The 115,343-nt window shown below is 41.3% G+C and carries 99 protein-coding genes, 7 tRNA genes, 1 pseudogene and 1 riboswitch; of the genes and pseudogenes, 58 read left to right on the top strand and 49 right to left on the bottom strand.

Translation table 11 applies throughout. The features are described 5' to 3' along the window. Positions 1 to 10: 10 nt before the first annotated feature. Genes FTV50_RS12295 through FTV50_RS12285 form a run of 3 tightly spaced genes read right to left on the bottom strand, consistent with a single transcriptional unit; the run spans position 11 to position 1,474 of the window. Positions 11 to 526: a hypothetical protein gene (locus FTV50_RS12295; protein WP_180024579.1), complete on the bottom strand. Its 516-nt coding sequence runs from the start codon at positions 524 to 526 to the stop codon at positions 11 to 13. A 5-nt stretch (positions 527 to 531) separates the two neighbouring features. Beyond that, the gene (locus tag FTV50_RS12290; RefSeq protein ID WP_111885436.1) at positions 532 to 834 is read right to left on the bottom strand and encodes a YciI family protein; all 303 of its coding nucleotides are present in this window, start codon (positions 832 to 834) and stop codon (positions 532 to 534) included. Positions 835 to 862: 28 nt separating this feature from the next. After that, entirely contained in the window at positions 863 to 1,474 is a 612-nt protein-coding gene (locus tag FTV50_RS12285; RefSeq protein ID WP_078191311.1) for an inner membrane-spanning protein YciB, read from the bottom strand. A 44-nt stretch (positions 1,475 to 1,518) separates the two neighbouring features. Between FTV50_RS12285 and FTV50_RS12280 the strand changes: the two genes are divergently transcribed. After that, positions 1,519 to 2,370: a PHP domain-containing protein gene (locus FTV50_RS12280; protein WP_180024578.1), complete on the top strand. Its 852-nt coding sequence runs from the start codon at positions 1,519 to 1,521 to the stop codon at positions 2,368 to 2,370. A gap of 454 nt (positions 2,371 to 2,824) precedes the next feature. Here FTV50_RS12280 and FTV50_RS12275 read toward each other — a convergent pair whose 3' ends face one another. Both FTV50_RS12275 and radC read right to left on the bottom strand, forming a co-directional pair. Then, on the bottom strand, positions 2,825 to 3,736 hold the full coding sequence (locus tag FTV50_RS12275; protein ID WP_078191309.1) for a bestrophin family protein: 912 nt from the start codon (positions 3,734 to 3,736) through the stop codon (positions 2,825 to 2,827). Between the two features lie 63 nt (positions 3,737 to 3,799). Beyond that, a complete protein-coding gene (radC, locus tag FTV50_RS12270; protein WP_180024577.1) occupies positions 3,800 to 4,513 on the bottom strand; it encodes a DNA repair protein RadC in 714 nt (237 codons plus the stop codon). Between the two features lie 112 nt (positions 4,514 to 4,625). On the opposite strand from radC, the gene coaBC reads away from it, so the two are divergent. Further along, positions 4,626 to 5,897, top strand: a complete 1,272-nt coding sequence (gene coaBC / locus FTV50_RS12265) for a bifunctional phosphopantothenoylcysteine decarboxylase/phosphopantothenate--cysteine ligase CoaBC (RefSeq protein WP_180024576.1) — start codon at positions 4,626 to 4,628, stop codon at positions 5,895 to 5,897. A 389-nt stretch (positions 5,898 to 6,286) separates the two neighbouring features. Then, on the top strand, positions 6,287 to 6,808 hold the full coding sequence (locus FTV50_RS12260; RefSeq protein WP_180024575.1) for a hypothetical protein: 522 nt from the start codon (positions 6,287 to 6,289) through the stop codon (positions 6,806 to 6,808). Between the two features lie 118 nt (positions 6,809 to 6,926). Here FTV50_RS12260 and dusA read toward each other — a convergent pair whose 3' ends face one another. Further along, positions 6,927 to 7,958 (bottom strand): tRNA dihydrouridine(20/20a) synthase DusA, encoded by a 1,032-nt coding sequence (gene dusA / locus FTV50_RS12255; RefSeq protein WP_180024574.1) that lies wholly within the window; start codon positions 7,956 to 7,958, stop codon positions 6,927 to 6,929. A gap of 284 nt (positions 7,959 to 8,242) precedes the next feature. Between dusA and FTV50_RS12250 the strand changes: the two genes are divergently transcribed. The 3 genes from FTV50_RS12250 to FTV50_RS12240 all read left to right on the top strand — a co-directional run bounded on the left by FTV50_RS12250 (position 8,243) and on the right by FTV50_RS12240 (position 10,997). Next, positions 8,243 to 9,658: a methylenetetrahydrofolate reductase C-terminal domain-containing protein gene (locus FTV50_RS12250; protein WP_180024573.1), complete on the top strand. Its 1,416-nt coding sequence runs from the start codon at positions 8,243 to 8,245 to the stop codon at positions 9,656 to 9,658. A gap of 186 nt (positions 9,659 to 9,844) precedes the next feature. Then, the gene (locus tag FTV50_RS12245; RefSeq protein WP_180009025.1) at positions 9,845 to 10,255 is read left to right on the top strand and encodes a hypothetical protein; all 411 of its coding nucleotides are present in this window, start codon (positions 9,845 to 9,847) and stop codon (positions 10,253 to 10,255) included. 97 nt (positions 10,256 to 10,352) lie between these two features. Beyond that, the gene (locus tag FTV50_RS12240; protein ID WP_180024572.1) at positions 10,353 to 10,997 is read left to right on the top strand and encodes a HEPN domain-containing protein; all 645 of its coding nucleotides are present in this window, start codon (positions 10,353 to 10,355) and stop codon (positions 10,995 to 10,997) included. 55 nt (positions 10,998 to 11,052) lie between these two features. Here the strand turns inward: FTV50_RS12240 and FTV50_RS12235 are convergent, their stop codons facing one another. Both FTV50_RS12235 and FTV50_RS12230 read right to left on the bottom strand, forming a co-directional pair. Further along, on the bottom strand, positions 11,053 to 12,249 hold the full coding sequence (locus FTV50_RS12235) for an MFS transporter (RefSeq protein ID WP_180024571.1): 1,197 nt from the start codon (positions 12,247 to 12,249) through the stop codon (positions 11,053 to 11,055). Positions 12,250 to 12,372: 123 nt separating this feature from the next. Beyond that, entirely contained in the window at positions 12,373 to 13,290 is a 918-nt protein-coding gene (locus FTV50_RS12230) for a DMT family transporter (RefSeq protein WP_180024570.1), read from the bottom strand. Between the two features lie 940 nt (positions 13,291 to 14,230). Between FTV50_RS12230 and FTV50_RS12225 the strand changes: the two genes are divergently transcribed. The 5 genes from FTV50_RS12225 (at position 14,231) to FTV50_RS12205 (ending at position 19,443) form a co-directional block, all read left to right on the top strand. Further along, a complete protein-coding gene (locus FTV50_RS12225) occupies positions 14,231 to 15,358 on the top strand; it encodes a Re/Si-specific NAD(P)(+) transhydrogenase subunit alpha (RefSeq protein ID WP_180024569.1) in 1,128 nt (375 codons plus the stop codon). 11 nt (positions 15,359 to 15,369) lie between these two features. Then, positions 15,370 to 15,690, top strand: coding sequence for a proton-translocating transhydrogenase family protein (locus FTV50_RS12220; RefSeq protein WP_078191287.1), 321 nt, complete (start codon positions 15,370 to 15,372; stop codon positions 15,688 to 15,690). A gap of 3 nt (positions 15,691 to 15,693) precedes the next feature. Then, positions 15,694 to 17,148 carry an NAD(P)(+) transhydrogenase (Re/Si-specific) subunit beta gene (locus FTV50_RS12215; RefSeq protein WP_078191286.1) on the top strand — a complete coding sequence of 485 codons (1,455 nt, stop codon included), beginning with the start codon at positions 15,694 to 15,696 and terminating at the stop codon, positions 17,146 to 17,148. Positions 17,149 to 17,480: 332 nt separating this feature from the next. Further along, on the top strand, positions 17,481 to 18,812 hold the full coding sequence (locus tag FTV50_RS12210) for an ammonium transporter (RefSeq protein WP_180024568.1): 1,332 nt from the start codon (positions 17,481 to 17,483) through the stop codon (positions 18,810 to 18,812). Positions 18,813 to 18,825: 13 nt separating this feature from the next. Then, on the top strand, positions 18,826 to 19,443 hold the full coding sequence (locus tag FTV50_RS12205; RefSeq protein WP_180024567.1) for a hypothetical protein: 618 nt from the start codon (positions 18,826 to 18,828) through the stop codon (positions 19,441 to 19,443). A gap of 92 nt (positions 19,444 to 19,535) precedes the next feature. On the opposite strand, the gene rsfS is transcribed toward FTV50_RS12205, so the two are convergent. The 5 genes from rsfS to FTV50_RS12180 form a co-directional block, all read right to left on the bottom strand. After that, complete coding sequence (gene rsfS / locus FTV50_RS12200) at positions 19,536 to 19,928, bottom strand: ribosome silencing factor (protein WP_086178424.1); 393 nt, start codon at positions 19,926 to 19,928, stop codon at positions 19,536 to 19,538. A gap of 73 nt (positions 19,929 to 20,001) precedes the next feature. Continuing rightward, positions 20,002 to 20,799: a hydroxypyruvate isomerase family protein gene (locus tag FTV50_RS12195; RefSeq protein ID WP_078191282.1), complete on the bottom strand. Its 798-nt coding sequence runs from the start codon at positions 20,797 to 20,799 to the stop codon at positions 20,002 to 20,004. Between the two features lie 42 nt (positions 20,800 to 20,841). Then, entirely contained in the window at positions 20,842 to 21,711 is an 870-nt protein-coding gene (locus FTV50_RS12190) for an NAD(P)-dependent oxidoreductase (RefSeq protein ID WP_180024566.1), read from the bottom strand. 32 nt (positions 21,712 to 21,743) lie between these two features. Then, positions 21,744 to 22,532: a crotonase/enoyl-CoA hydratase family protein gene (locus FTV50_RS12185; protein ID WP_180009005.1), complete on the bottom strand. Its 789-nt coding sequence runs from the start codon at positions 22,530 to 22,532 to the stop codon at positions 21,744 to 21,746. Between the two features lie 111 nt (positions 22,533 to 22,643). Further along, positions 22,644 to 25,451 (bottom strand): ATP-binding protein, encoded by a 2,808-nt coding sequence (locus tag FTV50_RS12180; RefSeq protein WP_180024565.1) that lies wholly within the window; start codon positions 25,449 to 25,451, stop codon positions 22,644 to 22,646. A gap of 153 nt (positions 25,452 to 25,604) precedes the next feature. On the opposite strand from FTV50_RS12180, the gene cysM reads away from it, so the two are divergent. From cysM to FTV50_RS12155, 5 genes are all read left to right on the top strand, one after another. Further along, positions 25,605 to 26,525 (top strand): cysteine synthase CysM, encoded by a 921-nt coding sequence (gene cysM, locus FTV50_RS12175; RefSeq protein ID WP_078191278.1) that lies wholly within the window; start codon positions 25,605 to 25,607, stop codon positions 26,523 to 26,525. Between the two features lie 32 nt (positions 26,526 to 26,557). Beyond that, positions 26,558 to 27,376 carry a 3'-5' exonuclease gene (locus FTV50_RS12170; protein ID WP_180004601.1) on the top strand — a complete coding sequence of 273 codons (819 nt, stop codon included), beginning with the start codon at positions 26,558 to 26,560 and terminating at the stop codon, positions 27,374 to 27,376. Between the two features lie 6 nt (positions 27,377 to 27,382). After that, positions 27,383 to 28,771, top strand: coding sequence for a 23S rRNA (uracil(1939)-C(5))-methyltransferase RlmD (gene rlmD, locus FTV50_RS12165; RefSeq protein ID WP_180024564.1), 1,389 nt, complete (start codon positions 27,383 to 27,385; stop codon positions 28,769 to 28,771). 33 nt (positions 28,772 to 28,804) lie between these two features. Further along, positions 28,805 to 31,111: a bifunctional (p)ppGpp synthetase/guanosine-3',5'-bis(diphosphate) 3'-pyrophosphohydrolase gene (locus FTV50_RS12160; RefSeq protein ID WP_078194183.1), complete on the top strand. Its 2,307-nt coding sequence runs from the start codon at positions 28,805 to 28,807 to the stop codon at positions 31,109 to 31,111. An 80-nt stretch (positions 31,112 to 31,191) separates the two neighbouring features. Next, the gene (locus tag FTV50_RS12155; RefSeq protein ID WP_180024563.1) at positions 31,192 to 31,842 is read left to right on the top strand and encodes a hypothetical protein; all 651 of its coding nucleotides are present in this window, start codon (positions 31,192 to 31,194) and stop codon (positions 31,840 to 31,842) included. Between the two features lie 62 nt (positions 31,843 to 31,904). Here the strand turns inward: FTV50_RS12155 and secF are convergent, their stop codons facing one another. The 8 genes from secF to queA form a co-directional block, all read right to left on the bottom strand. Further along, positions 31,905 to 32,867 (bottom strand): protein translocase subunit SecF, encoded by a 963-nt coding sequence (gene secF / locus FTV50_RS12150; protein WP_180024562.1) that lies wholly within the window; start codon positions 32,865 to 32,867, stop codon positions 31,905 to 31,907. 10 nt (positions 32,868 to 32,877) lie between these two features. Next, positions 32,878 to 34,776 carry a protein translocase subunit SecD gene (secD, locus tag FTV50_RS12145; protein WP_078194180.1) on the bottom strand — a complete coding sequence of 633 codons (1,899 nt, stop codon included), beginning with the start codon at positions 34,774 to 34,776 and terminating at the stop codon, positions 32,878 to 32,880. A gap of 54 nt (positions 34,777 to 34,830) precedes the next feature. After that, the gene (yajC, locus tag FTV50_RS12140) at positions 34,831 to 35,160 is read right to left on the bottom strand and encodes a preprotein translocase subunit YajC (RefSeq protein WP_078191271.1); all 330 of its coding nucleotides are present in this window, start codon (positions 35,158 to 35,160) and stop codon (positions 34,831 to 34,833) included. 106 nt (positions 35,161 to 35,266) lie between these two features. Continuing rightward, positions 35,267 to 36,397 (bottom strand): tRNA guanosine(34) transglycosylase Tgt, encoded by a 1,131-nt coding sequence (gene tgt, locus FTV50_RS12135; protein WP_078194179.1) that lies wholly within the window; start codon positions 36,395 to 36,397, stop codon positions 35,267 to 35,269. Between the two features lie 80 nt (positions 36,398 to 36,477). Next, positions 36,478 to 37,374, bottom strand: a complete 897-nt coding sequence (locus tag FTV50_RS12130; RefSeq protein ID WP_180024561.1) for a DUF4303 domain-containing protein — start codon at positions 37,372 to 37,374, stop codon at positions 36,478 to 36,480. A gap of 82 nt (positions 37,375 to 37,456) precedes the next feature. Further along, positions 37,457 to 38,023: a LemA family protein gene (locus tag FTV50_RS12125; RefSeq protein WP_078191268.1), complete on the bottom strand. Its 567-nt coding sequence runs from the start codon at positions 38,021 to 38,023 to the stop codon at positions 37,457 to 37,459. A 54-nt stretch (positions 38,024 to 38,077) separates the two neighbouring features. Further along, the gene (locus FTV50_RS12120) at positions 38,078 to 39,106 is read right to left on the bottom strand and encodes a hypothetical protein (RefSeq protein ID WP_078194176.1); all 1,029 of its coding nucleotides are present in this window, start codon (positions 39,104 to 39,106) and stop codon (positions 38,078 to 38,080) included. 21 nt (positions 39,107 to 39,127) lie between these two features. After that, complete coding sequence (queA, locus tag FTV50_RS12115; RefSeq protein WP_180024560.1) at positions 39,128 to 40,168, bottom strand: tRNA preQ1(34) S-adenosylmethionine ribosyltransferase-isomerase QueA; 1,041 nt, start codon at positions 40,166 to 40,168, stop codon at positions 39,128 to 39,130. Positions 40,169 to 40,346: 178 nt separating this feature from the next. Between queA and FTV50_RS12110 the strand changes: the two genes are divergently transcribed. Beyond that, positions 40,347 to 40,433 (top strand) — tRNA-Leu (locus FTV50_RS12110). Positions 40,434 to 40,731: 298 nt separating this feature from the next. Beyond that, a complete protein-coding gene (locus FTV50_RS12105) occupies positions 40,732 to 41,748 on the top strand; it encodes a hypothetical protein (protein ID WP_180024559.1) in 1,017 nt (338 codons plus the stop codon). Between the two features lie 108 nt (positions 41,749 to 41,856). On the opposite strand, the gene FTV50_RS12100 is transcribed toward FTV50_RS12105, so the two are convergent. Further along, positions 41,857 to 44,091, bottom strand: a complete 2,235-nt coding sequence (locus FTV50_RS12100; RefSeq protein WP_180024558.1) for an NADP-dependent isocitrate dehydrogenase — start codon at positions 44,089 to 44,091, stop codon at positions 41,857 to 41,859. 1,122 nt (positions 44,092 to 45,213) lie between these two features. Between FTV50_RS12100 and FTV50_RS12095 the strand changes: the two genes are divergently transcribed. The 8 genes from FTV50_RS12095 to FTV50_RS12060 all read left to right on the top strand — a co-directional run bounded on the left by FTV50_RS12095 (position 45,214) and on the right by FTV50_RS12060 (position 55,673). After that, positions 45,214 to 46,500, top strand: coding sequence for a sensor histidine kinase KdpD (locus tag FTV50_RS12095; protein ID WP_180024557.1), 1,287 nt, complete (start codon positions 45,214 to 45,216; stop codon positions 46,498 to 46,500). A gap of 92 nt (positions 46,501 to 46,592) precedes the next feature. Next, on the top strand, positions 46,593 to 49,352 hold the full coding sequence (gene glnE, locus FTV50_RS12090; RefSeq protein WP_078191263.1) for a bifunctional [glutamate--ammonia ligase]-adenylyl-L-tyrosine phosphorylase/[glutamate--ammonia-ligase] adenylyltransferase: 2,760 nt from the start codon (positions 46,593 to 46,595) through the stop codon (positions 49,350 to 49,352). A gap of 18 nt (positions 49,353 to 49,370) precedes the next feature. Beyond that, positions 49,371 to 50,297, top strand: coding sequence for a branched-chain amino acid transaminase (locus tag FTV50_RS12085; RefSeq protein WP_180024556.1), 927 nt, complete (start codon positions 49,371 to 49,373; stop codon positions 50,295 to 50,297). A gap of 83 nt (positions 50,298 to 50,380) precedes the next feature. After that, positions 50,381 to 51,274, top strand: coding sequence for a mitochondrial fission ELM1 family protein (locus FTV50_RS12080; protein ID WP_180024555.1), 894 nt, complete (start codon positions 50,381 to 50,383; stop codon positions 51,272 to 51,274). A gap of 87 nt (positions 51,275 to 51,361) precedes the next feature. Beyond that, a complete protein-coding gene (locus FTV50_RS12075; protein ID WP_180024554.1) occupies positions 51,362 to 52,840 on the top strand; it encodes a phosphoethanolamine transferase in 1,479 nt (492 codons plus the stop codon). A 181-nt stretch (positions 52,841 to 53,021) separates the two neighbouring features. Next, positions 53,022 to 54,041, top strand: a complete 1,020-nt coding sequence (locus FTV50_RS12070; protein WP_180024553.1) for a glycosyltransferase — start codon at positions 53,022 to 53,024, stop codon at positions 54,039 to 54,041. Beyond that, entirely contained in the window at positions 54,025 to 54,669 is a 645-nt protein-coding gene (locus FTV50_RS12065) for a YrbL family protein (RefSeq protein ID WP_180024552.1), read from the top strand. Before FTV50_RS12070 ends, FTV50_RS12065 begins: the two co-directional genes overlap by 17 nt. Positions 54,670 to 54,680: 11 nt before the next feature. Then, the gene (locus FTV50_RS12060; RefSeq protein WP_180024551.1) at positions 54,681 to 55,673 is read left to right on the top strand and encodes a glycosyltransferase; all 993 of its coding nucleotides are present in this window, start codon (positions 54,681 to 54,683) and stop codon (positions 55,671 to 55,673) included. 1 nt (position 55,674) lies between these two features. Here the strand turns inward: FTV50_RS12060 and FTV50_RS12055 are convergent, their stop codons facing one another. Continuing rightward, positions 55,675 to 56,559, bottom strand: coding sequence for a hypothetical protein (locus tag FTV50_RS12055; protein WP_180024550.1), 885 nt, complete (start codon positions 56,557 to 56,559; stop codon positions 55,675 to 55,677). 101 nt (positions 56,560 to 56,660) lie between these two features. Between FTV50_RS12055 and FTV50_RS12050 the strand changes: the two genes are divergently transcribed. Further along, entirely contained in the window at positions 56,661 to 57,416 is a 756-nt protein-coding gene (locus FTV50_RS12050) for a glycosyltransferase family 25 protein (RefSeq protein ID WP_180024549.1), read from the top strand. A 154-nt stretch (positions 57,417 to 57,570) separates the two neighbouring features. Here FTV50_RS12050 and FTV50_RS12045 read toward each other — a convergent pair whose 3' ends face one another. The 4 genes from FTV50_RS12045 to FTV50_RS12030 all read right to left on the bottom strand — a co-directional run bounded on the left by FTV50_RS12045 (position 57,571) and on the right by FTV50_RS12030 (position 61,823). Further along, positions 57,571 to 57,792: a hypothetical protein gene (locus FTV50_RS12045; RefSeq protein WP_180022426.1), complete on the bottom strand. Its 222-nt coding sequence runs from the start codon at positions 57,790 to 57,792 to the stop codon at positions 57,571 to 57,573. 125 nt (positions 57,793 to 57,917) lie between these two features. Next, positions 57,918 to 58,784 carry a lysophospholipid acyltransferase family protein gene (locus FTV50_RS12040; protein ID WP_180024548.1) on the bottom strand — a complete coding sequence of 289 codons (867 nt, stop codon included), beginning with the start codon at positions 58,782 to 58,784 and terminating at the stop codon, positions 57,918 to 57,920. A gap of 314 nt (positions 58,785 to 59,098) precedes the next feature. Further along, positions 59,099 to 60,883, bottom strand: coding sequence for an aspartate--tRNA ligase (gene aspS / locus FTV50_RS12035; RefSeq protein ID WP_180024547.1), 1,785 nt, complete (start codon positions 60,881 to 60,883; stop codon positions 59,099 to 59,101). A gap of 160 nt (positions 60,884 to 61,043) precedes the next feature. After that, entirely contained in the window at positions 61,044 to 61,823 is a 780-nt protein-coding gene (locus tag FTV50_RS12030; protein WP_180024546.1) for a DUF4184 family protein, read from the bottom strand. A 146-nt stretch (positions 61,824 to 61,969) separates the two neighbouring features. Here FTV50_RS12030 and znuD point away from each other — a divergent pair, with 146 nt between their 5' ends. Together znuD and FTV50_RS12020 are read left to right on the top strand one after the other, a co-directional pair. Next, complete coding sequence (gene znuD / locus FTV50_RS12025) at positions 61,970 to 64,054, top strand: zinc piracy TonB-dependent receptor ZnuD (protein ID WP_180024545.1); 2,085 nt, start codon at positions 61,970 to 61,972, stop codon at positions 64,052 to 64,054. 109 nt (positions 64,055 to 64,163) lie between these two features. Beyond that, positions 64,164 to 65,630: a phospholipase D family protein gene (locus FTV50_RS12020; protein WP_180024544.1), complete on the top strand. Its 1,467-nt coding sequence runs from the start codon at positions 64,164 to 64,166 to the stop codon at positions 65,628 to 65,630. Between the two features lie 89 nt (positions 65,631 to 65,719). On the opposite strand, the gene FTV50_RS12015 is transcribed toward FTV50_RS12020, so the two are convergent. Continuing rightward, positions 65,720 to 66,178, bottom strand: coding sequence for a hypothetical protein (locus FTV50_RS12015; protein ID WP_180024543.1), 459 nt, complete (start codon positions 66,176 to 66,178; stop codon positions 65,720 to 65,722). A 182-nt stretch (positions 66,179 to 66,360) separates the two neighbouring features. Here FTV50_RS12015 and FTV50_RS12010 point away from each other — a divergent pair, with 182 nt between their 5' ends. Then, entirely contained in the window at positions 66,361 to 66,813 is a 453-nt protein-coding gene (locus FTV50_RS12010; protein ID WP_373683690.1) for an RcnB family protein, read from the top strand. A gap of 68 nt (positions 66,814 to 66,881) precedes the next feature. Here the strand turns inward: FTV50_RS12010 and FTV50_RS12005 are convergent, their stop codons facing one another. Then, positions 66,882 to 67,379 (bottom strand): phosphate-starvation-inducible protein PsiE, encoded by a 498-nt coding sequence (locus FTV50_RS12005; RefSeq protein WP_180024542.1) that lies wholly within the window; start codon positions 67,377 to 67,379, stop codon positions 66,882 to 66,884. Positions 67,380 to 67,549: 170 nt separating this feature from the next. Between FTV50_RS12005 and FTV50_RS12000 the strand changes: the two genes are divergently transcribed. Together FTV50_RS12000 and FTV50_RS11995 are read left to right on the top strand one after the other, a co-directional pair. Then, positions 67,550 to 68,182 carry an FMN-binding negative transcriptional regulator gene (locus FTV50_RS12000; protein WP_180024589.1) on the top strand — a complete coding sequence of 211 codons (633 nt, stop codon included), beginning with the start codon at positions 67,550 to 67,552 and terminating at the stop codon, positions 68,180 to 68,182. A gap of 14 nt (positions 68,183 to 68,196) precedes the next feature. Next, positions 68,197 to 68,742 (top strand): GNAT family N-acetyltransferase, encoded by a 546-nt coding sequence (locus FTV50_RS11995; RefSeq protein WP_180024541.1) that lies wholly within the window; start codon positions 68,197 to 68,199, stop codon positions 68,740 to 68,742. A gap of 111 nt (positions 68,743 to 68,853) precedes the next feature. Here FTV50_RS11995 and FTV50_RS11990 read toward each other — a convergent pair whose 3' ends face one another. The 3 genes from FTV50_RS11990 to FTV50_RS11980 form a co-directional block, all read right to left on the bottom strand. After that, a complete protein-coding gene (locus FTV50_RS11990; RefSeq protein WP_180024540.1) occupies positions 68,854 to 70,635 on the bottom strand; it encodes an acyl-CoA dehydrogenase C-terminal domain-containing protein in 1,782 nt (593 codons plus the stop codon). Between the two features lie 193 nt (positions 70,636 to 70,828). Further along, positions 70,829 to 72,631 (bottom strand): acyl-CoA dehydrogenase C-terminal domain-containing protein, encoded by a 1,803-nt coding sequence (locus FTV50_RS11985; protein WP_078194152.1) that lies wholly within the window; start codon positions 72,629 to 72,631, stop codon positions 70,829 to 70,831. A 318-nt stretch (positions 72,632 to 72,949) separates the two neighbouring features. Continuing rightward, complete coding sequence (locus FTV50_RS11980) at positions 72,950 to 73,579, bottom strand: hypothetical protein (protein WP_180024539.1); 630 nt, start codon at positions 73,577 to 73,579, stop codon at positions 72,950 to 72,952. A gap of 134 nt (positions 73,580 to 73,713) precedes the next feature. Here FTV50_RS11980 and baeS point away from each other — a divergent pair, with 134 nt between their 5' ends. The 4 genes from baeS to FTV50_RS11960 all read left to right on the top strand — a co-directional run bounded on the left by baeS (position 73,714) and on the right by FTV50_RS11960 (position 79,731). Continuing rightward, a complete protein-coding gene (gene baeS / locus FTV50_RS11975; RefSeq protein WP_078194150.1) occupies positions 73,714 to 75,384 on the top strand; it encodes a sensor histidine kinase efflux regulator BaeS in 1,671 nt (556 codons plus the stop codon). A gap of 12 nt (positions 75,385 to 75,396) precedes the next feature. Then, positions 75,397 to 76,083 (top strand): response regulator, encoded by a 687-nt coding sequence (locus FTV50_RS11970; protein WP_078191240.1) that lies wholly within the window; start codon positions 75,397 to 75,399, stop codon positions 76,081 to 76,083. 242 nt (positions 76,084 to 76,325) lie between these two features. Then, positions 76,326 to 78,023, top strand: coding sequence for a carboxypeptidase regulatory-like domain-containing protein (locus FTV50_RS11965; protein ID WP_180024538.1), 1,698 nt, complete (start codon positions 76,326 to 76,328; stop codon positions 78,021 to 78,023). A 352-nt stretch (positions 78,024 to 78,375) separates the two neighbouring features. Then, positions 78,376 to 79,731 (top strand): amino acid permease, encoded by a 1,356-nt coding sequence (locus FTV50_RS11960; protein ID WP_180024537.1) that lies wholly within the window; start codon positions 78,376 to 78,378, stop codon positions 79,729 to 79,731. Between the two features lie 207 nt (positions 79,732 to 79,938). Here FTV50_RS11960 and FTV50_RS11955 read toward each other — a convergent pair whose 3' ends face one another. The 5 genes from FTV50_RS11955 to FTV50_RS11935 all read right to left on the bottom strand — a co-directional run bounded on the left by FTV50_RS11955 (position 79,939) and on the right by FTV50_RS11935 (position 84,413). After that, entirely contained in the window at positions 79,939 to 80,370 is a 432-nt protein-coding gene (locus FTV50_RS11955) for a hypothetical protein (protein WP_180010991.1), read from the bottom strand. Positions 80,371 to 80,561: 191 nt separating this feature from the next. Further along, the gene (locus FTV50_RS11950) at positions 80,562 to 80,933 is read right to left on the bottom strand and encodes an MmcQ/YjbR family DNA-binding protein (protein ID WP_218950741.1); all 372 of its coding nucleotides are present in this window, start codon (positions 80,931 to 80,933) and stop codon (positions 80,562 to 80,564) included. Between the two features lie 35 nt (positions 80,934 to 80,968). Further along, a complete protein-coding gene (locus FTV50_RS11945; protein ID WP_180024536.1) occupies positions 80,969 to 81,574 on the bottom strand; it encodes a murein L,D-transpeptidase family protein in 606 nt (201 codons plus the stop codon). Between the two features lie 112 nt (positions 81,575 to 81,686). Further along, positions 81,687 to 83,132, bottom strand: a complete 1,446-nt coding sequence (locus FTV50_RS11940; RefSeq protein WP_180024535.1) for a YdiU family protein — start codon at positions 83,130 to 83,132, stop codon at positions 81,687 to 81,689. Positions 83,133 to 83,252: 120 nt separating this feature from the next. Continuing rightward, positions 83,253 to 84,413 carry an acyl-CoA desaturase gene (locus FTV50_RS11935; protein ID WP_180024534.1) on the bottom strand — a complete coding sequence of 387 codons (1,161 nt, stop codon included), beginning with the start codon at positions 84,411 to 84,413 and terminating at the stop codon, positions 83,253 to 83,255. Between the two features lie 189 nt (positions 84,414 to 84,602). On the opposite strand from FTV50_RS11935, the gene FTV50_RS11930 reads away from it, so the two are divergent. Continuing rightward, positions 84,603 to 85,136: an META domain-containing protein gene (locus tag FTV50_RS11930; protein WP_180024533.1), complete on the top strand. Its 534-nt coding sequence runs from the start codon at positions 84,603 to 84,605 to the stop codon at positions 85,134 to 85,136. A gap of 66 nt (positions 85,137 to 85,202) precedes the next feature. On the opposite strand, the gene FTV50_RS11925 is transcribed toward FTV50_RS11930, so the two are convergent. The 3 genes from FTV50_RS11925 to FTV50_RS11915 form a co-directional block, all read right to left on the bottom strand. Next, on the bottom strand, positions 85,203 to 85,916 hold the full coding sequence (locus FTV50_RS11925; RefSeq protein ID WP_180024532.1) for a glycerophosphodiester phosphodiesterase: 714 nt from the start codon (positions 85,914 to 85,916) through the stop codon (positions 85,203 to 85,205). Between the two features lie 185 nt (positions 85,917 to 86,101). Next, positions 86,102 to 86,686, bottom strand: coding sequence for a cob(I)yrinic acid a,c-diamide adenosyltransferase (locus FTV50_RS11920; RefSeq protein ID WP_067767700.1), 585 nt, complete (start codon positions 86,684 to 86,686; stop codon positions 86,102 to 86,104). Positions 86,687 to 86,732: 46 nt separating this feature from the next. Beyond that, positions 86,733 to 88,580, bottom strand: coding sequence for a TonB-dependent siderophore receptor (locus FTV50_RS11915; protein ID WP_257223916.1), 1,848 nt, complete (start codon positions 88,578 to 88,580; stop codon positions 86,733 to 86,735). Positions 88,581 to 88,817: 237 nt separating this feature from the next. Continuing rightward, positions 88,818 to 88,982, top strand: a riboswitch (cobalamin riboswitch). A gap of 125 nt (positions 88,983 to 89,107) precedes the next feature. On the opposite strand from FTV50_RS11915, the gene FTV50_RS11910 reads away from it, so the two are divergent. The 6 genes from FTV50_RS11910 to FTV50_RS11885 all read left to right on the top strand — a co-directional run bounded on the left by FTV50_RS11910 (position 89,108) and on the right by FTV50_RS11885 (position 95,555). Next, complete coding sequence (locus FTV50_RS11910) at positions 89,108 to 90,928, top strand: TonB-dependent receptor domain-containing protein (RefSeq protein ID WP_180024530.1); 1,821 nt, start codon at positions 89,108 to 89,110, stop codon at positions 90,926 to 90,928. Positions 90,929 to 91,088: 160 nt separating this feature from the next. Further along, entirely contained in the window at positions 91,089 to 91,730 is a 642-nt protein-coding gene (locus tag FTV50_RS11905) for a phosphoribosylanthranilate isomerase (protein WP_180024529.1), read from the top strand. Beyond that, positions 91,714 to 92,940: a tryptophan synthase subunit beta gene (trpB, locus tag FTV50_RS11900; RefSeq protein ID WP_180024528.1), complete on the top strand. Its 1,227-nt coding sequence runs from the start codon at positions 91,714 to 91,716 to the stop codon at positions 92,938 to 92,940. The genes FTV50_RS11905 and trpB overlap by 17 nt, the downstream gene beginning before the upstream one ends. A 211-nt stretch (positions 92,941 to 93,151) precedes the next feature. After that, positions 93,152 to 93,877 (top strand): CPBP family intramembrane glutamic endopeptidase, encoded by a 726-nt coding sequence (locus tag FTV50_RS11895; protein ID WP_180024527.1) that lies wholly within the window; start codon positions 93,152 to 93,154, stop codon positions 93,875 to 93,877. A gap of 21 nt (positions 93,878 to 93,898) precedes the next feature. Continuing rightward, entirely contained in the window at positions 93,899 to 94,417 is a 519-nt protein-coding gene (locus FTV50_RS11890; RefSeq protein WP_180024526.1) for a DUF1543 domain-containing protein, read from the top strand. 145 nt (positions 94,418 to 94,562) lie between these two features. After that, a complete protein-coding gene (locus tag FTV50_RS11885) occupies positions 94,563 to 95,555 on the top strand; it encodes a DUF2804 domain-containing protein (RefSeq protein ID WP_078194136.1) in 993 nt (330 codons plus the stop codon). 50 nt (positions 95,556 to 95,605) lie between these two features. Here the strand turns inward: FTV50_RS11885 and FTV50_RS11880 are convergent, their stop codons facing one another. Continuing rightward, the gene (locus FTV50_RS11880) at positions 95,606 to 96,481 is read right to left on the bottom strand and encodes a metal-dependent hydrolase (protein WP_078191325.1); all 876 of its coding nucleotides are present in this window, start codon (positions 96,479 to 96,481) and stop codon (positions 95,606 to 95,608) included. A gap of 145 nt (positions 96,482 to 96,626) precedes the next feature. Here FTV50_RS11880 and FTV50_RS11875 point away from each other — a divergent pair, with 145 nt between their 5' ends. Then, the gene (locus FTV50_RS11875) at positions 96,627 to 97,655 is read left to right on the top strand and encodes an AraC family transcriptional regulator (RefSeq protein WP_078194135.1); all 1,029 of its coding nucleotides are present in this window, start codon (positions 96,627 to 96,629) and stop codon (positions 97,653 to 97,655) included. An 84-nt stretch (positions 97,656 to 97,739) separates the two neighbouring features. Here the strand turns inward: FTV50_RS11875 and FTV50_RS11870 are convergent, their stop codons facing one another. Then, positions 97,740 to 99,074, bottom strand: a complete 1,335-nt coding sequence (locus FTV50_RS11870; RefSeq protein WP_180024525.1) for a Na+/H+ antiporter NhaC family protein — start codon at positions 99,072 to 99,074, stop codon at positions 97,740 to 97,742. A 363-nt stretch (positions 99,075 to 99,437) separates the two neighbouring features. On the opposite strand from FTV50_RS11870, the gene trpA reads away from it, so the two are divergent. Genes trpA through FTV50_RS11850 form a run of 4 tightly spaced genes read left to right on the top strand, consistent with a single transcriptional unit; the run spans position 99,438 to position 103,403 of the window. Continuing rightward, on the top strand, positions 99,438 to 100,241 hold the full coding sequence (gene trpA, locus FTV50_RS11865) for a tryptophan synthase subunit alpha (RefSeq protein WP_078191221.1): 804 nt from the start codon (positions 99,438 to 99,440) through the stop codon (positions 100,239 to 100,241). Continuing rightward, entirely contained in the window at positions 100,238 to 101,134 is an 897-nt protein-coding gene (gene accD, locus FTV50_RS11860) for an acetyl-CoA carboxylase, carboxyltransferase subunit beta (RefSeq protein WP_111885388.1), read from the top strand. The genes trpA and accD overlap by 4 nt, the downstream gene beginning before the upstream one ends. Continuing rightward, positions 101,131 to 102,414 carry a bifunctional tetrahydrofolate synthase/dihydrofolate synthase gene (folC, locus tag FTV50_RS11855; RefSeq protein WP_180024524.1) on the top strand — a complete coding sequence of 428 codons (1,284 nt, stop codon included), beginning with the start codon at positions 101,131 to 101,133 and terminating at the stop codon, positions 102,412 to 102,414. The genes accD and folC overlap by 4 nt, the downstream gene beginning before the upstream one ends. Beyond that, positions 102,411 to 103,403: an SPOR domain-containing protein gene (locus FTV50_RS11850; RefSeq protein WP_180024523.1), complete on the top strand. Its 993-nt coding sequence runs from the start codon at positions 102,411 to 102,413 to the stop codon at positions 103,401 to 103,403. The genes folC and FTV50_RS11850 overlap by 4 nt, the downstream gene beginning before the upstream one ends. 20 nt (positions 103,404 to 103,423) lie before the next feature. On the opposite strand, the gene FTV50_RS11845 is transcribed toward FTV50_RS11850, so the two are convergent. The 3 genes from FTV50_RS11845 to FTV50_RS11835 all read right to left on the bottom strand — a co-directional run bounded on the left by FTV50_RS11845 (position 103,424) and on the right by FTV50_RS11835 (position 105,771). Then, on the bottom strand, positions 103,424 to 104,023 hold the full coding sequence (locus FTV50_RS11845) for a dual specificity protein phosphatase family protein (RefSeq protein WP_180024522.1): 600 nt from the start codon (positions 104,021 to 104,023) through the stop codon (positions 103,424 to 103,426). Further along, entirely contained in the window at positions 104,013 to 104,840 is an 828-nt protein-coding gene (locus FTV50_RS11840) for an MBL fold metallo-hydrolase (protein WP_180024521.1), read from the bottom strand. The genes FTV50_RS11845 and FTV50_RS11840 overlap by 11 nt, the downstream gene beginning before the upstream one ends. A 295-nt stretch (positions 104,841 to 105,135) precedes the next feature. Next, a complete protein-coding gene (locus FTV50_RS11835; protein WP_180024520.1) occupies positions 105,136 to 105,771 on the bottom strand; it encodes a peroxiredoxin in 636 nt (211 codons plus the stop codon). 337 nt (positions 105,772 to 106,108) lie between these two features. On the opposite strand from FTV50_RS11835, the gene secA reads away from it, so the two are divergent. The 10 genes from secA (at position 106,109) to FTV50_RS11785 (ending at position 112,749) form a co-directional block, all read left to right on the top strand. Next, positions 106,109 to 108,832 carry a preprotein translocase subunit SecA gene (gene secA / locus FTV50_RS11830; RefSeq protein ID WP_111885392.1) on the top strand — a complete coding sequence of 908 codons (2,724 nt, stop codon included), beginning with the start codon at positions 106,109 to 106,111 and terminating at the stop codon, positions 108,830 to 108,832. A gap of 144 nt (positions 108,833 to 108,976) precedes the next feature. Continuing rightward, positions 108,977 to 109,333: a hypothetical protein gene (locus FTV50_RS11825; protein WP_078194125.1), complete on the top strand. Its 357-nt coding sequence runs from the start codon at positions 108,977 to 108,979 to the stop codon at positions 109,331 to 109,333. 160 nt (positions 109,334 to 109,493) lie between these two features. Then, entirely contained in the window at positions 109,494 to 110,714 is a 1,221-nt protein-coding gene (gene argJ / locus FTV50_RS11820; RefSeq protein WP_111885393.1) for a bifunctional glutamate N-acetyltransferase/amino-acid acetyltransferase ArgJ, read from the top strand. 153 nt (positions 110,715 to 110,867) lie between these two features. Then, the gene (nadA, locus tag FTV50_RS11815; protein ID WP_111885394.1) at positions 110,868 to 111,935 is read left to right on the top strand and encodes a quinolinate synthase NadA; all 1,068 of its coding nucleotides are present in this window, start codon (positions 110,868 to 110,870) and stop codon (positions 111,933 to 111,935) included. Between the two features lie 154 nt (positions 111,936 to 112,089). After that, positions 112,090 to 112,166 (top strand) — tRNA-Pro (locus tag FTV50_RS11810). Between the two features lie 45 nt (positions 112,167 to 112,211). Then, a tRNA-Arg gene (locus FTV50_RS11805) sits at positions 112,212 to 112,288 on the top strand. Between the two features lie 44 nt (positions 112,289 to 112,332). Then, positions 112,333 to 112,408, top strand: a tRNA-His gene (locus FTV50_RS11800). A gap of 3 nt (positions 112,409 to 112,411) precedes the next feature. Further along, positions 112,412 to 112,488: transfer RNA gene (locus FTV50_RS11795), tRNA-Pro, on the top strand. 105 nt (positions 112,489 to 112,593) lie between these two features. Beyond that, a tRNA-His gene (locus tag FTV50_RS11790) sits at positions 112,594 to 112,669 on the top strand. Positions 112,670 to 112,672: 3 nt separating this feature from the next. Continuing rightward, a tRNA-Pro gene (locus FTV50_RS11785) sits at positions 112,673 to 112,749 on the top strand. Between the two features lie 114 nt (positions 112,750 to 112,863). Here FTV50_RS11785 and FTV50_RS11780 read toward each other — a convergent pair. The 4 genes and pseudogenes from FTV50_RS11780 to FTV50_RS16600 form a co-directional block, all read right to left on the bottom strand. Next, a complete protein-coding gene (locus tag FTV50_RS11780; protein ID WP_180024519.1) occupies positions 112,864 to 113,343 on the bottom strand; it encodes an OmpA family protein in 480 nt (159 codons plus the stop codon). A gap of 8 nt (positions 113,344 to 113,351) precedes the next feature. Continuing rightward, positions 113,352 to 114,569 carry a diguanylate cyclase domain-containing protein gene (locus tag FTV50_RS11775; protein ID WP_180024518.1) on the bottom strand — a complete coding sequence of 406 codons (1,218 nt, stop codon included), beginning with the start codon at positions 114,567 to 114,569 and terminating at the stop codon, positions 113,352 to 113,354. After that, the gene (locus tag FTV50_RS11770; RefSeq protein WP_180024517.1) at positions 114,566 to 115,066 is read right to left on the bottom strand and encodes a YfiR family protein; all 501 of its coding nucleotides are present in this window, start codon (positions 115,064 to 115,066) and stop codon (positions 114,566 to 114,568) included. The genes FTV50_RS11775 and FTV50_RS11770 overlap by 4 nt, the downstream gene beginning before the upstream one ends. A gap of 43 nt (positions 115,067 to 115,109) precedes the next feature. Beyond that, positions 115,110 to 115,343 (bottom strand): annotated as a pseudogene (locus FTV50_RS16600) (hypothetical protein); the annotation flags it as partial.

The following is a 115,343-nucleotide window of genomic DNA, read 5'->3' as shown; positions in this document are numbered from 1 at the left end:
GAAAAACGAATTACCATTGACGACGACGTTTGGTATAGACGTAACTGGCCAATAAGAAACCTAAAATCACGCCAACACCAAGAGTGGTCCCACCATATAAAAACATCTGCGCGCTACGTTCACTTTGCAGCACTTGTACTTGTACGCCCAAGCTATCATTTTTAAGTTGTAATTCTTGGTTTTGCGCCAAGGCTTCAAGGTTAGCTTTTTCTAACTGTTGTAAGCGTACAGATTGGTCTTTGACCATCGCTTTGACTTTGGCATCTTGCAGCGCTTTATTTTTTGCCAATTGCTCAATGGTCAATGGATTTGCATCTTGAGGTTGACCATTAGGATTGACGGTTGCCGCCACTTTAATGATGCCCGGTTTATTGGCAGGAATGGTATGCGGCACAGGATTGGGAGGAGGTGTTGCAGTCGTTGCTTGAGCAGCAGGGGCTACAGCAGGTGCAGGAGCCGATTCTTCAGCCCATGCAGTTGAACAAATTAAAGATAAGCCCAGTAAACTAGAAACAACGACGCGCATGAACCTTATCCTTTAGGAAATGCTTTGTTAAATGGTTTGACATCAATTTGGCCATAAACCCCTTCTTTGAGGAAAGGTTCATCTGCCAACCATTGGTCTAAGTCTTCACGACTATCAAAATCGACAATGATCGTACTGCCATAAAAACCAGCTTGTGGGTTTGCCGGATCTTTAGGCATCGCACCTGCAACAATCAGACGACCTTCATCATCAAGTTTTTGTAGACGTTCAAGATGTTGAGGACGAACCGCAAGGCGCTTTTCTACTGTACCTTCATTATCTGTACAGCTTACGACGAATAATGGCATGACTTTTCCTGATTTTTGACCGAATGGATTATTCTGAGGTCTTAAAGTATTTACGTAATACAATAAACTGAATAATGATAAAGGAAAACATCACGATCATGTCACCAAAAGCAGTGAATTCACCCCAATATTTTCCGTCTGCAAACAAATAAGCGAAAAAGGTGTGTAAACATGACATCACCACGAACATTGCAGCCCATGCATAGTTCAATCGTTTCCAACCGACAGCGGTTAAATTTAAGACTGGACCAAATAAACGTTCGATGAGTGGTTTCTTATCTTTACTAAACAGTGGAGAAAGTAAAAACGCCCCAGCAAACACTAAGTTCAGTAAAACGGCTTTTAACCGAATATAAAAATCATCGCTTAGCATCAGGGTAATACCACCAAAAATCACGGTCATGAACAACACAATCCATTGTTGTTTATCTAGACGGAATTTTTGCATCACAAACAATGCACCATAAACCACAAGCATGGAAATGATGAGACCTGATGTTGCCACAAGAATGTTATTGTTATCGACACCCCCAGCAGAACCAATCAATTGTAATAATGGGTGCTGCGTATCTTTTGGATCTACAGTTTTATATAAATAAAAGAAAATAATGAGTGGCACAAAGTCTAAAAGTGCTTTCATGTTAGAGTATCTAAATCTGATCAAATAAATGACATAGTATAGAGATGCAAGGCGTAGATTTACATACACACAGTAATATTTCTGATGGTACTTTGTCACCAGAGGCTTTGGTGCAGGCCGCAAGTGCTATTGGAATTCATACGCTGGCTTTGACTGATCACGATACGATGGACGGATTGTTGGCAGCAGAGCAAGTCGCTCATGAATTAAAGCTACAATTAATCTCTGGCGTGGAGATTTCCAGCCAGTGGTCGAGACCTGCGACCAAAAAAAGTTATGGTGTGCATATCGTCGCTTTAAATATGCAAAATCCTGCGCCCATACAAGCCTTATTGATGGATCAAAAGCGTATTCGAGCGGAACGTGCTCGGCAGATTTGTGACTTACTGATACCGTTAATTGGTCAAGATATTTATAGCGATGTGGTTGCCAAAGTCGACCATATTCCAGATCGGGTAACACGTACCCATATTGCCAAAACTTTGGTGGAAAAGGGTGTGGTTGCGCGTCCACAACAAGCTTTTGATAAATATATTAAAGAAGGCAAAAAAGCCTTTGTAAAATTTGAAGGTCCGAGTCTTGCTGAAACCATTGAGGTGATTCATGCCAGTGGTGGCTTTGCGGTGTTGGCGCATCCAACGCGTTATGATTTATCTGCGACCAATATTCGTTATTTGATTGAAATCTTTGCTGAAGCGGGCGGTGATGCAGTGGAATTACCACCGGCAATTGAGCCATTATCGACTCGTCAAATGGTGGATCGTATGATTGCTGCCTTTAACTTGAAAGTTTCTGTTGGCAGTGATTTTCATGGTGACAATATGCCATGGATTAAACTTGGCAACATCCCTCGAGTGAAAGAGGGGCAAGTTGGAATTTGGGAGAGCTTTGCTTAAAGTCGTTCTCTAAGATTTTCCTTACTTAGAGATGTTAGGCACATAAAAGTAATTTTGAATTTTTAAAAATCATTTTGAGTCGATTCGACGGAGTCTTGCATCTAGAGATTGAATATAGGGATTAGCCTTCGGCTGGAGGTACGCTTACGACACATTGTTTCTCGTTCGATAAAGTGAGAAGCGTGCTTCGTAAGGAAACCATCTTGCAGAGCAGTGCTCCTCACCGCAAAACTCGATCATTACCGTTAAATTATTCACAGTACTGCAAAAACATTTTTGATTAGAAGTCGTCCTGACTCAAACACTTGCGGATGACCTTGCCGCGTATCGTTCTTTTATTTAAATCAAATTACGCTTCTGATCTTGCTGCGTAACATCAATTGCTTACATATCTTCGATGTACAAAAAAGTGTACGCAAGGCTATGTAAGCGAGGGTTTAGACCCATTGATCAATTACAGTAAATTATGATCTTTGGCTTGAATCGGTGGTGGGGTGGGTTTTCCTAAAGTCCCAAGTAATTCAATTTCAATAGTACGCACCATCGAGTCCAAAGGTAAGTCATTACTCTGTGTGCCGAAGGGCTCTTCAATCTCTGAACTTAGTGCATCTAAGCCTAAAAAGGTATAGGCCAAAATCCCCACCAAAAGGGGGGTCGCAAGACCTAAAGTAGAACCCAAGCTAAAGGGTAAGACAAAACAGAAAAAATAAACGGTTCGATTCAGCAAGACCGAATAAGCAAATGGTAATGGCGTGGTGGCAATACGGTCACAGCCGGTTTGTACGGTGCTGAGTTCCATCACATGCTGATTCATCTGGGTATAAATAATGTCTGAAATCTCACCATCTTTGAGCGCTTGCATTAGCTCCCATTGAATCAAACTCAACGTGTACTGCGGTGCATTGGCCTGTTGGTATAACTGGGTGATGGCATTCGCACTCATGCCGCTGGTTTCAACCAGTTCAGTGGGATTGGCGGTTTGATGGCGGAGTCGGTCACGTAAAACGTTGGCAAAGACGATCACATGTTGAATCACACGTTCACGACGACCTTGACTGAGTAAACGGCAGTCACGGTCAAAATGTCGCGCGTTGGCAATCAAAATGCCCCATAAACGCCGAGCTTCCCACCAACGGTCATAGCAGGCTGAGTTTTTAAAGCCTAAAAAAATCGACAGCACGACACCAATTAGGGTAAAGCCGACCAAAGGAAATTCGGTAAAATGGAAGATATCGACATAGGATAAGCCGCCCACAATGGCAGACAGCAACATAACGATCCCAAGCGGCGGTAAAACCTTAGGTAAAATCGTTCCTCGCCAAGAAAATAGCAGTTTAAAAATACTCGGTTGGTCACGGACGATCATGTTCGAATGATAATTTCTAGTTTTAAAAAATTATGATGATCTTCGGGTTTGCTCAAGCGCTTGTCAATAACTGTTTGATGCAGATGAGTGTGCTTGGAGCAAGCCATGTTCAGCAAAGGAAAAACTCCCTTCTGTTGAGATAATGCAATGATCGATCAGTCGAATTTCTACCAGCTGACAAGCCTGCTGAATGAGTCGAGTCAATTCCAGATCGGCAGCAGAGGGTTCTGCACGACCGAAAGGATGATTATGTGCAATGACAATACTGCTGGCGTGTTCAGAAATGGCATAGCGCAGCAGTTGATTGATGGAAATTTCACAGGTATTGAGGCTGCCATAAAAAAGTTTTTTAAAGTTTATTTTTCTTAAATGCGCATCTAGACAGAGCACGCCAAAAACTTCTTGACGTTCCGCTAAAAATTCAAAGCGAAGAAAATTTTGTAATTGTTCAGAGTGTTGCAAGTGCAAGGCTTCATTTTGAAAATGTTGACTCACATAGCGTTTACCGAGTTCTTTTACCGCCATGAGCTGCGCATATTTACTGTTTCCGATGCCATGAAACTGGCGCAAATCCTCAAGTGACGCATTCATTAGCGCTTGCAACTGACCAAAATGTTGGATCAGGACTCGTGCGAGTTCGACAGCAGAGTGCTGCTGGGAACCAGAGCGTAGGAAAATAGCCAGTAGCTCAGCATCGGATAAACTTTGTGCGCCTTGTTGAATCAGGCGCTCACGTGGGCGCTCTTGTTCAGGCCAATTTTTAATTGAATTATTCATTATTCTTAGACTTTTTTATTATCAGTCAATCGGCTTTTTCACAGCAGATTGTTGGGTCAGTGCATATTTAATGCTATTGTGAGCGCCACTGCAACAGATAGGTAGCCTGTTCGTGAGCTTTGATTTAAGTGTAATGCCCACAAAAAATATTCTTTTAGGTGTCACTGGTGGTATCGCAGCCTATAAAAGTGCCATTCTTGTCCGTCGATTAAAAGATGCCGGATTTGATGTGCGCGTGGTGATGACTCAAGGTGCGCAAGCCTTTGTGACCCCGCTAACGTTTCAGGCGCTTTCAGGCAATCCTGTGCATACCGAATTACTCAATCCCGAAGCAGAAGCGGGCATGGGACATATTGAATTGGCACGTTGGGCTGATTTGGTATTGGTTGCTCCTGCAAGTTGCGACACGCTGGCAAAATTTGCGGCGGGTTTAGCAGATGATCTTCTTTCGACACTTTATCTTGCGACAAAAGCGCCGGTCTGGGTTGCCCCAGCAATGAATCAGCAAATGTGGGCAGCCAAAGCGACACAGCGTAATTTAAATACACTGGTTGAAGATGGCGTACATGTGATCATGCCCGATGCCGGTTCTCAAGCATGTGGAGATGTGGGCTTAGGACGTATGCCTGAGCCAGAAGATTTGGCAGATCAAGTGGCGGCCTATTTTCATCAAGCACAGCGAGCCATTGCTGAAAAATTTGGCATGCTTGCAGGCAAACATGTGGCGATTACAGCGGGTCCAACACGTGAGTCGATAGATCCTGTACGTTATATTTCTAACCACAGCACAGGTAAAATGGGGTTCGCACTGGCAGCGGCTTGTTATGCGGCTGGTGCTAAAGTAACGCTGATCGCAGGACCCGTAAGTTTAGATACACCAAATGGTGTACGACGGATTAATGTGCAGTCTGCAATTAAAATGTTAGAGACCAGTCTGCAAATGTTAGATGAAGGCTGTGATATTTTTATCGCAACAGCAGCTGTTGCCGATTATCGCGTGGCAGAAGTTGCAGAGCATAAAATCAAAAAAGCTGGTGATGAACTCAATGTGGCATTAATTAAAAACCCAGATATCGTTGCAACGATTGCGCAGCAGTCAAAACGTCCATTTATGGTGGGATTTGCTGCCGAGACACGCAATGTCGAGGAGTATGCCGCAGGCAAACTTGTGGCGAAAAAACTCGATATGATCGCGTGCAATGATGTCTCACGTAAAGATATTGGTTTTGCTTCTGATGAAAACGCCATGACCGTGTTCTTCGCAGATCAATATCAAATGGAAAAGCGTGATTTAGAGAAAGCGTCAAAACAAGAAATTGCACAGCAATTGGTGGAAGCTATACATGATGCGCTACATCATGAGCCTGAAACGGACGATGAATAATTTCAGTTGATTCCTCAAAATCCCCGCACTGTTCGGGGTTTTTTTATGGCGCTTTTATGATGTTTTGTTTAAGGCTCTATATTGGATAAATTACGATGGGTTCAGTTTCATGTTGAAAATTTGAAGGCTAGGAAACCACTACCAAAATGGTCATTTTCAACAAAAATATGTCAGCAAAAGACCAAGGCTGTCAGTGTTTTAAAACATCAAAAATGCAATTTAAGTGATTGATATCAAAATTAAATATAAAATTGAGAAATCTTGATAATTTGGCTTGTACTGTGTGTTTTATTGGCTATTATGAAGCAAACAATGAGGAATGTTTGGATCATAATCTGTGATCGGCCTGACTTTTTCATCAAGAATAAATGCATCATGGGGGATGCAATATGTTTCGATGGCTCACCATTTTTTTACTGTTGAGTTTGACTGGTTGTAGCTATTTTGTCTCGACAGATGAATTATCTCGGCAGATTGAGCAGCAGATGCAGCACGAGTTTGATCAGAATCCAGATTATCGGCAGTACCATTTACGGATTCAAAATATAAAAGTATTAGAGCGTAAGGGATTAAGCTTTAAGGCTCAGGCGACGTTGCAATACGATGGTCAGCCTTACACTGTTTTGGTTGAGATTTACAAAGATTTGCAAGGCTATGCATGGAAAATAGATGAAGAACAATTTGCCTTCATTGACGAAGCTGAAATTGCAAAATATCAGGCGCAGTTAGATCAAGAGTTGAATCATTTGGTTGAAGAATTGGAACAACCAACCGAGGAAATTGAACCTGTTACATCGACGCCTGAGAGTTACGTGGGTTTGCGTGAGGAAGAAGATCCATCCGATTATCAATGGACTGGCTATGATGATGAACCTTTTCCCAAAGGGAACATTACGGTCAATAGTCATTGAGCAATGATGTGACTGTTTAGATGATTTAGCTGAGTTGTGACGATGTTGCTAAACACGTACTTTGTGAGGCATGAAAATAAAAAAGCCCGCAAAATAGTGGGCTTTTACTTTTAGAAGATTAATCTTCTAAAACGACTTTAGGATGATCACGTAAATAGTCTTCTGTACGTTGCATTGCATCCTTAATATTTTGGATGGCATTTTCCACATCGGCAAAGGTTTTGGCATTGCCACCACTTAAAGCCTGACGCCATTTTCGAGCACCCGGTAGGTTTTGGAATAAACCTAAAATATGACGGGTAATGATAGAAAGTGGCGCACCTTCTTCCATGCGTTTCGCAATATATGGCAGCATCTGATCGATAATATCGAAACGGTTAGGTAATTCGAGATCCCAAAGCTGACCGATCTCAGCCAATAAGTAGGGGTTGTGATAAGCCTCACGACCAATCATCACGCCATCAACATGTTGTAAATGTTGCTGTGTTTCAGCAAAGGTTTTCACCCCGCCATTAATTTCGATCAATAAATTTGGACGTTCTTGTTTCAGACGATAAACATCTTCATAACGTAAAGGTGGCACATCACGGTTTTCTTTTGGCGACAAACCTTGCAACAGGGCAATACGAGCATGCACGATAAAATTGTTACAGCCAGTCTTTGCAACCGTATCAACAAAATGCAGCATTTCTTCATAAGACTGCATGTCATCAATCCCGATGCGGTGTTTCACGGTCACTGGAATATCAACAGCATTTCGCATTTCAGTAATACATTCTGCAACCAAATCAGGCTCTGCCATCAAGCATGCGCCAATTTTATTGTTCTGAACGCGGTCACTCGGACAGCCGACATTGAGGTTCACTTCATCATAGCCCCAGTCCTGTGCCATCTTGGTACAAGTTGCTAAATCTTTAGGATTTGAACCGCCAAGCTGTAACACAATCGGGTGTTCTTCGTTGTTATAGTCCAAATGACGATTCGCACCACCAAATAAAATCGCACCTGTGGTGACCATCTCGGTGTAGAGAATCACATTAGGGTTAAACAAACGTGCAAAGAAACGATAGTCACGAGTCGTCCAATCCATCATTGGCGCAACACTAATTCGTGGTTGAAGTTTATTTTCAATGGGTTGGAGATCAGTCATTAAAAAAACACGCCTTAAAAGAATAAGATGGAAGAACGAAATGGAAAATGGTGAAGAAATACCAAAAGCAGTCCGAAATACGATGAAAAAAACCGCATTTCAAGACGCGCGCAATATTAGCATAAATTGTGGTTTGGGGCATGGTCTTGCTAGCGTGTCATATTCAAGGTCAGGCCAGAAAGAGTCGGAAGTGTGGCTTAAGTAATTTAAATTTTTATGTGATTAATCTATAATTTTATAAACTTTATAGTATGGTTTCTCAGCAGATTTAACTGCCTGCCTTTATGTCTTTATTTTCCCAATATCTATTGCAACGCCAGTTTTGTATCTCGTTTGAATATCTAACGACGCAAAAAACGCATTTGGTCCCAACGACATTTGCAGGCTTTGCTGTGTGCATGACATTGGCTGACCGAGTACAAAGTGACACGGATATTGCTCCTTTAGAAGCAATGCAAGACTACCCTCAAAGCATTGAAAAAATTCTGCATTATTCGGGTAAAGGTCGAGATATCTCAGATTTTCAAACTTTTCTGAAAGATGCTCAGCAGCACGGGGTAGAGAATTTACTTTTGCTCAGTGGTGATAAACTCAAGCAGCATCAGGATGGGGCAAATGATCCGACTCTACGGAGCCGTTATTTAGAGTCGGTCAATCAAGTCATGGCAGCCAAAGACTATGGCGGGTTTTATTTAGGGGTAGCATTTAATCCTTTTAAATATGCAGAAGCAGAAAAGGATGCGCAGTATTTTAAACTGAATAAAAAAATTCAAGCTGGCGCTGACTATGTGATTACACAGTTGGGCTTTGACATGGATGTGTTGAGCAGTTACCAACGCTATATGCAGCAATATTATCCACGTATACCTGTATTGGCTTGTGTCATGCCGCTGACATTTGCCCGTGCCCGTTTTATGGCCAAGCAAAAAGTTGCAGGCATCGTGCTTTCAGCAGATGTATTAAATTTTTTGCAACAAGAACAGCAAACTGATGTCATACAAGCTGAACAAAATGTCTATGACCGCTGTGCCTTACAAATTTTAATGTGTCAGCAATTGGGCTATGCAGGGGTTCATTTGTCGGCTTGCCATAAAGCAGAAGAACAAGAGAAGTTGCAAAAAGCAATTCTGCAATTTGCCACATTAACGTTTGAACAATGTTTAGCAAAATGGAAAATGCTTTGGCGCTCTAGTGTTGAGGTGAACTTCCAACCGACGGGAGTAAATAACCATAAGGCTCCAGTTGAACAGGTTTTGAAATATAAAAGTATGCATGTCATGCATGAGTTATTTTTTAGTTCAAAACTGGCCAAAGGGGCGGGATCTTATATTTTTTCGGCCAAATTATGGCAAAAACCGAAAGCTGATGCGGCCTTGCTGAAAACAGAATTTATCAGTAAACATGGCATCGTGGGCTGTGAAAGTTGCGGACAATGTCGTTTAGGTGAAACCTTGTATATTTGCCCAGAAACCTGCCCCAAAGGATTAGCCAATGGACCCTGTGGTGGCTCCAACCTTGACCGCTGTGAGTTTGAAGACCGTAAATGTATACACTCGGTCAAAGCGCGGTTGGCGAAAGCCGTCGGTCAAGAAAAAATGCTGAAGCAAGAGCTCATCCCTACCGTTGCAATTGAAACTCGGCACAGTAGTTCTTGGAAAAACTGGTTCGTTCCACCGACATCGCCACCAACAGAACATTAATTCACTTAAAGCATTATTCAGTCTTAAACTTTATAAATGTGAATCTTTCAGGCGCTAATCATTCTAAAAATCAGACGAATAGTCGTATAAAAAAATGAAAAAGATGAAATAAACAATTAAGATCAACAGCAGATGAAAATCAAAAATTAAAAATAGAAATGTGAAGAATTTGGGGAATACCACATGATGAAAAAGACCTGCTTAGGAATAGCTTTAGTTTTCACATTGTCAGGCACAACAGGCTGTTCTGTTGTTATGGCAAGCAAGCAGCCAAACAAGAAAAATACCGAAATGATTCAACAAGGGCTGTCTCGTAACTTGGTGATTGCTGAATTTGGCGCACCGATCACCTCTGAATATAAAAATGGCAAACGCTATGAAATTTATACTTTTACCCAAGGTTATTCGACTGCCAGTAAAGTCGGACGTGCGTTTTGGCATGGTGCAGCAGATGTGGCGACCGTGGGGTTATGGGAACTTTTAGGAACACCTGCCGAATCCGTTTTTAATGGAAAGAAAATGTCTTATGAATTGATTTTTGATGAAAATGATCTGTTAGAACGTTATACCTATCTCACACAAGATGAAACCAAATAGTTGAATACAGAGATATTTTGATTGCATGCTGGTAAACAATTGCGCTAAGTTCAAATGGTAGAAAAATAAACGAATTATCCATTGGAATTTAGCAGGCATGATGCTACTTGAAGAAATATTCAAAAGTAAAAAGTCGGAACATACCGACCAATTTAATTTACGCATTCATCGAGGTTTAAGTTGGCTGAAAAAGTCGATTGATCTTCAAGATGATCTCGATTTGCAATTTATCAGTTTGTGGGTGTCCTTCAACGCAATATATGCGCAAGACTTACAGATTGCGCAGGACAAGCAAAGCTTAAGACAGTTTTTATATGTGATTTGCCAAAAGGATGCAGAGCATAAAATCTATAATATTTTATGGGAGCGTTTTAGCCAGCCGATACGGTTATTTTTAGATAATCCCTATGTTTATCAAGGTTTTTGGGATTATCAAAATCAAAAAATTAGCCATGACGCATGCAAAGAGGGCTTGGCGCATGAAAAACAAAAAGTACTGCACGCGCTTAAAGAAAAAGATTCCGTTGATATTTTAATGGTGCTGTTCAATCGCATGTATACGCTACGCAATCAAATGGTTCATGGCGGCGCGACCTATAAAAGTTCGGTCAATCGCAAACAGCTTCAAGACGGCTGCACAATACTGTCGGCACTTTTACCGGTATTTATAGTGGTTCTTTTGGAAAATGCAGAAACCTTGGATTTAGGCAAACCCTTTTATCCCGTAGTGCAGGTTAGTTAATTTTAAAAAAACTAAAGCCACAGTAATGTGGCTTTATTGCGGTGATGAATACTTCTCATTGTGGATATTTTAGTTGCCGCGCAGTATAGAGTTGATCGATCAATACAAAAAATCCAGCAGCAATGACTAAAGCAATCCCTGTCATGCAGGTGGTGGTCCAGCCGCCATGATGCCATGCAAATACGCCCAAAGCTGAACCACATGCACCACCGACAAAATAAAAAGTCATATAAATTGAATTGATTCGAGAGCGTGCAATCGGGTTGAGTTGGAAAATAATATTTTGATTACAGCTATGCACCATTGCCAAACCGAGGTTGATTAGACCATAGCCCAAAATATAAAAAGCAAGAGATGATCCACCCAAATACAGCAGTCCCCAACTGAGGGCTAAGATGCTGCAACCGAGCCAGGTTAATTTTCGGTTAAAGCCTAAATCTGCCCAACGACCAATCCACTGTGTTGATAGGGCACCAAACACACCAACTAAAGTCACGACACCGACCCAAACATCGGCCAACTGAAAAGGTGGCTCAGTCAGTAACATGGCAATGGTGGAAAACAGCATACTCATCGCGGCAAAGACACAGCCCCCAATCAGAGAACGGAAAATTAACCGCGGTTCATGTTTGAGTAATGCGCCCATTGACTGGAAAACTTGGCTGTAGGGCATCCGTGTGATGCTGACCACAGGCAGACGCTTTTTGAGTAAGACGGCTAATACCAACATCAAGAGAGCACTGAGGATGTAAATCGATTTCCAATGAAACAGATAGGACAATAAGCCAGAGAGACTGGTCGATAACAGAATGCCGACCAATAACCCACTCATTAAAAAGCCAACAACTGCCCCAATTTTTTCAGGTCGAATCGCAACCGTGACCAAAGGGATGAGGACCTGAGCAGCCACTGAAAATAGCCCGGTGATAATGGTTCCTGCCCAAAGCATGTATAGATTGGTTGAAAAAGCACAGAGGGCTAAACCGACAGTTGCACCAAGCATGAGCAGAGGAATAAATTTGGCTTTATTCACAATATCGCCAATCGGCACAATAAACAGTAGACCCAAAGCATAAGAAATTTGCGCAAAGGTGACGGTTAGCGCCACCTCTGATTGTGGAATTTGAAAGCTTTGTTGGATAGAAGCGACTAAAGGTTGGCAATAATAATTGGCACCCGCACATAAACCACATGCAGCAGCCATAAGCCACAACAAAGTTTTATCATGGCTAATGTCGATCGAGGCTTTCATAAATTTTCCAGATTTTGGGCGGAAGCGTATGCAAAGAATTTGCTGCCACGCTGTTGTGGTCACTATAAGGAAAATCAAACAGGTCTTAAAGTGTTTCTCTGTGAATAGTATCCAAGTAGGGGTTTAGGATTTCTTACTGAGACTGATCATCAAGACACCCAGCATATTCAGACCGCAACCGACCCATTGCCATAGGTTTAAATGTTCATTCAACAACGCGACAGCCAGTAAAATCGTTAAAATGGGCCCGATAGAGGCAATCATAGCCGATTGTGCAGCCCCAAGTCGGACGATACTTTGCATCATCAAAATGGTTGGAAGTACGGTAACCAATAGTCCGAGCGCTAAACCATACAGCCAGACATGACTCGGGAGTTGTTGAAGCAAAGCAATGGGCTGCGGTGTTGCAAATAGAAAATGAATAATCGTCCCAACGCAGGCTATGCTCAGAGCTAGACCGGTAAAGTGTAAAGAACCAAACTTTTGCATGAGGCCTGGCGTGAGTAATAAATAAATCGCAAACAATACGGCACTGGCAAAAACCAAACTACATCCGAGCCAAAAGTACTGATCATGTGGTGTGGCATTTTGTTCTTGTAGCATCACTAAAACTGTCCCGCCATAACTTAAAATCAGGGCAAGAATTGTTTTAAAACTTAGTGGCTTTTTGAATAAAACAGCGGAAGCCAGCACGGTTAATGTGGGATATAGGAAAAGTATAATTCGTTCAAGCGAAGCACTGATATACATCAAGCCACGGAAGTCGAGCCAGCTCGAAAAGTAATAGCCGATTAATCCTGAAATGAGTAAGAGCACCCAATCTTTTCGTTGAATCGTTTGATAAGAACGTCGACTCAGCCATGTAATGACCAAGAAAAACGGCAATGCACTCATCATGCGTAAGGCCATGAGGACAGTGGCATCGACAAGAGGAGAAAGTGCATAGGCTTGCTTAATAAAAATTGCTTTGGTACTAAACAAGAAGGCAGCAATCAGCGCAAAAATTGCACCGATGAAGTGCGGACTAAGGTTTCTTGACATAAGATAAGGTGTGCCTCATGACGACTGAACGAATTCGACAGCATTGTTCCGATAAGTTTGAACTGTCATTTTGATTATAAAAAATGCATGGTGCGAGTAAAAATGCAAAAAAAGAATAGTATTTATTCCTTTATACATAAGGGATTGCTACATCAAACATGAAAAACAGCGGAAGAAATGACCAATTTGTTTTTAAATTTTTTAAATCTCAACATGACTCGGCAGGTCAAATATATCAGGCAGAAACATTTAAGGTGAAAATTGCACACAAATGGTGCAATAGTGTTTTTTAGGGATAGAAAGTCAGTAGCGATATCATAATGCTAAATATTCAAAAAATTATTTTTTTAGCTAAAAAAGTCAATTCTAAGTTAAGGCGAAGCATCAGGTGGGGAGAGCAAGATCTCAATAAACCCGAAACGTGCGCAAAAATCCATCGGATATTCAAGCTGACCGATTTGACGAGACTGTGGCAGAAAAAAGTCAGTTTTCAATGCAGGTCAGCACGTCAAAACTGTCAAATGAGTCAACGAGCTGATGCAGTCTGCATGAAAGAGTGGCTTTACCTGACTTAAGTCGATTTTTCAAGACACGTTCAGGTCATTAGTTGTCGAATGAAAATGTCACAATGATCAACGCACTGAAACAATCTGCACTAAAACCAGCGAAATTATTTATGTTTTTGGTCTTAAGTAATATTAAAAAGTTATAAATAGGATAAAAATGAGTAATAAATCGACAAATAAAACTGAATAAATGAAATATCGCACTATTCTTTTCATGAATCATGAGTTCAAAATATGGGTATTTATTAAATAAATATTGGGTAGTATTTTAAAAAAGTTCAATTAGAATCCAAAAATTGTACAAAAACACATCCTGAGGGGAGACATCGCGGATTGCGATGTTTACTTAAGAAAAATTAGCTTGAGGAACGCTCATGCAGATCGGAATTCCAGCCGAAACTGTTGTCGGTGAAAATCGCGTCGCTGCGACGCCTGAAACAGTAAAGAAGTTGATCAGCGCTGGTCATAGCGTCGTTATTGAACGTGGAGCAGGGGTAAACGCTGCTTACATCGATAGTGCCTATGAACAAGTTGGTGCCAAAATTACGGATGATGCCTATACCGGTAGTCAAATGATTTTGAAAGTTCGTGCGCCTAAAGGTGACGAAATTCAAAAACTCACAGCGGGTACCACCGTTGTGGGGATGTTTGACCCTTACCGCAACACCGAACTTGACCAATTTGCGTCACAAAACGTGTCTGCATTTGCATTGGAACTTTTGCCACGGACCTTATCTCGTGCGCAAAACATGGACGTACTTTCATCTCAAGCCAACCTCTCAGGTTATAAATCTGTGCTTTTGGCTGCGGCAGAATATCAACGTATGTTCCCAATGCTGATGACAGCAGCAGGTACAGTAAAACCTGCACGTGTTGTGATCATGGGCGTAGGTGTCGCAGGCTTACAAGCCATTGCAACAGCGAAACGTTTAGGTGCCGTAGTTGAAGCCACTGACTTACGTCCTACAGCACGTGACCAAGTTGAATCTTTGGGTGGTAAATGGTTAGACGTACCAATGTCACCAGAAGAGCAACAAAAAGCAGCTGATGCTGCGAAAAATGGTTATGGCTGGATGCCGGGTGAAGACTACATTCGCGACCAAGCGATTATTGTTGATAAAGCCGTATCGAATGCTGACATCGTGATTACGACTGCATTATTGCCGGGTCGTGACGCACCACGTTTAATCAAAGCAGAAACTATTGCCAAAATGAAACCGGGCTCAATCATTCTAGATATGGCGGTTGAAACTGGCGGTAACGTTGAAGGTTCTGTTTGCGGCGAAAATGTCGTGACTGCCAATGGTGTGAAAATTCTTGGTATTCCAAATATTCCTTCAACAGTTTCGACTGAAGCGTCGGCACTGTATGCACGTAACGTTTTGAATTTCATTGAAACCCTGTTTGATAGCGAAAAGAACTTCGCAATTAACCCTGAAGAAGAAATTCAAAAAGCACTACTTGTCACTCATGGCGGCCAAGTGCTGCTGAAACGTGGTTAAGGAGAATCATCATGGTTGAAACGATTACTATTTTTGTCTTGGCAATCTTTGTTGGTTACTACGTGGTTTGGGGGGTAACACCTGCGCTACACACACCATTAATGGCTGTAACCAATGCTTTGTCATCGATCATTATCGTTGGTGCGATGATTCAAACCGTTGGTATCCCAGGTATTGTGGATGCAAGCGTACAGTTCCAAAGCATTAACGTGGTGAGTATTTTAGGTGCGATTGCCGTTTTCCTTGCAAGTATCAACATTTTTGGTGGCTTTGCGGTGACTGCACGTATGCTTGAAATGTTCAAACCTAAGCAAAAGAAAAAAGAGGGTTAATCCATGGAATTCATTAAAGAATATGCGGATTGGTTCTACCTGATTGGTGCCGTTCTTTTTATCTTAACGTTGCGCGGTTTGTCTGGTCCAAAAACTGCGATTCAGGGTAACCGTTACGGTATGATCGCAATGGCGATTGCTGTAATCACCACATTCTTTGTTGCAGATCATCCCGTGATTTGGATGATTGTGGGTGCAATGGTGTTGGGTGCAGTCGTTGGTATTGCACGTGCAAAAACAGTTCCGATGACTCAAATGCCTGAGACTGTGGCACTGATGCACTCATTGGTCGGTTTGGCTGCGGTACTGATTGCGATCGCTGCGATTCTACACAACAACCAATTGACTGCGGCATTCGCGGAGAATGAAGCGGTATTAACAGCAGCGGGTGTAGAACATGCCCACATGAGCAAAGTTCATTTATTTGAATTGTTTGTAGGCTGTTTCGTTGGTGCGATTACCTTCACAGCGTCGGTATTTGCTTACGGTAAATTGGCTGCGAAGAAATGGGCAAAAACCATTTCAGGTGGATGGGTAAAACCGGTTCAAGCCTTAATTTTCCTTGCGATGTTGGCGTGTGGTATCTACTTCTTTACCACAGGCAACATGAATGCTTTCTGGGCAATGACTGTTCTTGCACTTGCATTTGGTTGGGTATGGATTGCGCCAGTAGGCGGTGGTGATATGCCAGTGGTGGTATCGTTACTAAACTCGTTCTCAGGTTGGGCAGCAGCAGGGATTGGTTTCACGCTTGAAAACAACATGCTGATTGTTGCAGGTTCACTGGTTGGTTCATCGGGTGCAATTCTGTCTTACATCATGTGTAAAGCCATGAACCGTTCAATCATCAACGTTCTGTTTGGTGGTGCAATGGGTGGTACAGCAGTAGCTGCAGCGGATAATGGTGAAAAAGCACAGCGTAATCACCGTTCAGGTTCTGCAGACGATGCTGGCTTCTTGATGTCAAATGCGGATAGCGTGGTGATCGTACCGGGTTATGGTATGGCGCAAGGTCGTGCACAAAATGCCGTGAAAGAATTATGTGAAATCTTAAAAGAGCAAGGTGTAAAAGTTCGTTTTGCGATTCACCCTGTGGCAGGTCGTATGCCGGGTCACATGAACGTACTTTTAGCTGAAGCTGACGTTGCATATGAAGACATTCTTGAAATGGATGAGATCAACTCAGACTTCCCTGCAACAGATGTAGTACTGGTGATTGGTGCGAACGACGTGGTGAACCCAGCGGCAAAAGACGATCCAAGTTCTCCAATTTACGGTATGCCAATTCTTGAAGCGCATAAAGCACGTACCATTATGGTCATCAAACGCTCTATGGCTACAGGCTACGCAGGTCTAGATAATGACTTGTTCTATAACGATAAAACGATGATGATCTTCGGTGATGCGAAGAAAGTTGTGGAAGATATGACAAAAGCCATTAATGGCGGTGGTCATTAATCCATATTGCCAAAGTCCCGCTGTGATAAAGCGGGAATGAGGAAAATAAAAAACCACCTTCGGGTGGTTTTTTATTTTCTTCGCTTTTGATTAATTGATGCTTCACACTAAAAGTGCACAAATATTTAGCGCATCAGGTGCTTGAATCAAATTGATGCGTGTTTTGAAACAAAGGTGCAGATTGATACGCTGTTTTGTTTCATTAGATTTGATCTCAGCGATTCAGAACATCGTTGCGAACTTATTTTGTGACGCAATGCATTGAAAAATAATTAATTGTCTGAAATTTGGTATTCTTTTTGCACAGCATGGTTATTCTTGGGGGAATAATCATGAAAAAAACATACTTGATGGCACTGTTTCTGAGTGTCCTGACATCGACTGCATGGGCAGTTGACCCGCAAATCGCCAATAATATTCAAGAAATTCGTATTTCGCTCGACAGTATTTGGGTGGTACTGGGCGGTATCTTGGTGTTCTTTACGCAAGCCGGATTTGCCATGATCGAAAGTGGTTCAGTTCGCAGTAAAAATACCGTGAACGTACTCATGAAAAACTACATGGATGCCTGCTTGGGTGGTCTGGTGTTTTGGCTGGTGGGTTTTGGTCTGATGTTTGGGGTCAATACCACGGGCTGGTTTGGCTTAAGTCATTTTGCACCCGATCAACTGGATGATTGGCACTGGAACCTTCTATTTTTCCAAATGATGTTTGCTGCAACTGCAACCACCATTGCCAGTGGTGCCATGGCAGAGCGGATTCATTTTGTGGCTTATGTGGTGAGTGCGGCCGTTGTGTCAGGTCTGATTTATCCTGTCTTTGGTAGTTGGGCATGGGGCAGTTTATTTGGCGGAGACGGTTGGTTAAAAGCACTCGGGTTTATCGACTTTGCAGGTTCGACCGTGGTGCATTCTATGGGCGGCTGGGTGGCTTTAGCTGGCATCATCGTACTGGGCCCACGTTTGGGGCGATTTGGACACAATGGGCAAAGCCATTATTTACCGGGGCATAACTTACCTTTAGTGGCATTAGGTGGTTTTATTTTATGGTTAGCATGGTTTGGTTTTAATGCAGGCTCGACCATTAATGCCAATGTCAGCGTAGGGCGTATTGCTTTAAATACGCATCTTGCTGCGTGTGCGGCAGCGGTTGCATACATGTTGCTCTGCCTCATCCGATCTAAAGCCATTTTGATCCGCAGCACGATCAATGCCTCACTGGGTGGACTAGTTGCCATTACGGCAGGCTGTGCAACGATGTCTCCACTGTATGCGGTCATCACCGGTTTATGTGCAGGTGTTATGGTGACCTTCCTGCCAATGCTCATGGAAAAAATGAAACAGGATGATGTAGTGGATGCGGTGACGGTACATGGTTTCTGTGGCGCATGGGGAACATTGGCGGCAGGGATATTCCTTGAAAATAACATGTTTAATGGCGATGTCATCGCGATACAAGGGCTTGGAGTGATTACAGCCTTTTTATGGGGCTTTGGCGTTGCGTTCATTGTATTTAAGGTCTTGGACAAATTGTTGGGTGGCTTACGTGTGAGTAAGCAACATGAACAACGGGGTTTGGACTATACCGAACATGCTGAATTGTCTTATCCCGAGTTTCAAAAAGATGTGACTTTTGAAACGGATGATATGACCAAACGTCATTAACAGGAGTAAAGCAATGAGCACCGAACTGTTGAATTTGGCACAACGCCGCGAAGCTTTAGAAAAAGGCTTACAACAATTTATTCATGGGACGTTACTCGACAGTGCGCTACGGCACTGGGAGCAGCAGTACAGCATGAAACCGTCATTTGTCTTGAATCGCTTCTTAAATGATATCTGTACCACAGAGGAGCTTCGCTTTTATCGTAAAGATATGCTGAAGCAAGTCTTGTATGAGTTATCTACCTTAGAAAAGCAGGAACTGTTAAGGGTTGAAAAACCGCAGGAGCAGGAGCAAAAAGACGAGCTCATTGCAGAGACCATTAGCGAAGCTTTTTTAGGCTTTATCGAGTCAGTCATGCTGACGGTGAAATCTACAGATCAGGCTGATTTCACCCAAGATGTGATTGAGCAATTAGAAGAAATCGGGCTGGCAATTGCGGCAAATGCACAAATTAATTCAGCGAGTTTTGTCGAGTTTTTGCCCTTGACCAGTTATGCCAAAGTTTTAACGAGCATCTATGAAGTGTATTGTGACTTTTATGGACCGATGCGTGCGGACCAAGTTTATGCACAAACCAAGCTGAAAATTAAAGCCAACTATCCTGAGGTGGATTTACACCAACTGCTTTAGTGTAGGGGGTAAAACACCATGAAGCTGATTGTCCGTGTATGAAATCAAGGGATAAAAAAAACGACCTATTTAGGTCGCTTTTTTCTGGAAGCTTAAGCTACAGTTTCTGGAGCTGTACGCCATAAGCTTTCTAGATCATAGAATTTACGTGCTGTAGGTAACATCACATGTACCACTACAAAACCGAGATCAATCAGGATCCATTCTGCATCACGTTCACCTTCAACGCCAATCGGGCGGAATCCAGCTTTACGTGCTTCTTCTGCCACGTTGTCTGCAAGAGACTTAATGTGACGAGTTGAAGTACCGCTCGCAATTACAATCGCATCTGCGACATTGCTGATTGCTTTGATATCAAGTTCAACAATATCTTTGGCTTTTACATCTTCAAGTGCTTCACGTACAACAGCTAAACAAGCTTGTACATCTTTGATATTTGCGAGATCGTGAGAATTAGAAGCGCTGGGCGATGGTTCTAAATTCATAGAGGGTATGATTTCCTGACAATTTTACATGTTCTAATATAGCGGTTTTGTTGATGAATTTCAAATCAACACGTCATTGACCATTGGCTAAATGAGGGAAGTATTTGTCTTTCCACGCAAAAGAATGTGATGAGTTGCTTCGTGGTCGGTATTCAGCCGCGATGTAACCTGTATATTGGCTTTGATCTAACCATTTAAAAATCTCAGCAAATGGAATCTGCGCTGAGTCAGGTTCATGTCGCCCCGGACAGTCAGCAAACTGTATGTGACCGATATCCTGAATATTTTCTGCCAAAGTACTGAGAATATCTTCACCCATCATCGCCATGTGGTAGCAGTCATATTGCATCTTCAAAGTAGAGTGTTGTACAGCTTCAAGCATTTCCTGAGCTTGGGCAATATTTTGGACCAAAAAGCGCGGCATATCAGTGCCATTAATCATTTCAAATACCGGTTGAATATGATGTTCAGACAACATGTGGCACGCCAGTTTGAGGTTGCTCGACAAGGTATTTAAACATGGGAGCAAGTCAGCATCTTGTGGCTGTTTGCCGGCTAAAATATTGACACTCGGTACATTTAACGCAGTGGCATAGCGAATGCATTGTTCTAAGGCCTGATGAAATTGATTTTCACGCCCCGGAACTCCCGCAAGACCATCACCGCCTTGCATCAAATCACCCGCAGGGACATTGATTAAACACAGGCTTAAATCATTAATGGTGAGTTGGGTTTGGATCTGCTCAATACTCAGCTCATACGGAAACTGAATTTCTACATGCTTAAAACCGTGTTCACGAGCCAAAGCAAAACGCTCTAACAACGGCACTTCGGTAAAAATCATGGATAAATTAACCGCGAGCTGAGTCATGTATATCGTCCTTGAAGCAATTTACTTCTAAAGTGAAAGTCGTTAGTTTTGTTCGACATGTTGAATGATGGTGGCTAAATCTTTTTCTGCAAAACCATTGTCCTGATGGGCTTTGAGTTGCGATAAAGCTAGGCTGGCAACAGGGATGCTTAATTCAAACTGGGCAGCCAGTTGGACTGCATTATTCAGGTCTTTAGATAAAGTTTGAACTTTCCATTGCACGGGTTCGAACTGATGCGTTGCCATACGTGGGGTTAAAATCTGAAAAGGCTTTGAATCTGCAAATCCACCGGCAAGCGCTGGTGCCAATAACGTGGTGTCTACACCTGATTTCTCGGCCAATGCGACAGCTTCTGCGATTAACGTGCTATTGGCAGCGACGATCAGCTGATTACAAATTTTGGTGGCTTGACCTGTACCTGAGTCGCCCATGCGGGTAACACGTTGAGATAAAACATTGTAAATCAGACTCAAATCTTGAATCGTTTGAGCATCACCACCGGCAAAGATCACCAAAGTGCCTTGCTCAGCGCCTGCTGTGCCCCCCGAAACAGGCGAGTCAATCCAAGTGACTTGTTTTAATTTTGCAGCATGAGCCAATTGATGGGTTTGATTCACAGAAAGACTCGAGAAGTCGACAATAATTTGTCCTGCCGCTAAATGATTTTCGATGCTTGCATACACCGCGGCAACAGCAGCATCATCTGCGAGACAAGATAAAACCACAGGATAATGGGCAATCTTGTCCAATTGAAGCGCTGTCGCGCCAATCGCAATCAACTCATCACACGCAGCGGCAGTTCTGTTCCATACCGCAACTTCAAATCCTGCCTGAATGAGGCGCGTGGCCATGCGGCTACCCATCAGCCCCATACCTAGAAATGCAATTTTTGTATTACGATCAAACGCCATGTGCTGTACTCAATCTATCCTGTGTGACTATTTTACTTATATTGGCGTGGTAAAAACTGAACCTCTGGGTTCTTGTCTTTTTTACGTGCCAATTGGCTGTTTTTGCCGAGCAGTAATTTTAATTGCCAGATTTTTTCTAAGCGTAAAGAACGTTTTGGACTATGTTCCATGGCATCTAGTACTTGTTTTGCCGCTGCCAAGGCATCTGGTGAACGTTGTGATAATTCTTCAGCTAACTGCTGCGCTTGAAGCAAAGGCTGTTCATTTAAATGCGTCACTAAGCCAATTTCCTTGGCATATTCTGCGTCAAAAATACGTGCTGTTAAGGTTAATTCCTTGGCTAAATCCAGTCCAATCACACCTTTAAGTGAGCGAGTTAAGCCCATGTCGGGTACTAAGCCCCAACGACTTTCCATAATCGACATTTGCGTTTTCGGGTGGGCAATACGGATATCGGCAGCCAAGGCAAGTTGCATGCCTGCACCAAAGCAAAAGCCTTCAAGTGCGGCAATCACCGGCACAGGAAGCTGCTGCCAAATCAGGAAGGCTTTTTGAAATAAACTTTGACCGGGCTTTAACAGTTCCCACGCAGCATAGGCACGATTTTTCGGATCATTCAGGTCAGCCAAATCAATGCCAGCACTAAATACATTGGCTTCACCCGTTAAAATGACACAGCGTAAGCTACGATCTTTTTTTAATTTTTCAGCGGTGCTGACCAATTCTTTGAGCAATGCAAAGCTCATTGCATTACGTTTTTCTGGACGGTTTAAGTAAACCGTTGCAATGCCATTATTTTTTTCTACACGTAATAAAGCCATGGTAATTACTCTCGTTGTTTCTGCGCCCGAGCATAGCATGCACCCTGACAGGATACATGACAGTGCAGTCACAACAGAAGCTGGACGGCACTGACTTTAGTCGGACTGCGCTTAATTATTTTGTTTGGCTAAGATTTGTTGAGCTGCGTGTTCAACTTGCGCCATGACATTTTTTAACTCATCAAAACGGTTCAGGGTTTCTTGAACAAATGCGTCATCCGCTTTACGGCGTTCCTTACGTAAGGTCGATACAAATTGCTCAAATTGACCTGAAACCTCTTGGAGGGTCGGAGCGCCCACATAGCGGGTTGCGCCATAAAGCCGATGTAGCACATGCTCTAATTGTGGAAAATCTTCATCTTCGATGAGCTGTGCCATTTCATGGATTTCTTGCTCAAAGCTATCGACGAGCATTTTCAGTAAATCGACTGCAAGGTCTTCTTTATTCGCGGCCAACTGCAAGCTTTGTTGCCAATCTAAAATGCTCGGCTCTAGGGCTTCAATCACTGAACTGCGCTCTAAAACCGGCACTTTCTTAAAGTTATCGGTAGTCCATTGGGTCAAGATTTGAATAATTTGATCCATTTGAATGGGCTTGGTGACATAGTCATCCATACCACTTTGCAGAAGCTTTTGTTTTTCATCAGAGAGCGCATGTGCCGTCAAAGCGATAATTGGAAGGCGCTTATGATTTTCAAAAGTCGACTCAAGTGAACGAATGGCACGCGTGGTATCGACACCTGACATCACTGGCATTTGAATATCCATAAAGATGAGGTCAAAAGCTGCCAAACCTTGCTCTTGGCGAGCCTGAATGATTTCAATGGCTTCTTGTCCACTCAAAGCCTTAGTGGTTTTAACATTTAACTCAGAGAGCAGGGCTTCAAGCACAATCAGGTTTGGTAAATGATCGTCGACTGCCAAAATATGCAGACCTTGACCATTAAATTCTTCATGTTGCTCTTGATCAAACCACGGCTCATTACTCAACAACTGAATCAGCGCTGTACGGCTGAGTGGTTGATGCAATGGACGGGCACGGTACTCGTTCAACATGTTTGGATCGAGCATCATTTGGTAGCCATAAACCGCTAAGTTACCGCTATAACGATGACGAATTTCTTTGAGTAAGGCTTCAGAGTCGCCGCTATGATCGACGATCAACCAAGTATTTTCATTGGTTTGCAACTGATTGAGGCGACTAAATAAATCTAGGATTGACTGCGTTTCAATATGTTCAACATCATAATTTTCTAAATAATGACGTAGGACATTGGCAGTTGCTGGATGTGCCAAGTAGGAAACGACTTGGAGATTGCTAAATTGTGGATGCACAATTTCAATTTCTTCATCGACTACAAAGCGCGCAGTAAACCAGAAGGTTGAACCTTTTTCCGTTGGGGCACGTTCTTGGTTATCTTCAAAACCAATTTGTCCATGCATCAGGCTGACCAATTGTTTGGAGATGGCAAGGCCTAAACCTGTACCACCAAATTGGCGGGTCACAGATGCATCACCTTGCGAAAAGGATTCAAACAGTTTCTTACGGTCGGTACCGCTTAAGCCAATTCCACTGTCTTGGACACTAAAGTGCAGCAGACATTGACCGATGTCATCGTGCTCCATACGGACACGGACAATAATTTCACCATCTGGAGTGAATTTAATTGCATTTGAGATTAAGTTGGTCAAAATTTGCTTGAAGCGTAGGACATCACCAACCACAAATTTTGGCACATTGTCAGCATAGTAGAAGGTCATATCGATGTGTTTTTGTGCTGCCAATGGGGACAACATATCCATCACATCAAAGACGGCTTCTTCTAAGTCGAATTGCGCAGTTTCGAGTTCTAGTTTGCCTGCATCGATTTTCGAGAAATCAAGCACGTCATTAATTAAAGCCAATAAATGCGCAGAAGATTTACGAATCGTTTGTAGATATAAATTTTGTTCATTACTGAGGTTGCCTTGGCGCAGTAAAAGATGAATAAAGCCATCAATACTGTTCAGCGGTGTGCGCAGTTCATGGGAAATATTGGCCAAAAACACCGATTTTGATTGGTTGGCTTGAATTGCTTGGTCACGTGCTTGACGGTAGGTAATATTTTGCACTTCTAAAGTATCAAGCGTGCGTCTTAAGTCATCTTCCGTTTGTTCGGTATGTTCACGTAGCTCTAAGAAACTGAAATGTAAGCGTTTAACCACATTGGCTATATCACGCTGTAATAACCGGAGTTCTCCAGTACTGTTAATGATCATGTGCTGATCTAGAGTGTCGGCATTTAAACGTTGTAACTGCATGCGAATTTCGTACATTGGTGCGATCCAACGACGTGAATAAAAATTCAAACACAGCAAAAGTAATAAGAGCGTCAATAAACCCGTTGCAATCAACACGATTAACACGCGATAGCGGGCAATTTGCAGCGGTTGATTGTCCAGTTCAATGCTTAACCATGCTGGGGTCTGGGTTGAATCTGAAATTTTCAGGGCATAAATATGGTTACCCTGATGTGCAATCGGTCCAATAAAAGATGCTTTACTGTTTAAAGCAGGCCAAATATCTTGATCTTGAAAGCCAATGCTCAGGCGGTTGTTGCCTTTGAGATCTAAAATCGCGGCACGAATCAAATGTTTTTCGTTCAACATGCTTTGCATGGCATTACGAGCTTGATCAAACTGCCAAGGGTAATGATTCAGCAAATCAATCGCAGATTCTGACGTGGGTTGATAGCGTGTCAGAATCGCGACAGCCATTTGTTTTTGTTGTGCTTTGGCTGCATTGGAGGTTTCTGTTATTACCAACATCGCACCGACACAAGCCAAAATGGTGATCGGCACGAAAATAAGTGCAATCAACTGACCATAGGCATGATTTAAGTGTAGGCGTTTAAAAAGCTTTTTGTTGATATTTGACATGGTTTAAGCAGTTTATTCCTTATGCCCCGAATATTAGCATGGATTATTTAAAACTGATTGCGCTTTAATCACTTTCGCGAAAAAGCGAGGCAAATGGGTGCAGGCAAAGGCATTTTTTCATACAATAGGCGCACCTCGATATAGGTGTGAATAATGAGTAATACAACCCCTGATTTTCAAGCAGACGATTTTTTATTAGACCATTACGTCGGCAACACGCCGTTAGTGCGTTTACAGCGTCTGGCAAGTCATACTCAAGCAACAGTATTAGCCAAGTTAGAAGGCAATAACCCAGCGGGTTCGGTCAAAGATCGCCCTGCATATAACATGATTATGCAAGCGGAAAAGCGTGGTCAGATTAAACCGGGTGATACGTTGATTGAAGCGACGAGCGGAAATACAGGGATTGCTTTAGCTATGGTTGCAGCAATGCGTGGCTATAAAATGACCTTGATCATGCCTGCAAGTTCTAGCCAAGAGCGTAAAGATGCCATGCGTGCCTACGGTGCTGAACTGATCGAATCTGAAAACATGGAAGAAGCACGTGATCTTGCCCTTCAAATGGAAAAAGACGGCAAAGGTTTAGTCCTAAACCAGTTTGGTAACCCGGACAATGTGGAAGCACATTACCTCACTACGGGGCCTGAGATTTGGAAACAAACAGGCGGTAAAATTACACATTTCGTCAGCTCAATGGGAACCACTGGGACCATTATGGGGATTTCGAAATATTTAAAAGAACAAAATCCGGATATTCAAATTGTCGGTTTACAACCGTCTGAAGGCTCAAATATTGCTGGTATTCGCCGTTGGCCACAAGAATATCTTCCTACGATTTTTGACCCTTCACGTGTTGATCGCATTATGGATATTCCGCAAATTGAAGCGGAAAAAACGGCTCGTCGTTTAGCACGTACAGAAGGTATCAGTGCAGGTACATCATCGGGTGGTGCGGTATGGGCTTCAGTTAAATTGGCTGAAGAAAATCCGGATGCCGTGATTGTTTGCATCGTATGTGACCGTGGTGACCGCTACTTGTCTACTGGTCTATTCTCTGTTGTTGATCCTGAATAATTACAGTGGCCGATCGGCACTGGTGAGTACTTATGCGTTTACCTGTTTTAATTTTTGATATCGAAACACTGACAGATTTGAAGTCAGGTGCGCATTTGTATGGACTGGATCTGCCTGAGGTGGATCTAGATGCTGCGCTGACTAAACTGCGTCGCCAAGAGGCGGGCACGGATTTTCAGCGTTTGGCCTTGCATGAAATTGTCTGTATCTCTGGACTATGGATTGATGAAAAGGGCATGAAGTTGTTTTCATTTAGCCGTGAAGACAATAGCGAAGCTGAAATTTTAAAAAAATTCGTTTCTATTTTTGAAAAGCGTCATCCGACCTTGGTCAGTTGGAACGGTTCACAGTTTGATTTGCCTGTGATTTTGTTCCGTGCCATGTATCACGGACTATCTGCACCAAGTTTGTTCGATCAGGGCGAGATTGATACGCAAAAGCGCTATAATAACTACCAGAATCGTTATCATCATCGTCATGTAGATTTGATGGATGTCATGGCCATGTTCCATGGTCGTCATTTTCAAAAGCTCGACGATGCAGCACATTTACTTGGTTTCCCCGGTAAACGTGGTGATGGTGGCTACCATGTGCCTGAATATGTGCGTGAACAACAGTGGATGGAACTGACCAGCTACTGTGAAGGTGATGTGCTCAATACATGGTTGATTTATTTACGCTGGCTGTTGCTGAAAGGACAGTTATTGTTAAATGATCATCAGCACCTGATTCAAAGCACGATTCAATATTTACAAACTCAGCCGCAACACGCTGATTTTTTATCGGTATGGCAGCAAACCTCGCAACGTACCGAATTCACCCAATCTGATTTCCCATCTTCCACACATTAGGTACGCATGAAACACAAAGCCAAACCCCAAAAAGCCCAACAACCCATTTATACATTTCAGGTTGAATCGCTTTCACATGAGGGGCGAGGCATAGCGCACTTTGGGACGCATCCAGATCATCCTGCGGAAAAACACGGTAAGAAAGTATTTATTCGTTATGCATTGCCAGGTGAAACGGTGCGTGCGCGTATTACTAATGTCGTTAAGCGTCTCGAAGAAGCAGATAGTCTGGAATTGCTGAGTGAAGAGTCTGCTCTACGGGTTAAACCGGCCTGCCCACATTATGGGGTCTGTGGTGGGTGTAGCATGCAGCATATTCATCCCGACGAGCAAATTCGTTTAAAACAAGATGTTTTACAATCACATTTGCAACATTTTGCTGGGATACAACCTGATCAATGGTTAGCTCCTTTACGTTCATTGCGTGAAGATTACCGTCGCAAAGCACGTATTGGTGTGCGTTACCTACCTGCAAAAGATAAGCTTGTGGTTGGCTTTCGTGAAAGCCAGTCAAATAAACTGACTTCGATTGACCGTTGTATGGTGTTGGATCGTGAGTTTGACTCCATCACCACACTCAAACAACTGTTACAAGGTTTGCAAGGTAAAGCAGATATTGGGCATATAGAACTGGCCATGGGAGATCAAGAAATTGCTCTCCTGATTCGTCATACGGCGGAACTTTGCGCGGAAGATGTCAACCAATTAGTAAAATTTGCGTTACATAAAGAGTGGCAACTGTACTTACAACCTGAAGGGCCAGACAGCTTACATCGCGTGGATCATCCCGATGCACCGATGCGTCTGCACTATGGTCTAAGTGACTTTGGTGTGGAATTTGGCTTTAATCCACAAGACTTCACGCAAGTGAATTCCACGATTAATCCGCAAATGGTGAAACTGGCATGTGAATTGCTTCAGTTACAACAAGGTGAGCGAGTTCTAGATCTGTTTTGTGGCTTAGGAAACTTTTCTTTACCACTTGCTCAATGTGTGGGTTCAACGGGTCAAGTCATTGCAGTTGAAGGGAGTGAAGAAATGGTTCAGCGTGGTGCAGAAAATGCACAAAACAATGGCCTTTCGCAACTGAAATTTTATTCACAAGATTTAACAAAAGATTTTTCGCATCATTCTTGGGCAAAACAAGGATTTGATGCATTATTGATAGACCCACCACGTTCTGGTGCAGAAGAAATAATGCGTTATGTGCCCAAATTTGGTGCAAAAAGAATCGTTTATGTGTCATGTAATCCTGCAACACTAGCACGCGATGCTGGAATGCTGGTACAACAAGGCTACCGTTTGAAAAAAGCGGGTGTCATGGACATGTTTACCCATACAGGGCATGTCGAATCGATTGCTTTGTTCGAAAAAGAAAATCAGATAAACGATTAAAAGTTATGAAGCGTAGAAAACTAGGAGTAGGGTATGGTCACAGTACGTGAACAATTACCTGGACGTCTCAATGAGCTGTCTCAGGAAACGACTGTAGAACATGCCGAGCAAGCACAGCATGATTTAGCTGAATGGCTAGAGCGTGTGAGTGGCATGTTTGACGGGGCTCCTCTAAAGCAACTCGAAGAAGTTGCACATCTGACCTTACAGAATGAACTTGAAACAACGGTCAACCATCGCTCGAATACCTTCTATACCGGTATTGAAATGGCGGATATTCTTGCTCATCTGTATGCGGATGAAGATACGTTATCAGCAGCCATGCTGTATCGAAGTGTTCGTGAAGGCGTAACCAGTTTAGAAGAAGTCCAAAGCAAATTTGGCGATCAAGTGCATGCTTTGGTGAAAGGCACGCTTGCCATGGGTAAGTTGTCTGACCTGATTGAGCAAAATAAACGTCTAGAAGATCATTTTAATAATAATCAGCGTGAACATTTGACCGGCATTTATAAAATGCTGATCTCTGTGACCGAAGATGTTCGTGTTGTATTAATCAAACTTTCTGAACGTACCTATGCATTACGTGAGTTGGCGCACTCAACCAAAGAGCGACAAGAGCGTGTCGCACGAGAAATTTTAACCATTTATTCGCCGCTCGCGCACCGTTTAGGGATTGCACAGCTTAAGTGGGAGCTTGAAGATCTTGCTTTCCGTTATCTAGCACCTGAACGCTATAAAGAAATTGCCTCTTTACTGAATGAAAAACGTTTAGAGCGTGAGCAATATATTCAGTTCGTGACAGAAAAGTTGCGTAAAGAACTGTTAGATCATGGCATTGAGGCCGAGATTAATGGACGGGTGAAACACATTTATTCGATTTATCGAAAAATGAAGAGTAAGAACCTGAGCTTTGATCAGCTTTATGACATTCGAGCGGTTCGTGTTTTGGTGGATAATGTACCTGAGTGTTATCACACACTGGGGATCGTTCATCAGATTTGGCGTCATATTCCGCATCAGTTCGATGATTATATTACCAACCCGAAAGCCAATGGTTATCGCTCACTGCACACGGCCGTGATTGCAGAGAACAAATCTTTAGAAGTGCAAATTCGTACGCATAATATGCACGAAGAAGCTGAACTCGGGGTGTGTTCGCACTTTAACTATAAAGAAGGCTCTAAAACCACAGATTATTCATTTAATCATCGCTTACATTCTTTACGTGCAGTGCTTGAACATTATCAAGAACGAAATGATGCTAGCGCCCATAAAGAAGATGAGGCTTCTGAAAACTTCGAACAAATCCAAGAGTTTGAAGATTTTGAGAAAATCTATGTGTTCAGTCGTGATGGTGATATCAAAGAATTACCACGCGGTTCGACCGTGCTTGACTTTGCCTATCATGTGCATACTGAAGTGGGCAACAAGTGCTATGCAGCACGGGTGAACCAACGTTATGTACCTTTAACCTATACCCTAAAAACTGGGGAACAGGTCGAGATTTTAACCAAGAAAGATCGTGAGCCTAACCGAGATTGGTTGGTAAACTCGCTGGGTTATATCAAGACGGCTCGTGCACGTGATAAGTTGCGTCATTGGTTCCGTCAGCAAGACCGTAGTAAAAACTTGGAAGTGGGACGTGAGATTCTGAATAAAGAATTGTCACGTTTGGCGATTCACCCGAAAAGTATCGATTTGAATGATTACTGCAATCATTTTAATGTGAAATTGGGTGAAGATATATTGATTGGCTTGGTGAGTGGTGACATTAGCTTACATGCCTTAATCAATCAGGTTAACCGTCATATGCACCTCGATCAGGATGAGCCTGAACTGGTGTTAAAACCAACCTTGAACCCACGTGCAAGTCATACGCTTTCGGCGCATGGTATTTTGATTGATGGTTTGGACAATGTAGAACTACACATTGCTCAGTGTTGTCAGCCTGTGCATGGTGAATCGATTGCAGGTTATATCACCCTGAATCGTGGCGTAAGTATCCATAAGGTCGCATGTCCGGATTATATCCGTATGATTGGGCAAGAGCCTGAACGTGCGGTTGAAGCGGATTGGGAAATGCAGCCAACTCGTGGTCAAAGTGTGCAAATCGTGGTGGAAGCTTATGACCGTCGTGGTTTGCTTAAAGATCTGACTCAAGTGATTTTCTCAGACCAAATCAATATTCGTCAGGTGAATACCATTTCCGAGAGTGATGGTATTGCCAATATGAAGCTGTTGATTGAAGTGAAAGGCTTGGCGCAGTTGTCGAAACTGTTGGCACGTCTAGAGCAACAACCAGGCATTATTAGCGCACGTCGATTGGTACAAGGTAGCTAAAAATAAAGCTGTATAAAAAAACCCGCTACGTGCGGGTTTTTTATTATATTGGGGGAGAGAAATTATAAAATTGAATGCTTATGCTGCCTTCAGAGCTTTTTGAAAAGCGTCGACAGAATTTAACACGAGCGATTGACCATTGGGTGGCAACAGGCCCTTTTAAAAATGGTAAAGCCGTGTGTGAACATTTTGGCTTATCAGTTCCTTTAATTTCCCAATTATTAAATAGTCATCGGCAGATTGGAGAGAAATTTGCACGTGAGTTAGAGACACAATTGGAACTCATAAAGGGAAGTTTGGATCATGAAGTTCAATTTATAGAACAAGCCAAAAGTACTACAGAGCAACCAAACTTAGTCCTTTTTGAAATGCAGGTAGTTGAGACACAGGCATTTTCGTTAAAACTGATTTCAAATGATTCATCTCAATATTCAGCATTATTTAAAAACATTCAAGACTTGTATTTGATTCGCATCACAGCATCGTATTATACCCCTGTATTACAAGAGGGTTGGCTTGTGGTCTGTGATGAACGGCGAGGGGTAGAGAGATCGGATCTAGCCTGTGTATATTTGCGAAATGGCTTAAATTTAATTTTAAACGTGATACAGCAAACAGATGATACATGGCAATTTGCAAGTCTAGACCAAAAACGACAGGTAGAATTCCTGCAATCCGATATTAAAAAGTTACATCCTATTATTGCGATTTTGCCTAGCTCATTTATTTAAGGTAGTCGCATAAAAAAACCCATCCGAAGATGGGTTTTGATCTGAACTATAAGTTGAAAAGCTTAAGGAATCTCTTCTTCTTCAAATTCAGGTTTCACTTGTACAATGAAGTCTTGACGGTTCAGGCCACGCCATAACGCGAAGGCTGTACCAATGTAGATTGATGAATATGTACCCACAAATACACCAACAAACATTGCAACAGAGAACCATTTCAGACCATCACCGCCCAGTACCATCATCGCCACAACAACCAGTAACAGTGTCATAGAGGTGTGAATGGTACGGCGAAGTGTTTCAGTCAAAGCACTGTTCACAACTTCAAGAGGTTCAGCACCGCGAATCTTACGGAAGTTTTCACGAATACGGTCAGATACAACGATGTTATCGTTGAGCGAGAAACCGATAATCGCGAGTAGCGCAGCCAAAACTGTTAAGTCAAACGGCCACTGCATCATGGCAAAGATACCAATGGTCACCACGATATCGTGGAATAAAGACAGTACAGCACCCATCGCAAGTTTGAACTCAAAGCGAATAGTGACATAAACCAGCATGAGCAGTAGGGCAAGACCTACAGCACCCGCAGAACGCACGTAAAGTTCATTACCGACTTGACCACCCACCACATCGACTTTATGCACTTCTGCTTTATTGCTCGGCAATTGAGCGGCAGTCGTAATGGCTTTGGTTAAGTCTTCAGCTTCAATGTCTTTTTGAACTGGCATACGAACCATCAGGTCGCGGTCAGATCCTAAGGTTTGTACTACAGGATCTTTAAAACCAGCTTTTGTCAGCGCTGAGCTCACATCGGTAGATTTTACTGGTTGACTATAGTTCAACTCTGCTGCCACACCGCCAGTAAAGTCCAAACCGAGGTTTAGACCTTTGGTGCAAATAAAAAAGATACTTGCGAGCGTTAAAATAATCGATATCAAGGCTGCCGGTTTGGCAATCTTCATAAATGGAATAATGCGCTCGTTGTCCGGACGGCCGTATTGTTTCGGTTGAGTATTTTCAGTCATCTTCGATCTCCTAAATGCTCAACTTCTTCAGGTTACGTTTTTTACCATAAATGATTTGTACGATTGCACGTGTCACAGTAATTGCTGTGAACATTGAGCAGACAATACCAATCATTAGGGTAACCGCGAAGCCTTTAATTGGGCCTGTACCAATTGCGAACAGAATGAAAGCAACCAAGAATGTGGTTAAGTTGGAGTCAAAGATGGTGTTATACGCACGATCATAACCCGCAACAATCGCCTGTTTCGGCGAGGCACCCCATTTAATTTCCTCTCGTATCCGCTCACAGATCAGTACGTTGGCATCGACCGCCATACCAATGGTAATTACGATACCTGCAATACCCGGAAGGGTGAGGGACGCGCCAATCCAAGACATGATAGTTAAGATCATGGCAAGGTTAACCACGAGAGCAAAGTTGGCAATCAAACCGAACACACGGAAGAAGACCACCATCCAAATCGCAACCAATAAGAAACCGATTTGAGTTGATAATACGCCTTTGTCGATGTTTTCTTGACCGAGACTCGGACCAATCACACGTTCTTCAACGAAGTACATTGGCGCTGCCAAAGCACCTGCACGTAACATCAATGCAAGTTCAGATGCTTCTTGAGGTGAATCTAGACCGGTAATACGGAACTGAGAACCCAATACGGCTTGAATCGTTGCCGCATTGATGACCACAGATTCGGTATAAGGTGTACGAACTTCAGTTTGTGTGCCTGTTGTAGGATCAGCAACATAACTAATTTTTTGTTTGTTCTCGATGAACAGAACAGCCATTCGTTTGCCTACAGCATTACGAGTGGCTTCAGACATCAACTTACCGCCCGCAGTATCCAAAGTAATATTTACTTCAGCACCACCTGTATCTTGGCTAAAGCCTGATGACGCATTTTGTACACGTTCACCTGTTAAGATACGGTTGCGGTTAAGCAATAATTGACGACCGCTGTCCAAAGATTCATAAGCAAATGCTTCTGTACCTGGCGGTAATGAGCCTTTTGCTTGACCTGTGTAAGGATCGATATATTGATCATTTAAGTCAGAAACTAAGCGGAACTCAAGGTTTGCAGTACGACCAAGTACACGTTTTGCTTCAGCAGTATCTTGTACACCCGGTAATTCAACCACAATACGGTTGCTACCTTGGGTTTGTACCAATGCTTCCGCTACACCTAACTCGTTAATACGATTACGTAAAGTCGTTAAGTTTTGGTTGACAGCATAAGACTGAATTTCTTGTTTACGTGTATCTGTGTAGCTTAAACGCAGTGTTGAACCTTCAGTTGTTGCAACCGCTTGTTGAGTATATTCATTGCCGTTACGACGAAGGAAATCCATAGCTGCAGAACGGTCATCATTATTTGCAAATTGCATCGTAATGGTGTTGTTGTTCAAAGATAAGCTATTGAATTTTAATTTATTGTCACGAAGTTGGCGACGTAAGTCAGCCGCAGACGTTTCCATACGTTGTGAAATGGCTTTATCCATATCCACTTCGAGTAGGAAATGTACACCACCACGTAAATCCAGACCCAGCTTCATTGGTTTAGCACCAATTTTTTGTAGCCATTCTGGGGTAGTAGGCGCAAGGTTCAGTGCGACGACATAATTTTCACCGAGCCCACGACGTAGTGCTTCTTTCGCTTTTAATTGTTGTTCGCTCGAATCAACACGTAATAAAGCGGCATTATTGGTGAAGCTATTGTCATGGCTGGCAATATTTTCAGATTTTAAAATCTGCTCTGCTTTTTGTACGATGCTTTGATCAATCTGGGTACCGGCTTTGGCACCTGAAATTTGAACAGCAGGTTCATCAGGATACAAACTTGGCAGGGCATATAATGTACTGATGACTAGTACCACTAGAATCAGTAGATATTTCCATGCTGGGTAACGCATTCGTTTTCTTCTTAAAATGAAAAAAGCCGTGCGGGTGCACGACTTATTTTTTGATTAAAGGTTATTTAGAGTGCCTTCAGGCAGAACTGAAATCACACTTGCGCGTTGTACTTTTACTTCTACGCCACGGTTCAGTTCAACAACTGCAAAATCACCTTCGATTTTTGTGATTTTACCCATTAAACCGCCCGCAAAAACAACTTCACTACCAACACCTAGGCTTTCAATTAGTGCACGATGTTCTTTTGCACGTTTTGATTGAGGGCGCCAGATCAAGAAGTAGAAGATTGCGACAAATACCGCAATCATCAACAGGTTTGCCATCATGCTTGGTTGCTGTGCAGCTTCACCTGCCGCGTGAGCAGTAGAAATAAAAAGGCTCATTTCATTTTCCTAAACTAAAAAAACTGGTTATCAATACTTTGATAAATAAATTGGACTTGTTCAGCAATTTACCTTGTCTTTTTCTTCAGCGCAAATACTGAAAGAATTAATCTTGAGGACAAGGTGGCACTTCCATGCCGCGACGACGATAAAAGTCTTCAACAAACTCATCAAAAGTGCCATGATCGAGAGCATCACGCATCGCTTCAGTTAGACGTAGGTAATAACGTAAGTTATGAATAGTACCGAGCATCGAACCGAGCATTTCGCCGCATTTCTCAAGATGGAAGAGATAAGATTTGGTGAAATTTGTACAGGTATAACAGTCGCAATGTGGGTCAAGCGGACTTTGATCATGACGATATTTGGCATTGCGAATACGCACTAAACCGTCGGTCACAAAATAATGACCATTACGTGCATTTCGAGTTGGCATCACACAGTCAAACATATCGACACCGCGACGAACCGCTTCTACGATATCTTCTGGTTTACCGACACCCATCAAGTAACGTGGTTTATCTGCAGGCATTTTCTCTGGAAGATAATCCAATACTTTGATCATTTCTTCTTTAGGTTCGCCAACAGACAAGCCGCCAATGGCATAACCATCAAAATCAATTTCTTTCAGACCATTTAAAGATTCATCACGTAAATCTTCATACATGCCGCCTTGGATAATACCAAATAGTGCATTACGGTTTTTCAGCACGTCATGATGTTGAGTCTTACAACGTTTCGCCCAACGCAATGAAAGCTGCAATGATTTTTGCGCTTCTTCATGTGTCGCAGGATAAGGCGTACATTCATCAAAAATCATCACGATGTCTGAATTCAGTGTGTGCTGAATATCCATCGAAATTTCAGGAGATAAAAAGACTTTAGAGCCGTCAATCGGAGAGCGGAAAGTCACGCCCTCTTCTTTAATTTTGCGCATAGCGCCAAGGCTGAAGACTTGGAAACCGCCTGAATCTGTCAAAATCGGGTTATTCCATTTCATGAATTGGTGTAAGCCACCATGTTCACGAATAACATCTAGGCCTGGACGTAGATATAAATGGAAGGTATTGCCCAAAATAACTTGGGATTTAATTTCTTTAATGTCACGTGGGAGCATGCCTTTTACAGTACCGTAAGTACCGACAGGCATAAACATAGGTGTTTCAACGACACCATGTTCAAGGGTTAAACGGCCGCGACGAGCACGGCCCGATTGCGCCAATTTTTCAAACTTCATACAAGGTCCAGATCAAGGCGAAAAAACAGTTCGCTGATGGTAAGAGTGCTAAAAGTGCTCTATTTTCCTTGATTCTGCGGTTAAACGCTAGCTTTGTCGGGTGTTAAGTCTGTAAATTTATAGATTGCATCTTGTGCCAAGGTTTCATCTGAACTCTTGGCATTAAAATAGAACTGGTTAATTCGCTGTAAAATTTCTTCTTTTTCCATCGCAAATGTGCCTTTCGGGTCCGATGTCATGGCTACGATACTGTCAATGAGCTTTTGAATATAGGGATTCGTGGTTGCATAACTTTTTTCTAAGCTTAAAAGATAGACTTCATTGGCTACATGTAAATAGTTATAAGGTTGTATTTCAACGATTTGTGCTAAATCAATCAGCAGGTCTTTATCATACTGAGACAGCTTCATACGCTTGTGTAAGCTGTCGAGTTTGAGCGGTTGCTTGGATTTGAGAAAATCGTCAAGTTGTGTGCTTGGAGTATTTAAAACCTGAGCTGAATAAATTCCTATTTCGGGCTGTGTCGGGACCGTGATAAAAAACAGAATATTGTCCAGTTCTATGCCGTAGGACTGAACCAAGTCGATTTTTGTTTGTTGTAGGGCATTGAGCAAGATTGAAAGATGGTTAGTTGACTCAGACTTTATCGTACTTTCTATAGAAGATGAATCAAAGTTTAAATGGCCCACTTCATTTACAGATGTCAGTTTAAACTGCGCCAAGTCTTGACTTAAAGACGGTAGGCTACGATAGCGCCATTTAGATACATTCCATCGATCATGCGTTGCAAGATATTGAGCAGAATCTTCATCTTCGGCAAAAATACTACGCTGCGTAGAGACTGCGATATAGTCCATGGACAAATAGGGATTGAACACCAACGTACATGCGTAAATATGGTCGTCTTGGTGCTGCTCATAGAGTTTGAAAAACGCCTGAATCAGCACATTTTTCAGTGCATTAATTTGATTTTGCATATTTTATTTTTCTTTCTAGTTTTGGAGGTGCTTGATCACCTCATCATTATTTTTTTTTACTTTTGTGCATTAAAGCCCGAACTTAAAAGTTCGGACGATAATCAAAATTTTGGCTGGCAGCTTGATCGCGGAAAGGGCGAACCGCTTTTTTACTCAGCAATAGCGTATTAATAATATTGTTAGGAAACACTTGAATGTGGTTGTTGAACAACTCAACGTTGCGGTTAAAAATAGTAATCGCCGCACCGACATTTTCGTTTTGTTCTTCAATTTCATTCATCATTTTCAGATAAATATCATTGGCTTTGAGCTCTGGATAGTTTTCAACCACAACATTCAGGCTGCGCATTAAATCTTGATTTAAGGCTTCAATACGCTGTAATTGGCTGACATCGGTACTGTTTACGTTCAAATTCATAATGTTTTGACGGAGTTCAGTGACTTTTGCCAAAGTCCCTTGTTCAAAATTCGAATATTGCTCAACCAGTGGCTGTAATCCATCTAAAATTTTGATTTTTTGACGTTCATAGCTGGCTACATCTGACCATGCACGAATGGTTGCATTGTGATGTCGGACAATGTTGTTGCGAATCATGATTGCACCAATCACCAATGCAATGATGATTAAAACAAAGATCAAAAGCCCCATAAAATTTTATCCTCAAGATAAAAGGTCGTAAGTTAAAACATTATTGTATGAAATCTATTTTAAAAACTGCGTTAAGTCGTTTTTCAAATTTTCTAAAGCATTTAATTTAAAGGTTCTGAGATGTCCACGCAATGCCGAAACATCTTGAATTCGTTTTGCTTTACTACTGACTTTAAATAAATCTGTAGAGCCAAGATAGCACATTATGCGGTGGCTCGGATGAAATAGCAGATCACCTTCACGGTTTTGAAAAAAATCCGCTAGTCGAAGGACAAAGCCCGGGCTGAGCAATTTAGCGATTTCCATTTGGTTCTCGCCATAAAACTTTAATTTTTGATTGGTTTGAATGTCGCTGCTGTGCCAAGGAAAACTATAGGGATAGCCAAAGTTTTTGCCTGTTGCAGATACGGCTAGTCCATGGATGCCAATATCAAAAACAAATACGCCCCACAGGTCTTTATGAATTTCTTTCACCGTGACTTCATCACCGTCTTTGTCACGTACTTTCAGTTCATTCACATAGTGATAATGAAAGACCATGACTTGATGCTGTTGCTGATTTTCGTCTTCCCAAACGGTGCTCGCGAAGGTCTGAATATCATTCGAAAGGCTGCCTTGTTTAAACACGGGGAACATACGTTTAAGATTGCCAATAAATTGTAGATTATTCAGTGGCATCGAAATGTATTGAGGCTGTCGGTTAAAAGCCAATTGGTATTTTTTTGCGATGCATTCGGTTTCCAAAAACGCAATAACATCTTCGAGCGGGTCATCTTTTTCATAGCTAATATAAGCCCAGAACACCATGGCCAACCCCGCAGCAAAGCAAAGCTGTGCCCAGCCATGATCGGGCTGAATCACGATGAACAGCATGAAGCCGATACCCAACGCAGCTAAAGCTAGGGGGAGTAAATTTTCAAATTTGAGTGTAATGGGAGCATTCCATGGATGCAGTCCATCGAGGAGCTCTTGGTGTGTTTTGGCGTTTCGGCCTATATCCCAGAGCCGAGCGATATTCTGAAAAACCACAGCATTCTTTTTTCGACGAATATGGATGGAGTGCTTTACAGAATCTATCGGCATAGGGATGATTTCGGCGTAATTTTATTTGTGGTTAATATTATCAATTAACATCGCATCACCATAACTAAAGAAGCGATATTGGCTCTCGACGGCATGGTGATAGGCATTCAAAATATTATCTCGACTGGACAACGCTGACACTAACATGAGCAAGGTAGATTCAGGTAAATGGAAGTTGGTAATTAAACGATCGACTACTTTGAACTCATAACCTGGGTAGATAAAGATTTGTGTATCACCAGTCCAACCCTTGAGTTCGCCGCCATTGGCTTGAGCGGCACTTTCAGTCGCACGAGTCGCTGTAGTACCGACAGCAATAACTTTATTGCCACGTGCTTTTGTCTCACGGATTAAAGCCATAGATTCTTCTGACACGTCACACCACTCACTGTGCATGATGTGATTTTCAATGTCATTGGTACGTACGGGTAAGAATGTACCTGCACCCACATGCAAGGTAACAAAGGTTTTATTTACGCCTTTGTCCGCCAATTTTTTGAGTAGCGCTTCATCAAAATGTAAGCTTGCTGTTGGTGCTGCAACTGAAGCCAATTTGGTCGGATCGTTAAAAACAGTTTGGTAACGTTCAGTATCAATCGCTTCTGCTTCACGGTTAAAGTAAGGCGGAATCGGTAATGCGCCGTATAAATCTAAAACTTGTAAAATAGGCTGTGAAAATTCCACAACAAATAAGTTTTCATGACGGCCTTGAACGGTCACTTTAACTTCGTCTGGACCAATAAATAATTCTGCACCTTCTTTAGGCGTATTACTGGCTTTAATGTGGCAATGTGCGGTTTTTGGGTCAAGAATACGTTCAACCAAGACTTCAACTGCACCACCAGTTGCACGTTTGCCTTTCAAGCGGGCTTTCATCACTTTGGTATCGTTCAGTACCAACAAGTCACCTTCATTGAGCAAGTCTAGAATGTCAGTGAAATGATGGTCGTGATATTCGCCATTGAGGTCGAGATGGAGTAGGCGTGATGCACTACGTGTTTCAAGCGGATAGCGGGCAATGAGTTCGTCGGGGAGATTGAAGTTAAAGTCAGAAAGTTGCATGTTAAGAAATCTGAAAAGGGGATAATGAAATTTGGCTTAGTATAAGCTTTTTTGGGTTTTAACGCTGAAATTGATGGATTATCCATCTAAAAATTCTTATACGGTTTATTTTTAATCAAATGAGAACATGATGCGTTGACAAGTTTTTGAAACAGTTTATTATACGTTTCAACACCTTCCCGAGGTGGTGAAATTGGTAGACGCGGTGGATTCAAAATCCACTATCAGAGATGATGTGTCGGTTCGAGTCCGACCCTCGGGACCAAAATTCTAAAAGACCCCAAGCTTATTAAGACTTGGGGTTTTTTATTGTCTAATAAAAAATTAACTATTATGTTTGATTTCTTTCAAAGAGTCATTGGGTATTTGATTCTTAATATGAATAGTTGTGGTCGATAATGATAGCTTATGAATATTGGTTGTTTGTTCTATAAAATGATGATTAATAAGTTTAAATTCTATAATTAAGTTTTTAGTTAGATGATATAAAATCTGAATAAGTATTATTTTTAAAACTTAATTGATTCCTTGTTAGGAATAATTTTTAAGGAGTATTTGTAGGTATGATGGATGATGAGCAAACATTGCATTCTATAAATTGCAATCTCGTTAATGAATTAATAAGAATGGTTGAGTCTTTAAAAAGTAGAATTATTATTTTTTTAGATAATAATGTTGATGACTATTCTTGTGAATTAGATGAAATTGGCAAAAATTTAGTTAAATTCGAGTATGAGTTAAATAGAAAAGTTCTCTCAGGTGATACTCAAATAAACAAAATTGTTCAATCAAAGTTACAGGAAACAAAAACAGATTTAGAAACTCTGAAAAATATAGTTGATGGTGAAATACAGTTAGACCGAATTTCTACACTTAAAAACTTTATGAACAGAATAAATAGGGAAACATATCAGTTAGGTAAAGTACTTATAGATTTAATTAATAGTTCTACATGGATTAGGGCGGTTTATGAAGAAGGGTTTCAAAATAGTTTAGAAAGAATTCAAGGTGTTTTAAATGAAATAGATGTAACAAGAGAAACTATTTTAGAAAAGAAAACTAAAACAATTTATAGTGAAGCTAGAAAAATTAATCAAAAACAATTTGAGGAAAATCAAAAAAGATTTTTTTGGGCAATAGGTATTACATTGGTATTTTCAATTACTCTATTTTTAATTTATAAGATGCATTGGTTGAATATGAGTTTTTTGGACTATTTGTTAATTAAGGTAATATTTCTTTTAGCTGGAATAACATTAATAACTTATTTTCTTAGAAATGTTTCAATATTTCGGAAAAAAGCAGATCAAGCGGAACAAACACATTTAGAACTAACAGCATTTCCAAGTTATGTAATTGGAATGAATCCTAATGAATTGTCTACTCTTAAAAAAGACTTAGCAATGAAATACTTTGGTAAAGAGTTGGAGCAAACACAAAATGATAAAATTGGTGATTTGATTCAAGATCAGCTTAAAAACAGTGTAGAGTTGATAAAAGCTAGTGCTGAGGTGGTAAAAGGGCTAAAGGCTATTAATATTAAGAATGAAAAGGTTAAACAAAATGAAAGTGATGAGTAGTTATTGAAGTTCTATTTTTTAAAGTTAGTTAAAATAAATATGAATAAAAAACCAGCGCTGAAGCGCTGGTTTTTTTACATCACTAACTTGCGTTAGTTTTGCATCAACTTATTGAGCAGCCTCAAGAGCAGCATTTAAAGTTGCGCTTGGACGCATTACAGCATTTACTTTTGCTGTATCTACAGCGTAGTAACCACCGATGTCCGCAGCTTTACCTTGAACTTCAGCAAGTTCTGCAACGATTTTTTCTTCGTTTTCAGCAAGTGCTTGAGCAAGAGGAGCGAATTTCGCTTTAAGCTCTGCATCTTCGTCTTGCGCAGCAAGTTCTTCAGCCCAGTATTTAGCAAGGTAGAAGTGGCTGCCACGGTTGTCAAGTTCGCCAGTACGACGTGATGGAGACTTGTCATTGTCAAGCAGTTTGCCTGTTGCAGCATCTAAAGTCTTCGCCAGAAGTTTCGCTTTCGCGTTGTCTTCTTTGATGCCCATTTCTTCAAGAGAAACAGCAAGTGCCAAGAACTCACCTAAAGAATCCCAACGTAAGTGGTTTTCTTCTACAAGTTGTTGTACGTGCTTAGGCGCAGAACCACCCGCACCAGTTTCGTACATGCCGCCACCAGCCATTAGAGGCACGATAGAAAGCATTTTCGCAGAAGTACCCAATTCCATAATCGGGAACAAGTCTGTGAGGTAGTCACGTAGGATGTTACCAGTTACAGAAATTGTATCTAGGCCGCGAGCAACACGTTCAAGTGTATAACGCATAGCACGTACTTGAGACATGATTTGAATGTCTAAACCAGTAGTGTCGTGCTCTTTCAAGTAAGTTTGAACTTTCTTGATGAGTTCGTTTTCGTGTGGACGGTACGGGTCAAGCCAGAAGATCGCAGGCATGCCTGAGTTACGTGCACGAGTTACTGCAAGTTTCACCCAGTCGCGGATCGGAGCGTCTTTCACCTGACACATACGCCAGATGTCGCCTTCTTCCACGTTTTGAGACATCAACACTTCACCTGTTTCAAGGTCAGTGATGTTTGCAATACCTGCTTCAGGAATTTCGAAAGTCTTGTCGTGTGAACCGTATTCTTCAGCTTTTTGCGCCATCAAACCAACGTTAGGAACTGTACCCATAGTGCGTGGGTCAAAGTTACCATTCCATTTACAGAAATTGATCATTTCTTGGTAGATACGCGCGAAAGTAGATTCAGGCATTACAGCTTTACAGTCGTACTGTTTGCCGTCAGCACCCCACATTTTACCGCCACCACGGATCATTGCAGGCATAGATGCATCTACAATTACGTCATTAGGTGAGTGGAAGTTAGTGATGCCTTTTGCAGAGTCAACCATTGCAAGTGCAGGACGGTGTTCTTGGCAAGCATGTAAGTCAGCAATGATTTCTTCACGAAGAGAAGTCGGAAGAGTTTCAATTTTTTCGTAAAGACCAGACATACCGTTGTTGATGTTAATACCTAACTCATCAAACAATTTGCCATGTTTTTCGAATGCATCTTTGTAGTAAATTTTCACACAGTGACCGAAAACGATTGGGTGAGACACCTTCATCATGGTCGCTTTTACGTGTAGAGAGAACAAAATGCCTGCTTCTTTACAATCATCTAATTCTTTTTCATAGAAGTCGCAAAGTGCTTTTTTGCTCATGAACATTGAGTCGATGATTTCGCCTTCTTGAAGCGCAACTTTTGGCTTAAGAACAACAGTTTCACCAGACTTCGTGATCAATTCCATTTTTACATTGCGAGCGCGGTCTAAAGTCATAGACTTTTCGCCGTGGTAGAAGTCACCTTCGTCCATGTGAGAAACGTGAGTTTGTGACCACTGTTTCCATTCGCTCATAGAGTGCGGATGTTTCTTCGCGTAATTTTTTACTGCAGTAGGCGCACGACGGTCAGAGTTACCTTCACGAAGTACAGGATTTACAGCAGAACCTAGGCATTTGCTATAACGTGCCTTGATTTCTTTTTCTTCCTCAGTCGCTGGGTTTTCTGGGTAGTTCGGAATTGCAAAACCTTTAGACTGTAATTCTTTAATGCAAGCAGTTAATTGGCCAACTGAAGCACTGATGTTCGGAAGTTTGATAATGTTTGTGCTTGGATCTTGGGTTAATTGTCCAAGCTCTGCCAAGTTATTTGGCACCTTTTGTTCTTCGCTTAGATAGTCTGAAAATTCAGCGAGTACACGTGCTGCAACTGAGATATCGCGTTTAACGATTTCAACGCCAGCAGGTTTAGTAAAGGTTTCAATGATCGGCAGCAGAGAGTAAGTCGCCAATAATGGCGCCTCGTCGGTCAGTGTGTAGATGATAGTTGACTTTCCACCAGCCATATATAGCCCCTTGCTTTAGATTGTGTCTTTGAGGTTCGAGCTTGTGGCTCGCCTCTATGAACCGATTTGCTTAAATAAAACTATGAAAGTATCGGGGTTCATTGCTTTTCAGTCAACGCAAGATCCTGTGATGTGGTCATTTCGTAGAAAAATGATACAAAAGAAGTGCAGTTTGACGCCCAATTTTAGCGCAAAACCGAAAAGGGAAATATTGAAAGCTTGTTATTCATAGCTTAAAGCTATTGAACAATTAAATTTATATCATTTTTTTGGGGCTGATCTGTTCTTTATGGCTCGTTCAAGTTTTAGTTGTAAAGCAAAGCGTTTGATAGGTCAAACCGAATGCCTTAACTTTTAGATGTAGATTTGGTGCGGAAGTTTAAAAATTAGTCAGGGTTGGGGACTTTATTAAAGAATGACGTGAGTTTGATGCTCCGTTTGACTTTGAACGGTCGCGGAATGTTTATGCGATAACTTATATATCTGATGAATAAGGCATGGCATTTTTTCAGCTTCAGTCATTTGGGTGAATGAGTTCATGTGCAGTAGAAGCATGAAACGAATGTTTAGCTCAGTTTAATAAAGTAAAAGCGAGCAAGTATGGTTTAATGCTCAAATGACACACACAACTGATAAAAACTAATAAATTAGTCTAATAGAAAGGATTAATAATAGATTCATTTAGTGTAGCTGACTGAAACGAGCATCCTGATGAGTAATCTGGTCATAGAATAGTCATAAAACTCACTATTTTTTGTGATGTATTTAAAGAAAATTAAACCCAGTTTTTTAGGTCTTATGTAAATGAATATTTCTTTTGGTCATGTTTTTAGTTTGAATAAAACGCGAAAAGTGCGATTTAAAATAAACAGTCAATAAAATTTAAATTAATTTAAGTTTCTAATTTTATTGTTTTAATTTTTGTTTTACCTTTAATGTTATGTTCTTTATAGATATTTTTATTTTCTAATTGGATGAAAGTTCGATTAAATAGCGTATTCGTAAATGATGTTTGTCTTTTTGTTGGGTTTTGTTATTGAGTGTTTGGGCTATTTTTGCTATTAATCTTGAACATAACAGTTGGTTTTTATCTTTAAGATAAACCCTGAGGAGAGCAACGGGATGGCTTTACGTTTACTGGATATTGGTACACAAACCGAATTATTAACTGCCTGTCGTTTGTCTTTATTGATGGGGGTTTATACGGACGACAACCGCATTGCAGAATTTTTAAAGTTCGCGCGTGGTATTGTGCAAGTCGATAATGCTGTCCTCGCATTTAAAAATGAACCTTATATATGGTATGCGTCAGAGCACATATTTAAGGCCTTTATGGCCGAAGCTGATGATGATCGTCTCGATCAGTTTTTTGCTGAACATTCTCGTATAGACCGAGACGCTGAAAATTACCAAGCTTATTCCGACTATATGCAAGAACTTGGATTAGGGCATCAGCGTTTAGTCGCTTTCGATTTAAAATATGATCAAGAATCTATCGGTAAAGTTATTTTATTCGATGACCAAGTCACTGCATTTGAAGCCAAACAATTAAAGATCGTTGAAGAATTTGTACAAAGTCTAGTCAATATTATTCAACTTCGTGTTGAAAATGCCGAATTAAAAGAAGCCTATGAACAGCAGTCGGCACTGAATTTTAGTAAGACTAAATTTTTCCAAATTATTGCGCATGATTTAAGAGCACCTTTTCATGGTCTACTTGGATTTTCTGAAGTTTTGGCACAGGAGCGTCATACCTTAGATGATTCGAGTGTGCAAAATATTGCAGACTATTTATATGACACCACACAATCGACGTATAACCTCTTAGAAAGCCTGTTGAACTGGGCCATGGCAGAAGGTGGTCGCTTTGTTTATCACCCGATTAATTTTGATTTACATCAGTCTGCAAAAATCGTCAGTGATGTCTTAAATAGCTTGGCTGTGAAGAAAAATATTCGACTGATCAATGCCGTGCCTGAAGGTATTAAAGTCAATGCAGATATCAATATGATCACATCAGTGATGCAAAACTTGGTGTCAAACGCATTGAAATTTACCCATACCGATGGTAGAGGTGTGGTGACGATTTCAGCCGATCGAGATGGAGAACGGGTTGTATTCACTATTCAAGATACTGGATTGGGGATGACCCAAGCTCAGATTGATGATTTATTTCAGCAAAAACTGACGGTTAGTATTAAAGGTACGGCAGGAGAACGTGGTACGGGGTTGGGTTTAGTCCTTTGTAAACGTTTTGTGGACTTAAATCAGGGTGAAATTGTGGTGAACTCGAAAGAAGGTGAAGGCACACAATTTAAAGTCTGGTTGCCACAGGCGACGAGCCTGCATCAAACCCTAAATACCGAGAGCAGCAGTGCACAGAAAGATGCGACCTTAAGTGAACTTTAATGCGCATCTATTGGTATAAAAGCCTAAAAATACTTTTCCCTAAGCGTTATCAACTGTTATAACTAGAAAAAAATCACGCTAGGGTTTGTGAAATGAATGCGGAGCAATTGCAGAAAACATTACGTGCCAGTCAATATGCTGAACAGGTGCTCGGAATCCATCAGGCCAGTTTAGAACAAGACTATGCAATTGATCAGTTTCAAACCTCGCTCAGTACAGCACAAATTCAACATTTTGTCGCAAGCAGCCTTGCCGATATCCAAGATGAAAATAGTTGGATGCGTGCAATTCGTGTGCTGCGCGCACGCCTGATGTTTCGTTGGATTTGGCAAGATGCCAATCAACTCACCGATGTCGTCACCTTAACTCGAGAGCTTTCAGACTTTGCCGATGCTTCTATCTGTGCGGCAAAAGATTTTGCGCTGAATCCGTTGATTGCGAAATATGGCGAACCGCTAGGCTATAAGGGGAAAGTTCAAGACCTAATTGTGGTTGCCATGGGAAAACTTGGTGCACAGGAACTTAATCTTTCAAGTGATATTGATCTTATATTTGCCTTTGATGAACAAGGTGAAACCAACGGTCGAAAATGTATCGATGTACAACAGTTCTGTATTTTATGGGGACAAAAATTAATTTACCTGCTTGACCATATTACTGCAGACGGCTTTGTCTTCCGTGTAGATATGCGTCTACGCCCATGGGGTGATGGTTCTGCCTTGGCAATCAGTCATGCTGCATTAGAAAAATACTTAAGCCAGCATGGCCGAGAATGGGAACGCTATGCCTGGATTAAGGCACGTATCGTCACGGGGGGTAAAGAAGGCGCTGAGTTGCTGGAAATGACCCGACCTTTCGTCTTCCGCAAATATGTCGATTACACTGCTTTCGAAGCTATGCGTGAAATGAAAGCCATGATCGAACGTGAAGTGCTGCGTCGTAATATCGAAGATGACATTAAACTCGGTGCAGGCGGAATTCGTGAAGTAGAATTTATTGTTCAAGTCTTTCAGCTCATCTATGGCGGTTCAAAACTCGAGTTGCAAGACCGTCAATGTTTAGTGAGTCTGCATCATTTAGGTGAAGTCGGATTATTAGAAAAAACCGCAGTTGCTGATTTAGAAGATGCGTATTTATTTTTACGTCGTATTGAACATGCGATTCAAGCACTCAATGATCAGCAAACCCAATCGTTGCCACATGAGCCTGAACCCCGCCAACGTATCTTAGATACTTTAGGTTTTGCATCTTGGGATGACTTTTTGAATGTGCTCAATCAGAAACGTGCCAAAGTCATTTATCAATTTGAACATCTTATTAAAGAAAAAGAACCCGATCCGTTACTGGAAAGCTTTAGTCATTTAGAAGCACAGTTGAACGATGTTTTAGATGATGATGCCAAAAACTTAATTCATGAATTTTGGTATGGACATGCGCTGAAAAAATTACCTGCCAAAGCAGTACAGCGTTTAAAAACCTTTTGGCCCCATCTCATTGAGGCGATATTACAGTCAGATAAACCTCAGGTGGCCTTACTACGTCTCATGCCTTTGGTGGAGTCGGTGCTGCGCCGTACGGTCTATTTGGTGATGCTGATTGAGAGCAAAGGGGCATTACAACGATTAGTGAAAATGGCGACAGTCAGTCCTTGGATCTGCGAAGAATTGACGCATTATCCCGTGCTGTTAGATGAGTTTTTGTCGATGGATTTTGAGCTGCCAAAGCGTAAAGATTTAGAAGACTCTCTACGACAACAATTGCTTCGCATTGAAATTGATCAAGTCGAAGACCAAATGCGTGTTCTTCGATTATTTAAAAAATCCAATGTCTTAGCAGTAGCTGCTAGTGATGTTTTGGCAGAAAGTCCGTTGATGAAAGTGTCGGATGCATTGACCGATATTGCTGAAGTGTCGGTGAATGCAACCTTGCATTTGGCATATCAAATTGTTGCCAAAAAACATGGCTATCCAATTGATGCAGAAGGGCAGCGTTGTTCGATTGATCACACGGCTTTCGCGGTAATTGGCTATGGCAAGGTGGGTGGCATCGAGCTGGGTTATGGTTCGGACTTGGATTTGGTGTTTATTCACTATATGGATGAACAAGCGGATACCGATGGACAGAAACCAATTAGTGGCTTTGAATTTGCCATGCGGGTGGCACAAAAATTTATGTCCTTAATGACCACGCAAACCCTAGATGGTCGAGTGTATGAGGTGGATACACGTTTACGACCTTCGGGAGAGGCGGGGTTATTGGTGACCAGCTTAAAAGCCTTTGAGCAATATCAACATAAAAATGCTTGGGTCTGGGAGCATCAAGCTTTGGTACGTGCCAGAACCATTGCAGGCGAGCACAGTTTACGGATTGAAATTGAAAACTTGCGCTGCAATATTTTGACGCAGCCACGAGATGAGAACAATGTTCGTGCAGAAGTGCTCAAAATGCGCCAAAAAATGAAAGACCATCTAGGTTCTTCTAAAGAGCAGCAAAAAGATGGAATTTTTCATTTAAAACAAGATGCAGGTGGTATCGTTGACATCGAATTTATGGCACAGTATGCAGTATTAGCATGGAGTGGGTCGAATCCCGATCTCGCCCATTACTCTGACAACGTACGAATCCTTGAGGATGCCGCAAGAACGGATTGCTTATCCAGCGCCGATGCGACAGCATTGATTCAAGCTTATCTCCGTGAACGAGCCGAGAGCCACCGTTTAGCACTTGCGAATCAATCCATGCAAGTTTCAGCTGACGATTGGCACGATACCCGAGTGGTCGTTTGCAAGCTATGGCAAAGATTAATTGATCCAACTGCAACGTTTGCATTGGATAAAAATGACTGTGTATAAAAATTTGGAGTGTGTGCCATGAACTTGGCTGATCGTGATGGTTTTATTTGGCAAGATGGACAATTGGTTGACTGGCGTGAGGCAAAAACTCACGTATTAACACATACATTGCATTACAGCATGGGTGTGTTTGAAGGCGTCCGTGCTTATGAAACTCCGAATGGAACGGCTATTTTCCGTTTAAAAGAACACACTAAGCGTTTATTAAATTCTGCAAAAATTTATCAAATGAAAGTCCCATTTGATCATGCAGCATTAGAACAAGCTCAAATTGATGTGGTTCGTGAAAACAAATTGGCTTCTTGCTACCTACGTCCAATTATTTTTATTGGTTCAGAAAAATTAGGTATTGCAGCAACTGACAATACCATTCATGCCGTTGTTGCTGCATGGAGCTGGGGTGCTTACCTTGGTGATGAAGCGATGGCGAAGGGTATCCGTGTTAAAACGTCTTCATTTACGCACCATCATCCAAACGTGACCATGTGTAAAGCAAAAGCATCTGGTAACTATACTTTGTCAATTCTTGCACACCAAGAAGTGGCACATGCTGGCTATGACGAAGCAATGTTACTCGACCCACAAGGTTATGTATGTCAAGGTTCAGGCGAAAACGTATTCTTAGTACGTGATGGCGTGATTCATACTCCTGACATCGCGGGTGGTGCGCTTGATGGTATTACGCGTCAAACTATTATTACAATTGCGAAAGACCTTGGTTTTGAAGTGGTTGAACGTCGTATTACACGTGACGAATTCTATATCGCTGATGAAGCATTCTTCACAGGTACTGCTGCTGAAGTGACGCCAATCCGTGAATATGATGACCGTCAAATTGGTGAAGGTTCTCGTGGTCCAATCACTGAGCAAATCCAAACTGCATTCTTTAATGCGGTTCAGGGTAAAGACCCTAAATATGCGCACTGGTTAACTTACGTAAAATAAGCTGATCGGTTAAGATGAAAAGGCGAAACTAAGTTTCGCCTTTTTTATTGGCCTGAAGATATTGAAATTTTTGGAACGTGACTATGCATATTGTTTATGTCAGTGATGGTAAAGCAGGACATCGCTCACAAGCTTTGGGTTTATTTAAAGCCATGCAGCGCCAATCTCAGGAAGCAGTCACATTTCAAGAAATTTCAATTGATGATTTGCCTATAGTGACACTTATTTCTGCGCTATTTAGCCATCAGCTTCATGCCGTAGAACACGAGCCAACTTATATTTTTGGCGTCGGCAGCCATACACATTTTCGAGTATGGCTGTTGGGCAAAGTGTATAACAAAGCCAAAACCATTATTTTAATGAAGCCAAGCTTGCCGTTTGCATGGTTTGATTATGCGGTAATTCCACAGCACGATGGTATTCAGGCATCAAATAAAGTACTGACCACACAGGGTGCGTTAAATCCTATTGTGAATGAGGAGCGGCATCAGCATGGTCGAATCCTGATCGCTTTGGGTGGCTCTTCAAAACGCCATCAGTGGAATGCAGCTAAAGTACTTCATGCAATTGGACAGATAGTCGAGCAGAATCCAAATTCAGAAATCATTTTGACCACTTCACGGCGCACACCAAAAGCGTTTTTAGCAGAATTAAAACAGTTAAAGAATATTGAAAAAGTACAGATTTTCCCAGTTGAAGTCACTCCGCAAGGTTGGATTTTCGAAGAAATGCAAAAAGCCGAAGCGGTTTGGGTAACTGAAGATAGTGTTTCAATGATTTACGAGGCTCTCACCGCGGGTTGTAAAGTCGGGGTGATTGAAGTGGATCGCTTGAAGGAAGACCGGATTACCAAGTCTGTAGATGAAATTTTAAGACAAGGTTTGGTGTCATTACAGACGACTTTAACTGACTTGAATCTCGCTAGCGAATTTAAAGAAACTGACCGTATCGCCAAAAAGATTGTACTCGGTCCCTAAAGTATAGATAATACCCGACGAAAAATTTCTACCAACATTTCAGTCTAACTAGACAATGTTTGAATAATATTAAAGGGTTGTCAGGTCATGCTAAAAACCTATTTGTTTCCGCTTTTGCTTTCGATTGGGTTTTGCGTTGGCTTAGGTTTTTGGGACTATTTATCTGAAATCAAAGATGCTCCTTTATTCTTTGTTTTGGTTCTTTCGAGTACGTTTTTTTTCATTGCTGTAAAACAATTACATAGTCGTATTTTTAAGTACATTTTCCTTGCGCTGTTTTTTGTCATTAGCCTGTATATTGCAAGTGGGACGGGGTTCTTACAAGGGCACATGTCTTTGGGAATCGTGGCATCGATGTTCCAAAGCAATACCAATGAAGCCTTTGAATTTTTATCTGTAGTTAATCCTAAATATATTGTTTTTGCCTTAATTATTTTTTTAAGTCTCTGTTTTTATATTTTATTTTTTAATCAAGCTAACCAGGGAAATTATCGCAAGCTGATTTTGGCACTTATCTTTATTGCTAACTGCGTCAGTGTGTTTGGTGTTCAAACTGCACTGGCGACGGTTAAATATAAACAAGAAGAGGCCAAGCTCCTTGAAGATAATGTGCAAGATGTCGATTGGCAAATTCAGCAGGTGAATGCTAGCTATGATAATCAAGTGATTATCATTGGTGAGAGTGTTCAGCGAGATCATTTATCACTCTACGGTTCGAAAGACGATACCACACCTTTTTTAAATCAGATGCCGCTGGATGTTGTAGATCATTACATCGCAACTGCACCGAATACGGTAACTAGTCTGACTCGTACGCTGACTTTGGTTGATCAAAATCGTGAACCGCAGATTGCAAAAAATGTTGTAACGCTAGCAAAACAAGCGGGTTATAACACCATGTGGATTTCAAATCAGGGATTTATGGGGAAAAATGATACGGCGATTTCTAAAATTGCGATTCATGCCGATCATCAGTTCTTCCTGAAAAGTGGTAACTATATGTCGAGTAATATTGATGACGACAAAATGGTCGAAATATTACAGGCCCAGTTAAAAAAATATGCCAATCAAAAAAATGTAATTTTTATTCATATGATGGGTTCACATCCGGATGCGTGTGAACGTCTGTTTAAGGCACCACGTATGTATGCGAATAAACCTGAAACGATTAATTGTTATTTATCTTCTATCAATAAGTTGGATCACTTTATAGAACAGATATATACTTCATTGAAGGCTGATCAGCGTAGTTTCAGTGTGACGTATTTTTCAGATCATGGTATGACCGTGGATGAAGATTCATATCATGTAGATAATGATTTTAAAGATAATTATCAGGTTCCATTTTTTGTATTACGTAGCGATGCACAGGCAAAAAACCACTATAACAAGACTGTGAGTGCCTATGATTATATGCATATTTATGCAGATTTATTGGGGGTGAAAACACCATTATTAGATCCTAAAAAATCGTTGGCGATTATTGAAGATAATCAAAATGTCACCGTTTTTGATTGGGATGAGTATGTTTCTTATCAAGAGTTAGATGAGAGTGAAATGAGATGATTCATAATTAAATATAAAAATCAATAAAATTAAAATTTTACTGTTTAGGCTGCAGGAAAAATACACATAAATTTTTATTAAAGTTTGAAAGTTTTTTTTGTAAGATAGTCTAGGTTTTTTATTGCTGATAAGTTTTAGAAATCTGTTGTTCGATGCAGGTAGATCATTACTGAGTTAATTTATGAAAATATTACATATTAATAACTTTGCGTTTAAAAAGTCAGGTGCAGAATTCTACAATACTGATCGAAAAATCTCGGCAGGTTTGGTTTTAAATGGTCATCATGTTTATGATTTCTCTTTTCATGATATGGCGTACTATGGAACAGTATGGAGAACGAAAAAAGTTGGGAAAAAGTGGGCGAATGAAGAAGTTATAAAAATTGTTGAAAACTTTGAGCCGGATTTAATTTTAATTGGACATTCTTCTTTATTAAGCAGTGAAACATTAAAAACAATCAAATCAGTTTATCCACAAACTAAAATTGCATTTTGGTATGTAGACTGGATTTGTGTGGATAAGAAAGCGAATTTTATTAAAGAATGGTCGCCATATTTAGATACTATTTTTGTGACAACAAGTGGTGAACTCCTCAAAACGTTGGGTCATGGAAATACGGTGGCTTATATGCCAAATATGAGTCTAGATACTATCGATAGCCTAAAAAATTTTGAAAAAAATGAATTTGAAAATGAACTGGTATTCTGCGGTTCATCATCTGATCAAGAGCGAACCAAGTTTATCCGTAGTTTGCAAGCGAAAATTAAACATATTCCGGCGCGTTATTGTGGATTTGACCAAGATCCAAAGGTTTTTGGGGCGGGCTATTTTAAAGTCCTCAGTCAGTCTCGTATGGGATTAAATTATTCACGGGCTAATTCATTAGACTTATATACTTCAGACCGTATCACGCAACTTACAGGTAATGGTCTGTTGACCTTTACACCTCGTATTCCAGGATTTGAAACTTTATTTTCGGATAAAGAAGTGGTCTACTTTAGTCATGTTGATGAATTGGCAGATCAAATCAATTATTTTGCACATCATCCGGCAGAAGCTCAAGAAGTTGCAAAAGCAGGTTGGAGCCGGACACATTCTAGTTATAACTCTAAACGCGTAACAAAGTTTATGTTAGAGACAATTTTTAAGCAGCCTTATACTGAAGACTATGAATGGAAGGCACATGTTTTCAATTGCTGAGTTGGAATCTGCACATTATCTGGGCGAAGGTGCAAATCGTTATTGTGTCGTTTCTCCATCTGACCCCAAGATATGTTTGAAAATAGATTTGCCTAAAGAACGCCGTCAAATTAAAAATTGGCGTCAAAAGCTACAGCGTTTTTTAAGTACTCAGTTTTATCGGTTTAATGAAAATTATATTGAATGGTGCGCTTATCAACGTTTACAAGCTCGCATTGATCAGAAAGAATTAAATAGATTTATTGCAGCGTGTTTAAAACTGGAGGTTATTGAAGATCAACTGATTTTAAGTTGTGAATTAATTCGAGATGAACACGGGGAAATTTCTTTGAGCCTACATCATTATTTAAAGCATAAAATGCCTTTAAATATAGATGGCGTATCTCAATCGATAGATCAATTAACCGATTGGCTGATTCAATATAATATTCCTCTGTTTGACTTAAATTCGGGTAATTTAGTTGTCCAACACCATCATGAAGGCATTCGATTAAAGTGTATTGATGTGAAATCCACATTCAAGAGCAAAGAAATTATTCCATTATCTTACTGGTCTAGAGTATTGATGCATAAGAAAATTCGTCGTCGTGCAGAGCGTCTTAAACAGTTAATACGAAAAACTATGTAGTCGGGGTAACCATGAAAATTGTACAAGTTATGGCAACAAGTGGTGGTATGGGGGGGCTTGAAAAACATACCCTGGATTTATGTCATGGATTAGCACAACATCATGAAGTTCATTTAATTGCAGATCAATCTTATCAGCAAAAGCTCAGTTCGAATATCACATTGCACGCTGTTGATTTTTCAAGAAGCCGATGGAATCCATTTCTTATTTATGAGTTAGTTAAAAAAATAAAACAGCTGCAACCCGATATTTTGCATGTGCAGGCAAGTAAAGCAGCAAGCATTTTAGCCCCTTGGCTGAAGCAATTTTCATGTAAAAAAATTGTGACCGTGCATGGTATGAAGAGCAATTTAAAACCTTTTATGGCCTTTGATCAGATCATTGCTGTAAGTGGAAAAATTAAAGAGGAGTTTCCTGCTTCACAGTCGGTTCAAGTGATTTGGAATGGCGGGAATCAACTCCTTAGCCCAGTCAAAGATATAGTTATAAAGAAAAATAAGCCTATTATTGCTTTAGCGATTGGACGTTTAGAAAAGGTCAAAGGGTTTCATATCCTGATTGAAGCATGGAGAAACATCAATAGCGAACTATGGATAGTGGGGGACGGAACTCAATATCAAGTTTTAAAAACTCAAATTGCTCAGCTTAATTTAAATGACCGCGTGAAATTACTGGGTTTTCGTTCAGACATTCCAAAGCTATTAACGCAAGCAGACTGTTTAGTGATTTCTTCTTTGAAAGAAGGGGGGCCGATTACACTGGCCGAAGCATTATTGAGTCATACACCGGTGTTATCTTCTAATGTGGGAATGGTTGCCGACTTTATTGATGAGCAGTTTATATGTGAACCGGACTCTGTTGAACAGATGGCGAGTTTAATTTCTATCGCGTTAAAACCAAAAGCACAAATGCTTCCTCTATTTGAGAAAGCATTTATAAAAGCAGAACAGAACCTAAAATTTGAGTCAATGTTGGCACAAACTGAAAATCTGTATCGAAACTAAGTTACAAATCTTTAGGCGTTTCACGAATTGCGTCTATCACCATATGCTGGTTAAAAATATTAAAGGTATGACAGCCATTATCATTTGGATGCCATTCACTATCTAATTTTATCCAAAATTTTTCTTCATAGTGCTCTGGGGAAAGTTTGGTAATCTCGTTGAGGTCTAAACTCCCACCATAGCGCTTGAGAGAATCCTGTGATGGACGGACTAACTTATCATTAATTGTGGTCAAGTGACCCCCTGGGCGATATTGCACAATTCCTTTTTTAACAGGGTTTTGGGGATGTGATTTCCAATCGCTGCTCAGTAGATGGTCACTATAAAAAATATGGAGTTCATTGCCATACTTTTTTGAATATTTATTTTTGATTGCAGTAAATAGATACCACATTCCATTTTGATAATAAGGGGTAGTATCCGCAGCGTTTACATCATTTACTAATATGCGATCAAATTCCCATGAAAATGGAAAATTTGTACATTTCCATAACTCGATACTTTTATTGGCTGCACTTTCAGGAATCATATACCACGTATCTTCGTGTTTGAATACACAGGGATAAGAGAGATGATAAGAACATTGAATAATTGGAATAGGTGGACTGTATTGACCATCCTGAAAAACTTCCATGACAGATAAATAACCAACAGGATGCTCAGGTGAAATTTCTTCAATAAAAATATATGTACGTCCATTTTCTTCTACGATAAATGGATCGGCATAAACGTGCCCTTCTGGTGCATGAATTTCATGTAAGGATGGAATTTGCTGTGGTTTAAAAGGCTGGTGTAGTTTGCCAAAGCGGAGATACCATCTAGAGTTAAATTTTAACTCTCTTTTTTTTTGTAGAAATGAAAACCATTTTTTTACAATAAACCGCATATATAACTCTATTTTTAATTAAGATTCTCGAATAATTGAATAATTAAACAGACAAATGATATGATTTAGCTATAAATTTAGCATTTATTTTGAAACAGTTCATGAAAAAATATGTGATTTCTATTGAGAAAGAAAATAGTGAACGACTAGTGGGCTTTTTTCAGCAAAGAATATTTAGAAATTCAAGTTCATTTAATAAAATTGGCGTTGCTGGTAAAAAATTAACAGTTGATGAGTATTTTCATTTGGGGGTATTAGGAAAAACCAGACCTTTAACGCCAGGTGAATTAGGTTGTACACTTTCTCATTTAAAAGCTTATCAAGACTTTTTAGATACAGATGCTAAATTGGCATTTGTATTTGAAGATGATGCAATTTCACTATTAAGTGAGATTGATTTTGATGAGTTTTATTCACATATAAAAAAATTGAGCTTAAAATCTACATTTTTTCTTAGTTTAGGTGGTATTCAGCTCAGTTGTTCTAAAAATGTCTATGGTAGATTTATTGAGCAAAAAATATTTGGGCGCAATATATTGAAGATTCATCCTTTTTTTATTGAAAATATGGCATCCGCATATGCTTATGTTATAGATAGAGCAATGGCAGAAGTTTTAGTTAAATATCATGAATCACCGAACCTCTCTGATCAATGGGCAGACTTAATTGTTGAATACCCTCAAGTAAATTTTTATGCATCTTATCTTTTTGAACATCCTCCTATATTAGATGTAGATAAAGATAGTCACTTGCAAAAAGAAAGACAGCAAATACAATTAACAATACGTAAGAAAAAAAGATATATAAATAAATATAAAAAGAAAATTATGAAAATATTCTTAAGTAAGTATAAATAATTGAATACGAATAATTTATTCTGTTTTTATAAAATTATATCCTACTTTATTTCTAAATAAAATTTCATGTAAATATAAAGTAGGTCAAATTTTTAGTTAACAGTTTATAAAATTTCTAAACTATTTAATTTTATAAAAGAGACTTTAGAGTGTTTTAAGAGTCCTTTTCCGCATTACCTTTCAACACCATATAAATCAAACCGACAAAGATTAATAATGCACCTGCAAGGCTGCTGACACAGAATAAAACGATTCGGTTATAGGTGGTTAAGTTGAATAATTCATTGGCTAAAATGTAGCGCATGAACAACCATTGTACGACAGAAAAAACAATCAACACGATTGCACGACGACGGACTTCAGGACGCATAGCCATAGGAGAATCACTTAAAGTGGAAATTGAGGCTATTATGCCACTGTCGATAATCGATCTCAATTGAATAAGATTAATTCAAGCCTGCGGAACACAACTCTAAAGGTTGAGATGTTCTCAGATCACCTTTATTTGCGGTACGTATTGATATTACCAAAGCACACACGAAAGCGTTTGTAAGACCAGATATATTGTTCTGGTGCTTGGTTAATGATGTCTTGCATCGCGATGTTGAGGGTGTCGACAGAGGATTGTAAGTCTTTAGATAAAATCTCGTCTGATAAGGTTTGGCAATGCACATCAAAGTGCCTTAAGTTGGGTTGTCGGATACAACTTAAGCCAATGACATTGCATTGGGTTTTTGCAGCAAGTTTTGAAACCAGTGTAATTGATAAAGTATTTTGCCCAAAAAAATTGGAATAAATACCGCCTGAAGGCTTCGGTAAATGGTCAGGTAAAATGACCGTTAGGCCACCTTGTTTTAAATGCTTAAAAATGGCACGGATCCCTGTTTCATCTGTCGGGACTAAGGTTGCATTAAACTTCTCTCGTGCTTCTAACAGATACCGATTGATCCCTTTATTTTTATTCGGTTTATACATAATCATTGGTTCTGTATATAAGTTGAGCCATGCGTTCAGTAATTCCCAACAGCCAAAATGCGGAACCACAACGATCACACCTTTTTTATTCGCAAGCGCTTCCGTGAGGATATTTTCACCATAAATATTTTTCAGTAAGCTCAAGCTATAACTCGGCGGCATACCCCAACATTTAATAAATTCAATATAGGTCAGGCATTGGCTGCGGATACTTTGGCTGACGAGCTGTCTCTGCGCTGTCGCTGACAAATCTGGGTAGGCCAGTTGAATATTGATGCTAGTGATACGTTTGATCGATGAATTAAATAGATTAAGAATAAACGCGATCATCAAAGCCAAATTTTGTAACAGCCAAAGTGGCAATAACGCGATGATTTTGAATAGAAAGTACATGAATCACAAGGTCTCAAAATTGACAGCATGGGATAAAATAAATTTTGCCAAGAGACCGGACTTATTCAGTGAAAAGTACAAAAAGATCTGAATCTAAAAACAAAATAATCGGAAGTGGAAAATTGAGCTATCCATTGCTCAAAGGATGTAGTGCAACATCATAACGTACTTGAAGCGTTTTGATATTAGCAAAGTAAATCAAATCTTTAATTTATGTTTTGTAGGTTTTCTACCACCTTTTGTAGGTTGACATAAAAAACCCTGCATAGCGCAGGGTTTTTTGAAACTTAAAATCTAAATCTTAAAATGTAAGATTATTTAGATTCTTCAGCTTTTGGTTTTTCACGTAAGCGAATACCTAAGTCACGTAATTGGTTCGCTTCAACTGGCGCAGGCGCTTGAGTTAAAGGACATTCCGCAGTCTTAGTTTTCGGGAATGCAATCACGTCACGGATAGAAGATGCACCAGTCATCAACATCACTAAACGGTCAAGACCGAATGCTAAACCACCGTGAGGAGGCGCACCGAATTTCAACGCATTTAACAAGAAGCTGAATTTCTCTTCTGCTTCTTCTTCAGAAATACCAAGCGCTTCAAAGATCGCTTTTTGCATTTCTAGGTTATAAATACGAAGTGAACCACCACCGATTTCAGTACCGTTCAATACCATATCGTAAGCAACAGAAAGTGCAGCACCTGGGTTGTTCTTCACTTCTTCAACGCTTGATTTTGGCAGCGTGAATGGGTGGTGAACAGACGTCCATTTACCGTCATCAGTTTCTTCGAACATTGGGAAGTCAACAACCCAAAGTGGCGCCCACTCGCAAGTTGCAAGTTTCATGTCGTGACCGATTTTAATACGTAAAGCACCCATCGCATCATTTACGATTTTCGCTTTGTCCGCACCAAAGAACACGATGTCGCCATTTTCAGCACCAACGCGTTTCAATAGATCAAGTACGATAGGCTCGATGAATTTAACGATTGGAGATTGAAGACCTTCAATACCTTTTTCAAGCTCGTTGACTTTGATGTAAGCCAAACCTTTCGCGCCATAGATACCCACGAATTTAGTGTATTCGTCGATTTGGCTGCGTGGAAGCGCGCCAGCACCTGGTACGCGAAGCGCAACAATACGGCCTTTAGGATCTTTAGCAGGACCTGCGAATACTTTGAACTCAACGTCTTGCATCATGTCTGCAACGTCAACCAATTTCAAAGGAATACGTAAGTCAGGTTTATCAGATGCATAGTCACGCATTGCATCTGCATACGTCATACGTGGGAACTTGTCGAACTGAACGTTTAGAAGTTCTTTGAACATCTTAACCGTTAAACGTTCCATCAAATCCATAATGTCATCGTCACTCATGAACGATGTTTCAACGTCGATTTGTGTGAATTCAGGCTGACGGTCAGCACGTAAGTCTTCATCACGGAAACATTTAGCAATTTGGTAGTAACGATCGATACCGCCAACCATTAACAACTGTTTGAACAATTGTGGAGATTGTGGAAGTGCGTAGAAGCTACCGTTAGAAACACGACTTGGTACTAAATAGTCACGCGCACCTTCAGGAGTCGCACGAGTCAAAATCGGTGTTTCCACGTCTAAGAAACCATTTTCTTCGAAGTAGTTACGAATTAGGTTAGTCAATTTAGAACGGAAACGAAGACGATCTAACATTTCTGGACGACGGATATCCAAGAAACGATATTTCAAACGTACTTCTTCAGAAATATTTGTGTTGTCGTCATTCAATGGGAATGGCGGAGTTTCTGAACCAGCAAGCACTTCGATTTCTTTACCAAGAACTTCGATTTGACCGCTAGTCATATTCGCGTTTTCAGTACCTGCGTAACGACGACGTACACGGCCTGTAATTTTTAATACGAATTCTGAACGTGCTTTGTCCGCAGTTGCGAATGCTTCAGGAGTATCTGGGTCAATAACCACTTGAACAAGACCATCACGGTCACGCATGTCAAGGAAGATTACACCACCGTGGTCACGGCGACGGTGAACCCAACCGCATAATGTAACGGTTTGGTCAATTTGAGCTTCGGTTAAAGAACCGCAGTAATGAGTTCGCATCATAGCGTTAGAAATCCAACTATATGGGTTAAGGTCAGCGAATACGTAAACAGCGTACCGCTTTTATTCGAATAGGGGATTATGCCTCTTTTTGGCTGTTTTGTCACAAGGACTTATTGCTAAAACAGCCAAATTTACAGCAAATTTTCGGTCAATGATGGGCTTAAGCCGATGACGTTGAAAAAATATTGGTGCTCTTGCTTAAGATCAGAAATATCAGACTACCGAAGCTAAACGTGGCTAAAAATGCACGGAAAAAATAATTAATGGCTTTGCCGACATAGGCATACAAGTCGTGTACAAAGGCATCAGAATAAATACTGTCAGCAAAATAAAAATAACTTGCGATGCCCGCAGCTAAAGACAGGGCCGCTAAACCATATACATAGACTTTGATGGATGTGGGGATGCTTACTGTACTTCGATAATGAAGATGATGACGATAAATCATCCATGCCAAAACGGGGAGTGCCAAGCCAGATAATCCAATTTGCAACACACGATGTAAGGGATATGAATGACCGAAAAATTGAATCGGTAGACTCAATAGATCCTTAAATGCAAAGGTACGAAAGTCAACATGGGTCAAGCCATCCCAAACAATATGCGTCGAAGTTCCAATGATGAGTGCGAGGATGAGACTGAGCATAAACCCACAGCAGTGATTGAAATTCTGTAGATTCAGCGGCTTATTTAAACCAAAAAAAGCAAATAACATCGGGCGATAGAGCACATACCACAGCACACAAAACAGCAAACCAAGGATTAAGTTTGGAACAATTAACCCCGACCATTGATGTGAACCTGCATAGTCAGCATTAGTAAATAAACGGAATAAATCTGGCACCATGCTACCAATTGCGAGTGCTGCAATAGGCAGGCGATTTCCGCTTAATTTGGAAATAGGCGGTGCGAGTACAGCATGGGATATGGTAAAAGGCATTGAACTAAAATAAATATATGAATAAATACAATGTGGTATCGGTGAGTCTATATGATTTGGGCAGATTAGAATGTTTTTTATTGCAAAAGTAATGAAATGTTATATTATAACATTATTCAAAATTAGCCAGATTTGAGTCTCTCCAAATGTCTTTTCATAAGAATTTAATCACAATCTCAATTTTTGCAGTGATTGCACCCAATATTTATGCTGATGATCAGCAACAACAGGTACAAACTTTAGAGGCGATTAATGTTCAGGTTCATCCTTTAAATCAAAGTGCTGCAGATTTTGCGGTTGCAGATAACATTATAAAGCATAAAGATTTGGCACAAGGTGGAGTCACTATTGGTGATGCCATTGCCGGACAACCTGGAGTGTATTCAAATCAGTTTGGTGCAGGCTCAAGTCGACCTGTAATACGTGGGCAAGATGGGCCACGTGTCAAAGTGTTGGAGCATGCATCTGAAACAGCAGATGTTTCAACTTTATCCCCTGACCATGCAGTGACGGTTGATCCAATTTTAGCGAAACAAGTAGAAGTGATTCGTGGGCCATCAACACTGTTATATGCGGCAGGAACAGTCGGCGGTTTGGTCAACGTGACGGATCAAAAAATTCCTACCTCTATTCCTGATAAGGGCTATGAGGGGCAAGTTGGGGTTCGTTATAACTCAGGCAGTGATGAAAAATTGGCGAGTGCCGGTGTGACGGCTGCTTTAGGTGAGCAATTTGCCATCCGTGTAGAAGGTTCGAAACGCAAAGCCAATGACTATATTTCATCCAATTATTTCCATGATCATGATGGTGAATTAGAAAAAGAACGCCGCGTTGGCAACACATTTGCAGAAGGGCAAAATGTCAGTGTAGGTGCGTCATGGATTCATGATCGAGGTTTTGCTGGACTGTCTTATAGCAACCGTCAAGACCAATATGGCTTGCCGGGGCATAGTCATGAATATGAAAGCTGTCATCCACATGATGATCACTTGCATTGTGACGGGCATGATAATCATGATCACAGCGATGAGCATGACCATTCTGCCCATGACGAGCATGATCACGATCATGATGCCGCAGGCCCATGGGTCGACTTAAAGTCAGAACGTTATGATTTCCGTGCCGAACTTGCGAATCCGTTTGCGGGCTTCCAAAAAATCCGTGCACATGCAAGTTATACCGATTATCAACATGATGAAATTGAAGGTGATACAGCGGCAACGACCTTTAAAAGTCAGGGCTATGATGGTCGTTTAGAGTTGGTGCATAACCCGATTGCGGATTGGGAAGGGGTAATCGGTACCCAGTACAATCAACAAAAGCTCAATATCAGTGGTGAAGAGTCACTGATGAGCCCAAACAAAACGCAAAAATGGAGCGTGTTTGGTTTAGAGCATAAACAATTCGGCAATTTTCATGTCGAGTTGGGCGCCCGTGTAGATCAGCAGAAAATTGAGATTGACTCAGAACAAAAAGATTATGACGATTATGGTATTTCCTACTCAGGTGCAGTGAGCTGGGAATTTGCACCAAATTATAAATTGTCCTTGGTGGGTTCTCATCAAGAGCGTTTGCCATTGGCGCAAGAGCTCTATGCAGATGGTAAGCATTTTGCGACCAATACCTATGAACGCGGAAATGAAAATCTAGATGTTGAAAAATCTAATAATCTAGAATTAGGTTTCCATTATGAAAAAGATCAGTTGGATTATCACGTTCATATGTACCACAACTGGTATGACAACTACATTTATGCTGCAACCAAAGATAACTTTGAAAACTTCCGCTTAGTTGATTACACGCAAAATAAAGCTAAATTCTATGGTGCTGAAGCGCAAGTGGGTTATGCAGTGAATGACATGTATAAACTGAGTGTATTTGGTGATTATGTGCGTGGCAAAATTGATGGTGAAAATGCACCACGTGTGCCTGCAGGGCGCTTAGGAACCAAGGTTGATGTCGATTTTGCGGATGGTTGGTCAGGCCAGGCAGAATATGTACATGTCTTTAAGCAAGATAAAATCACGGCGTATGAACAAGAAACTGACGGTTATAACATGGTTAATTTAGGTGTCGCTTATAGCGGTCAGTTAAAAGACCGTAATGATTACCGTGTGTACTTCAAAGCCAACAACTTATTGGATGAAGATGTTTATTCACACAGTTCATTCTTAGCCAATATTCCACAAGTAGGACGCAATTTTACTGTGGGGCTAGAATTTGGTTTTTAAGCTAAATGTGACTGAGTAAGGTGTTCTAATCAAGCTGAAGTCACAGAAATCCCCTTGAAAAATCAATGAATAGAACCTAGTCTGAGCGCATTAGACTAGGTTTTTTCTTATGCGCATCATTCAACGAATACATCACAAGCTCAATTGGTCACGTCGTCGCTATGTGGGCGTGGTCATTGGTTTATTGGTTTTAGGTTATTTGGCATCGGCAACCTATCACACGCTAAAACCACTCCCAGAAGGGCTGAACTACACGGGAAAACTTCGCCATGCCGAAGTGAACTTTTTAGTGGATGAAACCTATATCGATGCGCAAGGAAAGCAGCAACAGGAACATCGCATTTTTAAAGAAATGCTGAAAATGATCGAAGAAGCACAGTCGACCATTGTGTTGGATATGTTTCTTTTTAATCCGCAAGTTGGCGATTCTCAATTAAAACATGAACAATTAACGCAGGAGCTGACCGATGCGCTGATTTTGAAGCGTCGACTATCTCCTCAAGTGGAAATTTTTGTGATTACTGACCCTGTCAATTCGGTCTATGGCGGCATTCAACCCGAGCATTATCGTCAATTACGGCAAGGGGGGATTGAGTTGATGGAAACCAATTTGGTACCGCTTCGTGCTTCCAATCCAGCATGGTCTGGCTTTTGGTATATCTGCTGTCAAGATATTGGCAACAATCCAGAAAAAGGCTGGTTACCGAACCCATTGGGAACCGAGAAAGTGACGATCCGCAGTTATATGGATCTTTTCAACTTTAAAGCCAATCATCGAAAAACCTTGGTGGTAGATACCGTTGACGGTTGGAAAGGTTTAGTCACCTCTATGAATCCACATGATGGTAGCTCACGACATTCCAATGTAGCCTTAACAGTCAAAGGCATGACTGCGATTGATCTGTTAAAGACTGAGCAAGCCGTAGGCATGATGTCTAAAGCCAATATTCCATTTGTGGTGATTAAAGATGTTGACGCCGCGAAAAATCAGCCACAGGTTCAAGTACTGACTGAAAAAGCAATTTATGATGCCACACTCGACTTAATTGATAGCGCGAAGAAAGCTGGAACTGAAATTGATATCGCGATGTTCTACTTGTCAGAACGTAAAATTATCAAAGCACTCATTGCTGCACATGAGCGTGGCGTGAAAGTGCGGGTATTACTCGATCCGAATAAAGATGCTTTTGGTCGAACCAAAAATGGTATTCCAAATCGTCCTGTTGCTTCTGAATTACATGATGCCGGTATTGATGTACGTTGGTGTAATACCCAAGGTGAGCAGTGCCATAGCAAGATGATTTTAAAACGGACAGCCTATCAGGCAGATATGATTTTAGGTTCTGCAAATTTCACAGCGCGTAACCTGAAAAATTATAATTTAGAAACTGATTTACGCGTGATCGGTTTGAAAGACGCTCAAGTCTTTAAAGAGGCAAATCAGTATTTTAATACGGCTTGGTCAAACCGTGATGGTAAGCAAATGAGTGTGGATTACGACACGTATGCTGATGAGTCTAAGTTGAAATATGTGTTATATCGCTTTATGGAATGGAGCGGATTATCTACTTTTTAATTTTCCCCTCATCCTAACCTTCCCCCAAAGGGGGAAGGAATTCCCTCTCATTTCAGGAGAGGGTTCGGGAGAGGTGTATTTAGCAATTATTAATTCTTCGGTTCAGGATTTGGCGGAACGATTTGATCTAAATCCTTATCCGTCATTTGATCCAATTCTTTAATATCGGTTTTGATTTTCCATTTATCGGCATCATCTACCGGTTGCGGTAACCGTGCTTCTAACCAGTCACAGATAACATCTGGTGGAAAATCGGCATGATTGCATTGAATCACCCATGATAAAAATTGTTTGGCTTCACCATTCATATACGGTGGTGGAGAAACAGGTAAAAACTGTGTCGGTAAACGTTCGTTCTTGGAAATATAATTTAAAACGTGTCCCAACTCTTGAACAGTTTGCCATGCCAAAGGATGGTCGACATTGATTTGAAATTTAAACCACCAAGCAGTTTTACCATCGGTTCCGTACGAGTCAATGAGTTGTTCTTGAATACTTGGAACTTTAGAAAAAAATTGATGAAGTCGGTCAAAACTTAATTCAGACACAGCGTTGATCCACTACGAAATAAAAGGCATCTTAGCATAATCCAATGAAAAACAGGCTAGCTTGAAGGTGCGATCAGCTTGGTCGGAAAATTAACAAATTCTTGCATTTGATGGATTTTTATTCATTTTTTCTCCTAAAATGGGTTTTATACTTAATCTATATACCGTGAAGGAGAGCTTGAGTGAAAGCAACATTATTCTATGCAATGGCAGGTGTGATGCTGATCAGTGCTTCGGCCAGTACTTTTGCGGAAAACAAATGGGCAAACTACCAAGGTGTGGATACATCAAAACCACAACACCGCCCACCGTCGATGAATCGGCCTGGCTATCCGCAGCATGCGCCGAATTATCCTCATTATCCAAGTCGCCCGCCGGTTTATCCGCAATATCCAAATCGACCTTATCCGCAGTATCCACAAAGTGGCATTAGTATTCAATACAACGCGCCGACCACGATTACTCAAAATTCGCAGAGCTATAGTTGGGTCAATGGCGATCCTGCCAGCGCGAGTATTTCGAGTTCGACCTATACGTTTATCAGTGATTGGCAGCGTTTAGGTTTACCGGCACCCCCAAGTGGAATGTATTGGATCTTTGAAAATGGTCGCTATGTGCTTGTGCCTAATCGATAAGGTTTATAACCTCTTCCTTGCGTAGCAGTGCTATTCATCTCCTAAAAGGAGAGGGAACGATTTAGTGTTTAAGCCAATTCATCATCTTGCGGGCGCGGGGTTTTTCCTTCAGGCAGTGGCTTCTCGGAATGCTTATCTCGAATAACCGAAGGATATGTCCAAGAGGCATAGCGCACAATCAAAATGGCCACAGCAAGGATAAGGATCGAACCTGTAGTAATGACCAAGCCCATATCCGCTTTATGGTCATGTTGAATGCCCGAAATCAGTAAACGGGTCAGGGCAGTAATAGCAATATAAATCAGGAAGCGAACAGGCATGTGGTTGGTTTTAAAATAAATACCGACCATGGCACCGAGTTCGAGGTAAATAAACAATAATAAAATATCGTCAATCGTGGCGAATTGTTTAACCGTAATAATTTCAAAAATGGTATGACCCGCAGACCATAAAATCATACAGCCGATGACAAACAGTGCAAGATAATGAAAACCTTCTACAGCAATATTGCCAAGTCGGTCGAGGAGGGCTTCGATTTTTTCTACTTTGGGATCACGGTGTGTCATATATATTCCTCCTGTGTAAATTGCGTAAATATTCAATGAAGAACAAGTCATTAAATACCAAGCAAATTTCATGCACATGAAGCGCATATGACAAAAATATTTTTTAGGTTCAATAAAGGTTTTAATGTTAAGTTTGAGCTTAAATTTTGTCCTATAAGAATGAAGCGACGATGTATCAACCAACGCATTTTAAACATGATGAACTGCCTGATCTGATTGATCTTATGCGTAAGTATGCTTTGGCGACAGTAATACTGACTGCACCCAATGGTGAGTTGGAAGTGAATCATTTACCACTAGAATATGACGCTGAGTCAGGCGAATTGGGCATATTGCGCGGTCATATTGCCAAGGCTAATCCAATGTTTGAATTGCTAAATCAGTCAGCGCAAGCCTATGTGATTTTTCATGCCGATGATGCATATATTTCGCCAAGCTGGTATGAGGGAAAACAGGAGCATCATCGCGTTGTACCGACATGGAATTACCGCGTGGTACATGTCAAAGGCAAGATACGTAAAGTTGCAGATGAAAAATATATACGAGGTGTTTTGGCTCGATTGACTCGACAACATGAAGCTAGCCAACCTGTGCCATGGAAAATGGGCGATGCGCCTCATGATTTTATCGCGGAACAACTGGAAAAAATTATAGCGATTGAAATCGAAATAGACTCAATTTTGGGTAAGTTTAAAGTGAGTCAAAATCGCAGCGTTGTAGATGCAATGAATGTGGCAAAAGCTTTGGAAATGTCGAATGCTGAAATGGTTGAGTCGATCAAAAAATTTTATCCCATGAAATAACAGGCTAAAGAATCATGCCCAATAGGATTGAAACTGAACGTTTATGCCTGAGAAAGTGTCAGTTAGGAGATGAAATTTCATTATTTGATACATATTTTTCGAATATAGAAGCAACTCGTTATCTGCAGCGGTTGCCACATTTAACGATTCAACAGACTAAGAGTGTTTTAGAAAAGTGGGCAGATCATTATTGGTCGATACACAATCCTGATTTTGCATGGGTGATTAGTGATAAGAATACGCATTTAGCGATGGGCTTACTGTATTTCTTCAATCAAGAAAACCATGGAGAAATACATTTTGGGTTAGGGGTGAATTTTCATGGTTGTGGTTATATGACTGAGGCTTTAATTGGAGGAATTAAGTATTTAAAGCAGAATCATGTCACGAATGTTGTTTCATCTTTTTGTGCTGAGGAACATCTAGCATCACAAAATGTCTTAATGAAGGCAGGATTTAAATTAGATAAAGATACAACGCATTGGGCTACATTTCCAATGCTAGACGATCAGCTCCATCCTTGTTTTACATATCGAATGGAATTAGGAGGTTGTGAATAAGTAAGTATGCTTATGATTTTTTGAAAAAGTTGCACTCAGTGTTTATGTAATAAGAGCAGTAAAATAAAAAAATGCCCGATAAATCGGGCATTTTTGATTTTGTAGGGCTAATTAAGCTTGGTTGGTAAAGTAAGCTTCAGAGAAGTTCATGATCACTTCAGAACCGGCTTTCACTTTAGCAATGCGTAAAGCCAATTCAGGCAAAATACGCTGCGTGAAGTAAAGAGTCAGTGCAAGTTTGTTTTGGTAGAACTCGCCATCTTTGTCTTTTGCTGCATCTGCAATGCGGGCAAACATATAGGCAAAGCTGAGTAGGCCTACAGCATGTAGGTAATCAACTGCTGCTGAGTTCGGGAACTCAATATTTTCACGAGCAGCTTCAAGTACATATTGAGTCACCGCTTCAACTTCAGCTGCTGCATCTAATGTTGCATCTTTGATGTAGTTCAAGCTGGCATCTAAGTTATTGGCAAAATCGCGGATTTCTTGGATATATTCAGCAATGAATTCACCATTGCACTTAATGGTTTTACGACCAATTAAGTCTTGCGATTGAACACCGTTGGTCCCTTCGTAAATCTGTGCAATACGGAGGTCACGAATACATTGTTCCATACCCCATTCACGAATAAAGCCGTGACCACCGAAGACCATTTGGGCATCTAGCGTTGCTTGGAAAGCTGTATCTGTTAAATACGCTTTCGCAATAGGTGTTAACAGCGCAACACGGTTATTGGCTGCTTTGACTGCTTCTGGGTCAGTAGAGAACTTGGTAATGTCCAGTTGTTGACCAACATAAACCGCAAATGCACGAGACGCTTCATTGTTGGCACGTGCGTTCAGCAACATACGACGTACATCACCATGAACTAAGATGCTGTCTGCAGGTTTTGCAGGCGATTGAACGCCAGAAGCGCTGCGACCTTGTAAACGATCAGTCGCATATTGCGCTGCATTTTGATAAGCAAATTCAGAAGCACCTAGGCCTTGAATACCCATAGACAGACGTTCGTAGTTCATCATGACGAACATCGCTGCAAGGCCTTCATTTTCTTTACCAACCAGGTAGCCTTTCGCGCCATCAAAGTTCATCACACATGTTGCAGACGCTTTGATCCCCATTTTATGTTCAATAGAACCAGGGCCTACAGCATTACGCTCTCCCAATGAACCATCTGCATTCACCAAGAATTTAGGTACGATGAATAGTGAAATTCCGCGTGAGCCCGCAGGCGCATCAGGCGTTTTCGCTAAAACTAAGTGGATGATATTTTCAGAAAGGTCGTGGTCACCGCCAGTGATGAAGATTTTCGTACCAGTAATGTTATAAGTACCGTCTTCATTACGTTCAGCTTTAGTTTTGATAATACCTAAATCTGTACCTGCATGCGGTTCAGTTAAGCACATCGTGCCTGACCATTCGCCTGTATACATTTTTGGCAAATAAGTTTCTTTTTGCTCTTGTGAGGCATAGCTGTTTAATGCCATGCCTGCACCTACAGAAAGAAGCGGGTAGAGCATGAATGATGGGTTGGTTGCAAACAGCATTTCGTCAGACAGAACAGTCAGCATTTTTGGCATGCCTTGACCGCCCCATTCTTCATCTGCGCCTAGACCAATCCAGCCGCCTTCTGCATATTGTTTAAATGCTTCTTTGAAACCAGCAGGAGTCGTGACATTGCCATTGCTATAGGTTGCGCCTTCTTCATCACCTGTGCGGTTTAAAGGATGAGTGACGTTTTGCGCAAATTTTGCCATTTCTTCAAGAATGGCTTCTGCAGTAGCAGCATCAACGTGAGCAAGATTTTCGTTGTTTTGCCAGAATTGTTCTGCTTTAAAAACATCATTTAAGATGAATTTCATATCTGCAAGCGGCGCATTATAAATTGGCATGTTCGTTCACCTGTTTATTGTTTGAATCTATGGACTTGGGGCAATTTGTATCGACACACAGCGTGGAGAAAATTGACCAAAGTAAAATTATGGGACTATTTATAAAGAAAAAGGACTGCCAATGCTATGACCGTCCTTTCTCTATTTCTGCACTCACGAGTACAATTTTTTGAATATGTTTTAGATATTCACATTAGAATGCAAAGTGTTCTGCATCCAATGCCATAAGAGGATCTAGGCCACCTGCAATCACTTCTACATGAGAGCGAACGCGTGGTAAGATTTTCTTGAAGTAGAAGCGAGCAGTCGTTACTTTTGCATTGTAGAAATCAACATCTGTTGTTCCTGCAGCTAAAGTTTCTTGTGCAACTAGTGCCATGCGAGCCCATAAATAAGCAAGCGTTACATAACCAGAGAAGTAGAGGTAATCGACTGCAGCAGCACCTACTTCTTCAGGGTTTTGCATTGCTTTCATACCAATCTGCATGGTTAAGTCGCCCCATTCTTTGTTTAGCGCAGCAAGCGGCTCAACAAATTCTTTCATGGCAGCGTTGTCTTTGTTAGCTTCAACAAATTTATGGATGATCTTGGTGAAGTCTTTCAACATTGCACCTTGAGTACCCAATACTTTACGGCCTAACAAGTCAATTGCTTGAATTTCAGTCGTACCTTCGTACAAGCAAGAGATACGTGTATCACGTACGATTTGCTCCATACCGTGTTCTGAAATGAAGCCGTGGCCACCAAATACTTGAACACCGTGTTTTGCAGATTCAGAACCTGTTTCAGTCAAGAATGCTTTAGCAATTGGAGTTAATAATGACAAGATATTGTCAGAGAACTTACGTTCTTCTTCAGTTGCACCTTGTTCCACGATATCGGCATGGAAAGACAATAAGTAAACCAGAGCACGACCAGCTTCAGCAAATGATTTTTGCGTAAGCAGCATGTTGCGCACTGCAGGGTGCACGATAATTGGATCTGCTTCTTTTTCAGGTGCTTTAGGACCTGAAAGTGAACGCATTGCCAAACGGTCTTTTGCGTAAGCAAGTGCACCTTGGAAAGCGCCTTCAGAAGCTGAAAGACCTTGTACAGCAGTACCGATACGTGCAGTGTTCATGAATGTGAACATGCAGTTTAGACCGCGGTTTTCAGGGCCAATCAAGAAGCCTTTTGCGTTATCAAAGTTGATGACACAAGTCGCGTTACCATGGATACCCATTTTGTGTTCAATCGAACCACAACGTACAGCATTGCGCTCACCAATTGAGCCATCAGCATTTACATTGAATTTAGGTACGATGAATAATGAAATACCTTTCGTGCCTTTTGGTGCACCTGGAAGACGAGCAAGGACGATATGGATGATGTTTTCAGCCATGTCGTGTTCACCAGCAGAGATAAAGATTTTCTCGCCAGAAATTGCATAGCTACCGTCTGCTTGTGGTTCAGCTTTAGAACGGATAATACCTAAGTCAGAACCTGCATGAGATTCTGTTAAGCACATCGTACCGGTCCATTCACCTGAAACAAGTTTAGGAAGGTAAGTGTCTTTTTGCTCTTGAGAACCGTGATGTTCTAATGTACGGACAGCACCATGAGATAGACCAGGGTACATACCCCATGCCCAGTTCGAAGTACCCACCATTTCTGAAATGATGTTGCCTAAAGAAACCGGTAAGCCTTGACCGCCGTATTGTTCTTCAGCAGATAAAGATGGGAAACCGAGTTCGATATATTTTTGATACGCTTCTTTAAAACCAGTTGGTGTTGTTACAACGCCATCATTCCAAGTACAACCTTCACGGTCGCCGACTTGGTTAAGAGGAGAAAGTTCATTTTCACAGAAGTCAGCAGCAGCTTCTAGATATTGGTCAACCAACTCACGGCTTACGGTGTCTGAAAATGCAGGCAGTTGTGCATAGTGATCTTCTGCTTTTAAAAGTTCATGCAGAACAAATTGCATATCACGTAAGGGCGCTTTGTATTGTGGCATATCGTTTTCCTCAATACTGGTTTCTACCAGCGTTAGTAATCCTAAATAAACATTTGAACGTGTCTTCAATGACACGTATTGGAATGGTTCTAATCGTGCAACATCTTCTTATTGGGTACAAGCATTTCAGGGCGATTTGTTGGTGACTGTAAAGTCAAAGAAATATCCCTTGAAAATGCTAAGTGCATTGAGTGTAAACACTTTTGGCTGAAAATGAATGACACAAATAGTCAAAAAGCGTAAAAAGATATGTCCAATAAAAAAGGCACTCCTGGGAGTGCCTTTTTTTACGCAATGATATTGCGATCTAAGTTTGGATTATTTCACTGGCGCTGGCGTTGGGGCAACAGGGGCTTTAGGTTGGAAGCGAACTTCACATTTACCATTGATTTGCTGTTCGCCAACTTTAATCGCAACCGCGCTGCCATCGGTTTTGCCTTGGCATGCTTTCATAATCGCTTGTTGTTTGGCTTGGCGTTCCGCTAAACGCTGATCAAACTGTTTAGTCAGCTCTGCACGTTTTGCATCAGTCAGTGGCTCACCGCGTTGCATCTGACCACGTATGTCGCCACGCATTGGACGATGTTCACCGCGCATTGGTTTGTGTTCACCACGTGCTTTTTTCATGTCTTGACGGTCTGCTTTGAACACCATGGTACATGTACCATCAATATTTTTATCGCCAGCTTTTACTTGAACTGTTGAACCTGTAGCCTTACCATCGCAGGCTTTTTGCATATCAGCAAACACTTGACGTTGCTCTGCACGCATTTGTTTAAAATGTTCACGTTGCTCAGGTGACATACGACGATCGTGATCACCATGATGTTGTTTCATCATACGGCCATGATCGTTATCTTTTGGTGCGGTTGTCGATTGACAGGCAGTTAATGCACCCATGCTCAATACGCTTGCACCGATTAAAGCAATTTTGGTCATTTGTTTCATAGTCTTTACCCCACCAGATTAGATCTTTTTCCGATGGTTAAAGATTAAATAATAAAGATGTAGAAACAATGGAGAGTTTTTTAGTTGCGTGTTCGCTACAATAATGAATATAGAAGAAAAATGAGAGTTCTCGTTTGAAAATACGTCGTATCCCGATTGCCCTACGCTTGTTTCTGACTGTGCTGTTGACGACGCTCGTCATCACAACGGTAAGTCTTGGCGTTTTGCATTGGAATATGCAGCGTAATTTCACCAAATATGTGGCCGATGTCGAGATGCAAAAGCTTGACCATGTCATTGAAAATTTAGCCGATGTGTATACGGTCTATCATGATTGGGGCAATGCGATTCAGGCACAGATTCTGCAAATTGAAGGGCAGGCAGCGCCAGATGACTATGATCGTCTCTCTCGGTGGTGGCTACGTCGTCAATATGACATTGCATTGCAGCAGCGCTATTTCCAAGATCATAGTTTAAATGCAGCATCGATGCTGGCAACACCACAGCATACGGCAGAGCAAAAAATTGAAGAGCTGAAATGGCTGGAACAAAACTTACCATCTGAGTTCCAACCCTTTGAAGGTTTAAAATTTCCTTTAAGTACGAACCAAAATGTATTCCGTCCAAAAGAGTCGAACACAGATGAAAAAGATGCAGATCAATCCTCACAAAGTAACAGTAATAATGGTGGTAAGAAACAATTTATCCAAATGCCTGACCGCTTGGGCTTGAGTTCGCGTTTATCTTTATATGATGCACATCGCCAATTTGTTGTGGGTGAGCCGACAGATGAACAAATCTCTTATCGTCCGATTATGGTGAATAATCAAATCGTGGGATATTTGGGGCTCAAACCTGTCCTCGATCAAGATGATGCGATCAGTATTAACTTCTTTAGTAAGCAAAAACGTTATTTATTATTGGTTTATGCGCTTACGTTTATTGCAAGTTTGATTGCAGCATTGTTATTGGCAACATACTTTAAAAAACCGATTCAGCGTTTGTTAATGGGAACACGTGAATTAACCAAGGGTAATTATCAACATCAAGTTGCAGTGAACCGTAATGATGAGCTTGGTGATTTATCGAATGAATTGAATCAGTTGGCCGTAATTCTCGATCAGCATGAAACGTCACGTCGTCAATGGGTGGCTGATACTTCACATGAATTGAAAACGCCATTGGCCGTGTTACAGGCTCAAATTGAGGCGATGCAGGACGGTATTCGTAAGCCAACGCCAGAGCATTTTACTTCGATGCTGAATCAAGTGAGTAGTTTGAAAAAATTGACCAAAGATTTGGCAGATTTGGCACAAGCCGATGCACAACAACTGAATTGTTATTTGACCACGCTCAATCCTTGGGATGTAGTGATCCAAGAGGTTGAAAGCTTTAAGCCGAAGTTTGAGCAAGCAGATTTGAAAATTACCGCAATGGGCGAAGGGACTTCATTACAATTAGATATAGACCGTTTTAAACAGATTATGGTCAACTTATTGGGTAACAGTATTCGTTATACGGAAGCTGGTGGTGAAGTGCATGTCCATACTGAGCAAGATGAAACCCAGTGGACCGTGTATGTTGATGACAGCCCATTTGGTTTAACTGATGAACAGTTGGCACGTATAGGTGAGCGTTTCTATCGTGTGGATGATTCACGTACGCGTGCAACTGGTGGTACAGGATTAGGATTGGCGTTATCCGTAAAAATAGCTAGAGCATTGGGCGGAGAATTGAGTTTTGATCATTCTCCATTGGGCGGTTTGCGTTGCAAATTGACATTTCCCAAACAGATGAAATATTAAAAGGAAGCATGCATGAAACATATCATGTTGGTTGAAGATGAAGTGGAACTTGCACAGCTAGTGCGTGATTATCTAGAGGCTGCAGGCTTTGAAGTCAGCATGTTTCATGATGGGCAAGAAGCCTATGACAGCTTCACACAACGTAAACCGAGTCTGATGATTTTAGACCTGATGGTGCCCCGTATGGATGGCTTAACCATTTGCCGTAAAGTCCGTGAGCAGTCTGATCTGCCGATTATTATGGTGACTGCACGCACTGAAGAAATTGACCGTGTATTGGGGCTTAATATGGGTGCTGACGATTATGTCTGCAAACCGTTTAGTCCGAAAGAATTGGTGGCACGTGTGCAAGCAGTATTACGTCGTTTAGAACGAAAAGCAGAGCCAGAGGTGAATGATTTATTCCGTATGGACAAAGCACAGCAACGCATTTGGTATCAACAAAAAGCGTTGAGCTTAACGCCAACAGAGTTTCGTTTACTAGAGTTGTTTTTAGAGCATGTAGGGCAGGTGTATTCACGTGCGCAATTGCTTGATCATATTAATCCGGACAGTTTTGAAGTGGCTGACCGTGTGATTGATAGTCATATTAAAAATTTACGTCGTAAGATTTCAGATGCAGCGGAAACCGGCAACCGTCATGAGTGGATTCAAGCCGTGTATGGCGTTGGCTACCGTTTTGAATATCCAGAAGATTAAAATAGATTGTAAATACTATAAGGACAGGCTTCGGCCTGTTTTTTTTGCTACGTGTATAGCTAGTTGCATTAATTTTAAATACAAGAAGAACCGAAAGCCATAAAGGCATAAAATGTGAAATTTGCGCATTTAATGAAAATTGGTTATTATTTTGCTGGAATATTCACCAGTATGTTTGAGCTGGCAGAGTTCAATGTAGAGATAACAATTTTTAAAAATGGAACAGCCAGAGGGCAGAACAGATGAAAAATAGCGCTTTTGTAAAAATAATAATGGTCACGGGTGTCTTGGGTTTAACGGCATGCGGTGGTAGTGATCGTGACGAGACAGGGAGTGTACCGCCAGAGCCAGTTGCCGATGCTATGGTACAAAAGAGTGTAGAAGAGCTGACTTTATTAGATGTGAATAATCTTGCTTTAAATGCTGCGTCGATTCAGATTTTAAGTGATGAAGAATGGCAAAAAGTACAAGCAGGCAGTCTGAAAACAGCAACAAATACAATCACAGCAGATGATTCTGAACAGTTCTTTCCACCGATCAACAGTTTACCGACAGCGACTCATTTTAAAGGTCAAAGTTACCTTGCGAATGCTCAAGGCATCGTTAAACTGCCTAAATTGGCTGCAGGCACATATTATGTTTTGGTCACTAAAAATGGACAGTCTGCAGTTTCGGCATTCTTGATCCATCCTAAAAATACCAATAAGAGCATTGTGTTGAATGTGGTTCTCAACTGCTTAGACCAAGACTGTCAGACACTAAGTGATGCACCAGTCAATGATGCAGTGGTCGGAACATTGTCTGGTCAAGTGATTTTTAAAGGGAAACCTTTGGCGAATGCGCAAGTGTCATTGTCTGGCGGTACAGCGACCAATGGCGCATTTGTTAGTGCTTTGACTGATGCCAATGGATATTTCACGCTTTCATTTAATGTGAGCAATGATCTGCTTGAAGCATTGAAAAATGCCACGCTCACCATTAACGGTGCAGGAATTAACACTATTACGAAAAAAGTTACGGTCATTGCTTCTTCTGCATCGGGCTATCAATTTGAAGTGCTGCCTGAAACAGCATCTGTAGATGCGGTATGGCGTGAAACTTTTGAAGCGGATTCTGCTACTCGCAATGCATGGACAAGGTCGCAGCCAAGTGTGGCCAATGTTGATTGGCAGTTGCTAAACAAAGGTCACAACATCCGTAATAATCAAGTGAATCAGCGTGTACGCTTAGCGCCGAATGACCAAAGTCAAGGCAAGGTGCCTGAGCCACTGCAAGGTAATACGGCATATTGGTATGGCGACAAAGTTAATGGCAACTTTATTGGCGCTTTAAGTGATTCATCTTTGGCTCCAGAGTTTGATGGCGGAACATCTAATACCCATAATATGGGTGAGTTAATCTCACCTGCCATTAATCTAAGCCAGTATCAAGCGCCTTTGAGTTTAAGCTTTAAAACATGGTGGGAAATTGAGTCGGTCAATCCAAATAATCAAGGGTTCGATTTGATGAATATTTTAGTTTCTACCGACGGTGGCAACAGCTTTAAGACCTTGGCTCGATTAAACCCGCTGGCAGATCCGTCCTCTGCATATGAGCGCGCGCCGATTCCATACAGTAATTTAGGCTTTAACCTCGCGCCGGCTGCTGTTCAGCAAGAAGCAATTTCATTGGATGAATATGCAGGCAAGGCCAATGTTCAGCTGAAATTCCAATTTAGAACGGTCGATGGACTTTATAATGGTTTCCGTGGCTGGATGATTGATGATGTGGTGATTCAGAAAAAAGCCGGAACTTTCCCATTATTTGATGGTGTGAGTTTTGATGAAAATTCGGATAGTTTCTCTCAGGACTATAGTGGCTTCGCTGCAAAACAAGCGGGCACTGTGCTGAAAAGCACGAAGAGTTATGCACGCTGGGCTGATGTTCCACAGCGTAAATAACGATTTACATGACACCGCAGCATAAATAAATAGGTTTAGACGTACTGCATTCACTATCAATCATCCATCAAGTGAAGTGAATGCTAAAAAGCAGCTCTCTATTGAGGGCTGTTTATATTTAAAGGGACAATATATTCAGCCACTTAAGTATGCTGGCAGCTAAATTTTCTGGCTGTTCTAATAGAACCATATGGCCTATATTGTCCATCCTATCAAGTTGACTATGTGCTATAGATTGATGCAGCTCACGCACTGTATTCCATAATGATTCATACAGAAATGATCTGCGAATATTTGGCTGCAAAGAGCTGCACAGGCTACAATCCACTTTTTTATAAGATGAGAACGTGTTGTGAGCAGCGAAATGCCTCAACTGCAGCGCCGATTAAAGAACCGTCATATTCAGCTGATTGCAATGGGTGGCGCAATCGGGACAGGGCTATTTTTAGGCTCTGCGCATATTATTGAGTCGGCTGGACCATCGATAATTCTGGGCTATTTGATTGGTGGTTTGATTGCTTTTCTGATTATGCGCCAGTTGGGCGAGATGATTGTACAAGAGCCAGTCACAGGTTCATTCAGTCATTTTGCTTTTAAGTATTGGGGCAAGTTTGCGGGCTTTTTAACGGGCTGGAACTACTGGATTCTGTATATTTTAGTGGTGATGACTGAGCTGACCGCGATAGGCAAATATGTCAATTACTGGTGGCCGCATGTGCCTGCTTGGGTTTCAGTTTTGGTGTTTTTTGCTGTGATTACGCTAGCCAATTTAGCCAATGTCAAACTGTATGCAGAATCTGAATTTTGGCTGTCGATGATTAAGGTTGTGGCGATTGTTGCCATGATTATTTTTGGTGTGTATCTGCTACTTACAGCAGGCGCAGATTCTACCGCTTCGATTAGTAATTTATGGGTACATGGCGGCTTCTTCCCGCACGGTTTTGAAGGCTTATTCTACATGCTGGCCTTTATGATGTTTGCTTTTGGCGGCATTGAATTAATCAGCATGGCGGCGGCTGAAACTGAAAATCCTGATCAAAATATCCCGAAAGCGGTGAATCAGACCGTAATCCGCGTGTTCTTATTTTATATCTGTTCTTTGGCTGTATTGCTGTCGCTGGTGCCGTGGAACCAGTTGAAACTTGGCGGTCTGGATCATAGTCCTTTTGTGATGATTTTTAATCAGATGGGGATTGATTGGGCGGCGCATTTGCTGAATTTTATTATTTTGACGGCATCCGTTTCGGTCTGTAATAGCGGCATGTATGCCAATAGCCGCATGCTGCTCGGTTTGGCAGAACAGGGCAATGCGCCAAAAGCATTTAAACAGGTGAATAAATACGGTACGCCGATTGCTGCAGTTTTATTTTCTGCTTTGCTGATTTTTGGCTGTGTGCTGCTGAATTACTTCTTGCCTGAAAAAGCATTGAGTTATTTGATTTATATCGTGGTGAGCGCTGCGGTGCTGAATTGGATGCTGATCAGCTTGATTCACCTGAAGTTTAGAAAAGCGATGCAGCAGCAGGGCATACAAACTAAGTTTCCTGCTTTATTTGCACCGTTCACCAACTACTTTGTTTTGGTGTTCATGCTGATGATTTTATACATCATGTGGAATCAGGGCTTTATGCTGTCGGTGCTGATGCAGCCCGTATGGATTTTACTGCTGTATGTGCTGTTTAGAGTGATGCAAGCGAAGAAGGTTTAATACTATGAGGGCTTAGGGACGAGCCTTTGTTCATTGCCACTAAAGAATGATTTTGAAAATTCTGACAAAATACGCAAATTGAGTGAGTATTCATATAAAGACTGCTCTAGTGTATTAAATTCTAGGACAGCTTTTTATAAGAATATGATTTGTATTGGATAAAATAAATTATTTCGTATAACGTGTATTATGTTAATTTTATGAAATTTAAATAACGGATTTTAAATAAATATCCAGAATTGAATATATGAAATAAAGTACTGCACCTAAAAAAAGAAACATTTTCTGCCATTTACTTGTTGATGTTAATTTATTTGCTGCATTTTCAAAATTCTTAACTAATAATTTAGCTTCATCCATAGTACTAGACTTTTTAGATAATAGACTTAAGTATTCAGAATTAAATTTTAAAAAATTTGCCTTATGCCCTAATTGAGCAGATCCGAAAATGAAACTTAATGCTAAAAAAAGCAATGATCCTATAATTAACCAAATTAAATCACTCCAAATGACCTGCTTTAGCTGAGTCAAAATAAAACCAATTGAAGCTGTTGCTGCTGTAAGAAACATAAAAGTAGTTTTTTCAACTAAAGCTGTATGTTGTTTGTGTAGCTCAACTTGTTTAGAATTATCATCCATAATAAATTATTAAAATTCTTAATGTTAAGAAAAATATTAACATAAAAAATCAGGATTAAACGAGACTAATAAATAATAAAGTTTCTAACTCGTTATTTTATAAACAGTGGGGCACCAAACAACTATCTAATTAACATAATAGTGATTATTTGAAATTCTCAATATTAACTTAATTGTAAGGGAAGTGTTATCTAAACACTCCTCAGCAACTCAATCCTTTGCCGCTGTCCTTTATTTAACTTCGATACAACTAATTCATAAGAATTCAGCACCAAATCCTGCAGCAGTTCTTCTTCCAATTCTTCATCTGTAAAAACAGAAATCCAATGCTTCTTATTCATATGCCAGCCCGCACGAATAAAGGGATAAATATCTCTAAACATTGCGCCATTGTCTGGCAGCACTTTTAAATTGATCGCTGCTTTGCCTTCTAAATGAAAACTCAGCATAAAAACCTTATCCATCACTTTAAACACATCACAGCCTTCACCAAAAGGCTGGCTGCACGTGGTTTCTGGCAGGACTAAGGCTGTCTTCGCAGCTACAGCATGTAATGCAATCATAGGGGATACCCAAAAATAAGCCTGAGCGTTAAAGCCTAAGGATGAATATTAATCGCTGTATCATTATTCACCAGTTGCCAAATTTCATCCATATCAATATTGCGCACTGCAATACAGCCCCAAGTCCAATCTTTTTGTGGGAAATACGTCATCAGTTGTGGTGCAGCTTTCATTTGTAAACTGGTCGCCGAACCATGAATCATAATGTCACCACCTGCAGAAACCCCTAGATTTTTAGCCTTCTGTTTATCGGCCGCATTGGGGTAAGAGATATGCAAAGATTTATAAAATGCGCTTTGCGGATTGCGCCAATCAATCATATAGCTGCCTTCAGGCGTTTTGCCATCACCTTCTTGAACTTTATGTCCAAGCGGTTGAAAACCCAGACGCATCGGGTAACGCCGAATGACCTGATCCTGATGTTTTAACTCTAAATAACGCTCAGCTTTATGTACCTGAATATTGTCGATCGGCGTTTCTGTGCGAATTTTTTGAATTTGTGCATCGCTTAATTCAGGTGGAAAGGCCAGTGCATTGGCAGGTGTAGGTAGATATTTTTCAAATTTTTGATAGGCAAAGCAGGCAGCGACAATACAGATGAGGATGGCGAAACTAAAAATGGAGATACGTTTTCTTGTCATTGTAATTTAGTGGATAAACTGCTTTCGCAGTCCATCGATTTCTGAATTGTGGATAATGTTTAAATTATCCACAATTTTGATTCGAGTGAAATGTGGATTTGTGGATAATTTTTTAAGACGAGCAGCTGACCATCACTTCAGGCACATCACTTGGTAAAGGTCCTAAATCTTCAGTTTTTTCTAGGTCAGGTTGTTTAGTAAATGGTTGGCTCAATAATGTAAACAAACGCTCAACTTCAGAAAAATCATTACGCTCTGCCAGTTCAATGGCTTTTTGCGCCATGTGATTTCGCAAAATATAATGCGGATTGGCCTTTGCCATTTCAGCATCTAAAGCATCGGTGTCCTGATGCGCACGGATGCTTTCATATTGGGCCAAGAAACCTTCAAATGCGCGACGGTCTAAACTGTCATCTTTAATGGCTTCATATTCATGATTTTGCAGACGAATAAAGCTTTGCGTGTAGTCCAGCTGTTCACTTTGCAGAATACGCAAAAAGGCCATGGCGCAGTCAAAGCTGTCTTTATGGAAACTTGGCAAACCCATTTTCTGAGCTAAGCCCAATTTATAATGTTCCAAGAAGGTCAGTTCAAAATGCTCTAAGCACTTAGCTAAATCTTCTTTCCACTGTTCTTTGTCATAGTCCGTAGGGCAGAGCGGAATGAGATTATTCAGCCATTGCCATAAATTCCAATGCCCAATGCTCGGCTGCTGCTGATAGGTATAGCGGCCTTGGTAATCCGAATGGTTGTTGATCCAGTTTGGGCGGAAGCGCTCCATAAATCCATAAGGTCCAAAATCGAGTGTTGAACCAGTAATATTCAGATTGTCGGTATTCATCACGCCATGTGCGAAACCAATGAGCTGCCATTTGGCAATCATCACTGCGGTACGCTGAATGACTTGAGTGGCAAAAGCTAAAATCGGTTGTTCGGCATTCAAGCATTCAGGATAGTGCCATTCGATGCATTTTTGCGTGAATTCAGGTAGTAAATCACCCTGATATTGATTGATCCATTCAAAATGTCCCAATCGGATATGACAGTCAGATGTACGTAGCATCATCGCGCCAAGCTCGAGTTTTTCACGCTGTACGCCTTGTTCAGAGCTGGTAAAACCCACGGCATTGCTTGATGCAACACCTAAGCTGTTCAGCGCATGTCCTGCAAGATATTCCCGAATTACTGAACGTAGCACCGCACGGCCATCGCCCATGCGTGAGTAAGGGGTCGAGCCAGCACCTTTGAGATGGAGGTCAATGGTTTGCCCATGTTTATCGATGATTTGCCCAATCAATAAGCCGCGTCCATCGCCCAATTGGCCTGCCCATTGTCCAAACTGGTGACCTGCATAGACCATCGCTAGCGGCTCAAATTCCTCAAAGGTTTTTTGCCCGCTGCAAATCTCTATCCATTGAGCTTTATCTTCATCCGACCATTGTAACTGTTCAGCCAAAGCAGCATTGAAATGTCCTGCTTTTGAGCCTTTTAAGGGTACAGGCTGCTGATGATGGTACAAGCGAGGTGGCAGGGTGTTATATCGGGCATTGAACAGCATAATGATCTTTAAAAATTCAAATTATGTTGAAACTATAGCAAAGACCAGATAGAAAAACTGTAGCTTAAAATGATAAAGCCTCCACAAGGGAGGCTATATCATTTGAGAAGCTTAAAACAATTAAGCGGTTCTCTTTTTCAAATTACGCATTAATTGATTCAGTGTTTCACGGTGCTGAGATAGGCGTTGTTCAACTTGCTGGAATTCAAGTTTGAGTTTGTCATCCATTTGATGAATTTTTTCAGCAACGGCGGTTTTCTTCGCTTGAATTTCCTGTTCTTTTAATTTTGCCCAGTCATTTAAGGTTTGCGAAAACGCATCATATTCTTGAGAAATACGTTGTTTTGCTGTGGCGATGTCATCGGTCATGTTGAGACCATAAATCGCAAGGTCTTGTTCAGCATACTTGAACTTCATAGCCAACTCAGCTTTTTTAATATTAAAGCTAGGAATACGGCGTAAATTTTTAGCAAGACCTAATTTAGAGCAGCTCCAAATTAACCATTTTGTTGGATCGTATTGCCACCATTTCACACCATTACGGTAGTCGTATTGGAAAATGTGGTGATAGTTATGATAACCCTCACCCCAAGTAGCAATAGCTAGAACAAAGTTGTCGCGTGCTGTATTTTCATCAGTATACGGACGTTTTCCCCACATATGGCAAAGTGAGTTAATAAAGAAAGTTACATGATGGCTTAAGATTAAACGCATTAAACCGCCCAATAATAGAACGCCCCACATATCACCTACAGCCCAACCAATTGGCAACAAAATAGCTGCGTGAACGGCAATCACTAGAGGGATGTAATATTTGTCTTGGAACATCACGACTTTATCTTTTAATAAGTCAGGTGCATTTTTATAGTTTGGTGCTGCTGCAGGATAATCACGAAGCATCCAACCAATGTGTGCATACCAAAAACCACGGTTGATTGAGTATGGATCTTGATCCACATCATCAACATGACGGTGATGTGTACGGTGGCCTGAAGCCCAAAATAAAATACTATTTTGAACTGCAAAAGTACCCATGAGCATTAAAATGATTTTTAAAGGCAAGGTTGCTTCATAAGCACGGTGTGCCCATAAGCGGTGATAACCTGCGGTAATACCTAAACTACTGACACCCAGTAAAACAAACATACTGATCCAAGCAGCGGCACTAAAATCATGATTAATGGCATATAACGGAATTGCAATAACTGCGACAATAGGTAAAAACACCAATGCAAAAATGGCAATCCAGTTCATTGGGGCTTTGGGTAAGGGAGCATTCATCTCCAACAGCACTCCTGAAACCTTGGGAGGTATAGATAGGACGAATCCCATTAAATTTTTAAGGGATTTTAAACGTACAGAATAGTAGCACGGGAAAACCCGTTTTCACCACTGTTATTGTACAGTTGTATTGTTCTAAACAGTAACATAATACGACTGAAGTTATTTGACTTTTTGTGGAGTAAAAAGATGCCAAAAAATCAGCAAATTTGTCAAAATAATCTGAAATTACTTATCAAATACTGCATCTGGGGCAGCTTTCTGATCAGTTGTCTTGGACTGATGGCTTGTCAAAATTCTCCTACACAGACAGTGACTACAAAGTCACAAGGGAAGTCATATGGCAGCAGCGTTGAGCAGCCATTAAAAGTTATTCGCGTGAACGATGGGATACAAGATATTCCATGGACGATTGTGAAAATCGCTGGACAAAAAGCAAAGTTCTTTCATCATCAACCTTATCTTCAGTTCAATTCGCAATTTCGACAAATTCAGGGAAATACGGGATGTAACACTATCAGTGGTACTTATGTGATCGATACCTTAAAACACAGCATTGATCTGAATGCCCGAGCAGGTTATTTCAGCTGTGATTCGGCTTTGGCTCAAGAGGCTGAACTTTCAGATGCCTTGCAAGCCGCAACACAATTCCAAATAAAAGGGAAACAGATGACGATGCAAAACAGTCGGGGACAAACTGTATTGGTTTTAGAAAGAAAATAGACCGATTAAAATAGCGACGTGTTGATCGAGAAGTGAATTACACAAATCTAGGTGGATAAAGCAGCATTAAAAATGCTGCATCATTAATTTAGGATAGTCGGTAATTAAACCGTTGATGCCCCAATCTTTAAGCTGTTTAGCACGATCAACGTCGTTGACGGTCCATACACTCACATTTAATTTTGCCTGCTGTGTGGCCTGAATAATGTCTGAATTGGCAAGTTGGTTCATCCAACCGATTTGGATACAACCCAATTCGAGTGCTTGTTCAATCGCTTTAAATTTTACGTCCGTTTCAACCAAAAGCCCGCGTTTGAAGCCGGATTTTTTTTGTTGCAAAGCAAGATGAATTTTAGGGTCAAAACTGGTGATCACCGCGGAATGTTCGAAACCTTGGAGCTGTTGTTCCAAGGTTTCAGTCAGCGTTTCAGCTTCAGTCTGTGTCTTCACTGCTTTCACTTCGACTTCAATATGATCGAAGTTATGAATAATTTTGAGCGTTTGTTCGAGCAGTGGCGTCGGCTCAACTTTATTCCATTCTGACCAAGTCACAGCATGGTTATAGGGTTCTAACTCTTGTGAACTACATTCATATAGATGTTTATCTTGACCTGTCGTTCGCATAAATTGGTCATCATGCATGATCACTAGGGCACGATCTTTAAGTTGCCGAACGTCAAATTCGACAGCACGAATCCCTAAATCTTGAATATATTGAAAACCACCAAGGGTGTTTTCAGGTGCTTCGCCACGAGCGCCACGGTGTCCGATTATGCGCATAAAGGGCCTGCAAAATTGAAAGATAAAAACATAGTGTCCTGTAAGCATGACAGGGAGATGACACTATTATTTTGAGCCGATCATTTTGAATTACAAGAATGATCGGACGAAATGTTTCAATTTATTTCAATGTAAAATAGACTTTTAATTGGTCAAAGGATTTGAGCAATTTTTGAATCCAAAACTTATTGATCAATCGTGTCGTTAATATTTTTCTGCCACAGCACCTCAGAACCACCTTCAGCGCGTTGTAATGTACGCGATGCGACAAATAACCAGTCTGAAAGTCGGTTCAAAAGCTGCAATGACGGTGCTTGAATGTTCTGGTCACGGTTATGTACAGCCATTAAACGACGTTCTGCACGGCGGCAAACTGCACGAGCTTGATGGGCAAAGCTGCACACCAATGTTCCTGATGGCAGGATAAAGTCTTTGAGCATTGGCAGCGCTTCATTCATACGGTCAATGTCATTTTCCAAAAACTCAATTGACACAGGTTGTACCAAGTTGAAGTTTGGAATGCAGACTTCACCGCCAAGGTCGAATAACCAATGCTGAATCAGGCTGAGGGATTTATCCCAAGTCGCTTTGTCTTCAATACTGCTAAGTGCGATGTGCGAACGCAGAATACCAATGCTTGAATTGAGTTCATCGACATCTCCTAAGGCTTCAATACGTAAATCATCTTTGGCTACGCGTGATCCGTCGCCAAGACCTGTCGTACCTGAATCGCCTGTGCGGGTATAAATTTTACTTAAGCGGTGGCCCATTTTAATTGTCCATTTTTTGATTAAAAGTTGAATAAAGTGATGTGTATTAATATTTAACAGTGACACCGATAGAGGCTAAACGCCCGCCATTCATATAATACAAACCTGAACCATACGATGAGGTTTTGTATTCGACATCACCAATATTTTGTAAATTGGTAAAGACTTTGAGGTTGGGATTGATATTCCAAAATGCACTCATATCAATAGTGGCATATCCGGGATTGCGTGCCTGATAATCCACGGTATCTGACTTGGCATTCAAGGTTGCATTCATGCCATAAATGTCATTGCTCCAACCTGTAGTCAAGCTTAAATTCTGACGTGGGCGACGCTGTAAATCTTGTTTTTTCTCATCATCTTGCGCTTTCACATAATGATAGCTGAGTTTGCTTGACCATCCCCCATTTTGCCATTGCAGATAGGTTTCCACACCTTGATAAACCGCTGTATTTAGATTTTCTAAAGTGTAATTAGGGCCATTCACAATCAGATGGTCGATTTTGGTATGGTACACGGATAGACCGGTACTTAGCCCATGATTCAGCTTTTGGTCGACGCCAATTTCATAAGAAATGCTTTCTTCAGGCTTTAAGTTTGGATTGCCTGACCAACTGTTATAGCGTTCGTCTAAGGTTGGTGATTTAAATGCTGTACCAATATTGGCATACACGCTGGTTAAAGGCAGTGCTTGCAGACGAATTGCAGCTTGACCAATGGTATGGCTGCCATACTTTGCATCGTCTTCTAGGCGAATTCCGAGTTGTGTATTAAGACCATCTTGATGATATTGATGCTGTAAGTAATAACCCGTGCTGCGGTTATCATCTTGATAGGCCGTGCCATATGACACGATGTCACCGCTGATTTTACGGTGTGTGATCCCACTTAAAAGCGTTTGCTTTGGCGTCAGATCAAATTTGGAATAGATTTCCGCCTCTTGGGTTTTATTGTGGGTAAAATCAGCTGTTGTGACCTGATCTAGCTCATCTTTGAATTGAGAAAGTCGAGCATGTAATTCTAAAGCAGGTAATAGACGCACTTCACCACGTAGGCTGATCATTTCATTGTTAAAGTCTTGCGCGACATTGCTGTAGGTTAGGCAGTTATAGTCTTTATCTTCATTGCTACAACTGACATAAAAGCTGCGACCATCGTTATGACTGTAGTCCAATGAATATGCATGATTTTCTTGTTTTGATCCGACTTTTGCACTCCAGCCTTTTTGGTCATAGCTTGCTGTACTCAGTTCATCTAGGTCAAAAACTTTGGTGGCATCTGATTCTAAGCGTTGCCCTCGAATCTGTGCGTAATAGCCATTTTTTGTGGCATCTGCACCAATAATGCTTTTATAGGTTTTGTGTTCACCCACTTCGGTACTGGCAAAGGCGGTATTTTCTGAGGGCGTCTTGGAAATAATTTGTACCACACCGCCAATCGCATCTGAGCCATACAATACAGAAGCAGGGCCTTTTAAAACTTCGATTTGCTGAATATCGGTGGTGTCTAAAAATTGTAATGGCGCCATGCCTGATGTAGCCGAGTTCAAACGCACGCCATCGCGCAGTACTAAGGTATGGTCGGATTCTGTGCCTCGCACAAAAATCGAAGCCACTTGTCCTAAGCCGCCGTTTTGTACCATATTGATAGACGCATCGTTACGCAGCAAATCACTCATTTGGGAAATAGGGGATTGTGCAACGGTTGCAGGTTCAATAATGGCGATACGTGCAGGTACATTTTCTAATTTTTCTGCAGAACGTGTTGCTGTGACGACAATGGTATCCATTCTAGGTTGTGCAATGGAATCTGCTGCAATAGACAGTTGGGAGTTAAAAATACAAAGCGCAGATATGCCAGCTGCAAGCGCAGTCGGCTGAAAAGGAAAAGGCATACAAAGCTCCATACATTTACCCCACGTAAATGATTGAGTGATAGAACACAGTGAGCAGGTATCGGACTGGCAAGGCATGGCTTGCGCACCGTTGCGGGGGCAGTGTTGTGGAAACTTCCCATGCCAACTGTTGTGAATGGCTTAAGTATAGAGAACTCCGATTTATCGAACAATCAAATCTATCGGGCATTTTAGTGTTGCTGCATATTCAGCTTGACTTGCTGTGGGGCAGAAACTAATCTGCCCCATGCTTCAGGTGCTTCCTTAATTGAGAAGTGAAACTGGGAAGTCAGTCCAGCAGTATAGAGCTGTTGTTATCTGACACTGCCCCCGCAACGGTGAATAGGCTTTATTTCGATAAATCCTTAAGTCCGGAGACCGGCCTGATGCAGACCTATACATAATGCGGCGGGCGTTATAGCGGGATTGCATCATTACGCCAATATTGGCCTTGCATTGCTGCCCCTGAATCCGCCTGCGTTATCCATTTTATTATTCGCACGGGCGGTGCGATCGGGGAATACAGCATGCATTCTTTTTCTAAGACTCTTATCGGGTCGCTTTTTGTTTTATCTCCACTTTCTGCTGCGATGGCAGCAGACCAAGTTCATCAGCTTCCAGTCATTACCAACACGGTTGCCAATATTGTAGAGCAAGACTCACAAAAAACTTTGGCGGCAGTGACCGTGATTAACCGTGAAGAAATTGAGCGCAAGCAATTTACGTCTTTGCAAGAATTGCTACGTACCGTACCAGGTGTGACCTATACCAACTCTGGCGGCCTAGGCCAGCCAACCAGTATTTCCATTCGTGGTACTGGCTCTACGGCGGTATTGGTGTTGGTGGATGGCCAAAAGCTTGGCTCGGCAACTTCTGGCCAAACTTCATTTGAGCATTTGCCAGTTGATCAAATTGAACGTGTAGAAGTGGTCAAAGGTCCGCGCTCAAGTTTATATGGTTCTGAAGCTGTAGGCGGTGTGATTCAAATCTTCACCCGTAAAGGGACGCAAAATGGCGTAAAACCATTTGCTTCGCTCAAATATGGTTCACATGAAACTTACGATGCAAATGTCGGTGTGAATATTCGTCAGGATAATTCTTGGGCGACGCTGAGTTTGGCAGGCTTGAAAACACAAAGTTTAGATGTAACAACTTTGCCGACTGAAACAGATAAAGATGGTTATGAAAACTATTCTGCGTCAATTAAAGCGGGTCATCAGTTTAATGATCAATTTGCAGCTGATTTTAATGTTCTCTATGTAAATGGCGAAACAAATTACGATAGTCCATATAACCTAAATCCTTATAACAAGGTTGAGCAAAATGTGTATGGCGTTGGCTTTAGCTATTCTCCTGTAGATCTTTGGAAAATGCAGCTTAAATTTGGCCGTTCAGAAGATAAATACGAAACCTTTAGTGCAGATAAATCGACGGGTGTATTTGATACCACAAAAGATAGCATTAGCTGGTTAAACACATTATCTTTCAATGCAAATAACACACTATTGGTGGGTGTGGATTACTTAAATGATCAAGTCGACAGCACCACCAATTACGATGAAAAAGAACGTGATAATGTCGGTTACTATGCGCAATATCTTGGCGATTTTGGTCGAGTGAACCTGCAAGCTGCTATTCGCTTAGATGATAACGAACAGTTTGGTGATCACACCACAGGCAATGCCGCTGTTGGTTATTCATTTAACGACAATTACAGCACTTATGTTTCTTACGGTACCGCTTTCCGCTCACCAACATTTAATGACTTATATTATCCGGGCTGGTCAAATCCAAACTTAGTCCCTGAAGAGTCTGAAAATATTGAAATTGGATTCAAAGGGTCACAATGGCTAAACTGGTCTATTTCTGCCTTCCATAATGAAATTGATAATATGATTTCAGGCGGAACCAATATTGCAAAAGCAAAAATTAAGGGTGTAGAAGCTGAGTTCGGGCAGTCACTAGACAACTTCACGTGGAACTTAAACTATACTTATCAAGAGCCTGAATATAATTCTGGAGCGACCAAAGGCAATCAAATTGCGGGTCGTGCAGGTCAATTATTGAATGTATCTGCAGATTATACGATGGATAAATGGACGCTAGGTGGCTCTGTACACGCAGAAGACCAGCGTTATAAGGATGCAGCTAATACAACAAGCTTTGGCAGTTTTGCGACAGCAGATGTACGTTTAACCTATCAAGCGACTCCTGAATTTTCTGTACAAACCAAACTTGCCAATATGTTTGATAAAGAATATTACACCGTGTATGACTCATGGAGTGATTACTACTACCGTCAAGACGGCCGTACTGCTTGGCTAACCTTACGTTATACAATGAAATAATCGATTCAATGATTCAAAAAGCTCTGATCATTCAGGGCTTTTGATTTTTGCACAGTAATCATGCTGAAAATCCACGCAATGCATGAAAATTGCATTACAATGATTCGCCTTCATATTCATAGATAGGCTATGAATAGGGCGGAGTCAGAGCCAAAACAACATGCGAACCCGTGCCAAAATCTGCGGAATTACACGTATTCAAGATATTCAATCTGTCGTCCAAGCTGGCGTAGATGCGATCGGATTTGTATTCTTTGCGCCAAGTCCGCGCAGTGTAACGGCAGTGCAGGCTGCTGAACTGATTCAGCATGTGCCGCCGTATGTGCAGACCGTCGGTTTATTCGTGGATGCATCGGCTGCAGACATACAGAATATTTTAAAAATTTCACCTGTAGATATCCTGCAGTTTCATGGCGATGAAAGCCCTGAACAGTGCCAAACAATTGCGCAGACCGTTGGACGCCGCTGGTATAAAGCCATTCAGGTCAAGCCTGATTTGGACGTGATTAGCGAGATTCAAGCCTTTCAAGAAGCAGGGGCAAGCGCCGTACTATTGGATGCATGGCATCCAGAGCTAAAAGGCGGTACAGGGCATAGCTTTGACTGGGCGAAGTTCCCAAAACTCGATATTCCTTTAATTTTGGCAGGCGGTTTAAAGCCAGACAATATTGAAGATGCGATTCGAACCACAGGTGCTTACGCCGTAGATGTGAGTGGTGGTGTAGAATCGGCAAAAGGTATTAAAGACCAACAACTCATAGAACGCTTTATGCAAGGAGTCCATCGTGGATCAGCAAAATAAGATTGACTATACCCAATTCCCTGACGCACAAGGGCATTTCGGTATTCATGGCGGGCGTTTTGTGTCAGAAACTCTAATGGCAGCACTTAAGGACTTAGAAAAGCTCTATTTCCGCATGAAAGATGATGCCCAGTTTTTGGCAGAATTCGACCGTGACTTGGCGTATTACGTCGGTCGTCCTAGTCCTTTGTATTATGCTGAACGATGGTCGAAAGAGTTGGGTGGTGCGCAAATTTATTTAAAACGTGAAGACCTGAACCATACAGGTTCACATAAAGTGAATAACACCATTGGTCAGGCTTTGCTGGCTAAGCTTTCAGGTAAAAAACGTATTATTGCGGAAACTGGCGCAGGTCAGCACGGTGTAGCAACGGCAACAATTGCAGCGCGTTTAGGCCTTGAATGCGTAGTGTTCATGGGTGCAGAAGACGTAAAACGTCAAGCGATGAACGTGTACCGTATGCGTTTGCTTGGCGCGACAGTTGTACCTGTAGAAAGCGGTTCAAAAACATTGAAAGATGCCATGAACGAAGCGATGCGTGACTGGGTAACCAATGTTGATTCAACTTATTATGTGATTGGTACCGTTGCAGGTCCGCATCCGTATCCGCAATTGGTTCGTGATTTCCAATCGATTATTGGTCGTGAAGCGCGTAAACAAATTCAGGAACAAGCTGGCCGTTTACCAGATGCGCTTGTTGCATGTGTAGGCGGCGGTTCAAATGCAATGGGCTTATTCTATCCATTCTTAAATGATGAAGATGTGAAAATGTACGGTGTTGAAGCTGCAGGCTACGGCATTGAAACGGGCAAGCATTCTGCACCATTAAACGCAGGTCATGTCGGTGTACTTCACGGTAACCGTACGTACTTGATGTCGGATGATCAAGGTCAAATCATTGAAACACATTCAATCTCTGCAGGCCTGGACTACCCAGGTGTAGGCCCTGAGCACAGTTTCCTCAAAGATATGCACCGTGTGAACTATGTGCCAATCAATGACACTGAAGCGCTACAAGGCTTCCGTGATTTAACCCAAATTGAAGGTATTATCCCTGCATTGGAAAGCTCACATGCGATGGCTTATGTGACGAAACTTGCGCCGACCATGGACAAAGACCAAATCATTATTGCGACTGTATCAGGCCGTGGTGATAAAGACTTAATGACCGTTGCCCGCATTGATGGCGTGGAAATGGTTGAGATGTAAAATCTCCCCCAACCCCTCTTTAATAAAGAGGGGAAAAGCCCTGCTTTGTTAAAGGTGAGGATTAAAAAATCGCGCAGAAGCAATTCCGCGCGATTTTTTTTTGGCTGAAAATTTTATTAAGGCAAATCACTACAAAACTGATGCAGAATAAAAGTGTGAAATAAATCACAATACTGTGTAAATTTTATTGCTTTAGAAAGACTTTATAACAATGACGTTTACCCAATTGGTTCGTGCAGAATCCTTTCCAACCCATATTTATTGGCAATGGCGTGATACTTTTGCGCTGTGCATTCTTCCGCTGATCTTGTTCAACAGTTATGTCTTAGACCAATTTTTTGGTGTTTCAGCTCAGGTTGCTTTGGGTGATTCGATCTTTCGCGGTATTTTATTTATTGCCGTGTGTTGGCTCTATAAAACGATGCTGTATACGCACTGGCAAAAGTATAAACAGGCCTTTTGGCGTTCAAGCCTGTTGGTGGTTGTCGGTGCAGTCGCTTTACAAGTGGTGATTTCTTTTACACGCAGTCTGTTGCCCGTTGGTGAGAGCATTGAAAAAGAATCGACCATTGATCCTAATACGATTGCGTTTTTTAGCTTGCTGATCATCAGCCTTGGGCCATTATTTACCGCTTTGCTTGAAGATATTATTTTCCGCTATACCTTGCTGCAAAAGCTTTTTGTACAGCCGTGGCTATGGCGAGTGATTTTGGTCTTACTGAACTCAATCTTATTCGGCTTGATTCATTATCATAATTTTGATGGCGATTTGATTGCGACCATCAGTTTTATGGCGGCAGGTCTATTTCTCAACCTGATCTATTTGTGGACGCGTAACATTTGGCATGTCTTACTCATTCATTTCGTCAACAATGCAGTACTATCGTTAGGCGGCGTGATTTTATTGAAATTACTTCAGCCCTATGTGGGCAGTTGAAGTCAAAAATAGGGGGAGATTGTGTCCAGTTTATTTATGGTGATGCTCGGCGGACGCCATCCAAGAGCAAATATTGAAGTGCATGACGTCATTCTTGCAGTGGGTAACGCATTAGAAGATGTTTATCCACAACTGAGAACGGCATGGTTTGGTGAGCAAAAAGGCTTACATATTGATGCTTGGGCACAGGTACATACAGTCTGCACTGAAAATCGACATTATCGCATCCAATTTTGTGATGCCGCGCCTCGAGCTGAAAGTGAAAAATTATGGCTGATTAATCTCGGTGGATATGATGCCCGCGAATTTGGTGAATTACATCGTTATGTTTTGGTGACAGGACAAAATGCCAGCGTTGCAAAACAACGGGGCAAGGCTTTTTTTGAGTCACATTGGCAAAAACAACATACCGACCGAACCCTAGATGTTGATGATTGTATTGCGATTGATCATGTCTATGGGCGCTATATCGAATTGGTTGAAACCCCGCATAGCCAGCAAAATTCATGGAAAAATGATTACATCTTAATAAATGAATAATTGTGATGATTAAGAGCTGAAATGTCAGCTTTTATATTTTTTTGTGATATTCGCCTGAAATCAGATGGATTGTCTTTTCAGGCGTTAAATAATAGGCATAATAACATTCAGGATTTAGACCTTAAACCTCAATGGAATGGCGTATATGGATTTAATACGGCCGAATGGACAGCCGCATTATGGGCGTTTTAGTGAACTTCCCAATCGCATCGATTTAAGTAAGTATGAATATAAGACACCGTATGGAAAACGACTTCAAGGTTGGCGTAAGCGTTTAAAATATAAAAAATTTAAATTTTGTTGTATTCAGCATGAACATTATACGATTGGTCTAGCGATCGCCGATATCGCGTGGGCGGGGCACGGTTTTGTCTATGTGTATGATCATATTACGAATGAAGTGTTGGAATGGAATTCGATTAATTTCCTATCACGCAATACCGTTTTAGATGAACAACCTTTATTTAATCAGAGTCATTTTATTAAGTCAGGGATTCAACTGGACATTCAGCATGCCAATGGTGTGCGATACATTCAAATGTCAAAACATGGCGAACTCAAACTGAGCGCTCGAGTGTTTTGCGCAGGGACTGATCCGCTGAGTATGTGTAGCCCCACAGGGATTAATGGTTGGACCTATACTCAAAAATTGACGACGTTAGGGTGTGAAGGTTTCTTTATCAATAAGCAAGGCAAGACCATTCAATTTCATGACCGGACATTGGTGTCTTTAGATGATACCTGTGGTTTTCTTCGTCCTGAAACCGCATGGTTCTGGCTGTCGTGTAACTTTTGGGACAGTCAAAATCGACGCGTTGGGATCAATCTTGCCTCTGGGGTAAATGAAAGCTTTGGTAATGAAAATTGTCTGTGGGTCAATGGACATCTATATGCCATGTCTGATGTGCTGTTCCAGCAACAAGGCGATAATCAATGGAATATTAGTTCATTAGATAACAGCTTAAATTTGATCGTCACCACAGGTTGGCGGCGCTATGAAAACCTGAATTTAAGATTGGTCGGTAGTCAGTTCAGTCAATGGCAGGCAAAAATTAGCGGTACAATTCAACGTGATGGCGAAGAAATTGTATTCTTAAATGAATATGGTTTACTTGAGCAGCACTATGCAAAATGGTAAGTCTAAGCCTATAAAAAGCCGCAATCGATGCGGCTTTTTTTATTCAATTTTTATTTTGCTGCTTGCCAAAACACTTCAGCTGCTTGTATCGGATCATTGGTTTCTTCATAAGTTTTTAACCAAAGATCATAATTTTGCACAATGGGATGCTGACTCGGATGGAAGTCTTTTTTAAACCAATCTCGATATGGCTTGCTCATTCGGGTGAGGGTGCCATTTTTACCAAAGAACCACGGTAAGCCTTTCATATTTAATTTTAAACGTTCAGTGAAACTAAAGCCGTCATGTTTCAGCATCACATTGGCACGGTATAAGGTAAAGCCGAGCATCAATCCACTAGTCCAGACCAAAGTAAATTTCTTTAAATTTTCATCGACCTTAGCCACATCTTTCATTACATCAAAAGCTACATCGCGATGTTCCATTTCTTCTATCGCATGCCAAATAAATAATGCACGGACATAAGGATGCGCAGATTCTAGTACGGACTTTTGGCTACAGAACGTTTCAGCCATCAGAGCAGTTAAATGCTCGGCGGAAGCCGTCATGGCAATGTTGTATTCTGGTGAGCGTTTGCTCAGTTCAAATTTAAAAATTTTATTTAGACGTTTAATGAACGCATCGACAGGCATGCCTTGTTGTTTCATCAACATATTCATTTTGTCATGCGCCATACCGTGCTGCGCTTCTTGACGAATAAAGTCAGCGACACGTTGCTGTAAATCAGGGTCTTGAATTTGACTGCGGAACAGACGTACAGATTCAATAAAATAGCGCTCGCCATCAGGAAAGGTCAGGCTCAAGGCATCAAACATACGAGTTAAAAAGGGGTCTCCGCCAAACCAATAGCGCGGGATTTCTTCTAACTTAAAATTCAGTTTTGTGCGAACAATAGGTTCGACTTGATATTTGACGATAGCATTCATGATATTTTTTCTGTGCGAGTCGTATTGATTGCAGTATGTCGGAGAAATTGCACTTTGTTTTGACAGATATTGCCAATTTTTATACATTTTACGCCATGATGAAAATATAAAATGTCAGAATTGGCAGGTCAGAAAGAGGGGCGAGATGGCTGAAATTCAGATCCCAAATGGTTACTTCCAACTGTGGAATATGGTCTTAATTGAGCGTGAATTAAACTATACACAGCTCGAATGGATTGCGCCGTATGCTGCGCAAATTCAGCATGTGCTGTCTTTGCCGATCGACTCTCAATCGCCGAATTCTTTTTTTAACAGCATCATGCAACTGACTCAGCAGCATCTGGATTGTCCGCAATTGGTTTTTGAAATGGCCAAGTATATTCGTGCGGAGCATTTTGGGGTGTTAGGCTATATGGCGACACTGAGTAATAGCGTTGCAGATGCTTTGCAATATGTGATGCGATTTAGTCGTTTGGTGATTGATGGGGCGCAAATTGTGCCAATGAATATGAGCCATCAAGATCATCAAATTATTCTGTCTTGGCCACAGCATGATGATGAATATGCTTTGGTGAATGAGTTGACCATGGCCTGTATGGCACATTTGGCCAAGCAAATTTTTCCAGATTCTTTAAAGTTACTCTGCATTCATTTTGCCCATGCGCCGCGGATGGCACGTTATCACTATGAAAAGTTTTATGGCTGCCAAATGGAATTTTCGACCCTTAAATATTCATTTGTGATTCATGCCGATAGTTTGGATTTAAAGTCAGAACTTGCTGATCCGTCACTGATGCAATTGTTATTACGTCAAGCCGAAGAGGCGATAGCTGCTCGTTCGCAACATTCAGATCCAATTCAACAGATGCAACAATGCATAGCAGATTATCTCAAATTACAGCAGCAAGCCCCTAAAATAGAATGGTTAGCAGAGGAGTTACATCTGTCAGTCAGAACCCTGCAACGACAGTTACAGGAGAAAGGCACTTCGTTTAAACGGCTTTTGGAGCTTGAACGGATGAAACGCTGTGAATATCTACTTTCACAGCAAACCCATTTGACAGATATCGCTTTACAGCTAGGTTATTCAGATCAGTCTGCTTTGGCACGTGCTTTTAAGGCATATAGCGGAGAGACATTGTTGGCGCGAAAAAAAGCCTTGAAATTAGAATAAAACGTGCAGATTGCTCGTCAAGAAAAGCCATTCATACAGCATTAAAAAAAGCGGTCAAACGACCGCTTTTCTTTTAAGCCAAGCTTATGCCGCAGCTTTTAATTTTGGATAACGCAGTAAAATGGCCAGAATGGCAAAGATCGCCAAAACCCAACAGTAATACACACTACCAATCAGTTCTACAGGCGAAAGTTTTGCGATCGAACAAGCCAGTAACAGCTGAGCGCCATAAGGAATGAGACCTTGGACTACGCAAGAGAAAATGTCCAAAAGTGCAGCAGCACGTTTAGGGTCTACACCATATTCTTTCGCGACTTCACGTGCCATGTCACCAGATAAAATAATTGCGACAGTGTTGTTTGCTACAAATAGGTTGGAGAAAATCACCAAGAAACTGATACCAATTTCACCTGCGCGTTCAGCACCAACTTTAAAGCAGCGTGTCATGCTGTAAATACGTTGAATCAGCCATTCTAAACCGCCTTCTTTTTGCATAATGGCAGAAATACCACCTAAGAAAATAGAAAGCAGGGCAACTTCAAACATGCCGGTAAAGCCGGCATAAATAGAATTATTTAAGCTTAAAAAATTAAATTCAGGTTGAATGACCAAACCAATCAAGCTAGACAGTAAGACACCAATAGTCAGTACAGCAAGCACGTGCAAACGTGAAAAGGCCAAAATAAATACGGCTAAATACGGCAAGATCAGCCACGCATTATAGGCTTTGTGTTCAATCGCTTGTGAGCCTTGACTCATGAATAAATAAATACAGATGCTGACGATCGATGCAGGAACAGCAATCCAAACATTGACCTTAAATTTATCGCGAAGTTGAACTTTTTGACTGTTCGTTGCAGCAATAGTGGTATCTGAAATCATCGACAGATTATCACCAAACATAGCACCGCCGACCACAGCACCAATGGCATACACCACTTCAATTTCGGTGACTTGTGTAAAACCAAAGGCAATTGGTGCACAGGCTGCAATAGTGCCCATGGAGGTTCCCATCGCTGTGGCAATAAAGGCCGCAATAATAAACAGCATAGGCAGCACGAACTCAGGCGCAATCACCGATAGTCCCAATTGCACTGTTGCATCGACACTACCGATGGCACTGCTGACACTGGCAAAAGCACCAGCGAGCATAAAGACCATGAACATTAAGATCAAATTCGGGTGGCTGGCACCTTTCATAAATGTATCAATCGCGTCATTTATCTTGCCGCGATAGAGCAAAATTGCCAATACAATTGCAGGAAGAGCAGCGACTGGGGCTTTCACTTGATAGAACGCAAACTCAGTTCCAATGATGGAATGGTAAATACCACTGCCCAAAAAAATGGTCAGAAAAACAATAAGCGGGAGCAGTGCAAATGCCCGAGCAGGCACTTTCACTTGTGAATCGGAGGACATAGGAGATAAAAAAATAAAAGTATGCGGCTAGTATAAAGCAGGTTTTGCAATTTAAGGAAAATTAAAATGTAAATGCTAAGCCTGTTATTTTTAACATTTTTTTGATGATAAAATTAAGTTAATCTAAAACCTTATAATTTTGCCAGATCCTAAAATTAGGCATCTTTGATCATTGTGAAAAAAACTGAAATATCGGTAAATGATGCTTTCGGGTTGTTCTGGAAAATTATGTTTGCATGAGAAATGCTGACAGAGGATTGTATGCCCTGTTCAATGGGTAAAAAATAGCGTTACAATGCGATGTCTTGTATTTCGACAAAACCCACATCATAGTTTTGATTCATTCAAGGAAAGTATAACCCTATGTCACGTTTAGCCACTCGATTTGGAACGCTTAAATCTCAACAGCGTAAGGCCTTGGTTTCTTATGTTATGGCTGGTGACCCTCATCCACAAGTAACGGTACCTTTGTTACATCAAATGGTTGAGGCAGGTGTAGATGTGATCGAATTGGGTCTTCCATTTTCAGACCCAATGGCGGATGGTCCTGTTATTGCACTTGCCGCTGAGCGTGCGCTTGCTGCAGGAACCAATACTCTAGATGCCTTGAACATGGTGAAAGAGTTCCGTAAAAACGATACAGAAACACCAGTAGTACTGATGGGCTATTTAAACCCTGTTGAAGTAATCGGCTATGAAAAGTTTGTTGCCTATGCACATGAATGCGGTGTAGATGGCGTGCTCTTGGTGGACCTTCCACCAGAAGAAGCAAAAGATCTAGATGCTGTATTAAAAAAATACGACATGGATCAAATCTTCTTACTTGCGCCAACATCCACTGATGAACGTATTCAGCATGTGGTGAAACAAGCCAGTGGATTTATCTACTATGTTTCTTTGAAAGGTGTGACAGGTGCAGCGACGTTAGATGTTGCTGAAGCTGCGGCACGTATTCAAAAAATCAAATCGTATACTCAGGTACCTGTCGGCGTTGGCTTTGGTATTAGTGATGCAGCATCGGCGAAAGCCATGGGTGTTGCTGCAGATGCGGTGATTGTAGGTAGTGCTTTTGTTAAACAATTTGCAAACTTAGCGCCAGAACAAGCTGTAATCGAAACAGTGAATAAAGTGAAGGAGCTTCGAGCTGCGCTCGATGAGTTAGTATGAGTCAAGACGCAAAAACAGGCAAAATTCTGAGCGCATCTACGCCATGGACAGAGCGTGCGGTACCAGGTATTCATGTACCTGATGAACAGCAAGCATTAAAGGCGACATTTACTGAGCCGACGATTGAATGTCCTGAGTGTCATGCACTTGTGACTCGTACTGCAATGTCATTTAATGCCTACGTTTGTCCGCAGTGTGATGAACACTTGCGAATGAAAGCGCGTGATCGTTTGAACTGGTTCTTTGACCAAGTACAAAAAGAATTGGGTCAAGAATTTAAAGCCAAAGATCCACTGAAATTTGTTGATAGCAAAGCGTATCCAGACCGTATGTCTGAAGCGCAGAAGAAAACCGGTGAAACAGAAGCTTTAGTGGTGATGCAAGGAACGCTGAAAGGCATTCCAATGATTGCAACCGCATTTGAATTTGATTTCATGGGCGGTTCAATGGGCACTGTAGTTGGTGACCGTTTTGTTCAAGCGGCTGAACTTGCGATTAAATCCAAACAACCACTTATTTGCTTCGCTGCCTCTGGTGGTGCGCGTATGCAAGAAGGCATGTTGTCACTCATGCAAATGGCGCGTACTTCTGCTGCCATCCAAAAAATGAAAGATGCAGGCTTGCCTTATCTAGTGGTGCTGACACATCCAGTCTATGGTGGTGTGACTGCATCATTGGCAATGCTCGGTGATGTTCATTTGGCTGAGCCGAAAGCCATGATTGGTTTTGCTGGTAAGCGTGTAATTGAGCAAACTGTACGTGAAAAATTGGAAGAACCGTTCCAACGTGCGGAATATTTGCTTGATCATGGTGTAGTCGATCAAATTGTCCACCGTCATGCATTACGTGATACAGTTTATCGTATTGTAGCGAAATTGATGAACTTGCCTTGAACACAGCACCACTTGCAACTGATTCTTTAAACACATGGCTCGATTATTGGAGCCATGTTCATGTTACGGGTATTGATTTAGGACTGGAGCGGGTAATTCCTGTTGCAGATCGATTGGGCGTAACTCAGCCTGATGCCAAAGTTCTGACGGTTGCTGGAACCAATGGGAAAGGCTCAACCACAACGACATTGGCTGCCATTTTAAATGCGCAAGGTTATAATGTGGGTTTATACCAATCACCGCATATCTATCGATTCAATGAACGTGTAAAGCTTCAAGGTGTTGAAGTGGCCGACCAAACCCTGATTGATGCTTTTGTAGCTGTTGATCAGGCGCGTCGTGAATGTGAATTAAGTTTATCTTTTTTTGAAGCGACCACTTTGGCCGCTTTTGTTATTTTTAAACAGCAACATTGCGATGTATGGGTCCTCGAAGTAGGTCTCGGTGGTCGACTTGATGTGGTCAATGTCGTCGATCCAGATGTTGCAGTGATTACCAATATTGGTTTAGACCATACCGATTGGTTGGGCGACACCATTGAAAAAATTGCTTTTGAGAAAGCAGGGATTATTCGTCCAAATATTCCCGTAATTTTTGGTGGGCAGCAAGTTTTGCCTGAAGCCATTCGTCAAAAAGCAGAAGATTGCCAAGCCGCTTTACATGTACTCAATCGTGATTATTTTTATCAGTACAGTGATGATGGACAATCTTGGATGTTTGCCTCATCAGGTTCAACCTTAAAACTACCCGTGGGTTCTTTGGCACTCGAAAATATCTCTACGGCTGTAGCGGCAATCTTGGCCAGTGGTTTGGTGGTCTCTCAGCAGTCGATCGCTCAGGGGATTATCAATGCCAAGTTACAAGGCCGTTTTGAAGTTAGAGAAATCGAAGGTAAAACGGTGATTTTCGATGCGGGACATAACCCGCATGGTGTTGAATTTTTGTTAAAGCAATTGCGAAATTTCCTCCAGTACAATAAACAATACACAGAAGTGATCAGCGTTTTCTCCATGCTGACTGATAAAGACATAAATTCTGTCGTTAACTTATTGAAAGATACGGTAAGAATGTGGAAAATTGCACAATTAAATGTGCCACGTGCGGCATCTATCACACAATTGGATAGCGCACTGCAGCATCAAGTCGTAGAACATTATGACAATGTGCAATTAGCTTTTAAGTCCGCGCTGGAAGAAACAAAGAATAATCAGCTGATTCTGGTATGTGGTTCATTTCATACCTTAGAAGCGGTATGGGAGTATCTGGAAGAATGTCAATGAATAACAAACAACGCTGGATGGGTGGTGTTGTTTTATTAGGTGGTGGTGTACTGCTGGCCGCACTTTTACTTAAAGGCAAAGAAGAAATACATCAAAATCAAAGCCAAACCCCTGAAATGGCTCAAGTTGAGCAACAAGGTCAGGGTGCGGGTAAAATGTCATCATTGACTGTTGATGTTGAAACTGAAAAGCGTTTGCTCGAAGAACAACGACGTACCCGTGAAAAATCGGTTGCGGAGCAAGAAGCACGTGCAGCAGAATTTTTAGCGATGCAACAACAAGCGGAAGCGGATGCAGCACGTAAAGCAGCAGAAGAATATGCGGCTTTAAACGCACATCGTTCAGCTCAACAAAGTTCGGATAATATTCCGCCCGAATTGGTTGAAGATGAAAAAGCAAAGCAAAAGCGTTTAGCTGAGGATAAGTTGGCGGCTCAAAAAAAGTTAGAGAGTCAGTCGGCGCAGCAAAAGGCTGATCAGGCACGTATCGCAGCAGATAAACAAAAAGCCGAAGCAAAACGTAAAGCGGATGCTCAAAAAGAAGCTGAACGTAAAGCACATGCTGAAGCTGAGAAAAAAGCAGCAGATAAGAAAGCAGCAGATAAGAAAGCAGCCGAAGCGAAGCAACAAGCTGAAGAAAAGCGTAAAGCCGAAGAAAAACACAAGGCAGAAGAAAAGCGTAAAGCAGAAGCTAAGAAAAAAGCTGAAGCTGAAAAAGCACGTGATCTGTTGGAAAATGGCGATAAGCAATGGATGGTACAAGTTGCACTGGCTGCCAATGAAGCCAATGCAGATGCCGTCGCTGCAAAATTACGTGCAAAAGGCTATAAAGTGACAAAGAGTCCGACATCTAAAGGGATTCGTATTATGGTCGGCCCTTCGAAGGACCGTGATGCTGCGGACGCAACACGTAAAAAGATCAATTCAGATGCAAGTTTAAATATGAAATCGGCTTGGGTGATTGATTGGGTACCACTCGATAAACGCTAAGTTTATTTGAGGAATGACCTTTAATAAGATGGATTCAGTAGTTGCTGCTGAATCCATTTTACATTTTCAGGGCTGAATAAACGGTCAATATTTTTCCAAATAGGGTGGAAGCCATAGCCACCTTGTTTCATTTCACGTTTTGCTTCCTCAATGGACCAATGCTGAAAAATAATACGGTACATGGCCACACTCGCGCCTGTACGGTCTGAGCCGTGGTAGCAATGGATTAAAACTTTTTGCTGCTGTTGTTCAGCTTCTTTTATGGTTTTCATCACCGTCAGTAAATCTTCACGATCGATTTGCCACGTGTGTATCGGAATATGTACAAATTTAATCTTTTGCATATCAATAGCATTTTTTAAGCGTTCTGGGTCATGGTGCCGTGAACGTAAATTTATGATCACATCGATTTGCTGTTCTCGTAGAAAAGGGGCGAGATCTGTATCAGGTTGTTCACTGCGAAATAGCGTTGGGCTGATTTGATAAAAATTATGCTGTTGATGAACGACTTTCCCCCAATGCTGAGGACGTTCATTTAACGGTAATGGATTTGATGTCATGCAACCCGTGAAGCTGAAGCTAACACTGAGTAGGATCATTGGTAGGATTTTAGCGGTCATAGCTTGTATTCTGATAGCGAGCGAATTCGAATGGGTCATGTGCACAGATGAGATCGATGTCCGGATGCTGCGCTAACTGCTGAATCTTATGAAGGGAGTGCAGTCGCTGTGTATTGTCGGTGGCAAATAAACGCTCAAGCTGATTTAAGGCCCGCGAATGAAAATTTGGATTTAATTGATGCTGTGAGTAATAAGCATCGCCACAATATAACAACCAGCGCTGGTTATTTTTAATCGCAATACCGGCATGACCCGCGGTATGTCCCAAAAGTGGAAGCATTAAAATGTCATCTTGAAAAATAGACAGACCGGCAGTGTGTTCTAAGTTAAACCATGCTTGCGTCCCTATGCTTTCGATAAAATTCCAATAACGATGCAGTTGGAATTGCTGTGGTCGATAGCGCAGTCGTGATTTTAAGCTATGAAGGTTTTGAGTGGCATTATATTCACTGGCTAAGACATGCACAGTCGCCTGCGGAAAATCAGAGATCCCGCCAGCATGATCAAAATCTAAGTGTGACAACAAAATGTGTTGAACATCTTGAGCCTTATAGCCTAATTTTTGAATTTGATGAATCGCACTCAGTTGCGGATTAAATTTGATCTGCGCTGTGCGTGAAATAAACCGACCTAAACGATTTTGTGGATGCAAATAATCTTGTAAGCCCAGTCCTGTATTGACTAAGACGAGCCCTTTATCGGTTTCAATGAGCAGGCAATGACAGACCAAATGTGCGCGAAAGCCTTTCTGTCCAAATAAAGGGGCACACGTTGGACAAAAACTACCACAATGTAAATGATGAATTTGATGAATCACGGTTTGTTGTTTTCAAGTTTTTCTTAGTTATAACGGAATTGTGATGTTTAACCAATCGAATCCCAGAGAGGAATTTGTAATCAAAAAAAGCTCATCCGAAGATGAGCAGGTTGGAGAATGCCAGAACGGGCTCGTCATTCGTTCTGAAGGGGGGAAAACTATATTAACTATGGTTATGATTCTGAGTTGGGTCAGGTGCTGCACTTAAAAATAGTTAAATTTGTACCTTCGCTTTGGTCACTCACAGCAGAGCTTCTTATCTTGCGCTCGGACAGCGTAATGCTCCGTTTTATCCTCACTTAGGTTGAGGCGTTAAACGAAGGTAAGGCGTAACTGCGTTATATCCTTGAGGAAAGCGTTGTTTGATTTCCTCTTCATCTTTTAATGACGGCACAATCACCACATCTTCACCTTGTTGCCAGTTGGCCGGTGTTGCAACTTTATGGTTGTCTGTCAGTTGCAAAGAGTCAATGACACGCAAAATTTCATGGAAGTTACGCCCTGTAGATGCAGGATAAGTAATGATTAAACGGACTTTTTTATGTGGATCGATGATCACCAAAGAGCGAACAGTTAATGTTTCGCTGGCATTGGGGTGAATGAAATCATAAAGGGTAGACACTTTACGGTCTTTGTCTGCAATGATCGGGAAGTTCACCGTGGTATTTTGAGTATTATTAATGTCATTAATCCAACCATGATGCGACTCAACATCGTCAACAGACAGGGCAATGGCCTTGACACCACGTTTGCTAAATTCATCTTTTAGTTTTGCGGTAAATCCAAGTTCTGTGGTGCAGACTGGGGTGTAATCGGCAGGATGCGAAAATAAAATGCCCCAACTGTCACCTAAAAAGTCATAAAAATGAATGCTGCCTTCGCTTGAGTCTTGAGTAAAGTCTGGTGCAGTATCACCTAAACGAATCGTCATGGAATATCCCCGTATTTATTGAATTTGTTTAACTCAAAAATAAATATGAAGGATTTTTTTTATGATTAAAAATAGTGTTTTTTTATTTCTTTATGAATATATTTCATATAAAACAGTTTTATTGGGGGATAAATGCGAAATATCTCACGACAGAGTCACTATGTTGTCTGCAGAAAATTTGTTACATTAGCTTGCCTTAAGTCTCCGGGGCTAGAACCCGAGCGCAGAATATTTAAGGGGATTTTTGTGCAAAACCCTTGTACTTCGAATTTCTAGCACCATAATAACGACTAAGAAAATATATTCATTTGACAAGCAAGATTTAGAGAGTCTATTCATGTTGGCAAGTCTGATCGGAGGAATCTTCGGTACCAAAAATGAGCGCGAACTCAAACGCATGCGTAAAATCGTAGAGAAGATTAATGCGCTCGAGCCGACGATATCTGTTCTAAGCGATGCAGACTTATCTGCAAAAACTGAAGAATTCAAAGAACGTTATAAAAAAGGCGACAGCCTTGATAAATTATTACCTGAAGCGTTTGCTGTTTGTCGTGAAGCTGCGAAGCGTGTCATGGGCATGCGTCATTATGACGTACAGCTGATTGGTGGTATTACCTTGCATGAAGGTAAGATCGCAGAGATGCGTACCGGTGAAGGTAAAACCCTCATGGGAACGCTTGCTTGTTACCTCAATGCGATTAGTGGTGAAGGTGTTCACGTGATTACGGTGAACGACTATCTCGCACAGCGTGATGCTGAATTAAACCGTCCATTATTCGAATTTTTAGGTTTAAGCATTGGGATTATTTACTCAATGCAAGACCCAACTGAAAAAGCTCAAGCGTATCGAGCTGACATTACTTACGGTACCAACAACGAATTCGGTTTCGATTACTTGCGTGACAACATGGTGTTTTCTGCTGCTGAGAAAAAACAGCGCAGCTTAACCTATGCCATCATCGATGAGGTCGATTCGATCCTGATTGATGAAGCGCGTACACCGTTGATCATTTCTGGTCAATCAGAAGACTCATCTCAGTTGTATGCTGCAATTAACAGCATTCCACCAAAACTTCATGCACAAAAAGAAGAAAAGGTACCAGATGGCGGTCACTTCTGGATTGACGAAAAACAGCGCTCTGTAGAAATGACCGAAGTCGGTTATGAAACTGTTGAAGCTGAATTGATTCAAATGGGCTTGCTTGCTGAAGGTGAAAGTTTATATTCATCTGCTAATTTAAACTTGGTACACCATGTTTCTGCGGCCATTCGTGCGCATTACCTATACCAACGCAACGTGCATTACATCATCCACGAAGGTGAAGTGATCATTGTCGATGAAAACACTGGTCGTACAATGCCGGGTCGCCGTTGGTCAGAAGGTTTGCATCAAGCAGTAGAAGCAAAAGAAGGTTTGGAAATTCAGCCTGAAAACCAAACTTTAGCAACTACAACATTCCAGAACTATTTCCGTCTATACAAAAAATTATCGGGTATGACGGGTACTGCAGATACTGAAGCTGCAGAGATGAAAGAAATTTATGGCTTGGATGTTGTACTTATTCCAACCCATCGCCCAATGATTCGTAATGACCAAAACGATTTAATCTATTTAAACCGTGAAGGTAAATACAACGCCATCATTCAAGAAATTCAACGTATTCATGAAGCGGGTGTTGCGCCGATTCTGATTGGTACAGCAACCATTGAAGCCTCTGAAATTTTATCAGATAAGCTGAAAGAAGCTGGTATTCAACATGAAGTACTTAATGCGAAACAACATGAGCGCGAAGCGGATATTATTGCGCAAGCGGGTTCACCTCGTGCAGTAACCATTGCGACTAACATGGCTGGTCGTGGTACTGATATTCTGTTAGGTGGTAACTGGAAAGCTTTGCTGGCGAAGATTGAAGAGCCGACTGAAGCAGATGAAGCACGTTTGAAAGCAGAGTGGGAACAAAATCATGAAATGGTGCTGAACTCTGGTGGTTTACACATCATTGGTTCAGAACGTCATGAATCTCGTCGTATCGATAACCAGTTACGTGGTCGTGCGGGCCGTCAAGGTGACCCAGGTGTATCACGTTTCTACTTGTCGCTTGAAGATGACTTGATGCGTATCTTCGCAGGTGATCGCGTGGTTGCAATGATGCGTGCCATGGGGCTGAAAGAAGATGAAGCCATTGAGCATAAAATGGTTTCACGCTCGATTGAAAATGCACAACGTAAAGTTGAAGCACGTAACTTCGATATTCGTAAAAATCTATTGAAATACGATGACGTAAACAACGAACAACGTAAGATTATTTACTCTCAGCGTGATGAAATTCTTGTTGAACCGTCTTTACAAGATTACATCGAAACGATGATTCAGGATGTGACTAAAGGCATGATCGAAATATATATTCCACCTGAGTCTATTCACGATCAGTGGGATATAGAAGGTCTTGAAAAGGCGCTACGTGAAGATCTATCGATTGAATTGCCAATTTCGCAGTGGTTAGAGCAAGATCGTCGTTTGGATGAAGAGGCTTTGGTTGAACGTATTACTGATGAAGTTCTTCAGCACTACCGTTCACGTCGTACGCAAATGGGTGACGAAACGGCTGCAATGCTCGAACGTCACTTTATGTTGAATTCATTGGACCGCCATTGGAAAGAGCATTTGGCAGCAATGGATTACTTACGTCAAGGGATTCATTTACGTGGTTATGCGCAGAAAAATCCTGAGCAAGAATACAAAAAAGAAGCCTTTAATTTATTTGTAAACATGCTTGCTGTGATTAAGTCAGATGTCGTGACAGATTTATCTCGTATTCATGTGCCTACAGCCGAAGAGCTTGCAGAAATGGAAGCTCAAAAACAGGCTCAAGCTGAATCAATGAATCTTCAATTGTCACACAATGACTTTGATAATTTGTTGGCTGAAGCCAACGGTAATGATGTTATCGATGCGCAATACACACCTGCAGAGCAAGTGATTGTTCCGCCAGAAAGTCGTAACTCACCGTGCCCATGTGGTTCAGGTCTAAAATATAAACAATGTCACGGTAAAATTTAAACAGCATTGTTTAATTTTAAATAAATCAGGGCCATCGCGCTCTGATTTTTTATTTACATTGCTGATCTGACCTGAATAGTATTTGCAGTGCAGCGGATTAAATGTTATTTAGTTTCTATCAATAACCGTAAGACGGAAAAGACAATGAAAAAAGTACTAAAACCGTTCATGATTGCTGCTTTGGCTTTGCCAACTTTTGCCTTTGCAAACGCTCCTCAGACGACTTCTTTAGAGAAAGTTCAACAAGCAGTTGGTCCAACAACAACTCAAGTACAGGTTGGTACTGACGGTCAAGTGACTGTAGCAAGCCCGCGTACGGGTATTCGTTATACCTTTGCCAATCCAAATCGTCCGATCGTATTGCAAACTGCGAAAATTGCAGCAGCCAATGCGGCGAATGCTGACCGTATTGTGGCTGAAAACCCAGCCCTTTCAGCTGCGAGTCAACAAAAAGCGAAACAAGTGCTTCTTGATGAAGCAACTCAGCTTGCGCGTAACTAATTTACGACGAACTGCGATAAAGACCAGTCGAAAGACTGGTTTTTTTATGTGCAAAAGAAATCCACAATAAAATTACAGCAAAACCGTGCTTCTGCTCGATTTTTTATAGATTTTGCACTAAGCTGTATTTTTTATAACTCATATAGTTGGACGTTGAAAAATGGCAGTTGGTGACGTATCTATGCCACAGATGCATGTGGTGAAAGGTGTAAAAATCGGTTCGGCTGAAGCGTATGTGCGCTATCAGAACCGACGTGACCTTGTCATTTTTGAATTTGCTAAAGGTTCTAATGTTGCAGGCGTATTTACTCAAAATGCATTTTGTGCCGCGCCTGTTCATATTTCGAAAGCACACTTATTGGCAGGTAATCCACGTTATTTAGTGATTAACACCGGAAATGCCAATGCCGGTACTGGCAAAATCGGCATGGCAAATGCTGAGGCGACGTGTGCGAAACTGGCAGAACTGGCAGGTGTTCAAAATACAGAAGTTCTTCCATTTTCAACAGGTGTAATTGGTGAGCAATTACCTATTGATCGTTTGGTTCAAGGCTTGCAACCAGCATTAGATAGTTTGCAGGAAGATGCATGGTTGGATGCGGCAACGGGCATTATGACCACTGATACAACACCTAAAGGTGCATCTGAACAGTTCGAACTAGATGGCGTTCTGTATACTATGACAGGCATTTCTAAAGGCGCAGGCATGATTCGTCCAAATATGGCGACCATGTTGAGTTATGTGGCAACTGATGCACCCATTAGCCGTGAGCTTGTGCAACAGCTTTTGAAAACCACAGTTAACCTGTCGTTTAACCGTATTACGGTGGATGGTGATACCTCAACGAATGACTCATGTATTTTGATTGCAACGGGCCAAGCTGGTGGCGTAGAAATTACTTCAGAATCAGATTCACGTTATGCTGCTGTTTTAGACGTGTTAACACGTGTAATGAAACGTCTTGCACAGCTCATTGTCCGTGATGGTGAAGGTGCGACGAAGTTTATTACTGTGGCGGTAGAAGGCGGCGCAGATACTCAAGAATGTTGTGATATTGCTTATAGCATTGCACATTCACCGTTGGTTAAAACTGCAATCTTCGCATCAGATCCAAACTGGGGCCGTATTTTGGCAGCTATTGGTTATGCAGGTGTGCCAAACTTAGATGTTGAAAAAATTCAGGTCTGGTTAGGTGATGTTCAAATCTGTAAAGACGGTGGTGCCGCAGCAGATTATACCGAAGCAGCAGGGGCTGCAGAGATGGAGAAATCTGAGATCACGATCCGTGTAGATTTAGGACGTGGCAGTGCTCGAGATACTGTGTATACCTGTGACCTGTCGTATGATTATGTCAAGATTAACGCAGATTACCGTTCATAAAATATTTGATGTTTTTGAAAAGCCTCCGTTGTGAGGCTTTTTTATAAGTGGAACTTTTTAATGACCGGTAAAAAATAGCCAAGTGCCATATTTATGGGTCAGTTGTGAAGCACCTGTGTAGTAGCAGGCATTAAGGGTAGAGAAGACGTTGTGATGAATAATGCAAACAACTTAATTGCAAATGAAGCAAAATCAATTGTACAAGCGCATTTGGATCGTTTGGGTGATGTTAAAGAGCATCACTTAACGGAAGCTGCAAAGCTTGAAAAGTTTGAATTAATTAAAGCGGAACTCAAAAAACGTAACGCTGTCCTTGTTGCACACTATTACTGTGATCCTGAAGTACAGGAACTAGCAGAACAGACCGGTGGATGCGTTTCGGATTCACTTGAAATGGCACGTTTTGGTCGGGATCATGAAGCAACGACGTTGGTGGTTGCAGGAGTGAAATTCATGGGGGAGACCTCGAAGATTTTATCTCCTGAGAAAACCGTACTGATGCCTACTCTAGAGGCAACATGCTCACTTGATTTGGGTTGTCCTGTCGATGAATTTACCAAATTTTGCGATGCACATCCGGATCATACGGTTGTGGTATATGCCAATACCTCGGCGGCAGTGAAAGCGCGTGCAGATTGGGTGGTAACCTCGAGCTGTGCTGTTGAAATTGTTGAGCATTTAGATAGTTTAGGTGAAAAAATTATTTGGGCACCCGATCAGCATCTCGGTCGCTATATTCAAAAGAAAACCGGTGCAGACATGTTGCTATGGGATGGGGCATGTATTGTCCATGAAGAGTTCCGTGCACGTGGTATTGCCAATATGAAAGCGCTGTATCCTGATGCAGCAGTTTTGGTACATCCAGAGTCACCAGAATCTGTGGTGGATATTGCAGATGCCGTCGGTAGCACCTCGCAATTGATCAAGGCTGCACAAACCTTGCCACACGAACGTTTAATCGTGGCAACAGATCGCGGTATTTTTTATAAAATGCAGCAAGCTGTGCCGAATAAAATTCTCATCGAAGCACCGACGGCAGGTGAGGGAGCGACTTGTCGTTCATGTGCGCATTGCCCTTGGATGGCGATGAATGAATTAGATGGCATTCTCGAAGTTTTACAAAAAGGCGATCAGGAAATTTTTGTAGATCCGGCATTGGCTGAACGTGCTAAATTGCCTTTAGATCGGATGTTGAATTTCAGTGCCAGTTTAAAACGTTAATTTTTGCTTGAAAAATGATTAAAGTGCTTGATAAATAATCGCTTGAAATGATTTTTTATGTTTTTTTGAAGATAGGTGTTGACGTTAATCAACGTCACGCCTAGAATGCACACCGTACCGCACGATATGCGATACAGCGAAAGCTGAGATGAAACGGAGCATAGCACAGCCTGGTAGTGCACCTGGTTTGGGACCAGGGGGTCGTAGGTTCGAATCCTACTGCTCCGACCAATTTCTCAAGGCAAAAATCGCGTGATAGTCTATGTCATCGGTAATGCGCCTGTAGCTCAGTTGGATAGAGCATCCGCCTTCTAAGCGGATGGTCACAGGTTCGAATCCTGTCAGGCGCGCCATTTTAATGGTGTTCTGATAATAGAATCTGAAACTTGTTGTGATGGTGGATGTAGCTCAGTTGGTAGAGCCCCGGATTGTGATTCCGGTTGTCGTGGGTTCGAATCCCATCATTCACCCCAATTCGGAGCATAGCACAGCCTGGTAGTGCACCTGGTTTGGGACCAGGGGGTCGTAGGTTCGAATCCTACTGCTCCGACCATTTTCTCAAAGAAAACGGTCGATAAAAGATACCGCATACAGCGGTTTTTTTATGCCTGTAATTTAAAATGCGTTATATTGGTTATTCACAAGCAAGAACATGATGGTGGATGTAGCTCAGTTGGTAGAGCCCCGGATTGTGATTCCGGTTGTCGTGGGTTCGAATCCCATCATTCACCCCAATTCGGAGCATAGCACAGCCTGGTAGTGCACCTGGTTTGGGACCAGGGGGTCGTAGGTTCGAATCCTACTGCTCCGACCATTTATTTCAAAAACAATACTGTAAAAGATGCCGCATATAGCGGTTTTTTTATGGCTAAAATTTATAAACACAATAAAAAAGCCACCATAAGGTGGCTTTTTTATATTCTGCTATTTAGGGAATGATGGTGATATTTACGCGACGGTTGATGGCACGATTGGTTTCAGTGTCATTAGAGACCATCGGCTGTTCAGCACCACGGCCAATAATTTGAATATTTGAACTGTTATAACCTTGCTTTAAAAAGACGTTTGCGACGCTTTGCGCACGTTTTTCTGACAGTTGTTGGTTGTAATTGGATTGTCCAACATTATCCGTATGACCAATAAACTTAATTTTGTTTAGGTCATATTTAATCAGTTGAGTGGCGAGGGTATTTAGTTTGCCTTCTTGGTGAGGTTGTATTTGATAATCATCAAAACCAAATAAAAGTCGTTCTGGTAGGGCAAGTGTCCAACCATCATTGGTCAAGACAAAACCTTCTTTTTTAAGCATACGTGCTTGTTTGTAGCTTAAGTTACCTAAACTCATGCAGGCTGTCATAGTAGCCGTGAATGCAAGTATAAATAAAACTTTAAATGCGTTCTTTAACATAGCAAATCCTATGAGTTGGGGCGTTGAAGTGCAATGCACCAATGATTATTAGAAAGTTTAGCATCATACATCGCGCGTTCCGCATCTGCGATCAAATCTTCTGGCGATTTTGCATTTTGGATCAGTGCCACACCAATATTAGCTTGTAATGCAATATTATGTTGCTCATAAACAAATGTGGAACCATAGCAGTCATGTATTTTGTGACAAAAGACTTCGAGTTCTGTCAGGAAATTTAAATGATTGATAATAATTGCAAATTCGTCACCACCGAGTCGCGCAACGAAAGCATCATCTGGTAGTGCTTGTTTTAAACAATGTGATGAGGCGCGTAGTACTGCATCCCCTGCTAAGTGTCCATATTGGTCATTCACATGTTTAAAGTTTTCAATATCGACAAAGAACACGGCAGCGTTCGCTTGTAAGTCAAATAGCTCAAATAGCTTTTCATAAAAATAATTGCGATTTGGCAATTGGGTTAATGCATCATGACGTGCTAGATGAATTAGCTTGTCATTTTCTGAGATTAAGTTTTTATTTGACTGTTCTATTTCACTGAGTAAACCATTAAAGGCGGTACTGAGTGCGTGTAATTCTTGAATATCAGAGTTTGAAACCCGCATTTTATAATCTTTCTTAATACTAATGGTCTGAGCAGATTCCACAATAGAGCGAACGGATTGCATTAAGTATTGATAAACAGAATTAACCGACCAAAACACGGTAGCCAATAAAAGTATAAAGCCTAAAAATAAACCCAATAAAATTTTATGGAAGAAACTAACTAAATCTGAAGAGTTTCCATATACGACCAGTTCGCCGTAACTTTTCTGATCATGATGAATATCTAAACGAATCGGTTGGCTGAAGAAGAAATAATCTAAAATCGCTTGGCTAGAAAATGTTGAAATTTCTTGTTGCTCAGCATGAGCAAGTGACGCTTTTTGATGGTTGGTAATTTCAATCGATCGAATGGGATACAGTTGAGTGTATTCATTTAAAATTTGACGCATCGTTGTTTGGTCATTAAACACCACAGCGGGTTGAACACGTTCGTTTATCGCATTTGATAAAATCGTTAAGCTGTTTTTTGCATAGGTATGCATAGTATAAGTGGAAATAACCAAAAAAATCGCAGAACAAATCGTAAAAGTTAAAGCAAAGATAGTGAGCTGCGAACGCGTAAATAATTGGTGTAATGTAATTGGGTTATAGAGTTGTTTCATTCAGCTGACTCCGATGACTTCGCCAGTAATAAAACGCGTGGATCAATATGTATTTGTGACTGCGTTAAGCTTTCCATATTAACTTTAAACGAATAACTCTGATTTTTTTTATACAAACAAAATGCACTGCCAGACTCACACTCACTATTGTTACTACTTAGAGAGAGGGCGGGGAAATTAACATGGTTGTTTAAAATACTTTGTTCTTCTTTTGCTGATAGATTGGAAAAAAATAAAACTTGGCAATGACTAGATTTGATGTCATTCACATTGATGGCTGTAATTTTATAAGTGCTGTGGGTTGGCGCAAGTTTTTTAAAATCATTGACTAAACTTGAATTATTAATCACACAAAATTTGGGTGAAGTGGTTTCCCACTTGGCATAACTCAATATAGAGAAAGTGGTTGTGAAAATATTTGCTGTGGGAGCTGCATATAATATGGGTGAAATGGAGCACGCCATTATTAAATAGGCAGTTTTTTTAAAAACAACCATACGAAATCAAAAATTCTTAAATTAAATGGAATGAAAATTGGGTTTATATACGTTTTATTATATGAAATAGGGCGTATATAGCCCAATAATAATACAAAAGAATGTTTATGTGTTTAAAAAAGCGACATGCGTAAAATAAATCATAAAAAAGGTGTTGCGTTGGATCAGAAATGCTGTAGAATGCACATCCATCGGCGGTGATGAAGATTAAAACTTCTGATAAAACAATGACTTGGTTGAATTGATTGAGTTGGGTTTTATTTGATAAGTTTAAAAA

Origin of the sequence: Acinetobacter sp. YH1901134 (genome assembly GCF_013416965.1) — a bacterium.
GTDB classification, from domain to species: Bacteria; Pseudomonadota; Gammaproteobacteria; order Pseudomonadales; family Moraxellaceae; genus Acinetobacter; species Acinetobacter amyesii.
This window is presented reverse-complemented; position numbering and strand designations above follow the sequence as displayed.

Excerpts from the sequence above, each read along its gene's own strand:
- FTV50_RS12295 (WP_180024579.1), bottom strand. The coding sequence starts at position 526 with ATGCGCGTCGTTGTTTCTAGTTTACTGGGCTTATCTTTAATTTGTTCA.
- FTV50_RS12290 (WP_111885436.1), bottom strand. The coding sequence starts at position 834 with ATGCCATTATTCGTCGTAAGCTGTACAGATAATGAAGGTACAGTAGAA.
- FTV50_RS12285 (WP_078191311.1), bottom strand. The coding sequence starts at position 1,474 with ATGAAAGCACTTTTAGACTTTGTGCCACTCATTATTTTCTTTTATTTA.
- FTV50_RS12280 (WP_180024578.1), top strand. The coding sequence starts at position 1,519 with ATGCAAGGCGTAGATTTACATACACACAGTAATATTTCTGATGGTACT.
- FTV50_RS12275 (WP_078191309.1), bottom strand. The coding sequence starts at position 3,736 with ATGATCGTCCGTGACCAACCGAGTATTTTTAAACTGCTATTTTCTTGG.
- radC (WP_180024577.1), bottom strand. The coding sequence starts at position 4,513 with ATGAATAATTCAATTAAAAATTGGCCTGAACAAGAGCGCCCACGTGAG.
- FTV50_RS12260 (WP_180024575.1), top strand. The coding sequence starts at position 6,287 with ATGTTTCGATGGCTCACCATTTTTTTACTGTTGAGTTTGACTGGTTGT.
- dusA (WP_180024574.1), bottom strand. The coding sequence starts at position 7,958 with ATGACTGATCTCCAACCCATTGAAAATAAACTTCAACCACGAATTAGT.
- FTV50_RS12250 (WP_180024573.1), top strand. The coding sequence starts at position 8,243 with ATGTCTTTATTTTCCCAATATCTATTGCAACGCCAGTTTTGTATCTCG.
- FTV50_RS12245 (WP_180009025.1), top strand. The coding sequence starts at position 9,845 with ATGAAAAAGACCTGCTTAGGAATAGCTTTAGTTTTCACATTGTCAGGC.
- FTV50_RS12240 (WP_180024572.1), top strand. The coding sequence starts at position 10,353 with ATGATGCTACTTGAAGAAATATTCAAAAGTAAAAAGTCGGAACATACC.
- FTV50_RS12235 (WP_180024571.1), bottom strand. The coding sequence starts at position 12,249 with ATGAAAGCCTCGATCGACATTAGCCATGATAAAACTTTGTTGTGGCTT.
- FTV50_RS12230 (WP_180024570.1), bottom strand. The coding sequence starts at position 13,290 with ATGTCAAGAAACCTTAGTCCGCACTTCATCGGTGCAATTTTTGCGCTG.
- FTV50_RS12225 (WP_180024569.1), top strand. The coding sequence starts at position 14,231 with ATGCAGATCGGAATTCCAGCCGAAACTGTTGTCGGTGAAAATCGCGTC.
- FTV50_RS12220 (WP_078191287.1), top strand. The coding sequence starts at position 15,370 with ATGGTTGAAACGATTACTATTTTTGTCTTGGCAATCTTTGTTGGTTAC.
- FTV50_RS12215 (WP_078191286.1), top strand. The coding sequence starts at position 15,694 with ATGGAATTCATTAAAGAATATGCGGATTGGTTCTACCTGATTGGTGCC.
- FTV50_RS12210 (WP_180024568.1), top strand. The coding sequence starts at position 17,481 with ATGAAAAAAACATACTTGATGGCACTGTTTCTGAGTGTCCTGACATCG.
- FTV50_RS12205 (WP_180024567.1), top strand. The coding sequence starts at position 18,826 with ATGAGCACCGAACTGTTGAATTTGGCACAACGCCGCGAAGCTTTAGAA.
- rsfS (WP_086178424.1), bottom strand. The coding sequence starts at position 19,928 with ATGAATTTAGAACCATCGCCCAGCGCTTCTAATTCTCACGATCTCGCA.
- FTV50_RS12195 (WP_078191282.1), bottom strand. The coding sequence starts at position 20,799 with ATGACTCAGCTCGCGGTTAATTTATCCATGATTTTTACCGAAGTGCCG.
- FTV50_RS12190 (WP_180024566.1), bottom strand. The coding sequence starts at position 21,711 with ATGGCGTTTGATCGTAATACAAAAATTGCATTTCTAGGTATGGGGCTG.
- FTV50_RS12185 (WP_180009005.1), bottom strand. The coding sequence starts at position 22,532 with ATGGCTTTATTACGTGTAGAAAAAAATAATGGCATTGCAACGGTTTAC.
- FTV50_RS12180 (WP_180024565.1), bottom strand. The coding sequence starts at position 25,451 with ATGTCAAATATCAACAAAAAGCTTTTTAAACGCCTACACTTAAATCAT.
- cysM (WP_078191278.1), top strand. The coding sequence starts at position 25,605 with ATGAGTAATACAACCCCTGATTTTCAAGCAGACGATTTTTTATTAGAC.
- FTV50_RS12170 (WP_180004601.1), top strand. The coding sequence starts at position 26,558 with ATGCGTTTACCTGTTTTAATTTTTGATATCGAAACACTGACAGATTTG.
- rlmD (WP_180024564.1), top strand. The coding sequence starts at position 27,383 with ATGAAACACAAAGCCAAACCCCAAAAAGCCCAACAACCCATTTATACA.
- FTV50_RS12160 (WP_078194183.1), top strand. The coding sequence starts at position 28,805 with ATGGTCACAGTACGTGAACAATTACCTGGACGTCTCAATGAGCTGTCT.
- FTV50_RS12155 (WP_180024563.1), top strand. The coding sequence starts at position 31,192 with ATGCTGCCTTCAGAGCTTTTTGAAAAGCGTCGACAGAATTTAACACGA.
- secF (WP_180024562.1), bottom strand. The coding sequence starts at position 32,867 with ATGACTGAAAATACTCAACCGAAACAATACGGCCGTCCGGACAACGAG.
- secD (WP_078194180.1), bottom strand. The coding sequence starts at position 34,776 with ATGCGTTACCCAGCATGGAAATATCTACTGATTCTAGTGGTACTAGTC.
- yajC (WP_078191271.1), bottom strand. The coding sequence starts at position 35,160 with ATGAGCCTTTTTATTTCTACTGCTCACGCGGCAGGTGAAGCTGCACAG.
- tgt (WP_078194179.1), bottom strand. The coding sequence starts at position 36,397 with ATGAAGTTTGAAAAATTGGCGCAATCGGGCCGTGCTCGTCGCGGCCGT.
- FTV50_RS12130 (WP_180024561.1), bottom strand. The coding sequence starts at position 37,374 with ATGCAAAATCAAATTAATGCACTGAAAAATGTGCTGATTCAGGCGTTT.
- FTV50_RS12125 (WP_078191268.1), bottom strand. The coding sequence starts at position 38,023 with ATGGGGCTTTTGATCTTTGTTTTAATCATCATTGCATTGGTGATTGGT.
- FTV50_RS12120 (WP_078194176.1), bottom strand. The coding sequence starts at position 39,106 with ATGCCGATAGATTCTGTAAAGCACTCCATCCATATTCGTCGAAAAAAG.
- queA (WP_180024560.1), bottom strand. The coding sequence starts at position 40,168 with ATGCAACTTTCTGACTTTAACTTCAATCTCCCCGACGAACTCATTGCC.
- FTV50_RS12105 (WP_180024559.1), top strand. The coding sequence starts at position 40,732 with ATGATGGATGATGAGCAAACATTGCATTCTATAAATTGCAATCTCGTT.
- FTV50_RS12100 (WP_180024558.1), bottom strand. The coding sequence starts at position 44,091 with ATGGCTGGTGGAAAGTCAACTATCATCTACACACTGACCGACGAGGCG.
- FTV50_RS12095 (WP_180024557.1), top strand. The coding sequence starts at position 45,214 with ATGGCTTTACGTTTACTGGATATTGGTACACAAACCGAATTATTAACT.
- glnE (WP_078191263.1), top strand. The coding sequence starts at position 46,593 with ATGAATGCGGAGCAATTGCAGAAAACATTACGTGCCAGTCAATATGCT.
- FTV50_RS12085 (WP_180024556.1), top strand. The coding sequence starts at position 49,371 with ATGAACTTGGCTGATCGTGATGGTTTTATTTGGCAAGATGGACAATTG.
- FTV50_RS12080 (WP_180024555.1), top strand. The coding sequence starts at position 50,381 with ATGCATATTGTTTATGTCAGTGATGGTAAAGCAGGACATCGCTCACAA.
- FTV50_RS12075 (WP_180024554.1), top strand. The coding sequence starts at position 51,362 with ATGCTAAAAACCTATTTGTTTCCGCTTTTGCTTTCGATTGGGTTTTGC.
- FTV50_RS12070 (WP_180024553.1), top strand. The coding sequence starts at position 53,022 with ATGAAAATATTACATATTAATAACTTTGCGTTTAAAAAGTCAGGTGCA.
- FTV50_RS12065 (WP_180024552.1), top strand. The coding sequence starts at position 54,025 with ATGTTTTCAATTGCTGAGTTGGAATCTGCACATTATCTGGGCGAAGGT.
- FTV50_RS12060 (WP_180024551.1), top strand. The coding sequence starts at position 54,681 with ATGAAAATTGTACAAGTTATGGCAACAAGTGGTGGTATGGGGGGGCTT.
- FTV50_RS12055 (WP_180024550.1), bottom strand. The coding sequence starts at position 56,559 with ATGCGGTTTATTGTAAAAAAATGGTTTTCATTTCTACAAAAAAAAAGA.
- FTV50_RS12050 (WP_180024549.1), top strand. The coding sequence starts at position 56,661 with ATGAAAAAATATGTGATTTCTATTGAGAAAGAAAATAGTGAACGACTA.
- FTV50_RS12045 (WP_180022426.1), bottom strand. The coding sequence starts at position 57,792 with ATGGCTATGCGTCCTGAAGTCCGTCGTCGTGCAATCGTGTTGATTGTT.
- FTV50_RS12040 (WP_180024548.1), bottom strand. The coding sequence starts at position 58,784 with ATGTACTTTCTATTCAAAATCATCGCGTTATTGCCACTTTGGCTGTTA.
- aspS (WP_180024547.1), bottom strand. The coding sequence starts at position 60,883 with ATGATGCGAACTCATTACTGCGGTTCTTTAACCGAAGCTCAAATTGAC.
- FTV50_RS12030 (WP_180024546.1), bottom strand. The coding sequence starts at position 61,823 with ATGCCTTTTACCATATCCCATGCTGTACTCGCACCGCCTATTTCCAAA.
- znuD (WP_180024545.1), top strand. The coding sequence starts at position 61,970 with ATGTCTTTTCATAAGAATTTAATCACAATCTCAATTTTTGCAGTGATT.
- FTV50_RS12020 (WP_180024544.1), top strand. The coding sequence starts at position 64,164 with ATGCGCATCATTCAACGAATACATCACAAGCTCAATTGGTCACGTCGT.
- FTV50_RS12005 (WP_180024542.1), bottom strand. The coding sequence starts at position 67,379 with ATGACACACCGTGATCCCAAAGTAGAAAAAATCGAAGCCCTCCTCGAC.
- FTV50_RS12000 (WP_180024589.1), top strand. The coding sequence starts at position 67,550 with ATGTATCAACCAACGCATTTTAAACATGATGAACTGCCTGATCTGATT.
- FTV50_RS11995 (WP_180024541.1), top strand. The coding sequence starts at position 68,197 with ATGCCCAATAGGATTGAAACTGAACGTTTATGCCTGAGAAAGTGTCAG.
- FTV50_RS11990 (WP_180024540.1), bottom strand. The coding sequence starts at position 70,635 with ATGCCAATTTATAATGCGCCGCTTGCAGATATGAAATTCATCTTAAAT.
- FTV50_RS11985 (WP_078194152.1), bottom strand. The coding sequence starts at position 72,631 with ATGCCACAATACAAAGCGCCCTTACGTGATATGCAATTTGTTCTGCAT.
- FTV50_RS11980 (WP_180024539.1), bottom strand. The coding sequence starts at position 73,579 with ATGAAACAAATGACCAAAATTGCTTTAATCGGTGCAAGCGTATTGAGC.
- FTV50_RS11970 (WP_078191240.1), top strand. The coding sequence starts at position 75,397 with ATGAAACATATCATGTTGGTTGAAGATGAAGTGGAACTTGCACAGCTA.
- FTV50_RS11965 (WP_180024538.1), top strand. The coding sequence starts at position 76,326 with ATGAAAAATAGCGCTTTTGTAAAAATAATAATGGTCACGGGTGTCTTG.
- FTV50_RS11955 (WP_180010991.1), bottom strand. The coding sequence starts at position 80,370 with ATGGATGATAATTCTAAACAAGTTGAGCTACACAAACAACATACAGCT.
- FTV50_RS11950 (WP_218950741.1), bottom strand. The coding sequence starts at position 80,933 with ATGATTGCATTACATGCTGTAGCTGCGAAGACAGCCTTAGTCCTGCCA.
- FTV50_RS11945 (WP_180024536.1), bottom strand. The coding sequence starts at position 81,574 with ATGACAAGAAAACGTATCTCCATTTTTAGTTTCGCCATCCTCATCTGT.
- FTV50_RS11940 (WP_180024535.1), bottom strand. The coding sequence starts at position 83,132 with ATGCTGTTCAATGCCCGATATAACACCCTGCCACCTCGCTTGTACCAT.
- FTV50_RS11935 (WP_180024534.1), bottom strand. The coding sequence starts at position 84,413 with ATGAATGCTCCCTTACCCAAAGCCCCAATGAACTGGATTGCCATTTTT.
- FTV50_RS11930 (WP_180024533.1), top strand. The coding sequence starts at position 84,603 with ATGCCAAAAAATCAGCAAATTTGTCAAAATAATCTGAAATTACTTATC.
- FTV50_RS11925 (WP_180024532.1), bottom strand. The coding sequence starts at position 85,916 with ATGCGCATAATCGGACACCGTGGCGCTCGTGGCGAAGCACCTGAAAAC.
- FTV50_RS11920 (WP_067767700.1), bottom strand. The coding sequence starts at position 86,686 with ATGGGCCACCGCTTAAGTAAAATTTATACCCGCACAGGCGATTCAGGT.
- FTV50_RS11915 (WP_257223916.1), bottom strand. The coding sequence starts at position 88,580 with ATGCCTTTTCCTTTTCAGCCGACTGCGCTTGCAGCTGGCATATCTGCG.
- FTV50_RS11910 (WP_180024530.1), top strand. The coding sequence starts at position 89,108 with ATGCATTCTTTTTCTAAGACTCTTATCGGGTCGCTTTTTGTTTTATCT.
- FTV50_RS11905 (WP_180024529.1), top strand. The coding sequence starts at position 91,089 with ATGCGAACCCGTGCCAAAATCTGCGGAATTACACGTATTCAAGATATT.
- FTV50_RS11895 (WP_180024527.1), top strand. The coding sequence starts at position 93,152 with ATGACGTTTACCCAATTGGTTCGTGCAGAATCCTTTCCAACCCATATT.
- FTV50_RS11885 (WP_078194136.1), top strand. The coding sequence starts at position 94,563 with ATGGATTTAATACGGCCGAATGGACAGCCGCATTATGGGCGTTTTAGT.
- FTV50_RS11880 (WP_078191325.1), bottom strand. The coding sequence starts at position 96,481 with ATGAATGCTATCGTCAAATATCAAGTCGAACCTATTGTTCGCACAAAA.
- FTV50_RS11875 (WP_078194135.1), top strand. The coding sequence starts at position 96,627 with ATGGCTGAAATTCAGATCCCAAATGGTTACTTCCAACTGTGGAATATG.
- FTV50_RS11870 (WP_180024525.1), bottom strand. The coding sequence starts at position 99,074 with ATGTCCTCCGATTCACAAGTGAAAGTGCCTGCTCGGGCATTTGCACTG.
- trpA (WP_078191221.1), top strand. The coding sequence starts at position 99,438 with ATGTCACGTTTAGCCACTCGATTTGGAACGCTTAAATCTCAACAGCGT.
- accD (WP_111885388.1), top strand. The coding sequence starts at position 100,238 with ATGAGTCAAGACGCAAAAACAGGCAAAATTCTGAGCGCATCTACGCCA.
- FTV50_RS11850 (WP_180024523.1), top strand. The coding sequence starts at position 102,411 with ATGAATAACAAACAACGCTGGATGGGTGGTGTTGTTTTATTAGGTGGT.
- FTV50_RS11845 (WP_180024522.1), bottom strand. The coding sequence starts at position 104,023 with ATGACCGCTAAAATCCTACCAATGATCCTACTCAGTGTTAGCTTCAGC.
- FTV50_RS11835 (WP_180024520.1), bottom strand. The coding sequence starts at position 105,771 with ATGACGATTCGTTTAGGTGATACTGCACCAGACTTTACTCAAGACTCA.
- secA (WP_111885392.1), top strand. The coding sequence starts at position 106,109 with ATGTTGGCAAGTCTGATCGGAGGAATCTTCGGTACCAAAAATGAGCGC.
- FTV50_RS11825 (WP_078194125.1), top strand. The coding sequence starts at position 108,977 with ATGAAAAAAGTACTAAAACCGTTCATGATTGCTGCTTTGGCTTTGCCA.
- argJ (WP_111885393.1), top strand. The coding sequence starts at position 109,494 with ATGGCAGTTGGTGACGTATCTATGCCACAGATGCATGTGGTGAAAGGT.
- nadA (WP_111885394.1), top strand. The coding sequence starts at position 110,868 with ATGAATAATGCAAACAACTTAATTGCAAATGAAGCAAAATCAATTGTA.
- FTV50_RS11780 (WP_180024519.1), bottom strand. The coding sequence starts at position 113,343 with ATGTTAAAGAACGCATTTAAAGTTTTATTTATACTTGCATTCACGGCT.
- FTV50_RS11775 (WP_180024518.1), bottom strand. The coding sequence starts at position 114,569 with ATGAAACAACTCTATAACCCAATTACATTACACCAATTATTTACGCGT.
- FTV50_RS11770 (WP_180024517.1), bottom strand. The coding sequence starts at position 115,066 with ATGGTTGTTTTTAAAAAAACTGCCTATTTAATAATGGCGTGCTCCATT.